The 115,343-nt window shown below is 64.3% G+C and carries 97 protein-coding genes, 3 pseudogenes and 1 riboswitch (2 of these 101 running past the window's edge); of the genes and pseudogenes, 64 read left to right on the plus strand and 36 right to left on the minus strand.

Annotated elements, in window-relative coordinates:
* From CFB89_RS18920 to CFB89_RS18960, 9 genes are all read left to right on the plus strand, one after another.
* Positions 1 to 1,182, plus strand: the 3' portion of a protein-coding gene (locus tag CFB89_RS18920) for a filamentous hemagglutinin N-terminal domain-containing protein (RefSeq protein ID WP_256979705.1). It extends 10,674 nt beyond the left edge of the window; the window shows 1,182 of its 11,856 coding nt (coding positions 10,675–11,856); the start codon falls outside the window, past its left edge; the stop codon is at positions 1,180 to 1,182.
* 26 nt (positions 1,183 to 1,208) lie between these two features.
* A complete protein-coding gene (locus tag CFB89_RS18925; RefSeq protein ID WP_089469180.1) occupies positions 1,209 to 1,601 on the plus strand; it encodes an SMI1/KNR4 family protein in 393 nt (130 codons plus the stop codon).
* 354 nt (positions 1,602 to 1,955) lie between these two features.
* Positions 1,956 to 2,459, plus strand: coding sequence for a hypothetical protein (locus tag CFB89_RS35400; protein WP_256979706.1), 504 nt, complete (start codon positions 1,956 to 1,958; stop codon positions 2,457 to 2,459).
* Positions 2,460 to 2,792, plus strand: a complete 333-nt coding sequence (locus tag CFB89_RS35405; protein WP_256979707.1) for a hypothetical protein — start codon at positions 2,460 to 2,462, stop codon at positions 2,790 to 2,792.
* Positions 2,793 to 3,707: 915 nt separating this feature from the next.
* The gene (locus CFB89_RS18940) at positions 3,708 to 4,532 is read left to right on the plus strand and encodes an Imm49 family immunity protein (RefSeq protein ID WP_144030132.1); all 825 of its coding nucleotides are present in this window, start codon (positions 3,708 to 3,710) and stop codon (positions 4,530 to 4,532) included.
* 491 nt (positions 4,533 to 5,023) lie between these two features.
* Entirely contained in the window at positions 5,024 to 5,878 is an 855-nt protein-coding gene (locus CFB89_RS34375; protein WP_144030133.1) for a hypothetical protein, read from the plus strand.
* Between the two features lie 48 nt (positions 5,879 to 5,926).
* Complete coding sequence (locus CFB89_RS18950) at positions 5,927 to 6,301, plus strand: endonuclease V (protein ID WP_256979722.1); 375 nt, start codon at positions 5,927 to 5,929, stop codon at positions 6,299 to 6,301.
* Between the two features lie 716 nt (positions 6,302 to 7,017).
* A complete protein-coding gene (locus tag CFB89_RS18955; protein WP_089469184.1) occupies positions 7,018 to 7,950 on the plus strand; it encodes a hypothetical protein in 933 nt (310 codons plus the stop codon).
* A 90-nt stretch (positions 7,951 to 8,040) separates the two neighbouring features.
* Positions 8,041 to 8,850, plus strand: a complete 810-nt coding sequence (locus CFB89_RS18960; protein ID WP_089469185.1) for a hypothetical protein — start codon at positions 8,041 to 8,043, stop codon at positions 8,848 to 8,850.
* A 133-nt stretch (positions 8,851 to 8,983) separates the two neighbouring features.
* Here CFB89_RS18960 and argG read toward each other — a convergent pair whose 3' ends face one another.
* The 3 genes from argG to CFB89_RS18975 all read right to left on the minus strand — a co-directional run bounded on the left by argG (position 8,984) and on the right by CFB89_RS18975 (position 13,414).
* Positions 8,984 to 10,321 (minus strand): argininosuccinate synthase, encoded by a 1,338-nt coding sequence (gene argG, locus CFB89_RS18965; protein WP_089469186.1) that lies wholly within the window; start codon positions 10,319 to 10,321, stop codon positions 8,984 to 8,986.
* 318 nt (positions 10,322 to 10,639) lie between these two features.
* The gene (locus CFB89_RS18970) at positions 10,640 to 11,710 is read right to left on the minus strand and encodes an FUSC family protein (RefSeq protein WP_089469187.1); all 1,071 of its coding nucleotides are present in this window, start codon (positions 11,708 to 11,710) and stop codon (positions 10,640 to 10,642) included.
* 171 nt (positions 11,711 to 11,881) lie between these two features.
* Entirely contained in the window at positions 11,882 to 13,414 is a 1,533-nt protein-coding gene (locus CFB89_RS18975) for a sensor domain-containing diguanylate cyclase (protein ID WP_089469188.1), read from the minus strand.
* A 584-nt stretch (positions 13,415 to 13,998) separates the two neighbouring features.
* Here CFB89_RS18975 and CFB89_RS18980 point away from each other — a divergent pair.
* The 4 genes from CFB89_RS18980 (at position 13,999) to CFB89_RS18995 (ending at position 18,141) form a co-directional block, all read left to right on the plus strand.
* Positions 13,999 to 15,534 (plus strand): amino acid permease, encoded by a 1,536-nt coding sequence (locus CFB89_RS18980; protein WP_089469189.1) that lies wholly within the window; start codon positions 13,999 to 14,001, stop codon positions 15,532 to 15,534.
* A 265-nt stretch (positions 15,535 to 15,799) separates the two neighbouring features.
* Positions 15,800 to 16,045: a DUF3717 domain-containing protein gene (locus CFB89_RS18985; RefSeq protein WP_012338561.1), complete on the plus strand. Its 246-nt coding sequence runs from the start codon at positions 15,800 to 15,802 to the stop codon at positions 16,043 to 16,045.
* Positions 16,046 to 16,309: 264 nt separating this feature from the next.
* Positions 16,310 to 17,227 carry a LysR family transcriptional regulator gene (locus CFB89_RS18990; RefSeq protein WP_089469190.1) on the plus strand — a complete coding sequence of 306 codons (918 nt, stop codon included), beginning with the start codon at positions 16,310 to 16,312 and terminating at the stop codon, positions 17,225 to 17,227.
* A gap of 116 nt (positions 17,228 to 17,343) precedes the next feature.
* On the plus strand, positions 17,344 to 18,141 hold the full coding sequence (locus CFB89_RS18995; RefSeq protein ID WP_089469191.1) for an alpha/beta fold hydrolase: 798 nt from the start codon (positions 17,344 to 17,346) through the stop codon (positions 18,139 to 18,141).
* A 40-nt stretch (positions 18,142 to 18,181) separates the two neighbouring features.
* Here the strand turns inward: CFB89_RS18995 and CFB89_RS19000 are convergent, their stop codons facing one another.
* The 3 genes and pseudogenes from CFB89_RS19000 to CFB89_RS19015 all read right to left on the minus strand — a co-directional run.
* Positions 18,182 to 18,535: a hypothetical protein gene (locus tag CFB89_RS19000; protein ID WP_006482519.1), complete on the minus strand. Its 354-nt coding sequence runs from the start codon at positions 18,533 to 18,535 to the stop codon at positions 18,182 to 18,184.
* Between the two features lie 443 nt (positions 18,536 to 18,978).
* Complete coding sequence (gene hutC / locus CFB89_RS19010) at positions 18,979 to 19,674, minus strand: histidine utilization repressor (RefSeq protein ID WP_069618629.1); 696 nt, start codon at positions 19,672 to 19,674, stop codon at positions 18,979 to 18,981.
* Positions 19,675 to 19,855: 181 nt separating this feature from the next.
* Positions 19,856 to 20,101 (minus strand): annotated as a pseudogene (locus tag CFB89_RS19015) (porin); the annotation flags it as partial.
* Between the two features lie 578 nt (positions 20,102 to 20,679).
* Here CFB89_RS19015 and CFB89_RS19025 point away from each other — a divergent pair.
* The 3 genes from CFB89_RS19025 (at position 20,680) to CFB89_RS19030 (ending at position 22,071) form a co-directional block, all read left to right on the plus strand.
* Positions 20,680 to 21,114 carry a cupin domain-containing protein gene (locus tag CFB89_RS19025; protein WP_089469193.1) on the plus strand — a complete coding sequence of 145 codons (435 nt, stop codon included), beginning with the start codon at positions 20,680 to 20,682 and terminating at the stop codon, positions 21,112 to 21,114.
* A gap of 288 nt (positions 21,115 to 21,402) precedes the next feature.
* Positions 21,403 to 21,543, plus strand: coding sequence for an HHHH-motif protein (locus CFB89_RS34980; RefSeq protein WP_179233478.1), 141 nt, complete (start codon positions 21,403 to 21,405; stop codon positions 21,541 to 21,543).
* Positions 21,544 to 21,606: 63 nt separating this feature from the next.
* Positions 21,607 to 22,071: a DUF3761 domain-containing protein gene (locus CFB89_RS19030; protein WP_089469194.1), complete on the plus strand. Its 465-nt coding sequence runs from the start codon at positions 21,607 to 21,609 to the stop codon at positions 22,069 to 22,071.
* Positions 22,072 to 22,177: 106 nt separating this feature from the next.
* Here CFB89_RS19030 and CFB89_RS19035 read toward each other — a convergent pair whose 3' ends face one another.
* Positions 22,178 to 23,533 carry a polyhydroxyalkanoate depolymerase gene (locus CFB89_RS19035; RefSeq protein ID WP_089469195.1) on the minus strand — a complete coding sequence of 452 codons (1,356 nt, stop codon included), beginning with the start codon at positions 23,531 to 23,533 and terminating at the stop codon, positions 22,178 to 22,180.
* A 284-nt stretch (positions 23,534 to 23,817) separates the two neighbouring features.
* Between CFB89_RS19035 and CFB89_RS19040 the strand changes: the two genes are divergently transcribed.
* From CFB89_RS19040 to CFB89_RS19075, 8 genes are all read left to right on the plus strand, one after another.
* A complete protein-coding gene (locus CFB89_RS19040; RefSeq protein WP_089469440.1) occupies positions 23,818 to 24,480 on the plus strand; it encodes a glutathione S-transferase family protein in 663 nt (220 codons plus the stop codon).
* Positions 24,481 to 24,719: 239 nt separating this feature from the next.
* On the plus strand, positions 24,720 to 25,970 hold the full coding sequence (locus tag CFB89_RS19045; protein ID WP_089469196.1) for a Crp/Fnr family transcriptional regulator: 1,251 nt from the start codon (positions 24,720 to 24,722) through the stop codon (positions 25,968 to 25,970).
* A 12-nt stretch (positions 25,971 to 25,982) separates the two neighbouring features.
* Complete coding sequence (locus CFB89_RS19050; RefSeq protein WP_089469197.1) at positions 25,983 to 26,747, plus strand: flagellar motor protein; 765 nt, start codon at positions 25,983 to 25,985, stop codon at positions 26,745 to 26,747.
* 25 nt (positions 26,748 to 26,772) lie between these two features.
* Entirely contained in the window at positions 26,773 to 27,444 is a 672-nt protein-coding gene (locus tag CFB89_RS19055; protein ID WP_089469198.1) for an OmpA family protein, read from the plus strand.
* Positions 27,445 to 27,616: 172 nt separating this feature from the next.
* Positions 27,617 to 29,479 carry a methyl-accepting chemotaxis protein gene (locus CFB89_RS19060; protein WP_089469199.1) on the plus strand — a complete coding sequence of 621 codons (1,863 nt, stop codon included), beginning with the start codon at positions 27,617 to 27,619 and terminating at the stop codon, positions 29,477 to 29,479.
* Between the two features lie 763 nt (positions 29,480 to 30,242).
* A complete protein-coding gene (locus CFB89_RS19065) occupies positions 30,243 to 30,941 on the plus strand; it encodes a hypothetical protein (protein WP_179233479.1) in 699 nt (232 codons plus the stop codon).
* A complete protein-coding gene (locus tag CFB89_RS19070; protein ID WP_089469201.1) occupies positions 30,938 to 32,866 on the plus strand; it encodes a patatin-like phospholipase family protein in 1,929 nt (642 codons plus the stop codon). The genes CFB89_RS19065 and CFB89_RS19070 overlap by 4 nt, the downstream gene beginning before the upstream one ends.
* 569 nt (positions 32,867 to 33,435) lie before the next feature.
* Positions 33,436 to 33,975 carry a hypothetical protein gene (locus CFB89_RS19075; protein WP_144030134.1) on the plus strand — a complete coding sequence of 180 codons (540 nt, stop codon included), beginning with the start codon at positions 33,436 to 33,438 and terminating at the stop codon, positions 33,973 to 33,975.
* 333 nt (positions 33,976 to 34,308) lie between these two features.
* On the opposite strand, the gene CFB89_RS19080 is transcribed toward CFB89_RS19075, so the two are convergent.
* A complete protein-coding gene (locus CFB89_RS19080) occupies positions 34,309 to 36,237 on the minus strand; it encodes an ATP-dependent endonuclease (RefSeq protein ID WP_089469203.1) in 1,929 nt (642 codons plus the stop codon).
* A gap of 529 nt (positions 36,238 to 36,766) precedes the next feature.
* Here CFB89_RS19080 and CFB89_RS19085 point away from each other — a divergent pair.
* On the plus strand, positions 36,767 to 37,063 hold the full coding sequence (locus tag CFB89_RS19085) for a hypothetical protein (RefSeq protein WP_089469441.1): 297 nt from the start codon (positions 36,767 to 36,769) through the stop codon (positions 37,061 to 37,063).
* A gap of 200 nt (positions 37,064 to 37,263) precedes the next feature.
* On the opposite strand, the gene CFB89_RS19090 is transcribed toward CFB89_RS19085, so the two are convergent.
* From CFB89_RS19090 to CFB89_RS19100, 3 genes are all read right to left on the minus strand, one after another.
* Positions 37,264 to 38,505, minus strand: a complete 1,242-nt coding sequence (locus CFB89_RS19090; protein WP_089469204.1) for an amidohydrolase family protein — start codon at positions 38,503 to 38,505, stop codon at positions 37,264 to 37,266.
* A 12-nt stretch (positions 38,506 to 38,517) separates the two neighbouring features.
* Complete coding sequence (locus tag CFB89_RS19095; RefSeq protein WP_089469205.1) at positions 38,518 to 39,834, minus strand: MFS transporter; 1,317 nt, start codon at positions 39,832 to 39,834, stop codon at positions 38,518 to 38,520.
* A gap of 132 nt (positions 39,835 to 39,966) precedes the next feature.
* On the minus strand, positions 39,967 to 40,878 hold the full coding sequence (locus CFB89_RS19100) for a LysR substrate-binding domain-containing protein (protein WP_089469206.1): 912 nt from the start codon (positions 40,876 to 40,878) through the stop codon (positions 39,967 to 39,969).
* Positions 40,879 to 41,073: 195 nt separating this feature from the next.
* On the opposite strand from CFB89_RS19100, the gene CFB89_RS19105 reads away from it, so the two are divergent.
* The 6 genes from CFB89_RS19105 to CFB89_RS19130 all read left to right on the plus strand — a co-directional run bounded on the left by CFB89_RS19105 (position 41,074) and on the right by CFB89_RS19130 (position 48,299).
* Positions 41,074 to 41,484 carry a TIGR02594 family protein gene (locus tag CFB89_RS19105; RefSeq protein ID WP_089469207.1) on the plus strand — a complete coding sequence of 137 codons (411 nt, stop codon included), beginning with the start codon at positions 41,074 to 41,076 and terminating at the stop codon, positions 41,482 to 41,484.
* 256 nt (positions 41,485 to 41,740) lie between these two features.
* Positions 41,741 to 44,263 (plus strand): type VI secretion system Vgr family protein, encoded by a 2,523-nt coding sequence (locus CFB89_RS19110; protein WP_179233480.1) that lies wholly within the window; start codon positions 41,741 to 41,743, stop codon positions 44,261 to 44,263.
* 16 nt (positions 44,264 to 44,279) lie between these two features.
* Positions 44,280 to 44,906 carry a DUF3304 domain-containing protein gene (locus CFB89_RS19115; RefSeq protein ID WP_089469209.1) on the plus strand — a complete coding sequence of 209 codons (627 nt, stop codon included), beginning with the start codon at positions 44,280 to 44,282 and terminating at the stop codon, positions 44,904 to 44,906.
* Positions 44,903 to 47,083, plus strand: a complete 2,181-nt coding sequence (locus tag CFB89_RS19120) for a DUF2235 domain-containing protein (protein ID WP_089469210.1) — start codon at positions 44,903 to 44,905, stop codon at positions 47,081 to 47,083. Before CFB89_RS19115 ends, CFB89_RS19120 begins: the two co-directional genes overlap by 4 nt.
* A 37-nt stretch (positions 47,084 to 47,120) precedes the next feature.
* On the plus strand, positions 47,121 to 48,008 hold the full coding sequence (locus tag CFB89_RS19125; RefSeq protein WP_089469211.1) for a DUF4123 domain-containing protein: 888 nt from the start codon (positions 47,121 to 47,123) through the stop codon (positions 48,006 to 48,008).
* A gap of 9 nt (positions 48,009 to 48,017) precedes the next feature.
* Positions 48,018 to 48,299, plus strand: a complete 282-nt coding sequence (locus tag CFB89_RS19130; protein WP_077179869.1) for a PAAR domain-containing protein — start codon at positions 48,018 to 48,020, stop codon at positions 48,297 to 48,299.
* A 61-nt stretch (positions 48,300 to 48,360) separates the two neighbouring features.
* Here the strand turns inward: CFB89_RS19130 and CFB89_RS19135 are convergent.
* From CFB89_RS19135 to CFB89_RS19175, 9 genes and pseudogenes are all read right to left on the minus strand, one after another.
* Positions 48,361 to 48,970, minus strand: a pseudogene (locus CFB89_RS19135) (integrase core domain-containing protein); the annotation flags it as partial.
* A gap of 54 nt (positions 48,971 to 49,024) precedes the next feature.
* Entirely contained in the window at positions 49,025 to 51,538 is a 2,514-nt protein-coding gene (locus CFB89_RS19140; protein WP_089469212.1) for an EAL domain-containing protein, read from the minus strand.
* 382 nt (positions 51,539 to 51,920) lie between these two features.
* Complete coding sequence (locus tag CFB89_RS19145; RefSeq protein WP_256979709.1) at positions 51,921 to 53,240, minus strand: EAL and HDOD domain-containing protein; 1,320 nt, start codon at positions 53,238 to 53,240, stop codon at positions 51,921 to 51,923.
* A gap of 169 nt (positions 53,241 to 53,409) precedes the next feature.
* Positions 53,410 to 53,748 (minus strand): annotated as a pseudogene (locus tag CFB89_RS35790) (methyl-accepting chemotaxis protein); the annotation flags it as partial.
* 147 nt (positions 53,749 to 53,895) lie between these two features.
* Positions 53,896 to 55,338, minus strand: a complete 1,443-nt coding sequence (locus tag CFB89_RS19155; protein ID WP_089469214.1) for an efflux transporter outer membrane subunit — start codon at positions 55,336 to 55,338, stop codon at positions 53,896 to 53,898.
* Between the two features lie 18 nt (positions 55,339 to 55,356).
* On the minus strand, positions 55,357 to 56,931 hold the full coding sequence (locus CFB89_RS19160) for a DHA2 family efflux MFS transporter permease subunit (protein ID WP_089469215.1): 1,575 nt from the start codon (positions 56,929 to 56,931) through the stop codon (positions 55,357 to 55,359).
* A gap of 13 nt (positions 56,932 to 56,944) precedes the next feature.
* The gene (locus tag CFB89_RS19165) at positions 56,945 to 58,039 is read right to left on the minus strand and encodes an HlyD family secretion protein (protein ID WP_089469216.1); all 1,095 of its coding nucleotides are present in this window, start codon (positions 58,037 to 58,039) and stop codon (positions 56,945 to 56,947) included.
* Positions 58,040 to 58,103: 64 nt separating this feature from the next.
* On the minus strand, positions 58,104 to 58,535 hold the full coding sequence (locus CFB89_RS19170) for a MarR family winged helix-turn-helix transcriptional regulator (RefSeq protein ID WP_089469217.1): 432 nt from the start codon (positions 58,533 to 58,535) through the stop codon (positions 58,104 to 58,106).
* A 105-nt stretch (positions 58,536 to 58,640) separates the two neighbouring features.
* Positions 58,641 to 59,561 (minus strand): LysR family transcriptional regulator, encoded by a 921-nt coding sequence (locus tag CFB89_RS19175; protein ID WP_089469218.1) that lies wholly within the window; start codon positions 59,559 to 59,561, stop codon positions 58,641 to 58,643.
* A 91-nt stretch (positions 59,562 to 59,652) separates the two neighbouring features.
* Here CFB89_RS19175 and CFB89_RS19180 point away from each other — a divergent pair, with 91 nt between their 5' ends.
* The 3 genes from CFB89_RS19180 to CFB89_RS19190 all read left to right on the plus strand — a co-directional run bounded on the left by CFB89_RS19180 (position 59,653) and on the right by CFB89_RS19190 (position 62,025).
* Positions 59,653 to 60,081 (plus strand): MarR family winged helix-turn-helix transcriptional regulator, encoded by a 429-nt coding sequence (locus CFB89_RS19180; protein ID WP_089469219.1) that lies wholly within the window; start codon positions 59,653 to 59,655, stop codon positions 60,079 to 60,081.
* 206 nt (positions 60,082 to 60,287) lie between these two features.
* The gene (locus tag CFB89_RS19185) at positions 60,288 to 61,535 is read left to right on the plus strand and encodes an aconitase X (RefSeq protein ID WP_089469220.1); all 1,248 of its coding nucleotides are present in this window, start codon (positions 60,288 to 60,290) and stop codon (positions 61,533 to 61,535) included.
* Positions 61,528 to 62,025: an aconitase X swivel domain-containing protein gene (locus tag CFB89_RS19190; RefSeq protein WP_089469221.1), complete on the plus strand. Its 498-nt coding sequence runs from the start codon at positions 61,528 to 61,530 to the stop codon at positions 62,023 to 62,025. The genes CFB89_RS19185 and CFB89_RS19190 overlap by 8 nt, the downstream gene beginning before the upstream one ends.
* 82 nt (positions 62,026 to 62,107) lie before the next feature.
* Here CFB89_RS19190 and CFB89_RS19195 read toward each other — a convergent pair whose 3' ends face one another.
* The 3 genes from CFB89_RS19195 to CFB89_RS19205 all read right to left on the minus strand — a co-directional run bounded on the left by CFB89_RS19195 (position 62,108) and on the right by CFB89_RS19205 (position 64,527).
* The gene (locus tag CFB89_RS19195; protein ID WP_256979710.1) at positions 62,108 to 62,695 is read right to left on the minus strand and encodes a hypothetical protein; all 588 of its coding nucleotides are present in this window, start codon (positions 62,693 to 62,695) and stop codon (positions 62,108 to 62,110) included.
* Positions 62,696 to 62,706: 11 nt separating this feature from the next.
* On the minus strand, positions 62,707 to 63,252 hold the full coding sequence (locus CFB89_RS19200) for a hypothetical protein (RefSeq protein ID WP_256979711.1): 546 nt from the start codon (positions 63,250 to 63,252) through the stop codon (positions 62,707 to 62,709).
* A 204-nt stretch (positions 63,253 to 63,456) separates the two neighbouring features.
* Entirely contained in the window at positions 63,457 to 64,527 is a 1,071-nt protein-coding gene (locus CFB89_RS19205; RefSeq protein ID WP_089469224.1) for an AraC family transcriptional regulator, read from the minus strand.
* A gap of 75 nt (positions 64,528 to 64,602) precedes the next feature.
* On the opposite strand from CFB89_RS19205, the gene CFB89_RS19210 reads away from it, so the two are divergent.
* Positions 64,603 to 66,636, plus strand: a complete 2,034-nt coding sequence (locus CFB89_RS19210) for an NADPH-dependent 2,4-dienoyl-CoA reductase (protein WP_089469225.1) — start codon at positions 64,603 to 64,605, stop codon at positions 66,634 to 66,636.
* 186 nt (positions 66,637 to 66,822) lie between these two features.
* On the opposite strand, the gene CFB89_RS19215 is transcribed toward CFB89_RS19210, so the two are convergent.
* Positions 66,823 to 67,227, minus strand: a complete 405-nt coding sequence (locus tag CFB89_RS19215; RefSeq protein ID WP_089469226.1) for a DUF2471 family protein — start codon at positions 67,225 to 67,227, stop codon at positions 66,823 to 66,825.
* 165 nt (positions 67,228 to 67,392) lie between these two features.
* Positions 67,393 to 68,286, minus strand: coding sequence for a LysR family transcriptional regulator (locus tag CFB89_RS19220; protein ID WP_089469227.1), 894 nt, complete (start codon positions 68,284 to 68,286; stop codon positions 67,393 to 67,395).
* A gap of 86 nt (positions 68,287 to 68,372) precedes the next feature.
* On the opposite strand from CFB89_RS19220, the gene CFB89_RS19225 reads away from it, so the two are divergent.
* Complete coding sequence (locus CFB89_RS19225; protein WP_089469228.1) at positions 68,373 to 69,152, plus strand: NAD(P)H-dependent oxidoreductase; 780 nt, start codon at positions 68,373 to 68,375, stop codon at positions 69,150 to 69,152.
* Between the two features lie 155 nt (positions 69,153 to 69,307).
* Here the strand turns inward: CFB89_RS19225 and catC are convergent, their stop codons facing one another.
* Genes catC through CFB89_RS19240 form a run of 3 tightly spaced genes read right to left on the minus strand, consistent with a single transcriptional unit; the run spans position 69,308 to position 71,710 of the window.
* Positions 69,308 to 69,598, minus strand: coding sequence for a muconolactone Delta-isomerase (catC, locus tag CFB89_RS19230; protein ID WP_089469229.1), 291 nt, complete (start codon positions 69,596 to 69,598; stop codon positions 69,308 to 69,310).
* Positions 69,599 to 69,641: 43 nt separating this feature from the next.
* The gene (gene catA / locus CFB89_RS19235) at positions 69,642 to 70,544 is read right to left on the minus strand and encodes a catechol 1,2-dioxygenase (RefSeq protein WP_089469230.1); all 903 of its coding nucleotides are present in this window, start codon (positions 70,542 to 70,544) and stop codon (positions 69,642 to 69,644) included.
* Positions 70,545 to 70,576: 32 nt separating this feature from the next.
* The gene (locus CFB89_RS19240) at positions 70,577 to 71,710 is read right to left on the minus strand and encodes a muconate/chloromuconate family cycloisomerase (protein WP_089469231.1); all 1,134 of its coding nucleotides are present in this window, start codon (positions 71,708 to 71,710) and stop codon (positions 70,577 to 70,579) included.
* A 91-nt stretch (positions 71,711 to 71,801) separates the two neighbouring features.
* On the opposite strand from CFB89_RS19240, the gene CFB89_RS19245 reads away from it, so the two are divergent.
* The 3 genes from CFB89_RS19245 to CFB89_RS19255 all read left to right on the plus strand — a co-directional run bounded on the left by CFB89_RS19245 (position 71,802) and on the right by CFB89_RS19255 (position 74,917).
* Complete coding sequence (locus tag CFB89_RS19245; RefSeq protein ID WP_089469232.1) at positions 71,802 to 72,692, plus strand: LysR family transcriptional regulator; 891 nt, start codon at positions 71,802 to 71,804, stop codon at positions 72,690 to 72,692.
* 168 nt (positions 72,693 to 72,860) lie between these two features.
* A complete protein-coding gene (locus CFB89_RS19250; RefSeq protein ID WP_089469233.1) occupies positions 72,861 to 74,561 on the plus strand; it encodes a methyl-accepting chemotaxis protein in 1,701 nt (566 codons plus the stop codon).
* A 44-nt stretch (positions 74,562 to 74,605) separates the two neighbouring features.
* A complete protein-coding gene (locus CFB89_RS19255) occupies positions 74,606 to 74,917 on the plus strand; it encodes a hypothetical protein (RefSeq protein ID WP_089469234.1) in 312 nt (103 codons plus the stop codon).
* A gap of 143 nt (positions 74,918 to 75,060) precedes the next feature.
* On the opposite strand, the gene andR is transcribed toward CFB89_RS19255, so the two are convergent.
* Positions 75,061 to 76,020, minus strand: coding sequence for an anthranilate 1,2-dioxygenase regulatory protein AndR (gene andR / locus CFB89_RS19260; protein WP_089469235.1), 960 nt, complete (start codon positions 76,018 to 76,020; stop codon positions 75,061 to 75,063).
* A gap of 213 nt (positions 76,021 to 76,233) precedes the next feature.
* On the opposite strand from andR, the gene andAc reads away from it, so the two are divergent.
* The 5 genes from andAc (at position 76,234) to CFB89_RS19285 (ending at position 81,043) form a co-directional block, all read left to right on the plus strand.
* A complete protein-coding gene (gene andAc, locus CFB89_RS19265) occupies positions 76,234 to 77,505 on the plus strand; it encodes an anthranilate 1,2-dioxygenase large subunit AndAc (RefSeq protein WP_012338515.1) in 1,272 nt (423 codons plus the stop codon).
* A gap of 14 nt (positions 77,506 to 77,519) precedes the next feature.
* Positions 77,520 to 77,996, plus strand: coding sequence for an anthranilate 1,2-dioxygenase small subunit AndAd (gene andAd / locus CFB89_RS19270; RefSeq protein ID WP_011548235.1), 477 nt, complete (start codon positions 77,520 to 77,522; stop codon positions 77,994 to 77,996).
* 35 nt (positions 77,997 to 78,031) lie between these two features.
* The gene (gene andAb / locus CFB89_RS19275; protein ID WP_089469236.1) at positions 78,032 to 78,358 is read left to right on the plus strand and encodes an anthranilate 1,2-dioxygenase ferredoxin subunit AndAb; all 327 of its coding nucleotides are present in this window, start codon (positions 78,032 to 78,034) and stop codon (positions 78,356 to 78,358) included.
* Positions 78,348 to 79,568 carry an anthranilate 1,2-dioxygenase system ferredoxin--NAD(+) reductase gene (gene andAa / locus CFB89_RS19280; protein ID WP_089469237.1) on the plus strand — a complete coding sequence of 407 codons (1,221 nt, stop codon included), beginning with the start codon at positions 78,348 to 78,350 and terminating at the stop codon, positions 79,566 to 79,568. Before andAb ends, andAa begins: the two co-directional genes overlap by 11 nt.
* Positions 79,569 to 79,756: 188 nt before the next feature.
* Positions 79,757 to 81,043 (plus strand): DUF445 domain-containing protein, encoded by a 1,287-nt coding sequence (locus CFB89_RS19285; protein ID WP_089469238.1) that lies wholly within the window; start codon positions 79,757 to 79,759, stop codon positions 81,041 to 81,043.
* 48 nt (positions 81,044 to 81,091) lie between these two features.
* Here CFB89_RS19285 and CFB89_RS19290 read toward each other — a convergent pair whose 3' ends face one another.
* A complete protein-coding gene (locus CFB89_RS19290; protein ID WP_050017389.1) occupies positions 81,092 to 81,391 on the minus strand; it encodes an addiction module antidote protein in 300 nt (99 codons plus the stop codon).
* Between the two features lie 3 nt (positions 81,392 to 81,394).
* Complete coding sequence (locus CFB89_RS19295) at positions 81,395 to 81,733, minus strand: type II toxin-antitoxin system RelE/ParE family toxin (protein ID WP_089469239.1); 339 nt, start codon at positions 81,731 to 81,733, stop codon at positions 81,395 to 81,397.
* A 377-nt stretch (positions 81,734 to 82,110) separates the two neighbouring features.
* On the opposite strand from CFB89_RS19295, the gene CFB89_RS19305 reads away from it, so the two are divergent.
* From CFB89_RS19305 to CFB89_RS19340, 7 genes are all read left to right on the plus strand, one after another.
* Positions 82,111 to 83,751 carry an acetolactate synthase large subunit gene (locus tag CFB89_RS19305; RefSeq protein WP_089469240.1) on the plus strand — a complete coding sequence of 547 codons (1,641 nt, stop codon included), beginning with the start codon at positions 82,111 to 82,113 and terminating at the stop codon, positions 83,749 to 83,751.
* Between the two features lie 28 nt (positions 83,752 to 83,779).
* A complete protein-coding gene (locus CFB89_RS19310) occupies positions 83,780 to 85,213 on the plus strand; it encodes an aldehyde dehydrogenase family protein (RefSeq protein WP_089469241.1) in 1,434 nt (477 codons plus the stop codon).
* 226 nt (positions 85,214 to 85,439) lie between these two features.
* Entirely contained in the window at positions 85,440 to 87,023 is a 1,584-nt protein-coding gene (locus tag CFB89_RS19315) for a Na+/H+ antiporter (RefSeq protein WP_089469242.1), read from the plus strand.
* A 480-nt stretch (positions 87,024 to 87,503) separates the two neighbouring features.
* Positions 87,504 to 88,637 (plus strand): hybrid sensor histidine kinase/response regulator, encoded by a 1,134-nt coding sequence (locus tag CFB89_RS19320; protein WP_089469243.1) that lies wholly within the window; start codon positions 87,504 to 87,506, stop codon positions 88,635 to 88,637.
* A gap of 124 nt (positions 88,638 to 88,761) precedes the next feature.
* A complete protein-coding gene (locus CFB89_RS19330) occupies positions 88,762 to 90,438 on the plus strand; it encodes a methyl-accepting chemotaxis protein (protein WP_089469244.1) in 1,677 nt (558 codons plus the stop codon).
* Entirely contained in the window at positions 90,435 to 90,947 is a 513-nt protein-coding gene (locus CFB89_RS19335) for a chemotaxis protein CheW (protein ID WP_089469245.1), read from the plus strand. The genes CFB89_RS19330 and CFB89_RS19335 overlap by 4 nt, the downstream gene beginning before the upstream one ends.
* Complete coding sequence (locus tag CFB89_RS19340) at positions 90,944 to 92,359, plus strand: protein-glutamate O-methyltransferase CheR (protein WP_089469246.1); 1,416 nt, start codon at positions 90,944 to 90,946, stop codon at positions 92,357 to 92,359. The genes CFB89_RS19335 and CFB89_RS19340 overlap by 4 nt, the downstream gene beginning before the upstream one ends.
* A gap of 64 nt (positions 92,360 to 92,423) precedes the next feature.
* Here the strand turns inward: CFB89_RS19340 and CFB89_RS19345 are convergent, their stop codons facing one another.
* Positions 92,424 to 93,476: an RNA-guided endonuclease TnpB family protein gene (locus CFB89_RS19345; RefSeq protein WP_089469247.1), complete on the minus strand. Its 1,053-nt coding sequence runs from the start codon at positions 93,474 to 93,476 to the stop codon at positions 92,424 to 92,426.
* Between the two features lie 92 nt (positions 93,477 to 93,568).
* Between CFB89_RS19345 and CFB89_RS19350 the strand changes: the two genes are divergently transcribed.
* The 5 genes from CFB89_RS19350 to CFB89_RS19370 all read left to right on the plus strand — a co-directional run bounded on the left by CFB89_RS19350 (position 93,569) and on the right by CFB89_RS19370 (position 99,769).
* On the plus strand, positions 93,569 to 94,279 hold the full coding sequence (locus CFB89_RS19350; protein ID WP_089469248.1) for a chemotaxis protein CheW: 711 nt from the start codon (positions 93,569 to 93,571) through the stop codon (positions 94,277 to 94,279).
* Positions 94,276 to 96,585 carry a hybrid sensor histidine kinase/response regulator gene (locus CFB89_RS19355; RefSeq protein ID WP_089469249.1) on the plus strand — a complete coding sequence of 770 codons (2,310 nt, stop codon included), beginning with the start codon at positions 94,276 to 94,278 and terminating at the stop codon, positions 96,583 to 96,585. The genes CFB89_RS19350 and CFB89_RS19355 overlap by 4 nt, the downstream gene beginning before the upstream one ends.
* Positions 96,582 to 97,601 (plus strand): chemotaxis response regulator protein-glutamate methylesterase, encoded by a 1,020-nt coding sequence (locus CFB89_RS19360; protein ID WP_089469250.1) that lies wholly within the window; start codon positions 96,582 to 96,584, stop codon positions 97,599 to 97,601. Before CFB89_RS19355 ends, CFB89_RS19360 begins: the two co-directional genes overlap by 4 nt.
* A gap of 78 nt (positions 97,602 to 97,679) precedes the next feature.
* Positions 97,680 to 97,784, plus strand: a riboswitch (Fluoride riboswitch).
* 79 nt (positions 97,785 to 97,863) lie between these two features.
* Positions 97,864 to 99,105 carry a voltage-gated chloride channel family protein gene (locus tag CFB89_RS19365; protein ID WP_089469251.1) on the plus strand — a complete coding sequence of 414 codons (1,242 nt, stop codon included), beginning with the start codon at positions 97,864 to 97,866 and terminating at the stop codon, positions 99,103 to 99,105.
* A 79-nt stretch (positions 99,106 to 99,184) separates the two neighbouring features.
* Positions 99,185 to 99,769: a hypothetical protein gene (locus CFB89_RS19370; protein ID WP_089469443.1), complete on the plus strand. Its 585-nt coding sequence runs from the start codon at positions 99,185 to 99,187 to the stop codon at positions 99,767 to 99,769.
* A gap of 16 nt (positions 99,770 to 99,785) precedes the next feature.
* Here CFB89_RS19370 and CFB89_RS19375 read toward each other — a convergent pair whose 3' ends face one another.
* Both CFB89_RS19375 and CFB89_RS19380 read right to left on the minus strand, forming a co-directional pair.
* Positions 99,786 to 100,499 (minus strand): riboflavin synthase subunit alpha, encoded by a 714-nt coding sequence (locus CFB89_RS19375; protein WP_089469252.1) that lies wholly within the window; start codon positions 100,497 to 100,499, stop codon positions 99,786 to 99,788.
* Positions 100,500 to 100,719: 220 nt separating this feature from the next.
* Positions 100,720 to 102,582, minus strand: a complete 1,863-nt coding sequence (locus CFB89_RS19380; protein ID WP_089469253.1) for an ABC transporter ATP-binding protein — start codon at positions 102,580 to 102,582, stop codon at positions 100,720 to 100,722.
* Positions 102,583 to 103,071: 489 nt separating this feature from the next.
* Here CFB89_RS19380 and CFB89_RS19390 point away from each other — a divergent pair, with 489 nt between their 5' ends.
* Positions 103,072 to 103,953 carry a Dyp-type peroxidase gene (locus CFB89_RS19390; protein WP_089469254.1) on the plus strand — a complete coding sequence of 294 codons (882 nt, stop codon included), beginning with the start codon at positions 103,072 to 103,074 and terminating at the stop codon, positions 103,951 to 103,953.
* 104 nt (positions 103,954 to 104,057) lie between these two features.
* Here CFB89_RS19390 and CFB89_RS19395 read toward each other — a convergent pair whose 3' ends face one another.
* The gene (locus CFB89_RS19395; protein ID WP_089469255.1) at positions 104,058 to 104,459 is read right to left on the minus strand and encodes an OsmC family protein; all 402 of its coding nucleotides are present in this window, start codon (positions 104,457 to 104,459) and stop codon (positions 104,058 to 104,060) included.
* 97 nt (positions 104,460 to 104,556) lie between these two features.
* Entirely contained in the window at positions 104,557 to 105,480 is a 924-nt protein-coding gene (locus CFB89_RS19400) for a LysR family transcriptional regulator (protein ID WP_089469256.1), read from the minus strand.
* 485 nt (positions 105,481 to 105,965) lie between these two features.
* Between CFB89_RS19400 and CFB89_RS19405 the strand changes: the two genes are divergently transcribed.
* The 7 genes from CFB89_RS19405 to CFB89_RS19435 all read left to right on the plus strand — a co-directional run.
* Positions 105,966 to 107,030: a helix-turn-helix domain-containing protein gene (locus CFB89_RS19405; RefSeq protein WP_089469257.1), complete on the plus strand. Its 1,065-nt coding sequence runs from the start codon at positions 105,966 to 105,968 to the stop codon at positions 107,028 to 107,030.
* The gene (locus CFB89_RS19410; RefSeq protein WP_089469258.1) at positions 106,979 to 108,295 is read left to right on the plus strand and encodes an Nramp family divalent metal transporter; all 1,317 of its coding nucleotides are present in this window, start codon (positions 106,979 to 106,981) and stop codon (positions 108,293 to 108,295) included. The genes CFB89_RS19405 and CFB89_RS19410 overlap by 52 nt, the downstream gene beginning before the upstream one ends.
* A gap of 80 nt (positions 108,296 to 108,375) precedes the next feature.
* Positions 108,376 to 108,966, plus strand: coding sequence for a phosphatase PAP2 family protein (locus tag CFB89_RS19415; RefSeq protein ID WP_089469259.1), 591 nt, complete (start codon positions 108,376 to 108,378; stop codon positions 108,964 to 108,966).
* Between the two features lie 513 nt (positions 108,967 to 109,479).
* Positions 109,480 to 110,268 carry an SDR family oxidoreductase gene (locus CFB89_RS19420; RefSeq protein ID WP_089469260.1) on the plus strand — a complete coding sequence of 263 codons (789 nt, stop codon included), beginning with the start codon at positions 109,480 to 109,482 and terminating at the stop codon, positions 110,266 to 110,268.
* A 37-nt stretch (positions 110,269 to 110,305) separates the two neighbouring features.
* The gene (locus CFB89_RS19425) at positions 110,306 to 111,322 is read left to right on the plus strand and encodes an NADP-dependent oxidoreductase (protein WP_089469444.1); all 1,017 of its coding nucleotides are present in this window, start codon (positions 110,306 to 110,308) and stop codon (positions 111,320 to 111,322) included.
* A 133-nt stretch (positions 111,323 to 111,455) separates the two neighbouring features.
* Positions 111,456 to 113,975 carry a type VI secretion system Vgr family protein gene (locus CFB89_RS19430; RefSeq protein WP_256979713.1) on the plus strand — a complete coding sequence of 840 codons (2,520 nt, stop codon included), beginning with the start codon at positions 111,456 to 111,458 and terminating at the stop codon, positions 113,973 to 113,975.
* A protein-coding gene (locus tag CFB89_RS19435; protein ID WP_089469262.1) for a DUF3274 domain-containing protein crosses the window boundary here: on the plus strand, positions 113,968 to 115,343 show its 5' portion. 586 nt of this gene lie beyond the right edge of the window; the window shows 1,376 of its 1,962 coding nt (coding positions 1–1,376); the start codon lies at positions 113,968 to 113,970; its stop codon lies off the right edge, out of view. Before CFB89_RS19430 ends, CFB89_RS19435 begins: the two co-directional genes overlap by 8 nt.

Below are 115,343 nucleotides of genomic sequence, written 5' to 3' on the forward strand. Positions count from 1 at the left end.
TTGGCAATGACGGCGGATGCGACGATTCAGGCGGGGGTGCAGACTCTGATTGGCGGGGGACGTTTCCTCGACAGTTTGCGAGATGGCTTCGTCCGGGATGCTGCAGCAGCAGTCGCGTACGGCATTGGTGACACCACCAGTCCTTATTCCATTCAGAACGTCCTCGAACATGCCGTGCTCGGATGCGCATCAGGTGCGGCGACGGGGCAAGGATGCGGCGGCGGTGCTGTAGGTGCTGCGGCGAGTGCGGTAATTTCGCCGCTGCTCGTTTATGGGACGGCGAAGAATGGGGTTGACGGATCGGTACAGCAGGCGTTTGTAAGCGCGTTCGCGACCGCAATCGGCGGACTGGCGGCAGGTGTGGCCGATCAGAATGCCGAGGCGGGCATGGCTGCGGCGCAAAACAATGCCTTGAACAACGATTTGCAGCACGTCGACAAAGTCGTCGAGCTTATCGACAAGCTGAGGTCGAAAAACCAAACACTTGCGTCCGCGTACAGTGCGGACGATTTGCTGAAAGCCGCTGAGAACGTTTATGGCGCGAACGGTGGGCCGAATGGGATGCGCGTATGGGGCAGCCTCGCCGATGCCCAAGCCAACACTGCCGCGCGCGGCACGACCTTCTACAAGGACGCGCAGGGACAATACGTCGAGCAGTGGAAGGTTCCTGTCGGGGCTGAAGATGTTGCGCGAAGCGTGGTGGACAACGCGGCATATTCGTATGGTCCCGGCTACGCGGATGTCACGAAGGACAACCTTGGCCAGTTGATGTCGACGTACATCGCCAAGTTCGGCGCTGACACGTCAAATTTCCAGGGATTGGGTGAAGGTGCTGCCGGCTTGGGGCTGGCAGGGACATTGGGTAAAAAGAATGCGTCTGGCAGCTTCTCGATTATTGACTGGCAAGGCTATCCCAATGGTGTTCCAATGCCAGATGGGCCGTTTCAGTTGCTAGAAGGGGCAGAGTATGCGGCTGCACGCAAGGCAGCGAACGCTGCGAACAGTTCCATTCGTCAAGATCAGGGACTTGTTGGACAGCCGGTCGATGTGCATGAGGTGCAGCCTGTTAAGTTTGGCGGCAGCCCCACTGATCCGGAAAACAAAGTTGTAATTCCTCGAGATCTGCACCGTCAACAGGTTACGCCATGGTGGAATCGGCTGATGAAGGATATTAAGAACTGAGGGGCTGCTACGATAGCCTAGAGATCATGGATAGTAAGCGAATGGTAAATTGGAGCTGGAACGAAGGGGCGTCGGATCAAGCTATTTCAGAATTGATGGCTATGGTCGCGATTTCTCTTCCCGATGACTACTTGGCGTTCCTGAGAAGTCACAACGGAGGAGAGGGATTCATTGAGAGCGAATATCTTATGCTGTGGAAAGCGGAAGATATCGCTACCTTCAATATGGAATATGAGGTTGCTGACTATGCGCCAGGCTTGCTTCTCTTCGGTTCCAATGGTGGTGGTGAGGCGTATGCGTTTGATACTCGGGACAGTTCGATGCGGATTGTCCAGGTTCCATTCATCGGCATGGATCTCGCTGATGCTATACCGATAGCGGACAGCTTTACCACCCTACTGTCGGGGGCGCCACAATGAAATCGCGAAGATACGAGGAGCGTCCATTGGGAATGGAATTATTCGATGTGAAGCCCGTTATCGTTGGTGGAAATCCGAATGATATTTCCAATAAAGTGTGGCTCACGAGGCGGCAGCATATCGAGGCGGTTCGATATTGGAATAGAATTGTACGGGAATTAAAAGAGAGGAGTTAGGCGAAGCGTTGCCGGCCGACGTGTGGTGCACCTGATCTGTTGGCGGATCAGCCACCGATCAACGTACCGTTCTAAGGCGGGCAGCACACACGGAATCAGCGGACCGATCCGGCACGATTTCCGGCATGTAGCTGAAGCCGGTCGGGCGGAAGACCTCCCGTTCATACTTGGTTCTGAAATGGAAAACCTTGTTGAGGCACGTGTGTTCTTTGATCCAGTTCGTACAAGAGAGGTGATGATTGAGGGAACTCTTCCCCGAGTTATGCGCACCGTTTTCCTGGACGGACAACCGATCGGAAACATTGCTGCGCACAACATGTCCGATGTGGTTCGGGCATGGCTGGTGGGCTTGGCTGAGGAGGCTACCCCAGTAATCTCTCGTTCGCTTAGTTGGATTGAAAAGGCAATTGCATTGGATGAGGATTTCGGGGTGAACAGAGATCTTCATCGAGTTACGTTGCATTGGGCGAAAGCGATCGCCGAGTGGATGGATACCGGCTGGAACAGTGCCGAGTGGGAGAGCGCGAGAATCTTCGAAGAGGCCGCCTGGCGCAATGAAGCCCGCCCGTGGCCAATGAACGAGATCGTTCGAGATGGCCTTGATGACTATATGGCGTTCGCCTATCAAACGGGCGACGATGCTATGCCGGACGGTATGGAGGGCTTCGAAAACGGTATCTAGATGTACGAACATTGGGTCAACGACAAGCCTCCCAGTCTTGCGAAGACGCTCAAGCCACGCGAGTATGCCTATGCCCTGTGTCTATATGGCTGCCGTCCCGAGGTCGCTCACGCCAACGCTTACACGCCCGATGCTTTGTTCGAAGCGGGCCGACGTATGTTGAAGGCGAACCTCGAATCGAAATGGTTCGGTGCGGGGCAGTTCATACGCGGTGCGACGTGGCTCAAGATCGTCTACGGGAATCGCGACCCATCGCTGACACCGTTGCAAACCGTCCTGAAAGCATACGATGACATGCCGAACGTAAAACGACCGCATTTTGTCTCGGGCTAGTGAAGAACTCGGAACGAGGTGATAGCGACGAATAGCTCGTCCATAACGACAAGTCATTCGACTTTGCCTCATTTGTTGCTGCCAATCCGTCAGGTCGTGTTTCTGGACTTGACTACGTGAATGCCGTCTATAAGGCTCATGGGCTGGTGTACGACTTCGCCTTTCATTGTGAAAAATTAATCCTCCCGAATTTTAGGATTGTTGGCGGTGGGGTATTTGTTTCTGAATTGTTAAGCGATGAGGAGTGCGAGGGTTTGTTGAGCAAAGGGAGGGCCATTCATGAGATTCAGTTCTGAATAAATCTGCTTGAAATAACCGGGACGTTTGATGACCTTGATACCGGCCAGGCTGCCGAGCTCGCAAAATTGATCGTCGATGGCTGGAATATGAAATTGCAGAGGGAGTTTGGTGATGTGTCGGTGCCGGCACGGGTGATGTGTGATGATGAAATTCGGGAGGTTTTTGTGACGTTCGGATATCAAAAATAGACGGCAGGAAAGTGGTGATTTTCTGAGGAGTGGTTGGGTCGCAATTTCAAGCGGGAAATTGACTTTGCAGATCTCTATCTGACTGTCTGGAAAACCGGTTTTTAAAAAATTCAGTTTGGCTCACTACTCCGCGAGTACTTCGGCTTTTCTTTATCTGAAAGAAGCAATGTGTGGATACTGTGGATACGGCCCTTTGGGCGAACCGATTACATTGATGAAGCATCCTTCTTGGATGCGAGTCGCACCATTTGGTTCGGTCTGCGAGTCGGCGAAGGAGTAACTTCTCCAGTTGCTGAGGAGAACGGTAATGAACGAGCTGTAGAGTTGCCTGAAGCAATGAGCAAATTTTCATGGCAGTTGCTGGTGTAAATGAGGTGACTGGAAAATTGGTGATTGTGCTATTGAAAGAAGACTGAAGGACAGATTTGTGAAAAAAATTCCAACTACCGAGGAAGCGGCTAATCGGTTGAATCATGTCTTGGAGAGGCGTGCGTTCGATATTTCGAGTGGTGTGGTGGATAATTGTATTGCCAATATAGAAGGTGATTTGGGTGATCCATCCGGATGTCTGCGCACGTTAATGAGTTATGCGGAGGCATCGGCAATTTCGGTATGGTTCGAGACCGGCGATATTGCGGCCTTCAAGCAATGGTTCTATGTCCGTGCAAAGCTGGAGTATATTCTCTCGAAGTCGAAATATAATGAGCCTATTGGTGCGTTGGCATACGAACGCAGGGCGATTAATGGTATTTATTATTTGATTTCGGATCACGAGGGGTTGCTTAATTGGTATGGTGGAATTGATTCTGAATTTGACGTAAAGAGAATAAATAACCATAATGTATTTGATTTTTGGGCGGAGCAGTTTTTTGTTGCGCTGCGTGGGGATTGGGACGTATTGAGGGAGCGCTGCGAGAGAGCGATTTCAAATCCTCCAAGGGGTGGTAGGGGGAGAAAATTTCTGGTCGATCATAGATTTTATTTGGCACTTGCGGAGGGGGACGTTAATGGGATGGAGGTCGCGCTTGGTGAATTGGTTTCGCCGAAATCAATTTGCAAGCGTGCATCTCTGGATGGAGGATTTTTTGCCGACTTAATTTGTGCTTCAGCGGTTATTTATAGCAAGCTTGCTTGGCGGAATGGTTATAAGGTGGATGTTGATAGTGCATACGTACCAAAGGAGTGGATGTCGGAAATTGGGCCGAAGGCATATGTCGATGAATTCGAGTTTATGTCGAAATATATGATTTGAGCGGGTTTTGTTTTCGTTGATGGATCGTCTGATTTTCAAGATGAATTTGAAACCCAGTTGGTCTTTCAGTATTGTTGATGCCGTTGGCCGCGGAGAGTCAAAGCAAGCGATGCGCATTCCACAACATTTGTCCAACGCATTATCGACAGCTGCGACATTGATGACGACAGAGGGTGAATTCCCGCCTGCCGTCCGAATAGACCTTCTTCAATTGGTCGAAGTGACCTGCCTGATTTCTTCGTGCTATTGCAATCTCGGAGAACGGCCCCGGTTGCTTTAGTTGAACAATGCCGCTGCTTGAACTCGCCGAATCCGGCCACGCTGAACCTAGCCGATGTCAGTATTGCAACCATTAAGCTGGGACCGAGCAGTGCGGCCGGAAACCAAGGGGGCGCATTCATGGCATGTAAGAATTGCAGTGGGATCATTCCGCCTCAGGTTAATGTCATCACCGGGAGGAAATAAAATTGAATCGGGTAAAGATTGAGTTGATGGAACTGAAGGGTGGACGGTATTTCCTCCTGGGAAGGGAATTTTCCGGAGTTGGCTTCGAAATTGCGCAGGATAAGAAGGTGCGTGCGATAGAGTTGGCGAATGGTATCGAGGCGGGGGGGTATCATCCACTTTGCGCTAGCCCTGGTGATCAACTTGACCAGGTTGATCTCACCGGAATGCTGTCTGATTACGAGGTGCCGTTGTATCAGGGGCATCCATTCAGTGGAATCGGATACGAATTTGATGATGGGGCGTGTACGCGGGAAGTCTTTCTGCGGAATGGCATCGTGTATTCAGAGGCCAGGTGGACCGAGGCCGGTCAGATGGTTTATTTTGATATTCCTAATGAGGAGTTTGGCGAGGTTTATGAGTGGTACTCGTCCGGTGAATTGAAGAGTGTAGATGTAACGACCAATTCCGAGTTTTATGGCGGGATGCGCTTTTCCGAGGATGGGGAGCTCGTAATTTTGAGTGCTTGTAATGGCTTTCTGGAAGCCGTTCCGCGGATAGCAGGAAAGGCTCGATTTTTTCCTATTTCTAATATTCATGATATCGAGAGACTGAAGATCTCGAGTGATCTAACTTTATTCGGAGGGGATATTGAAGGTGAATTCTTTTGCTATTTGATGGATGGTGGTGTTTTGAAAAAAGTTTCTGTGCTGAGGTTGATAAATGTAGGAGTGAATTTTTTGAGTTTGATTGATCTTCTGCATTTGCAGGAGTTGCATGTGGATGGGGTTGAGTTAAGAGGAATCAAGCACGGAAATGGCGAGTGCCTTGATGTTGGGTCATTTGTGAAACAGCACGGGTTATCCATTAAGGTTTTTGTGGATGGGCGCGAGGTAATGTGATTTTAATTATCGACGTTTCCTACAGGGGGCAGTGCGCATGCCGCAGGAATAATGATTAAATCATGGGAAAGTAGCGTGGTGGCAGAAAGGCTGACGGCTGCAGTTGACGGACTCTCGAGCTACATCCCCGGAAAATTCTATTTGCGTGAATTGCCGTTTATCATCGAGTTGCTGAGGTATATTGAGCATCCGCTCGAATGTATCGTCGTCGATGGCTATGTGACGCTTGGCGCCGACGAGTATCCAGGCGTCGGTATGCGGTTGTGGCAACACCTTCGTGGCAAGGTTCCGGTGATTGGCGTTGCAAAGACGAAATTCGTGGGAACCCCAAAAACGCAGAAATTTTGCGTGGTGGAAGTTCGAAGCCACTGTTTGTTACTGCTGTCGGAATCGATTTGGAGTCGGCGAAGAGCAATATTATGAAAATGGTCGGGAAATTTAGAATCCCGGATCTGATCAAAGCCACTGATAGACTCTCCCGAGATTCAGTGAACTCGTGATAGCGAGGTTCGACGGCGTTGGCCCGCGGTGCCAAGCACCGACCGCTGTGAGCGACCACCTTCACGACGCATCCGTGAGGATGCTCGGCTCGTCCGGGATCACGCGGATTAACCACATCGCCTGACCCCGCGTCCGGGCGAGAACGGGAATGCTTCGAGCGACAAAGCCCCTAGAAAACTCCCTCGATAAACCACCCTAAAGAAATCCCCCCCACTGCCGTTACCTTCCTCGGTAGCTCAAAAAAAGTATTACCAAAGCCATACAACCCAACCACACGACCAGATAACCGAGGGGGCGCCGGCCGGCGAAGCCGTGCGCAGTATCAGAAGATGGGATGCACCGATTCGATTGGTGCGCGCAGGCACCGGGGCTGGCGCGCGCTGTGTCTTTGCCTTGCCGCGGCATGCCTGCTGCTGCACGCGGTTCTCACCGCTGCGTGCGCGTTCCCGCACGACCACATCTCCACGCTCGTACCCGTCGCGCCGAATATCCGGCAACCGACGCGTCTCTCATCGCGCTTCCCCAACACATCACCCAAGCATTCACCGTCGCTCGAGGAGGCCCACACAACCCACCTGAAAAGTAACGCGATTCGAATCTAGACCACTAAAAAAGCATCAAAAAAATCGAGGATTGAATTGAACAAGCATTCCCTTTGTCTGCTGACCGCAGCTGCAATTTCGGTATTCGTCGTCGCCGGTTGCGGCGGCGGCGACGGCTCGTCGAACGCAAGCAGCGGCACGCCTTCCAATACCGGCGGCGCCAATAACGCAGCCAGCGCACCGGCCGTCGCGTCCACACCGCTCGCAGCAGCCCCCGCAAGCGCCCCCGTCGCATCGTCGCAGCCGGTGACGGTCGGCGAGGCACTGCCCAGCCTGACGAACCCGCAACCCGGTTCGACGGCCGCAACGGCGACCGGCCCGATCGGGATCTGGTCGGCATCCGGCAACCTCGGCTATTCGACGATCGCGTTGATCGACCCGCACAACAACCTGAGCACGCTCAATCTGCTCGGATCGTTCGTGATGTCCGACGATTTCTCGACCCTGACCGTCAACGGTTCGACGTGGTCGATCGCGCCGGGTATCAACTTTGCAGGAACGAGCGGCACCGTCACGAAGATCGATTCGGGCTCCGGCGCATACAGCCCGCAGCAGACGTTGTCCGGCACGATCAGCCGCAACGGTACGGCGTCGAATTTCACGTGGACCTACAACGCCGCGAACGCGCTTGCCGTCACGCAGGACAGCGTGGTGGGCACGTGGGCGACGATCAACGCATCGTTCGCGATCGCATCGGGCGGTACGCTGACCGGCACGCTGAGCGGTTGCAATTTGAGCGGCACGCTGCAGCTTTCCACGCCCGGCTCGAACCAGAACATGTACGACATGACGGTGACGGCCTCCGCGTCGACGGGCTGCAAGCTGCCGGCCGGCGTTCCGCTGGCGGGCAGCGCCGCGATCATGTTCGTGCCGATCACGGGAACCAACGGCTTCAAGCGCTCGATCCTCTACGTGCTGCGCGCGGCTGATTACAGCTTCATCGCGTACGGTCAGGTGATCAAACAATAAACGCACGGTCGCACCGCCCACGGCGCGTCGACGCGCCGCGTGCGGCGGCCCGATGAACACGTTCCGTCAACAACGAAAGCCACTGATCCAATGAAGAACTCCTCCAAAGCCACCCTGGTCGGTTGCGGCCTGCTCGTGACGCTGCTGTCCGGCTGCGCCACGTTGCCGAATACCGACATGAAACCCGAGGCGCGTCAGAAGCTGCATTCGATCGCGATGCTCGACGTCACCGAGCCGAAGCGTGTCTCGGTCCTCAATCTCGGCGGCGCGGCGGGCGGGTTCGGCCTGATCGGCGCGCTCGCGCAAGTGGCCGTCAACGCGAGCCATACGAGCACGTACACGGATCACGTGGCGGCCAGCAAGATCGTGTTCGCCCCGGACATCGCGGAAGGCGTGGCGGGCCGCCTCACCGGCAACGGCTATCAGGTCGTGAAGCTGGACGGCCAGAAGGTGAAGCTCGCCGATGACGGCAAGTCGGACGACTACTCCGCGATCCAGACCGACGCGGACGCGATCATGAACGTGTGGTTCACGTCGTTCGGCTATATCTCACCGCCAAGCCAGCCCGACTACATCCCGTGGGTGGTCATCCGCGCGCGCATTCTCGACGCGAAGACGAAGCAGGACCTCTATTACAAGACGTTCGCGTGCGGCTACGACGTCAAGGCGAACAGCGTCCACATCGACAGCGATTTCGCTTACACGTACGGCAGCTTCAGCGATCTCGAGAAGAATTTCGACAAGTCGGTGGAAGGCATCAAGTCGTGCGAGAAGTCGGTCGCGGACATGATCGGCCAGGATCTGGCGCGTACGCCGGCGCCGGCCGCTGCCGCTGCTTCCACTGCTTCGACGGTATTGACGACGACTGCGGCCACCGCGACCGCCGCGGCATCGAAATAACTTTGACGCGCCTGCAGGATCGTCGCGATACGCGTGGCGAATCCGGCAGTGCTTGAAGAAAAAGCGGGAAGGGAAGGACTGCATGCAGCCGGGCGGTCGTCACGCCGCCCGGCTGCTCGCGAAAGCGACTGGCTTACTTGTCGCCGTCGCCCTTGATCTGCGGCAGTGCCGACGTCTCACCCGGCGTCAGCAGCCCGACTTGCGAATACACGCGCAGCTTGTCGCGCGTATCGGTGATGTCGAGGTTGCGCATTGTCAGCTGGCCGATCCGGTCGCGCGGCGAGAACGTCGACGCCACCTTCTCCATCGACAGGCGTTCCGGCTGATACGTGAGGTTCGGCGACTTCGTGCTCAGGATCGAGTAGTCGTTGCCGCGGCGCAGTTCGATCTTCACTTCGCCGGTGATCGCGCGGGCGACCCAGCGTTGCGCGGTTTCGCGCAGCATGATCGCCTGCGGGTCGAACCAGCGGCCTTGATACAGCAGGCGGCCGAGGCGGCGACCGTTCTCGCGGTACTGCTCGATCGTGTCTTCGTTGTGGATGCCGGTGACGAGACGCTCGTACGCGATGTACAGCAGCGCGAGGCCCGGGGCTTCGTAGATGCCGCGGCTCTTCGCCTCGATGATGCGGTTCTCGATCTGGTCGCTCATGCCGAGGCCGTGGCGGCCGCCGATCCGGTTCGCTTCCAGCAGCAGCTCGACCTGATCCGTGAACTCGACGCCGTTCAGCGCGACCGGCTGGCCGGCTTCGAAGCGCACCGTCACTTCCTCGGCGGCGATCTTCACGTCGTCGCGCCAGAACGCGACGCCCATGATCGGGTTCACGATCTTGATGCCGCTTTCGAGGCTTTCGAGATCTTTCGCTTCGTGCGTCGCGCCGAGCAGGTTCGAATCGGTCGAATACGCCTTCTCGGCCGACATCTTGTACGCGAAGCCGGCCTGGTTCATGAATTCGGACATTTCGGCGCGGCCGCCGAGTTCGTCGATGAACGTCTGGTCGAGCCACGGCTTGTAGATCTTCAGATCCGGGTTCACGAGCAGGCCGTAGCGGTAGAAGCGCTCGATGTCGTTGCCCTTGTACGTGCTGCCGTCGCCCCAGATGTTGACGCCGTCTTCCTTCATCGCGGCGACGAGCATCGTGCCCGTCACGGCGCGGCCGATCGGCGTCGTGTTGAAGTACGTGACGCCGGCGGTCGTGATGTGGAACGCGCCGCTTTGCAGCGCCGCGATGCCTTCGGCGACGAGCTGCGCGCGGCAGTCGATCAGGCGGGCGCCGGCTGCGCCGTATTCGATCGCGCGTTTCGGGATCGCGTCGTAATCGTCTTCGTCGGGCTGGCCGAGGTTCGCCGTGTATGCGTACGGGACGGCGCCCTTCAGTTTCATCCAGTGCAGCGCGGCGCTGGTGTCCAGGCCGCCGGAGAAGGCGATACCGACCTTCTGGCCGGTCGGGAGGCTTTCGAGAATCGTGCTCATAGGAATTACCGTGGATTGAAGCCGGTGGGATCGTATTTCGCGGAATATGCGAGTATCGGCTGTCCGGGAAGTTGGGGCAAGGGCTGATTTTGGTGCGGAACCGTCGTCGCGCCTGTCGCGGCGGGCCTGACGGGCGGTTAACCGGCTGGAGAACGCCGTGCCGGACGGCGTTGCATCGCCGCCGAAACACGCGCCGGCGAGCCGGGCGGCGACGGGATTTCCGGGGCCGGATCGACGGTCAACCCGGGTCGCCGTCGCAAGCGCGTCGCCTCGTTGCGCAGAAAGCAGTTTGAAAGAAAGACGCGCGAAGTCGGAATTTCAGATATTCCATGACCGCGCGGTATCGAGCAGCCGCTCGCGCAACTGGTCGACTTCGCCGGCCAGCTTGGCCGTGATCGACACGTAGCCGGACAACTGCGGCGGCCGCGCGTCGTGCGGCGGCTCGGCCGGCCTGCGGCGGGGCGCAAGCCGGCTCGGCGTGCCGAACTTGAGCGCGCGGCTTGCGCCGACCAGCGTGTCGCGGATGCGCCGGTGCACGCCCTTCATCTCGACGCGCATGTATTCGCGGGCCGCCGCGTCGTCGGCGGCCGGCAGCGCGCTCGACAGGATCTCCAGATAACCGATGCACAGGCGCAGGCTGCGCTGGATCGCCTCGAGCTGCGTCATCGACGTCTCGCATTCCTTCGACACCGACGGCATCAGCGAGCGCAACTGCACGAGCAGCGCGCTCAGCGCGGCCATTTCCTTCAGGTGCGCGTCGTCGCTCACGTGGCGGTCGCCCGCGAGCCGTGCATGCACGGCCGCGCACGCGCGCAGCGCGTCGGCGAGCTTGTAGCGCCACGAGTAGGTTGCGTAGAGCGGCAGCGCGAACGAGAACGCCAGCGCGATCGCGATGCCGACCAGCACGTTCACCGCGCGCCACAGGCCGTCGACGATCTCGTTGTCGCCGTGGCCGGCGACGATCACCATCGTGATCGCCGACAGCAGCGCGATGTAGCCGGCCTTGCCGATCGCGTGATACGCGCAGATACCGCAGCCGACGGCCATCAGCAGGTAGATCGCGAACGGCGCGTGCAGGAACGAGTAGAGGAGGATCAACCCGAGCCCCGCGAGCGCGCCGATCGACGTGCCGAGCGCGCGCTCGGCCGCCTTCTTGCGGATGTTGCCGTGGTGCTGCAGCCCGCCGACGACGATCAGCACGGTGATCGTCGACCATTCGCCATGCGGCACGTTCAGCCCGGTGGACAGCGCGATCGACACGAGAATCGCGAGCGCGACGCGCGCCGCGTGGATCAGCTTCGCGTGCCGGTAGCGGCGATACGGGTCGAGCAGCGGGCGGAGCGCGTGGCGTACGAGCGGCGGCAGGCGGGTCGGGAGCGGGGCGGTCATGACGGAGCGGGAGTGGCGGGAACGCGCACGGCGGCGTGCGCGGGCCGGCGCCGCGCCGCATGCGCAGCAGACGTAACGCTAGCCGAACGCGCGCGGGCTGTCCACGCCGGGCCGCCGGGCCGGGCGGCGGGCGGCCGCATCAGGTCACGCGGCAGGTCGGAGCGGATCGCGTCAAGCGTCTGCCGCGCTCGATTGCGCGTCCAGCACGCGGTTGCGGCCGCTGGATTTCGCGCGGTACAGCGCTTCGTCGGCGCGCCGCAGCAGCGCGGCCGCGTTCATCCGGCCATCGGCGGCGGTGGCCGTGCCGATGCTGGCCGTGACGCGCCCGTACGGGCTCTTCACGTGTTCGATGTCGAGCCCCGCGATCGCGCGCCGGACGCCTTCGGCGACGGTTGCCGCGCCCGGCGCGTCGGTGTCGGGCAGTGTGACGACGAATTCCTCGCCGCCGTAGCGCGCGACGTGGTCGCTGTCGCGGCGCAGGTTGCGCGTGAGCGATTGCGCGACCTGGCGCAGCACGTCGTCGCCGGCCGGATGGCCGTAGTAGTCGTTGAACGCCTTGAAGTGGTCGACGTCGACGAACAGCACGGACAACGGGCGGCCGCTGCGCGACGCGCGCTGCGTCTCCTTCGCGAGCACCGTGTCGAACGTGCCGCGATTGTCGAGGCCCGTCAGCGAATCGGTGTGCGCGAGCCGGTACAGCTTCGATTCGGCGTCCTGCCGGCGCTTCAGCTCGCGCGACAGCGCGAGCGAGCCCCACGCGATGAACGCCGTGAACAGGCCCATCAGCACGACGGTCCAGATCGCGCGGTGGTGCCACGACGCGTAGACGTCGATCTCGGCCGGCGCGACGTCGACGATCAGCGGCAGGCCGGCGAGATGCTTGTAAACATAGATGCGCCGCACGCCATCGACGGCGCCGACCCCGGTCAGCTCGCCATGGCGGCTGCGCTGCGCGTCGATGAACAGCGGCGAATCGTGCAGGTCGAGGCCGACCACCCGCGTGTCGTAAGGCAGGCGCGACACGAGCGTGCCGTTGTCCTCGACGATCGCCGCGCTGCCGTGCCGGCCGACCGCGATGCCGTCGAGCAGCGCGCGGAAATAGTCGATGCTGAGCGTGCCGACGACGATTCCGCCGAACGTGCCGTCGGGCCGGTTGATCCGGCGGCTCAGCGCGATGGTCAGCGCGCCGCCGCGCAGCCGCGACGCGTACGGCCGGCTGATGTAGAGGCCGGGGGCGAGCCGGTCGCGATGCACGGCGAAATAGTCGCGGTCGGCGAAATTGCCTTGCCGCGCGGGCGAATCGGTCGAATCGATCGTGATATTGCCGTGCGCATCCATCACGAAAATCGAGCCGAGATAGGCGCCGGTCGCCGCGCGGTCGAACAGCAGCCGATGGCGCTGACGCGGCGGCAATGTCGTCAGTTCGGGATCGGCCATGCCGTCGACGACGTTTTGCAGCGACAAATCGTAGAGTTCGATATTGCGCGCGATATCGCGTTCGATCAGCAGCATCAGGTTGCGCGCATTTTCGACCGCATGGTCATACGCGTCGCGTCGCGCCTCGATTAATAGCGACGTGGAAAGTCCCCAACTGAACATCAGCAGGACGATGCCCGCCACGAGTACGCCGCGGGGCGACAGAATGCGTGCCACGAGCGACGCGGTATGGCGGCGCAGCGTGGCGGGCAGCGGGAATGACTTCATCCTCGGGGGAGCGGGCGGCGGCTACTCGCATCGTTGGCGGTTCCGCGCGCGGATTATTTCGAATTAGGCGTCATTATCCCGCGAATTCGGGCATTTCGTGTGCACATGCAAAAGATGCATGTGGAGAGCGCGATTCGGCAGCGATTACGCATCGTTACCGCATGGTGCGCCGGCGGCTTGATTTGAATCAGTTAACAGTGTCGGTCTTTTGTCTGATTAATCGCATAATCATCAGTCGAATTGGCCTATTGCCGCGATATTCGGTGGATCAGGACAGTATGAAGCGCCGGCTCGCGAGAAATGAAAACCGAATGACCCGACGGCAATCGTGGTTTTTGCGACGGTAAGCAAAACGACGCCGGCCGGTGCGGCAACCCGTTGATTCCGCGAAATCTCCGGCGTGGCGGCGGCCGGCGCAACCTCGGCTGCCCCCTATCGAATCAGGTAGAATCCGCGCTTCGCCGCAGGCGCCCGCCGCGCAACGCGTATCGGGGCCGCATCGAATGCATCGCAGGACGCGCACCGCGCTCCGATTCCGCATGCGCCGGCTACGGATGCCGGCCCGCTCAACGTTCGTCTCGTTTATGTCCGCCATTCCGAATTCCGACCCACCCGGTTCGCCCGCGAACCCACCCAAGCTTCATCGCGCGCTGAAGGCGCGCCACCTGACGATGATCGCCATCGGCGGCTCGATCGGCACGGGCCTGTTCGTCGCGTCCGGCGCATCGATCTCGCAGGCCGGCCCCGGCGGCGCGATGGTCGCGTACATGCTGATCGGCCTGATGGTCTACTTCCTGATGACGAGCCTCGGCGAGATGGCCGCGTTCATGCCGGTGTCGGGCTCGTTCGCGACCTACGGCGCGAAATACGTGGACGAAGGCTTCGGCTTCGCGCTCGGCTGGAACTACTGGTACAACTGGGCGGTGACCATCGCGGTGGAACTCGTCGCCGCGCAACTCGTGATGCACTACTGGTTTCCGGACGTGCCGGGCGTATGGTGGAGCGCGGCGTTCCTCGCCGTGATGTTCCTGCTCAATGCGCTCACCGTGCGCGGTTTCGGCGAAGCCGAATACTGGTTCGCGCTGATCAAGGTCGTCACGGTCGTCGCGTTCATCGGCGTCGGGCTGCTGATGATCTTCGGCATTCTGAAGGGTGCGCCGGCGAACGGCTGGGGCAACCTGACGATCGGCGACGCGCCGTTCGCGGGCGGGCTGCCGGCGCTGATGGGCGTCGCGATGATCGCGGGCTTCTCGTTCCAGGGCACCGAGCTGATCGGCGTCGCGGCCGGCGAATCGGAGCATCCGCGTACGACGATCCCGCGCGCGGTGCGCCAGGTGTTCTGGCGCATCCTGCTGTTCTACGTGTTCGCGATCTTCGTGATCGGCGTGCTGATTCCGTATACCGACCCGAACCTGCTGAAGACGGACGTGACCGACATCGGCGTGAGCCCATTCACGCTCGTGTTCCGCCACGCGGGGCTCGCGTTCGCGGCCGGCGTGATGAACGCGGTGATCCTCACGGCCGTGCTGTCGGCCGGCAACTCGGGCATGTATGCGTCGACGCGGATGCTCTACAACCTCGCCACCGAAGGCCGCGCGCCGAAGGTGTTCGCGAAGCTGTCGCCGGGCGGCGTGCCGCGCAACGCGCTGTATGCGACCACCGCCGTCGGCGCGCTGTGCTTCTTCACGTCGCTGTACGGCGACAAGACCGTGTACCTGTGGCTGCTGAACACGTCGGGGATGACGGGTTTCATCGCGTGGCTCGGCATCGCGGTCAGCCACTACCGGTTCCGCAAGGGCTACGTGAAGCAGGGTTATTCGCTCGACCAGTTGCCGTACCAGTCGAAGTGGTTCCCGTTCGGCCCGCTGTTCGCGTTCGTGCTGTGCCTCGTGATCGCGCTCGGCCAGGATTACCAGGCGTTCCTCGCGAACCGGATCGACTGGGCCGGCGTGACCGCGACCTACGTCGGCATTCCGCTGTTCGTCGTCGTGTGGCTCGGCTTCCGGTTCCTGAAGAAGAGCCGGTTCGTGCGCTACGAGGACATGGAGATCGCGCCGTGGATCGCCGCGAATCGCGGCGCGCGGCGGCAGCCGGTGGCGAACCGCGAAACCGTGGGCTGACGCCGGCGCGGCAGGTTGCCGCGTGACGGGCGACGAAACGGGAAGCCGCGCGCTTCCCGTTTTTTTTGCCCGGCTTTTGCCTGCGCGGGGTCAAAGCCGGTTATATTGCCCGACCCTACCGGGCCGTGGCCCGGCCGGCGCGACAGGCGCAGCGCGGATCGGCATCCGGCGCGCGCCGCGCGCGGCGGCCGGCGAGACGCCCGGCGTTTTCATCGCTCCAGCCTGGCCGGCATGGCCCCGCGGAGCGCGCAACCCAGAGGAATTCATGAGCGCATCACCCGCCGAGCGGAAGGCCGGACCCGTTTCCATCGTGCGAATCGAAGCCGCGATCAACGCGTGGCGCGAAGTGTATCCGCCGGCGCCGGACGGCGAGGACGGCTACGCGCTCGACGCCGGCAGCAACTGCCTGGCCGAGCTGTACGGCACGATGATCTGCTATCAGTTGCCCGACGTACCGCTCGACTCGCTGAGCCACGAGCAGCGCGACGCGCTGTATGCGACCGAGGTGTGATGCGGTCGGCACGATGCCGCGGCGCGGTGTCGGTGAACGAACGGGAAGCCTCGCGGCTTCCCGTTTTGCTTTGCGCGGCCCCGGACGTCGCCGCGAGCACGACGCTGCTCGAGCCGGGATCGGCGCCGGCTGAGGTATCGTGACGGGATCGGGAAGCAGGCGATCGAGGAGGCCGGTACGGATGGCCGGCGAGGGCGACCGTTGCGGGCGCTGTCCGCGCGGTGCCGGATGAGCGTCCGTTGCCTGTCCCGGGAGGATTCGAACATGGAGTTGAGACACCTCCGCTACTTCGTCGCGGTGGCCGAAGAGCGGAATTTCACGCGGGCGGCGGAACGGCTGCATATCGCGCAGCCGCCGCTGAGCCGGCAAATCCAGCAGCTCGAGGAGGCGCTCGGCGTGCCGCTGTTCGAGCGCACCGCGCGGCCGCTGAAGCTGACCGATGCCGGGCGCTTCTTCTATTCGCATGCGGTGCAGCTGCTCGCGCAGACGACCGAACTCGAATCGATGACGAAGCGCGTCGGCAAGATCGAGCGCAGCATGTCGGTCGGTTTCGTCGGCTCGACGCTGTACGGGATGCTGCCGAAGATCATCCGGCGCTTTCGCAGCGAATATCCGGCCGTCGAGCTGAGCCTGCACGAGATGTCGACGATGGACCAGATCAAGGCGCTGAAGGAAGGGCGCATCGACGTCGGGTTCGGGCGCATCCGCCATGAGGATCCGAGCGTGCGGCGCGTCGTGCTGCGCGAGGAGCGGATGATCGTCGCGCTGCCGGTCGGCCACGTGCTCGACAGCGCGAAGCCCGTGCTGTCGCTGCACGATCTCGTCAACGACACGCTGATCATCTTTCCGAAGGCGCCGCGCCCGAGCTACGCGGACCAGGTGCTCGCGGCTTTCCACGATCGGGCATTGCAACCGCGCAAGATCTACGAGACGCGTGAACTGCAGATCGCGCTCGGCCTCGTCGCGATGGGCGAGGGCGTGTCGGTCGTGCCGCACAGCGTGTACGGGCTCAAGCGCGACGACATCAGCTACAAGCCGCTCGACGATCCGAACCTCGTGTCGCCGATCATCATGAGCATGCGGATGCTCGACGAATCGGAGGACATCCGCGCGATGCAGGCGCTGATCTACCGGCTGTACGACGAAGCGCAGATGGAGTACCTGCCGCCGCAGCCCGAGTGAGCGCGGGGGCAAAAGGGGGCTTAGGCTTGCTTGACGCCGCGCGCGCCGGCAGGCCGCCATGCCCGGATTCGATGCGGCCGCCGCCGCGCGGCCGCTTTCATGCAGACGATCGACACATGGCCGATATCGTGACCGAGGAGATAACCGTCGAGACGCCGCAAGGACGTCTCTTTGCGAAACGCTGGCGTGCGGGGCCGGCGCGGCATGCGGCCACGCCGATCCTGTTGCTGCACGATTCGCTCGGCTGCGTCGACTTGTGGCGCGACTTCCCCGCGCAACTCGCGAGCGCGACGCAACGCGACGTGATCGCATACGACCGCCTCGGTTTCGGCCGTTCGGACCGTCATCCGGGCAAGCTCGGCACGACGTTCGTGCGCGACGAGGCCGGCCACGCGTTCGCCGCGGTACTGGAACGGCTCGGCATCGATGCGTTCATCGCGTTCGGGCACAGCGTCGGCGGCGGGATGGCGGTCGGCTGTGCGGCCGCGCATCCGGCGCGTTGCCGCGCGCTCGTCACGGTCGCCGCGCAGGCGTTCGTCGAGGATCGCACGCTGGCCGGCATTCGCGACGCCGGGCGGCAGTTCGACGAGCCTGGGCAGCTCGACCGGCTCGCGCGCTATCACGGCGACAAGGCCGAATGGGTGCTGGGCGCGTGGGTCGACACGTGGCTGTCACCGGCGTTCCGCGACTGGAATCTCGACGACGATCTGCCGCACGTGCAGTGCGCGACGCTCGCGATTCACGGCGAGGACGACGAATACGGGTCCGACGTGCATCCGAAGCGGATCGCCGCGCGCGTCGCGGGGCCGTCGTCGTTCCTGTTGCTCGCGCGTTGCGGACACATGCCGCATCGCGAGCGGACCGATGACGTGTTGGCCGCCGTCGCGACGTTCCTGCGCGACGCGGGCGCCTGAGCGCGCTCGACGTCGCCAGCGGGCGTATGCCCGCCGGCCGTCAGAACGAAAGCTGGATCGCGAGATCGATCGCCAGCAGCACGATCGACAGACCGATGCCGAGAATCACGTTCGGCAGCCGGTGCTCGAAATCGCGATGATCCTTGCGCATCGCCGCGCCGAGCAGGAAGATCGCCTCGACGACGATTTGCAGGCCGACGAACAGCAGCATCAGCAGATACTCGTAGCCCATCTGCTTGAACGCGACGAATTGCATCCCGTGATCGCGGATCCACTGGCCGACGCGCAGCAGTTCGTAGACGAACAGCAACGCAGGGAACAGATAACTGATGAAGTAGGTCGGCGCGGTGGCGTGCCGGAGTTCGAGGTGGAAGTGCTGATGCGTGGTAGCCATCACAACCCTCCTTGCAATGCATGATTGCGGTCGAGACGGGGGCGCGTGTCGCGTGCAAACTACGGGATTGCCCGATGCACAATGCGCAACCGTACCGCATCAGCATACTGCTGCGCGGGAAATTTGGCATGCGAAGTGTGCGTTCGTTGTAACAATGTGTGTGCGACGTGCGACGCGCTGGCTACGTCCCGCGCCCGTTGCGCTGCATTGGCTGGCTTACGCGATGCCCTTCCGGGCGCTTGTGCGTGCATCGCCGTTTCGCTTGTGCGCCTTCGATAAACAGCTTCGCGAGCGACTGAAACTCCCGTTTCGAACGGCGCGAGACTAAGGCGAGCGCGACGGCGCTCGGTGCGCGCCTCGCGCAGGAGGAAGGGTTGACGCGGGCCGTCAGTGCGATCGAACGCTGGGGACGATCGCGCGCGACGCGAGCCGGCCCGCGGGGATCAGAAATGCCCGGTGAACCGGTAGCGGCTGCCTGGGTGCCACAGGTTGGCGACCGACGCGACCAGCCCCTGCGACCACGTACGCCGATGCAGCAGCAGGCACGGCTCGCGGTCGTCCATCGTCAGGTGGCGGCGCGTGTCGGCATCGGGCATCGCGGCCTCGATCCGGTATTCGACGCGCTGCAGCGGCGCGACGCGCGTCAGGTACTGGTTCGGCGTCGTCGTCGTGAAGTCCTGCAATGCGTATTCGGGCGCGCAGGCCGGATTGACCCAGCGCTCCTCGAGTTGCACGGGCGTGTCGTTCTCGAAGTGCAGCACGCGCGAATGAAAGATCGGGCTGCCGGTGTCGAGCTGCAGTTCGTCGGCGAGCTTCGCGTCGGCGACGGCCGCGCCGACCAGCAGCACCTGCGCGCGATAGCCGTGGCCGCGCGCGGCGACTTCGTCGGAGATGCTGCGGATCGCGACGAGCGTCGATTCGTATTTCGGCGACGCGACGTACGTGCCGGAGCCGCGCGTGCGCGTGAGCACCTGTTCGGCCGTCAGCTCGCGCAGTGCGCGGTTCACGGTCATCCGTGCGACGTTGAATTCGCGCGCGAGCTCGTTCTCCGACGGCACCTGGTCGCCTTCCGCCCATTCGCCGGCATGAATGCGTGCGAGGATGAAGTCCTTGATTTCCTGATAGATCGGTGTGGTCATGGGATCACGATTCAGAGTCGGCAGCGGGCCGCCGCCGAATGCCGATCCGGCGCGCGCCCGGCGCCGAGTGTACCGGTTTCGCGGGCGCGCCGGCCCGGATTCCCCGAATGATCCCTGTTCGGCCGGTGCGCGTCCATGCGGGATTGCACAGAGCGGCCGGCTTTCGCCGGCCCGCGCGCGGTCAGAACCGATGGCGGATGCCGACTGTCGCGACCACCTGCGTGCGCGTCGACGAAGCCGCGAGCCCCGTGACGTTCGCGAACCCGAGCGTCGCGCCCGACGGCACGCCGAACGCGTGCTGGTACACGGTTTCCGCATACACGTCGGTGCACTTGCTCAGCGCGTAGTCGATCATCAGCGTCACCTGGTGCCACTTCGGCCGGTGGCTGCCGGTGGCGTCGTCGTAGCGGCCGTCGGTGAACGTATACGTCGTACTGGCGGCCGAGCGCCAGCGCGCCGTACCGGTCGCTCTGCAGGCCGACGTAAGCACGGCGGCCGAACATCGTTTTTCGATAGGACTGCGTTCCGTTGTTCAGGTTGAATCGCGAGTGACGCCTGCGACCGCGCGACTTCGAATTCGATGCACGCGCATCCGGTACGGCTGTCGATCGTGGCCGTGTAGCCGTTGAGCGCGGCGCCGACGGCCTGATGCAACTGGTGCCGCACGATCGCGAGGTTGTCCGATTCGACGTGGATCGACAGCAGCACGAGCGTGTCCGCGAAGGAGCGGCGTCGCGCGCGATCGGGCAGCAGATCGCATGCAGCGGCAAGTTCGGTTCTGGTCGGTGTCATGTGCTCATCCCCGGCCGCGTCGTGCTTCGCACTGCGGAGATTTCGTCCTGGACGGCGGCCGTGCTCCACGATGGGTCGCCGCGATAGAGCGTACCCCGGAAGACGTTGCTGACTGGCGAGCGGCGCAAGCGGTGAGCGCACGGTGTCGTGCCGCCGCAAACTGGAACGCTTAATGCTTGTCTCGGGTGATCCTTTCGATGAAGGAGCACCGCGATGAGCACGCCGGCCACCACCGCTTTTTCCCATGTGAAGCCGCAGGACACCGCCTATCAAGGCGAGGGCCTGCGCGACTTCTTCCTGTACCGCGATCTCGGCATCGCCGCCGCGACGAACGGCAAGGTCGTCGCGCAACTCGTCAGGGCCAATCATGCACCGGTGACGGGCACCGGCTGGCACCGTCACGAGGCCGAGTTCCATATCGTGATCATGCTGAAGGGCTGGGCGCGCTTCATGTACGGCGACCAGGAAACGCTGGTGGCGACCGGAGACTGCGTGCACCAGGCGCCGGGGATCGTCCACTACCTGTTCGACTACTCGCCGGACATGGAGTATCTGGAGATCGTCGGGCCTGCCGACTTCAAATCGATCGACGTCGACGGGCCGTGCGCGGTGCCGGAGCCGACGCCGTGGGGCGAGGCCGGGGCGTAGCGTGCCGGTCGGGTGTGCCTTTTCGACGAACCGCCTTCGGGCGGTTTTTTATGGTCCGCCGAGATCCGCGACCGACCTTCCGCTTGCGTCTATTGATTCGAATTCCAAACGGTCCCGAAGCTGAAGAACCCGAAAGAAAAGAAAGAGGTTCGTCAGCTTCGACCGTCGATCGACGATGCGATGTCAAAGATCGTCAATTGCACGTCGGCGCGGTGCACGGCCTGCCGACGACCGGCGTTAAGGAGGTACCAGCCGGATCACCGGCTGACTATCCGGGAGAGTTTCACCATGAGCCGCATCGCGAAGATCCTGACGGCAACCGCACTGGCTTGCGCCGTGCTCGTGCCGGCACTGGCCGAAGCGCATCCGCACCGCGTGTGCCACTTCGATCACCATCACCACCACCGCGTGTGCCGCTGGGTGCGGTAACCGTCGCGGTTCCCGGGGAATGCCCCGGACGCTTTCGTCATTCAGGCAAATCAGGAGAGGACCATGAAAAAAACAATGTTGATCGCCGCGCTGGTCGCCGGCATGGGTATGTCGGTCGGTGCGTTCGCGCAGGTTCCGGCCAGCGCGCCGGCCGGCACGACCGGGCTGTGCAAGGACGGCTCGTTCTACTCCGGCGCTTCGAAGAAGGGCGCGTGTGCAGGCCACAAGGGCGTGAAGACGTGGTACGGCGCATCGGCCGCTGCCGCGGCGAGCGCACCGGCCGCAACGCCGGCCACGGCGGCTTCCGCCGCGCCGGCATCGAGCGCGGCCGCCGCGAAGGGCGCCGCCGCGACGACCGCCGCCGCGCCGGGCGGCGGCGCGGGCAAGGTGTGGGCGAACGACACCACGAAGGTCTATCACTGCTCGACCGACAAGTACTACGGCAAGACGAAGCATGGCAGCTACATGTCGGAAGCCGACGCGAAGGCGAAGGGCTACCACGCGTCGCACGGCAAGGCTTGCTCGTAACGAGCCGGCCCGGCGCGCGAGCGGTTCGCTCGCGCGCCATTCGGATGCAGCAGCACACGTCGCCCCGCCTCTCCGGCGGGGCGATTCACTGTGTCGCTACCCGCGTTCAGTGCGCGTGATCCGATTGCGCTTCGGTCGCCGCATCGATTCCGGCCGTGCGCGCATCGAGCAGCGCGCGCAGTGTGACGTAATGGGTGCCGCTTGTGTCGCCTTCCGCATCCGCGGTGCGATCGTACGGCTCGTTGTCGTGAATCGTCGCGCGTACGATCGGATAAATCTGCGCCTCCCATCGGCTGCCGTTGAACACGCCGTAGTGCCCCACGCCCGTTTGTACGTGATGCGTCTTCAGGTACGACGGTAACCCCGAACACAGTTCCTGCGCAGCCACCGTCTGGCCCACTGCGCAGATATCGTCCTTCTCGCCTTCGACCGTCAACAGCGCGGTGCGATGAATCGCCGCCGGTTCGACGAGCCTGTCGCCGACCGTCAGCTCGCCGCGTGCGAGCGCGTACTGCTGAAACACTTTCTCGACCGTTTCCAGATAGAACTCCGCGGTGAGGTCAGCCGTCGCGAAATATTCGTCGTAGAAATGCCGCAACGTATCGGCTTTCGCGGGATCGCCTTTCGCGCGCTCGTAGTACAGATCGGCGAACGACGCCGCATGCCGGTCCGGGTTCATCGACATGAACGCGCCTACCTGCACGAAGCCCGGATACACGCACCGTTGCGCGCCGACGAAGCCCGTCGGCACCACGCTGATCAGGTTGTGCGCGAACCACTCGATCGGCTGGCTCGTCGCGAGTTCGTTGACCTTCGTCGGATTCACGCGGCAGTCGATCGGGCCGGCCATCAGCGTCAGGCTCGCGGGTTGTGCCGGATCGCCGCCGGCCGCCATCAGCGAGACTGCCGCGAGCGACGCGACGGTCGGCTGGCAGATCGCGAGCACGTGCGCGTCCGGGCCGATGTGGCGAATGAAGTCGATCACGTGCGTGACGTATTCGTCGAAACCGAAACGTCCGGCCGTCAGCGGGATGTCGCGCGGGTTGTGCCAGTCGGTGATGTACACGTCGTGATCGGCCAGCATCGTGCGCACCGTGCCGCGCAGCAGTGTCGCGAAATGCCCGGACATCGGCGCGACGATCAGCACGCGCGGCTGGCGTGCGACCGGCCGCGCCTTGCGGAAATGCAGCAGCGTCGCGAACGGCGTGGCCGCGGCCGCTTCCTCGACGATCGGCACCGTTTCGCCGTCGACGACGACCGACGCGATTCCGAACGGCGGCCGTCGGTGCGAGAACGCGCAGCATTCGAGCAGCTCGCACAGCGCGTCGACCATGCGGCCCGTCGGTGTCGACGTCGCCGGCGGCCACAGCGACATCGTCGCGCGCGTCGCGGCCGCCCATGCACGCGCCGGGCGCAGGCATTCCGCAGACCATTGATAAAACGGATAGGCAAGCAGATTCATGACCGTCGCTCGTGACGCCGCATTGCAAGGAACGAGGCAAGCCGTATGCCAGCATGCGGCTGGCACGCGCGTTGCAGCGGTTCGAGGGCGCGGTGGCGCGCGCGGTACGTGATGACCAGGGCGAAGGCAATGCGTCGCCTTGCTGGCCGGGCGCGCGACACGTGCCGCGATGCCGTGCGACGTTGCGCCAGTTCGGCGAACGGACCGCACAGGCGTGGTGCGCGGTCCGACGGCGCGTCCGTTTACGGTGCAGGGGCACGAACGACATTCAGCAGGGGAGCGACATGGAATCCAATGCACGGACGACGCTGACCATCAGCAGCCGTAATTACTCGTCGTGGTCGATGCGCGGCTGGTTGCTCGCGAAGCTGAGCGGCCTCGCGTTCGAGACGATCAGCGTGCCGATCGACGCCACGTCGCGCGCCGAGCTGCTGCTGCTGTCGCCGTCGATCCTCGTGCCATGCCTGACCCACGACGGCAACGCGGTGTGGGACACGCTCGCGATCGCCGAATACCTGAACGAGATCCGCCCGCAGGCGCGGCTGCTGCCCGACGAGCGCCACGCACGCGCGCATTGCCGGTCGATCTGCGGCGAGATGCATTCCGGCTTCAGCGCATTGCGATCCGCGCTGCCGATGAACCTGCGCGGGCATTTCCCCGGCTTCCGGATCTGGTCGCGCGCGCAGCACGACATCGAGCGGATCGTGACCATCTGGCGCGAGTGCCTGGCCGAGTATGGCGGCCCCTGGCTGTTCGGGGCGGAGATCGGCATCGCCGACGCGATGTACGCGCCGGTCGTCACGCGCTTCCTGACCTACGACGTGAAGCTCGAACCGGACGTCGCCGAGTACTGCATGCGCGTGCTCGCGCATCCGTTCGTCGCCGAGTGGATCGACGAGGCGAAGGCCGAGCACGAAGACATCGACGAACTCGACATGGAGTTCTGACGCGTGCGATCGCGGCGCGCTTTCAATTTCACTACAGGTGCAAGCGACGAAACGAACGATCGATGGACCCGCGCAACTCGCAAACGTTTCACCTTGATTTTGGTTCAAAACGAGCACGAATGCCCTAAAGGGCGTTGCGCCCGCTGACGTTAAACAAGGCACGGGGATGACTCGCGATCGCATGCTTCAGACATGCGACGCGCAGTCCGCAACAACCAGCGCAGCAGGGGGATCGACTTGTGAATCGTCAGCAATCGTGGACGCGTACCGCCGCGCCCGGCGAAATCATTTACTCGGAGGGCTTCGCGGGCGAGCCCGTCATCTTCCTCATTACCGACGGCAAGGTCGAGCTGTCCACGCGCTGCGACGACACGCGCGTGATCGTCGCGACGCTCGGCCGCGGCGAGTTCTTCGGCGAATCGGCGCTGCTCGCCGCCGAACCGCGTGCGCATACCGCGAAGGCGCTGTCGTTCTGTCAACTCACGGTCGTGCCGGCCGGCATCCTCGATGAAGAAATCGAGCGTGTGTCCGCGCTGCTGCGTCATATCGTGCGAACGATGATCCGCCGCGTGAAGCGCAAGGACGACCAGTTGGCGACCTATACGCATGCGGACTTCATGCCGGGCGTGCTGTCGTATGCGCACGTGCTGTCGCTGATGGCGGGCGCCGACGCGCGCGAATCGGGCGACACGTGGGCGCGCCGGCCGATGCAGGCACGTGCGGCCGAAACCTCCGTGCCGCTCGCCGAAGTGATCCGCAAATGCCGCGCGATTGCCGGCCATTCTCGGCCTCACGTGCTCGCGATGCTGCGGCGCATGGAGAAGCTCAACCTCGTCACGATCGAAGCCGCGCAGGGTGACGGCGCCGGCGGCGCAACCGACTACGCGACTTCGGCGGACGCGCGCCAGGTCGTCACGTTCGACGCAGCACGTGTGATCGATCGCGCGCAGCAGGTTGCCGATCACGATCTCGACGTATCGATCAACAGCGAACTCGAACTCATCGAACTGGCCGATCTCGCATCGCTGATTGGCGTCGACAAGACGCTGCTGCTCAACAAGCTGTCTAACGGCGAGATCGCGGAAGAAGTGTTCGCGTTCCGCAAATCGAAGGTGCTCAACTACGTCGAACAGAAAGGCGTTGCGTACTTCTCGCGCCGCAACGGCCGCCGCGGCGGCGACGTGCGCGCGCTCGAGGATCTCGTGTGGATCGACCAGCGCACGCTGTTCGACGTGATCAGCGCGTTCGATACCTATGACCTCGCGAAGCTGATCGCGAATCTCGACGATCGCGCGGTGGCCGACAAGCTGTTTTCCGTGATGACCGAAGCGCGGCGCAATGAGGTGTCGTGGGTGATGCGTCGCGAACTCAAGCTCGACCCGATCGAGATCGAGGACATCGAGCAGCGCGTGCTGGAGGCCGTGCGCGCGGCGAAGGCGCCTGCGGCGGGTGCGATGTCCGTCGCGGCGACACTGTCGTCGGATGCGTGATACGGGGGGCGTATGGATCTGTTGACCCTGGTCGGTGTGTTGCTGGGCGGCGCGGCGATCGTGTTCGGGTTCGCGCTGGAAGGCGGGCATTTCTCGATGCTGTTTCAAGTCGAGGCGCTCGTGATCGTGCTCGGCGGCACGCTCGGCGCGGTGATGATCCAGAACACGTGGGCGCGCTTCTTCGACGCGGTGAAGCAGTTGCGGCTCGCGTTCGTGCGGGCGCGCGAAGTCGATCGCAAGAACCTGTCCGACCTGCTCGAATGGGGCGACCGCGCGAAGCTCGACGGGCTGCTCGCGTTCGAATCGATGGACGTGAGCGGCATTCATCCGTTCGCGCGGCGCGGGCTCGAACTGCTGGCGAACGGCGTGTCGACCGCGGTGGTCGAAGATGCGTTGCAGCGCGAACTGGATGCGTACGAACGCAGCCGTCTCGCCGCCGTGCGCGTGTGGCAGCAGGCCGGCGGCTATGCGCCGACCTTCGGCATCCTCGGCTCGGTGCTCGGGCTCGTGCAGGTGACGAGTCATATTCTGGAGCCGGCGCAGCTCGGGCCGGGGATCGCGATGGCGTTCGTCGCGACGCTGTACGGGCTCGCGTTCGCGAACCTCGTGTTCCTGCCGCTGTATGGCAAGCTGCGCGCACAGATCGATAGCGAGATGCGGTTTCGCAAGCTGTATCTCGACGGCTTGCTCGCGATCTCGCGCAAGGAGTCGCCGCATACGATCGAGACGCGGTTGACCGGCGATGTGCGCGGGCGGGCGGCGGAAACGCTGGCGTGATTGACGAACCCGGATTCCCGATCGTATGACGGCTCGAACTGACGGCGCATCCGCCGCCGATCGCGACGATCACGAAGTCGAAGGCGCGCAGTCGGGGCGCTGGCTGATTTCGTACGCGGATCTCATCACGACGCTGATGGTGCTGTTTCTCGCGCTGTATGTGCTGCAGCTCGCGAAATACAACGCGCTCGATGCGCGGTATCAGACACTTGCACGGCAGGCTGGGGGTGCGGTGACTGCTTCCTTCGATGCCGCCAAGTCCGACTCTGCGGCGCCGTGGCTCGCGTTGCTTGATTCGTTGAAGTCGAATGGACGCATTTCGCTGGTGAAGGCGCCGCATGGCGTCGAGATCGGTATCGACGCGAAGATCCTGTTCAACGTCGGCGATGCGCGTTTGCTGCCCGATTCGTCGCCGGTGCTGAACCAGATTGCGCAGGCATTGAGCGAGCATGCAACCGGCGACATCCTCGTCGAAGGCCATACGGACAGAGTGCCGATCGCGAACGCGAAATATGAATCGAACTGGGAGCTTTCGTCGGCGCGCGCGGGGAGTGTGGTGCGCTACCTGACCGAGCGCGGTGTCGCGCCGCATCGGCTGGCGGCGATCGGGCGGGCGGATACGCAGCCGCTCGTCGCGGGGGACGATGCGGCTTCAAGGGCGAGAAACCGGCGCGTCACGATCTTCGTTGCCTACTGATCAGCGTGTTGTATTTGCGTTGTTCCTCGTGCATAGAAGTGGCCGCATATTCCCGCTCTTTAACAACATAACGAATCTCGAATGATCGCTATCTGAAATCTGCGATGCGATTCTGCGCCCGCCTGCCGATAACCCAATCTGGCTCAGACCGAGCGGTTATCGAGGGTTCCCCATGCACTTCTGGCGCAAGCTTTCCATTCAGAACAAGCTGATTCTCAGCATGACGAGTTGCCTGCTCGTGTTCGTCGCGATTTCGAGCGGGCTCAGCGTCCGGCTGATCGGCAACGCGGTGCGCGATCGCGTCGTCCGCGAGGAACTGCCGACCGCCGTGAACGGCATCCGCGCCGACGTGCAGCGCCAGATGGCCGGCCCGATCGCCGCGTCGCGCATTCTCGCGCGCGATGCGTTCCTGCTGCAATGGGAAGCCGACGGCGAACCCGACGCCGGCACGCGCAACTGGATCCAGCTTGCGAAGAACGTGAAGGACGAGCAGAAGGCCGCGTCCGTGCAGTGGGTGTCGGTGAAGAGCGGCAACTACTACAACGAAGGCGGCTTGCAGCGGAAGGTGACCGACAAGGATCAGTGGCTGACCAGCTTCCTGTCGTCTGGCAAGGCGTACGACGTGAACATGGATCGCGAGGTGACCGTCGGCGGCTACATGATGTTCATCAACAGCCGCGTGGAACTCGACGGCGTGCCAGTCGGCGCGGCGAGCATGAGCCTGTCCGTCGATGCGCTCGCGAAGGGAATATCGGCTTACCGGATCGGCGAGACCGGGTTTGCGTACCTCGTGCGCCCCGACGGCGCGATCATGATGCATCGCGATACGTCGCTGATCGATGGCAAGCATTTTCTGAAGGATGAGCCGGGGCTGCCGGGCGATGCGTCGTCGACGTTGCTTGCGGGCAAGCCGTATGCGTACCTCAGCTACGAGGGTGATGGTGGCGCGCGTTTCATCGCGACGTCGTTCATTCCGGAGCTGAATGCGTATGTGGTTGTTCAGGTGCCGGAGGCTGAATTGCTAGGGCCGGTGACGCGGGCGATTCGTAGTGCGGCGTTGGTCGCGGCGGTGGTGGGGCTCGGGGTTGCGTTGCTCGTGATCTGGCTAGTGGGACGCGCGATTGCCGCGCCGATTAGGCGTGCGGCTACGCTGCTGTCGGAGATCGCCAGCGGTCAGGGCGATTTGACGCGCCGGATGGCGGTCGAGAGCGAGGACGAGATCGGGCAGTTGTCGGATGCGTTCAATCGGTTCGTGTCGTCGTTGTCGACGCTCGTTCATCGGATTCGTGCGGCTTCGGCTTCGATCGCGACCGGGTCGGCGCAGATTGCCTCGGGGAACGCGGATCTCAGCGAACGCACCGAAGGGCAGTCGAGCAACCTGGAGCGGACGGCTTCGTCGATGGAAGAGATCACGGCCGTGGTGCGTAACAACACCGAAACGGCGACGACGGCCGCGAAGATGATCAACGGCGCGGCGGATACGGCGGCGCGTGGGGGGCAGGTGGTGGGCGAGGTCGTGACGACGATGGAGCAGATCAGCGACGCGTCGCAGCGGATCTCCGAAATCATCGTGATGATCGACAGTATCTCGTTTCAGACGAATATTCTGGCTTTGAATGCTGCGGTGGAAGCGGCGCGGGCGGGGGAGCAGGGGCGTGGGTTTGCTGTCGTCGCTTCGGAGGTGCGGAATCTGGCGCAGCGCAGTGCGCAAGCGGCGAAGGAGATTAAATCGCTGATCGAGCACAGCGCGGGGACTGTGGGTGCCGGGTCGCGGCTCGTTAGTGAGGCGGGGAAGGTGATGAGTGATGTTGTCTCGCAGGTTCAAGGCGTTAGCGCGATGATGAGCGAGATTGCAGAGGCTAGTCTGGAGCAGAGTGCCGGGATCGATCAGATTGGGGACGCGGTGCAGTCGCTCGATCAGATGACGCAGCAGAATGCGGCTTTGGTCGAAGAAAGCGCGGCAGCTGCGGAGAGTTTGAAGCAGCAGGCGGCGGAATTGACGAAGTTGGTGTCGGCTTTTAAGGTGGATGAGTAAGGGTTGATTGGGGGGAGTAAGGGGTGTTGCTGAGGGCGGCTGCCGTTGGGTCACGGTGGCCGTTTTTGTTCGTCGGCGCGGGATGGGGCGGCGTTTTTGGAAATGAAACGCATTTTCCACATCGAAGGGCTGAGACGATGGTGCTTGTCGCCGTGATTGCGGTAGTGGGGCGAAGGTTGTCAGTCCGTCGACGGATTCTTATCTGGCTTATCGGGAGAAGGTTGCGGCCGAGATTAGCGCGGCCAGGATGGAAGATCAGGCGGCTTTGGGCAAGAAATATATGGCATGAGGTGAGTGCAAGCCTGGTTAAGGTCGTCGGGACGGTAAAGGTGAAAGGGTTTCCCGGAGACGCGAGAGTAACGTGCAAAGCGTTGTTCCCGATGACGGGGAAGGTGAATCTGCTTGTACCGATGGTTTCGCTTTTGAAGGTTTGGGCCAAGACGGATGTGGATGGACTACTGTTCGCTTTCGGCCAACTACTGCCATTCGTTACCCACTATGCGATGCCACTTGGGTGTCCACTTCCTACGAAATAGCGACATTGTGAACAGTTGCAGGTAATATCTGCGGATCGATTTGCGAGGCCGCAACCGAAGGCCAAACCGGTATGCAATTGAACTCTAAGGTGTCGAATTCGTCCGGATGTCCGCGGTCACCCGCGAGGCGTACTGGCAACTTGTGGCCGGAGTGCAGCAAAAAGGCCGAATCTCTTGTCGCGGTTCCTGGATTGCCGCTGCTGTCGCAGACGCCCGCGGTGCCAGTAATGGGCCAGGAAGTCGCCTATCTCCAGCAGCAGTTCGATGCATTATTGGCGACGCAAAGGGACTTCCGCACGATCGTGGAATGCCTCCGCAACGCAGGTCTTAGCGCAGCGGTTGTCGGCGGTTGGGCACGAGATCTTCTCATGGGCAGAGCTCCACACGATATCGACATGGTTGTCTTTGGTGCAGAAAGCAAGCAACTAGAAAAGATCCTGCCCCCGGCGAAGCGCAGAACCGCGTTCGGTGGCGTTGCATTTGAATACGGTGACATTGAAATCGATTTGTGGTCGCTCGAGTCTACCTATCTCATCCGGGAGTTTGAGCTGGAGCTGACGCTTGAGACCCTGATGCAGGTGATCGATTTCAATATCAATACGCTCTTGTTCTCACCAAGGCAATTCGCGCCCGAACCGCACGCGATGCAGGCTGGCGCCTTGGAAGCATTTGAACGTAAAGAGATCGATTTCAATTGCGGCGTTGTGCCCTTGCCAGTGGCGCAAGTATCCCGCTTGGCCTACTTTTCCGCCAAGCTTGAATTCACGCTGGCACCGCGTGTGAGGCAGTTCATGCGTCAACAGTGCGTCGAGCGCTCCCTGCGAGCCGAAGTAGAAGCCAATCTGCGGCAATATTGCCCAGTTCAGTATCGCGACGCAACGCTAAAAATTCTAAACGAAGCGGTCGACAGACACGACCAAATATGAGCGAAGAGATTCGTACTCGATACTTTGCCAATTGCCTCGCGGTATTTGAGGGAGGTGGAGTTCGCACGGCCGCTTTCGCGGGTGCATATGAAGCTGCTGCTAAGGCAGGTATTGGATTCAGTGATGTGGCCGGTACGTCGGGTGGTTCAATTGCCGCTGCGCTCGTGGCTACTGGCGCGCCACCCGACATAATCTCGAAACATGTGCAATCACTGGATTTCGCAAAGCTGGCTTCTGGCGGACCGAACAAGAGTCAAAAGTTGATCGTTCAGCCGAGTGCGTTCAAGCGCGGTCTTGCATGGATATGCTCTAGCGAATATCGCAAGATCGGCTCCATCGTCACACACGGTGGACTCTATGATTCGAAAGCACTCGAAGATTGGGTGGAGCGCGTTCTATCCGAACTTCTCGGCCGCGACGGTAGCTCGCGCCCGGTACGCTTCGATGATCTGCCGATCCCGCTGCACGTAGTTGCTTCTGATTTGGGCAGCCGCGAGCCCAAGGTGTGGAGTAAGCATAAGACCCCAGAGGACAGCGTCGCACTGGCCGTGCGTTGCTCTTGTGCAATACCGTTTTTCTTTCAACCAGTATGTTCTGGTGGCACGACCTACGTCGACGGCGGTGCGCTAAGCAACATGCCTAGTTTTGTGTTTGCGAACGGTCAAATAGCAAGGAGCAATCGGCGTATCCTTACGTTTAGGTTGCGTCAATTACCTAACGACAATAAAGGCGTCGAGTCGATTGAAGGGTTGGCCAAGGCCATCGTTAACACCGTTGTTGATGGGGCGAGCAAGATTCAGCGGGAATTGCAGCCGAACCAGTTCTTCGTGGATATTAACACGGGACACATTAGCTCGACAGACTTTAGTCTTGATGATAAGAAGAAGCGGCTTCTCCATGATGAAGGTGTACGGGCGACACGCAAATTTGTGCGCAATGAGCGAGAAGAGCTTGCAAAGGTACAGCCAGCAGAGCGGTATTTTGGTCGAGATGAAAAATACCTCCTTTATGTCCAAACATTTCACAATTGCAACGGTGAGCTGATCATCGCAGATATGGCGAGTGACTGGCTATATTGGTTGTTCCCCGCGCTACTCGACGCAATTCAACGCGGAGTCGTTGTTCATTGCTTGACCCACCCGAGCGATGACATCCACGAACTGCGACGTCGGCGCTTACTAAAGGCCGTAGGTGTGGATGTAAAACAGGTTGGCCTGTTACCGTACCGCGGGATCGTGTGCGATCCAGGGTCAACGACTGCCAGTGTCGCAGTCACAACAGGTGAGAGCCATCAGAACGAGGATACCAGGCTCTACACCGCGGGTGCCGATGGAGCGGTTGTCGAACTGCTAATTGCAGCTTTACAGATAAACAAAGGTTCCTCAAGACAACCGCGATCGTTCCCGGTGCGGGCTTGCTCCGAGGGTGAATTATTCGATGTACTCCGGGCTGTACCGCAGTATCAACATGCGAAGTTTGACCTAGAGAAGGTCAAATTTGACGAATCCTTGCATGGTACTCAGACCTTTGTGAAGGAGTTTAAGTACGTGCAGATCGATGGCATGTGCAAAGACAATACCGTACCCATGCTGGTGCCGACCTGGATCGACCTGAATGGTTCAAGCATTTCAAGTTTGACCATTCCACCAGTGGTTGAGAAATCCGGTGATCGCTTTGTCATCGTCGAAGGGCACGTCCGTGCGATGCAGAGCCAGCGTAGAGGGATGGATTCATTTAACGCAGTCGTCGTGCGTCAGGTCCATGAGCCGCTTCCGGTGGAGCCCCGTCCGTTCGGAAAGATTACGCTCGAATCTAAGACTGTGCCTAAATCTGAGCAATTCCCGGGTCACGTCGACAATCGGTGGCGTTATATAGAAAGGGACGCGCGAAATGCGCTTTGGGCCCGGCTAGCCAGTGACGATTAATGCTGGAAAGAACGGAGCATAGTCCAAAGGGGTGCATCTCGTTAGAGAGCTGGAAATGCTTCTATCCTTTCCGGCCAGTGCCGCACCATGCAACGAATGGCTGTCGTAATGCCGTCGTTTCGAGCGGTAGATATGGATCTTTGTGTTGGTCGCGCGTCGCGGGGCGGTGTCCGGCCGAGTTTGGCCACTTCCGGGCGCTCGCTTTGAGCTTACGAAGATATTCGAATTTCGGTTCGATCTGGTCACTGGGCCGTCGGATGAGCGCTCGTGCAATAATGTGCCCACCTCATATGTGGACAACCGAGAATTGGGCGAATATCTTGGATGCTTGATCGGCCGAAATCGCTTCTGCAACGGAATTTTGCAGATGGACTTATTGCTGTCGTTGGCTCCGGTTTGCCATGTGCTGAAGCCGGCTGCTAATAGTCATTGGATCGGCGAGTCCGGATCGGCGACAACCTGGTGGTTGCCATTCCATTCGTTACACTACGAAAATCGCCACATTCCACTTTTTCCTCTTGGGATCGCTCTATAGTCCACCATTAATTAAATTTCGGAATGGAGATGGCATGACGTCAATTTCACCTGGATTGTTATCTTGGGCCGACTTTCTTGCAAAGTCTAGTCAGTTTTTATTCGGTTTGTGCGCTCTATCAATTTCACTGTGGGCAGTGATATTCAAGAGGAAGGATTTGTTTAGGACTGAGCTGGTCAAGAAGCAACTGGATGAGGTCGGAAAGGTTAGGGCCTCTCTGCAATCGATTTTCTTCGATTTGTATTACATTCCGATTATTGAGCAAACGATGCGTGCGATGGGGTGGAATTTTGATGCCCTAAAGGAGCACGACCCGGAGTCATGGGAGCAGTATTGTCGCTATAAAAATACTTCCCTTGAGCTTTTCTATAAATTCTCGGACAGAAACTACTATCTATTCCCTAAATGGATAAACTGGGAGAGGCGGCAGAAATTTTCAAATTCCATGAAGGATTTTGCTCCATTTACTCTTGTGGCGACGGCATCCAAAAGCTCGAGCGAACGAGAGGCCTATGCAATCGAGATTAACAGAATGAAGGACTATCTTGATGATGTACTCCAAACACATACCTAATCGTCGATCAATCGAATAGTTTGCTGGCATTGCTTGCGGCTACATCAGGCCCCCTGGAGCTGCCAAGATCCGCTGCACCCGTCGGCAGCGGCCGCAAGGTGCCGCTCATATGCGGCGTCTCTCGGACGTTTAAACGTTGGCTATGCCCCGTAACCGGACCATCTAATCGTAAAGGTCGGACGCTTTGGCTTCAGCATTTGCGGGCGCTGATGTAGTTCGATGATTGTGCCATTGAGTTCCGTATACCGGCGGCTCGACTATATCTGGGAGCTGGGCGACACGCTTGGAGGCGTAACATGCCGACACCCAGTTTGAAGGCTCGCTAGCTACATATCAAAGTGTTCCGAACTCAAGTATTTTTGTGCAAAGCTTGTTAAGCGATTCAGAGCCGGCACCTTCATCCAGAGCGAATGCCAGCTTAGCGCCGATAAACAGCGGATTTTTCTGCAAGCCTTTCGCGTTTCCATAAGACAAATGTGCTTGTGTCTTGATCCGTTCAAACCCCTCGGAGCCTAGGTTGGAAATCAGTTCGGAGTCGACCGTTTGGCCGAGATTCGTGTGCCACATGGTATAGTCCGCGCCCCACACTGTCTCCGTAGGAATCGGATTCTGGTCGTCGCCACCCAGCATCTTCAGTAGCGCTGCGTTATCCCTCACATGGTGGGCCTTGTATTTTTCGTCACAGTCGGCATCACCATCGAAGAGCAGAAAAGTGGGGATCTCTAATTGTCGTGCAATGATCGCGGGCCGGAGCAGATGGCTCTTATTATCGACCGGTACGATGTGACAGCCTGCTTTCCTGAAGTCCAGCATTCTGTCGGTCAGCGTCATCCACGCGTGAATGTAGGCGACGTCCTCGATGCCCTCCACTAGGACGAGCCGTTGCGCGAAGAAAATCTCGCTGAGCGTAGGCTGCAGGATTTGGGCAATCCTAGCGAGACTTCCCCGGGGCGTAACAAGTGGTTCGCCGGAGAGGCGTGCATATTCCTCACCGATTTTTGCCGGAGACGGGCGCGTTGCATAAGAGGCTTTCGTCTCTGAGTGTCGGCGCACGAGCCGTACGCTTTCGAATGACTCTCCAGAGACAAACAGCGGACTGTGCGTCGTCGCCAGTACCTGGGAGCCGCCGGCGGCAAGTCTATTTAGGACGCTTGCAAGGTGTCGTGCCTGCGGCGGATGTTGATACAGTTCAGGCTCTTCGCAACCAAGGATTAAACGCGGTTCGGTAGTTCCGCTTTCTGTTGCAAGCTCCTGCAATAGGGTGAGCAGGAATGAGCGCTGAAAGCCGTGGCCGAAGCGAGCTATGTCGCCCTCGAACGTCCCCTCACCAGCGATGATTTTCGCGAACGGCTCCTCCACCTTAACGGATTTGTCTGGATCCTGCTGCCAACTGACGCGCAGACTTGTGTCCGGGTGCGCCCACTGCATGAGCCGCGTCTGGAGTGAACCCGAGATACCTTCAAGCGCCCCTTGGCTCTCATCGAGAAGCTTTTGATACTCGTCGCGAGCCTGCTGTGCAACAGCGTTCAGCCGCTCCGTGAAGTTCACCTTAGAGCGGACTGTTCGCGCAAGTAGCCTGCCTAGTGCGGTCGCCCTGCCTTCAGACTGCTCCGCAGTAGCGTCTTTGACTGCTGGAATGTAGACCCACTGCACATATTTCTGCAGCCGGTTTGCACCCTTGCTGACACCATAGAACTGGTCTTCACTCGGAATGAGAACACATTGTTCGGGTAAGCTCGCTTCGTAATTTCGCAGCTCATCGGCCATCGCACCTACGCTGCTTGCCTTAGGCAATTTGAACTCGGCTTGTAGGGCCGCGTAAATCTGCTTAAGTTCGTCAGCCTTTCCTTTGTCGCCTTGGCGTTTGAAGAAATGCATGAATTGGGCCATGCCGAGCCGTTCACCAAGCTGCCGGACCTCGGCTCGACCGGCGACGGGATCGAAGGTGGCTTTCGCGGTGACAATCAGACGGTCTTGGCGAAAATACTCTTTGAATTCCTGCTTGGCGTCGTCATTCAAGTCGCAGAACGTGACGGTAATTTCGATAGGCTCGGACGTGTCTTTACGATGAAAGTCTTCGGCCGATAGGTAAGTGACATCCGTAGCCACACCGTCGGCCTCTCGAAAAAAGACGTTAAGCGCAAACAGGAAAGTTGATTTTCCTGCGCCGTTCGGACCGACGAAGCAGTTGTAATAGTCGACGTCGACGACTGCGTCCTTGATGGTCCTCAGATTCTTGATGCGAACAGATTCGATACGCATGATGTCCCCGGGTTGTGGTCTTCTTGTTGTCGAAATTCAAACACAAAACGTGCCGTTCTTGGCGTATTTTGCCCGCTTTTTCTGCACGCTCAGGCACGGGGTGGCCGTGTCGCTTTAATGTATGCCATTCGACCGCGCCGGCCCGGCCGTCAGTAATGGGGCGGTAACGGCTAACCGTATCTGCTCCGTTTGGTTTTGCGTGTCGGCGAACATCCAGCAACGTAGCCTGACGAATTCTCGCCATCCGTCTTGTGTTGCGCGCACCTATGCCTAACGGCCAACCCCCCTCATTTCTCCATTTCTGAAATGCCAGCCCGACTACACTGATCGTGAAGCCTTGCTTCTCACCATCGGAAGCTGAACGCAGCCCTCTCCGCCCCGATGGTCGAAATAAAGCCGTCTTGCCCAACAAGACCCAGCGAAGAGGGGAGAAAGAAGGGGAAACCCGAGGCAACAAAGAAGCGCGGGCCGCATGGGCGGCAACCCATACGACCCGCTGACCACCACCAACTCGCCACAGGAGTCGGAAATGGCTGACGCCAATACTAAGCCACGTCGTAGAAAGAACAAACCCGTCAACATGCAGAAGACGTTTGAGCTGGTCCTTCGCAACTACCCGGACCTTCCCAAACGAGGCTGGCCGTACCTGCCATGGATGAAGGCGATCGACATTGATTTCAAGATCTTCGGATTCAAGCCTGGCGATCGCGTATACCTGAACGTCAACTACGCGAGCCGGCAGATCATGATCACGCCGGACTACAGCCAGTTGGCGCTGCGAGAGCAGCCGTACCACGATCCTGACCGGGGACCGTCGCCGCTCTAACACCTGCAAGGGCCGCTTGATGCGGCTCTAGCGAGTGGAACGCAGGCGTTGCATGAACACGACTGACCGCCGGGGCACCACCGCCCCGGCCATTGCCGCGAACGCCGCGATTCACATCTCTAGCGACCTTCAACAACTGTCACGACCGCAAGGTCCGTGAGGCCACACCGTGTCTGCCGAAATAGCCGTATGGCGTCAAATCACCGCCCGCCGACACGCCGCTTCACAACGGCTCCCCGCTGCAACACATACTCGACCCGCGCACCTTCATCGGCCACGACGCCAATATCCTCAAGCGGATTCCCATCCAGCACGACGAGATCGGCGATCGCCCCAACCGCAACGACCCCAAGCTCCCTCGTCATATTCACAATCTCCGCCGCCACCGTAGTCGCCGATCTAAGCGCCTCCAGATTCCCCAGCACCTCCGCCCGAATCCGAAACTCCCCAGACTGAAACGCGTGCATCTCGCCGAGCAGATCCGACCCGAACCCCATCTTCACACCGGCCTTCGCATAGATCTCAAGCGACTCGCGCCCTTTCTGTTGCACGGAAGCCACCTTCGCGATGGAATCCGCCGGCATCCCAAACTCCGCCCCATGCTTAGCCAACGCGTCATAAGTCACCAGCGTCGGCACCACAAACGCCCCCCGCTCATGCATCAGCGCCGCAGCCGCCTCATCCACGAGATTCCCATGCTCGATCGTCCGCACGCCGCATCTCACAGCCCGCGCAATCGCCCGCCCCGTATACGCATGCGCCATCACATAAGTATTCGCGGCTTCAGCCTCATCAACAATCGCCCGAATCTCATCCTCCGAATACTGCGTGTTCGCAATCGGATCGGTCGGCGAAGCCACGCCGCCTGACGCCATGATCTTGATCTGCGTCGCGCCTTTCTGAATCTCCTCACGCACGGCGAGCCGCACGCCTTCGACACCATCGACGACCCGCGCAATCGCCCCCGTCCTGAAACAGCAGGAGCAGGGCTCCAGCAGATCGCCACGAGGCCGGAAATCCCCATGCCCACCGGTCTGCGACAACGCTTTCCCCGACGGAAAAATCCGCGGCCCCGGAATCAACCCCGTCTCGACCGCCTGCATCAAACTCCAATCCGCGCCCCCCGCATCCCGCACGCTGGTAAACCCCCGCGACAACATCGCATCGAGAATCGGCAGCGACCGAATCGCCGCGAGAATATTCGGCTGCGTCGCATTCGCGCCGAGATTCGCATTCGACGCCAGCACATGCACATGGCAATCGATGAACCCCGGCATCACGGTCTTGCCGCGCGCGTCGATCACCTGCACATTCGGCAAATCCACCGGCCGATCGGTGACTTCGACGATCCGCTCGCCTTCGATCACGACATGATGATGTTCGAGCAACACGCCTCGTTCGAGGTCGAGCACGTTGCCGCCTTGAAGCACGGTAATGGTCATGGGTAAAAATCCTTATCGAGTCGTTGCGGCCGCACGCTTCGCATCCTTCACGAAGCGCGTGCCGACGAAACTGACGGCCGCCGCGAGCATCACGTAGAACGCGGGCGCCATGTTGCTGCCGGTGCGGGCGATGAGCCACGTGATCAGGAACGGCGCGAACCCGCCGAAGATCGTCACCGCGAAGTTGTACGCAACGGATAGCCCGGTCGACAGCACCTTGGTCGGAAACAGCTCCGCGAACGCCGCGAGGATCGGCCCCGTATAGGCCGCGATCAGCACGCCGAACACGGCCTGGAACACGATCAGCGACGCGAACCCGGGTGCATGGTTGATCCACGAGAACATCGGCCACGCGAGCACGAGGATCGCGAGCGCCGCGCCGGACAGGAACACGCGCCGTCCCCACGCGTCGGCGAGGCGTCCGACGATCGGCGAGCAGCACATGATCATCAGCCCGCCGACCATGCCGGCCGTAAAGCCGGTCGACTGCGGCAGATGCAGCGTGCGCACGGAATAGGTCGGCATGTAGAACAGCAGCACGTAGGTGCAGACGGTCCACAGGATCACCATCGAGAAACTCGCGAACGTCTCGCGCGGATACGTATTCAGCACTTCCTTCAGCGGCGAGCTTTCCTTCGCCTGCGATTCGACGGCGCTGAACGCGGGCGTCTCGTCGATATGGCTGCGAATGAAGTAGCCGACCGGCCCGACGATGATCCCGAGCAGGAACGGCAGCCGCCAGCCCCAGCTATGCAGCGCCTGCGTGTCGAGCGACGTCGTGACGAACGTGCCGGTCGCCGCACCGAGCAGCACCGCGAAGCCGATGCTCGACTGGATCCAGCTCGAGTAATACGCGCGCTTCTCCGGCGGCGCGTATTCGGTGAGGAACGCGGTGGCGCCGCCCATCTCGCCGCCGGCCGAGAAGCCTTGCAGCAGCCGCGCGACGACGATCAGGAGCGGCGCGGCGATGCCGGCCTGTTCGTAGGTCGGCGCGATGCCGATCAGCGCGGTGCCGGCCGCCATCAGCAGGATCGTGAGCGACAGCGCGGCCTTGCGTCCGACCTTGTCGGCATAGACGCCGAGCACGATGCCGCCCACCGGCCGCATGAAGAAGCCCACGCCGAACGTCGCGACGGTGAGCAGCACGGACGTCAGTTCGTTGCCGGTCGGGAAGAACAGCTTCGCGATGATCACCGCGAAGAAGCTGTAGACGGTGAAATCGAACCATTCGAGGCCGTTACCGATCACGGTCGCGACGATGGCGCGGCGGCGCTGTTGCACCGCCGCATCGACGGAAGGCGCGGCGCGCGGGGAAAGCGTTCCTTGCATGGTCTCTTCCTTTGTCAGAAGTCGGGACGGCTGCCCCGCGTGAATCCCATGCTAAGGAGAGCCGCAATTTTTTCTGAAACGAAAGATTCGCATGCCTGCATGCGCTGCACGCATGCGTCGCGCCCGGGGTAGTCAGGGCGCGGTTTGCTTCTCCGCCTGTTCGAACAGCCAGCGGGTGAACAGGCGGGCGGCCTGGTTCTGCGCGCGGTCGTTTGGCGAGATCACGTAATAGCCGCCGCCGTGGCTCGCGGACGCTTCCGTCGCGCGCACGAGCAGGCCGGCTTCGATGCATGCGTCGATCATGTAGCGCCAGCCGAGCGACACGCCCTGGCCGAGAATCGTCATCTGCACGATCTGCGGATAGGAGTTGATCGTGATGTCTTGCGGCTGGGCCTTCTGCCGGTCGACGTCGTTCATGTCGAACCATTCGGACCACGACATCCATTGGCGCTGGCCGTCTTCGAGGCGCAGCAGTGTTTCGTTCGCGAGATCGGCCGGGTCGAGCGTGCGGCCGGCCAGATAGCCTGGCGCGCAGACGGGAAACACTTCTTCGTCGAACAGCCGGCGTGCGGCGTATTCGGCCGGCGCCTGCTGGCGCACGTAGTAGACGCCGACGTCGAATTCCGCGGGCGACATCGACGCAAGGCCGTCGCGCACGATCAGGCGAAGCTTGATGGTCGGATACGTGGCGCGAAAGTTCGGTAGCCGCGGCGTGAGCCACAGCAGCGCGACGCCGGACGAGCACGCGATCGTGAGTTCGAGATCGCCGTACGGCTTCATCACGTCGTGCGTGGCTTGCGCGCATTGCGTGAGCAGATGGTGGACTTGTGCCGCGTATTGTTCGCCGGCGATCGTCAGCCGCAGCGAACGGTGTTCGCGCACGAACAGCGAGCGGCCGAGAAATTCCTCGAGCTGCTGGATCTGGCGGCTGATCGCGCTTTGGGTCAGATGCAGTTCGGCGGCGGCTTTCGTGAAACTCGCGTGCCGCACGGCGGCTTCGAACGCGATGAGGCACTGAAGAGGCGGCAGGGGCGTGATGCGCATGGCGGGCAGGGAGTCGAGGGCGCTGCCTCCATGATACGGGCGGGGTCGACGAAAATCCCGATCCGCGAAGGGCGCGGTGGATTCGCCGTATTCATTCGTGCGAAGATTGGGCGAAACAGCACCCGACACGTACCCGAGAACGACGTGACCCTATCAAACCCTGAGAGCAACGTGAAAGCCGTCCACCCACCCTGGATGCCCGTCGCGCTGGCCGAACTCGGCATCCGCCGCCACCCGCCGGGCAGCATCAACCCGCGCATCGTCGAATACAACAACCAGACGAACCTGGTCGGCTACGACGACAAGATTTCCTGGTGCTCGTCGTTCGTGAACTGGTGCATGGTGCACGCCGGATTCCGCGGCACCGGCTCGGCGCTCGCACGCTCGTGGCTCGAATGGGGCAAACCGCTGGAGCGCCCGGTCTACGGCTGCATCGCGATCCTGACGCGCGACGATCCGACGAGCTGGAAAGGGCACGTCGGTTTCTACCTGCGTCACGACGATGAGCACGTCCACTTGTTCGGCGGCAACCAGCTGGAAGAGGTTCGCGAACTCGCGTATCCGTTGAACGAAGTGATCGGATACCGCTGGCCGTCCACCGAGTGATTCGTGGCGGTAACACACGAAAAATCCAAAATGCGGACGTTCCCGCCATTGCCAATCCGTCGAACACACCACATTGACCCACCTGGAGCCCCGTCGGCGAGCCCCCCACGAGATAAGGGGCTCGCGCGTGGACGTACCTCAAATCTATGCGCTTGAGTTCACCGTGCTGGCGAGGCATTTGACTGTAGAATCGCGCGAGAGAGCTTGTGTCATACTACTGACAATAAAGTAAGAAAAAAGTAATAAAGGGATGGAAATGGATGCGCAAGACATCGTGAGGGCGATGCAGGGCGGATTGCTTCAGCAAGATCGGCTGCTGAAACTCGACACTCCCTTTGGGGAAAATGTATTGCTACCCCAGCGCACTGTGGGCTGGTCTCGGATCGGCCGACATTTCGACTTTGCGGTCGACGTCTTGTCGACACGAAGCGATCTCAAGCTGAAAGACCTGATTGGACAATCCGTTACCCTCTGGATTCAGCAGGCAGATCGGTCCTATCAGCCACGAAACGGTTACGTCTATGCGGCCCGAAGACTGGGATCAGAGGGTGGACTGACCAGCTACCAGATCAGCTTTGCATCATGGATGCATTTCCTGAAATTTCGCCGCGATCAGCGTATCTGGCAGGACAAGCCTGTTGATGAAATCCTCCGGGATGTATTCAACGCGCATCCGCAGGCGAAAGGCCGATTTGAATTTGCGCTGTCCAGGCAGCTTCCGCCGAGGTCGTACTGTACTCAATACGAAGATGATTGGAATTTCGTCCACCGGTTGATGGAAGAGGAAGGACTGTTCAGCATCTGGAAGCAGGCCGACGATGGTAACTCGCATACACTCACTATCACGGATCACCTAGATACGTGTGAACCCCTCGCCGCGCGGTCGGTTCAGTTCTCTCGATACGGTACTAACAGCGAGGTTGACGCGCTGGTTCACTGGTCCGGCTTGCGAACCCTCCATAGCGCGGCCCTGACCACTCGCACATTCGACTATAAGTATCCGTCGCCGCTTGCGAATCCGAAGGGCACCAATATCCCGACCGTGTCACATCAGCTGCCGGAGCAGTTGGAGGTGTATGAGTATACCGGCCCCTATACGTATCTTGATCAAGAGCGTGGCGATCATCTCACCAAGGTGCGCATGGAGGAGTGGGAATCACGCGAAAAGCGGTTTTACGGCACGGGGGGACTGCGCGGTATCGACGCTGGGCGGTGGTTTGAGCTCGTTGGCCATCCGGAGCATGACCGGGAGTCGAGCGAGCGCAGCCAATTCGCAGTCGTCGAAGTGATATGGCTGGTCGAGAACAACCTGCCGGGATCGAACCATCACGGGGACCTTCCTCACAGCCTGAATGGGCGTTTGGCTGAAGCGAAAGCTACCTTCGACGGGCAACCGACCTCTGGAATTACTCATTTCGATGGGTCTGAGGGTTTCTTCTTGGTTGAAATCGAGGCACAACGTAAATCGGTGCCCTTCCGTAGCCCGTGCGAACACCATAAACCCGTCATGCAGATGCAGACGGCGACAGTTGTCGGTCCGCAAGGTCGCCGTGTTTATACGGATGAGTTGGGCCGAGTAAAGGTTCAGTTTCATTGGGATCGGATCGGTCAGCGTGACGAGCGTAGTTCCTGCTGGGTCCGGGTGAGCCACCCTTGGGCAGGCGAGGGATTTGGGATGATCCATGTTCCTCGAATCGGCGACGAAGTCGTAGTGTCGTTTTTGGACGGGGCACCGGATCGCCCCCTCATTACAGGTCGCGTGTCGAACGGAAATAACTTCGTGCAGTGGAAACTGCCAGATAACCAGGCGTTATCGGGGCTGCGTTCCAGAGATCTCGAGGGAACGCAGGCGAATCAAGTTGTAGCCGACGACACACCAGGAAAACTGCAGGTTCAAGTATCGAGCGACTACGAGCAGTCACGCCTCGTCGTTGGCTACAACACACGCATTGACGGCAACGCGGGGCGAAACGAAGCTCGCGGCACAGGGTGGGAGCTGGCAACGGATTCCTGGGGCGTGTTGCGAGCGAACCGTGGCATGCTGGTGACGACCGAGGCGCGTGCGGGTGCAACGGCCGCCGCGAAAGATATGAGCGAGACCGTTGACCGGCTCGGAAAGGCGCAGCAACTGCATGACGCGCTGACGAAGATCGCGCAGCAGAGCGAGGCGCAGGATGCGGACGGCCATCAGGCCGACATCGTCAATACCATTGCGGCACAGAACGAACAAATTCGCGGTACGGGCGCTGGCAGCAACAACGAGTTTCCGGAGTTGTCGGAACCGCATCTGGTGATCGACGGCAAGGCGGGTATTGAGATCACCACACCAGCGACCGTGCATGTGGCGTCTCAGCAGGCCGCAATCACAACAGAAGGTCATATTGGTATTGCGAGTGGACGCAGCCTTTTCGCGACGGTGCGAGACACGCTTCGTTTGTTTGCGCAGACTGGCCCTATGCATCTTGTCTCGGCTGCGGGCGACATCGTATTGAACGCACTGACAAAGTCAATCGTGGCGCGAGCACAGAAGCAGATCCTGCTGGAGAGTGAGGAGATTCTGCTGCGTGCTCACAAATTCCGTGTCGAGGTAAACGGCAGCTTCCTGAATATGGACGCGAGCGGTGTGGTGAGCGGAACAACAGGAAAATTTACCGCGTACGCAGCTTCTCATGATTTGCCCGGCCCGAAGGACCAGATGGTCGATTTGTCTCCGAAGAAGATCTGTGTCGAATGCATGCTTAAGGCAGCCCGGGGCGGAGCGGCCCTGGTGCCCCGTTAATCCGTAGACTTATCCCATGATGACAGACCGACTTTCCCATTTCGGGCGACGTGCGATCCAGGCCGTCGCCTTTGCTGCCGTTTTTTGCCTCGGGGCATGCGATAAGCATCCCGGCGCTATGGCACAGCCGCTTGACCTGTCGAGCCTGCCGAAGCACTACGATACGCTGGGCGTGGGCGCCTCGACCCTCAACTACTCCCCTTGGTACATCCATAAGTGGGGATTTGAGGGGCCGGAGGGGGCGGGGGTAAGCGGCGGTGGCCCCAACGTACTACCCGCTGAAGCAGGCAACAAGCCGTCCGGCGGTGGCGGTGATATGTGCTGCAGCGACATCCCCACTGTATGGCAGCCGGACTTGAGGCTGACGGTGCGCTGGCTGGTTGACAAGAAGCAGGACGGAAAGACACCGGGGTACTGGTACAAGGCGGAAAATGTTCGGATCCCGAAGTATGGAAAGGTTATGGGCGGCCTATGGGCAGTCTTCTTGCCGGACGACAAGGTCCGTATCATGGTCGCCGATGGCCAGAAAGGTGACTTAAACGACCCCGGCATACGTCCTCCAGACACCGATCCGTACATCGCGCACGGGGTTTTGGATCAAGAATGGAATCGGTTGTACCGGAATGGAGGAGGCGCGAAATGAGCCTCAGATGGGCGGATCCGATGCCTCAGGGCGGGCGTATAGCAGGTAGTATCACGGCGTTGAGAAAAGGGCGTGCGTTGGTGTGCGATGCTCTAATGTCTTGCCCTCAGACACTTCATATCACGCTGTTCTTTGACGGCACGAACAATAACGACGAACAGACAAATCCGTTCCGGGATTCGCTTGTTCACACACATTCCAATGTTGCGCGTCTGTATAACGCGGCACTGGACCGATCAGAAGAAGGGATATTTCGTTTCTATATTGCAGGTGTGGGTACACCGTTCAAGAGTATTGGTGAGCAGACGTACTCGACTTCCGGCAAGTCAATGGCATCCGGTTTTGGAAGTCGATGCGTGTGGGGCTACACGAGAGTACTGAATGCTATATATCGGGCTATTGCTACGGACAAGACGCGAAATCTGATTCCGGATAGCGACGTCCAAAGAGTTTGTACAGAAGTGGCCGATGGTCACAAACTCCCGCTGGTTGGCTACACGGATCGATTGGGTCTCGCTCACAAGCAGGCGATCGACGAGGGGCGATATCCGCACACGATCAAGCAGATCTGGATCAACGTAATTGGATTCTCGCGGGGGGCGGCATGTGCACGCGTATTCGTCAACAAGCTGATGAATGAATGGGCACGGGACGGGCGGATTGGATACCAGACTGGCAAATATGCGCTGAATTACAAGGTTAACTTCGTCGGTCTTTTCGATACAGTTGCCTCCGTTGGCCCTCCCGACTCGACTCGTGCGACCGTGGACTTTGGCACGTTTGATGGGCACTTCGCGTTCGCTAACGACGGTCGGCTCGATATTCCTAAGGATGTGCGATTCTGTTATCACGCGTTCTCGGTGCACGAGCAGCGCATGAGTTTTCCGCTTGATTCAATCCGCAACGGGGACAGCTACGGCGGCGGTATCCGTGACGAGGTAGCTTATCCGGGCGTCCATTCGGACGTGGGTGGCGGCTATGCGCCGTGCGAACAGGGTAAAGGAGGAACTGCGGCGAAAGCTGGGGACGACAGCTATAAGCTTAGCCAGATCCCGCTGCACGATATGTATCTTAAGGCCGCCTCGTATGGTGTGCCACTGATGGATAGCGATGCGATAAGTAAACGTGCCGATCTGGTCGCCGACTTTGCTCTCGACCAGTCGGTAATCGATGCATTTAACGCTTGGCGAAAGACCATCGAAAATGTTAGCAGTGTGGAGGACGCTCTGAAGGTCGGATTGGGCCAGATGTTGGCGTGGCGTACGCTGCGCGCAGACATTGGTAATCCGCAGCGCTATGTTACGGGGCAGTCGTTCTTCAAGCGCGCGCACGAAGACAAGATGACGCCGCACAAGGTACAGCAGGCGGTTTCTAAGGCGTCGGAAAACGATCCGACCATGAGTAAGCTCAGGTCGCAATCTCAACTGCTCCAGGCAAACGCCCTGTCAATGGGAGCGGGATACGCGTCGTATATGAGCTCTCAAAAGGGACAGGCAACGGCGCTGAAGGAGGCCATGGACCGGCGCAACGAACAGCTATGCGGTGCAATTGCTCATCCCGGTGTCGCTAACCCCAAACCTGCCCGTCCGGGCGAGGGGCCGCTCGATGTTGCGACCAACGATCAGACCGACCTTCGGCAGGGCGCGGAGGAAATGCGGCTGCTTCTCGGCTACCTGTATCCGGACCAGTGCGAACGGTGGAAAGTGAAGCGCACGGATCATCGCCCAATAGTGACCCGCGGTGGTGATGTGATCAAGGTACCACCGACATTTGTCGTCGAACATGATCAGCCCGGGAGTGATTCCCCCTGCGTGACGCTTGCGTATAGCGGAATACTGCTCAACACGGTCTGGTCGACGCTCGTGCAGAATTATCGCGTCCAGGACGACGTTATGGCTGCGCCATTACCTGGCGTGGAATCATTCCTACGCCAACATACATCTCCCGACGCCGTGAACAAGTTACCCACAGGGGCCATCACTCTATTTGATGACTACGTACACGATAGCCGCTGCTGGTTCCGGGTGCCGTATTTTCACGAATACGCGCCAGGAGGGTACGGTTTCCCACGAGTCGTGTTTGTTGGCGGAGATAAGCGCAAGGCATATCTCGGCCTTGCGTCAAACGCATCGCAGCTGGACTTGGGTAATGGCAGAACACAAGCTGGGTGGGCTTGAGGCGGATTGGAAAGCAAGCCGATAAACAGGATTTCAGATGGAACTACAAGCTACACCTTCGCAAGCGCGCCTGATGGGGCTGGTCGACGCGGCGGTATGTCCGCCGAAAGTGGTGCCTTTGCTGCAGCGTGCTGGCGTACCGTTTCTCTCCGTTTTTGCTGGTCTGCCCGAAGAGGAACTCGGGCCTGCTTCACTATTTTTGGTGTCGGTGGATGACACGGAGGCGGATTGGTTTGTAGAACTCGATCAGCTCGATCGTCATAGTCCATGCCTGTCCTTGATCTTCAGCCGGGTTGAGATGGATGCGCTCGTCACGCATCTGCAAGCATTCCTGTTTGCGGATATTGGCGACAACATGACCGCGATGGTGCGGTTCTTTGATCCGCGTAACACGACGGCGGTTTTGAACACCTGGGGTGAGCAAATTCGCGCCATGTTCATGAGCCCTATCGAGCAATGGATGTACCGAGGGCGTCACAGGGAGTGGCAGCACATTCGAAACGAATCAATGGCAAGCGCGAGGATCTGCCGTTCCGTCATGGTTCAGCTCGAGCCGGCGGACGTCAATACCCTCACGGCGCACACGGAGCCCGACGAGATTCTGGCTTCACTGATCGAGTCCGGCGATGTCGACGGAGAGCGTACCTACCTTGACCGCTTCGAGGATTTTATTCCTCGTTACCTCCGTGCGGTGCAGTGGGGGATCCGCGAGCCGGGGGATCGCCTTTCTTTCTGTCAGCATACTTATATGTACGGGCAGGATTTCGATCGGCATCGGTTTGTTCATGATTTGCTGATTCAGCGTCAGCAGTCTGATGAGTCGTTTAGTGTCGCTATTACTGGCGTCCCGGAAAGTGTATGGGCCGAGATTGAGCGGATGGGTCCACACGACGCCGGGAACGCTTCTCGGCCCGTTACGTTATAGGGAGTACGTATGGCATTGCAGATGATCGTGGTCGGTGATGCGACCTCACATGGCGGACGAGTGATCACTGGATCGGAAACACATAGCATCGATGGCAAAAAGATTGCGCGTTTGCACGATCTGGTGGACTGTCCGGAAAAATATCCGGACGGACGACCACATGGAGTCAACAAGATAATCGAGGCGCATCCGACGGTAACGATCGATGGTCAACGCGTTGCGTTGCACGGCCATCATACCGAGTGTGGGTGCACGTTAATTGGCAGTATGACTGCTCGTGTGGGCGACTGAACGATGCGTAGGTTCACGTCGGTCGTGTCGAGGTGTGCGATTCACGGACATCGTTTCACTTCTAAGGGCGCCGTTTTCGTTGTGTGGTGGAGCTCGCAGCTCCGTTAGGAGACGAGAGCTCCACCATGCGCCGCTGATGTTCGGCGAGGGCCTTGTCGACGCGCCATTCGCGGTGCCGAATTCGCTCTTTCGTTTTGTCGAAGGCACTTTCCATCTCCTCCGCGAGAGGTGTGATTTCGGTCAGATCCGCGCGCGATATGATCGACGGGTGTCTGGCCACTAAGCGAGCCGTGCGGGCGCCGCCGGTTGTAGTCGAACTTCCACTCCTCCATTCGTTGATCGATCGCATTCTCGGTCGGCGAATGATGCGACCTGAATTCGTTGATGTCAGTGAGCTATGATCGCTTGACTTTGCCATTGAGGTGTAGCGAGCGTGGCGGAATAGGTTGGAATATGATGCAATCGCTCGTCAAACGGCGCCGCACCGACTCAGCGAAGAACTCGCCGCCTCGGTCTGGATACGCTGGATCGGGAACGGCCTTCCTCGATGACGCGATCAAGAAAGAGCAGCGTATTTCGGGCAATTCTACGTGGGTAATCCCCAGTACCCGGAACCGCGAGCTGTCGTCAATTGGCGTGTACTGGTACGCGCCTTGAGCGATCGATACGCTTCAACGACAAGGCGGTCTTGCATATCGACCGACGCGCCGCGCCCCGCGACCGCCTCACTCCGTCAGCAGTTCAGCGCCGCGGCGCGACGAGATGCCGACCAACTGCTCGGCGGGCTGCGGCCGCGCGAACAGGAAACCTTGCCCCTTGTGGCAGCCGATCTCCTGCAGGAAGGCCAATTGCTTGGCCGTCTCGATCCCCTCCATCACGACGTCGAGCCCCAGCGCACGCCCCATCGCCACGATCGCGCGCACGATCGCGTCGTCCGTGCTGCCCGAGCCGCAGTTCGTGAGGAACGACCGGTCGATCTTCAGCGTATCGACGGGTAGATCCTTCAGATACACCAGCGACGAATAGCCCGTGCCGAAATCGTCGATCGCCAGGCTGATCCCGCGCGTCGCCAGCTCGCGCAGCAGGATGCCGATTTCCTCGCGGGTGTTCATCGCCATGCTTTCGAGCAACTCGAGCTGCAGGTATTCGGCCGGCAATGCGGTTTCGCTGAGAATGGTCGTCAGGTCGCTGAGGAAGTGGTCGGTAAAGCACTGCCGTGCCGATACGTTCACCGACACCCGCCCGAACTCGAAGCCCTCGTCGAGCCAGCGGCGCGCCTGTCGGCAGGCTTCGTGCAGCACCCATCTGCCGATCGGGACGATCAGCGCGGATCGCTCCGCCAGCCCGATGAAGTCACCCGGCGGCACCAGGCCGCGGTGTGGATGCAGCCAGCGCAGCAACGCTTCCACGCCGACGATCCGGCCGCTCGCCAGATCGTATTGCGGCTGGTAGAACAGGCGGAATTCGTTCTGCTCGAGCGCGCGATGCAACTCGCCGAGCGTCTCCAGTTGCTCGATCGCCGACGACGTCATCTTGCTCTCGAAGAACTGGAACACGTTCCTGCCGCGGCTCTTCGCGCCGTACATGGCCTGGTCCGCGAGCAGGATCAAGTCCTCCGCCTCGGCGCCGTCGTCCGGATAGATGCTGATGCCGATGCTGGGCGTCACGAAGATCTCGCGACCGCCGATATCGATCGCCCGTCCCACTTCGTCCAGCAGCGTGCGCGCGACGCGTCCCACGTCGCGAACGTCGTCGATCTCCTCGAGCACGAGCGCGAATTCGTCGCCGCCCATGCGCGCCACCGTGTCGTTCGCGCGCACGTTGGCGACGATGCGCTCGGCGACCATCTTCAGCACCTCGTCGCCGGCGTTGTGGCCGAGCGTATCGTTGATCAGCTTGAAGCGGTCGAGATCGAGGTACATCACCGCGACCTTGCGACCGAACCGCTTCGCATGGCCGATCGCGTGCGCGAGCCGTTCCTCGAACAGCATCCGGTTCGCGAGGTTGGTGAGCACGTCGTGCGTGGCGAGATAGCCCAGCCGTTCCTCCGCCTGGCGCCGCTGCGTGATGTCGGAAAAGATCGCCGCGTAGTGAGAGATCTCGCCTTTGCTGTCGCGAATGCTGGTGATCGTCAGGTATTCGAGAAACAGTTCGCCGGTCTTGCGGCGATTCCAGATTTCGCCTTGCCAGTGGCCATCGGTCGTGAGCGAATGCCACAGCTGCTTGTAGAAATCAGGCGTCTGGCGCCCGGAACTCAGCAAGCCCGGGTTGCGCCCGATCACTTCGTCCTCGCTGTATCCGGTCAGGCGCGTGAACGCCTGGTTGACGCGCTCGATCCGCGCGTGCCGGTCGGTCACCATGATGCCTTCGAGCGCCGATTCGAACACGCGATCCGCCATGCGCAGGTTGAAGCGCGCGAGCCCCAGCGCTTCGTCGCGCTCGCGCAACGCGCTGCGCAGCTCGTTCGCGTATTCGTGCTCGATGCTCTGCAGCACGTCCGCAAAGCAGAGCAGCCCGGTCAGTCTGCCATCGTCGCCGCGGATGCCGACATGCCGCATGTTGTGTTCGGTCATGAAGCGCTGCGCCGCATACAGGCTTTGCCTGGCGGTCAGCATCTGCAGCGGCCTGCTCGCATGGGCGCCGACCGCGCCTTGGGCACCGCCGTCCGCCAGCAGCCGGACGATGTCGCGTTCGGTCAGGATGCCGTGCTCGCCGTCGTCGTAGCCGACGAGGATCGCATCGAGCCGTTGCGCGCGCATCCGTGCGATGACGTCGTGCAGCCCGGCCTGCTCGGGCACCACGACGGGCGGATGGACGCGGATCGACTCGATCGGCTTCAGGTGCAGGAAAAATTCCGGGCCCTGGTTCACGACGACGTCGGTTTGCGTCAGCACGCCGATCGCGGCGCCGTCCCGCACCACCACGAAGTGCCGCACGCCCGACTGCTTGAACTTCAGCGCGGCTTCACCGAGTGGCGTGTCGGCCTCGAGCGTCAGCACCGGATGGCTCATCACCTCGCTGACCGGCCGATCGAGTTCGTCCGGATTGCCGCCGGCCGACAGGGCATCATGCTCGGTCCAGATCCCGACGACCTGTTCCGCCTTCATCACGACGATCGAGCTGCAACGTTCGGCGAACATGCGTCGCGCGGCCTCCCGCACCGGCGTGTCGGGCGCGCAGGACAGAATCTGGCGCGCGACGAGGCGCGCGATCGGAACATCGTAGCTGTTCGGGTACATTCTCTAACCAAGACGAAAATTTCTCGGCGGCGCGCTTCGATCCGGCCACCTTCGGGCGCGCCCGTGGTGGCCGGCAAGGCATGATGTTGCTTGCCTCGACGGGGGCGCACGCATCGAACTCGACCGCGCGGCATCGACCCGTCGCTCGAGGTGCCGTGGCGGCGAACGCGGCACGTTTGCCCCGGGATCGCGATCGATGCCCGGTTGTCCGGCGAAACCGCACGCCGGCGCACCGCCCTCGCACGGGCTGCCGCCCTGTGTTAACGGCAGATTCGGCGAAGAGTTGAGTGCGAGGACAACATTCGTGCCGTACGTCGGCAAGTCGAGCGGCTGCGGGCTGCCGAGACTGACGGCGTAACCATCGCGCCGCCTGTTGCGACGCTCACTGAGGGCGGCATGCGGGTAGCCCGCGCACCTGATCGTCGTACCACGTGGCGGCGGCGAGCCAGAGCGCGGTCAGGTCGTTCGGGGCGAAGATCGGCATTGCATCGCACGCTGCGCGGATGGCGTCGAAGTCCCCCGATTCCGCTGCCTCGCTGGCGTTCAGGAGCCAACCCAGCTCGCCATGCCGTTCGAGCAGTGCCCGCCGGATATCGGCGTGAATCGGCGTCGTCGTCACGACGTCCTCGATCGTGCTGCCGAACAGCACATGAACCAGTGAGAACACGCCCGCGATGAACGCGGTAGCGGCAAACCGGTCGTCATCGGGCCGCAGCCGGCCCGCGGCCAGTTCCATGAATCGTGCCCGCGCGCCGCATAGCTGGGCCAGCGGATCGGAGCGCAACGCATCCAGACGCTCGTCGGCAAACAGGAGCAACTGGGTCCATCGCGTAATCTGCCGCGTGCCGACCAGCATGATCGCTTCACGCAGTGACGAAACGGGCTGGCTGAGCCCCACCGCGCTCGAATTGAGCAGCATCAGAAGTGGGATGACGAGATTCGGAATTCGCTTGAGTTCGGCTTCGAGTGCCACGATCTCGGGTTCGCCGCCCAGGAGCACGAGCAGGCGCAGCAGCGCGTCGCGCGATGGCGTGACGCGTCGCGACGTCAGCACCTGCGGTTTCGCAAAGTAGTAGCCTTGAAACAGTTCGAAGCCCGCTTGCATGGCGGTGTCATGGTCCTCCGGCGTTTCGATTTTCTCGGCGACCGACATCTTCCCGTGCTGCCTGACGGTGCCGATCAGTTCGGCAAGGTGCGCGTGCGGGCATTCGAGAAAATCGATCTTGACGATATCGACGTAAGGCAGAAATTCGAGCAGGCGCGGGGAAACCAGGGAAACATCGTCCAGCGCGAGCCGATAGCCCGCGCGCCGCAGTTCGCTACAGCGCTTGCCGAGCGCCTCGTCGAACGTCACGGTTTCGAGGATTTCGAGGACGAACCGTTCATGCGGCAACAACCAGACGATGTCGGACATCAGCACGGTCCGATCGATGTTCACATAGCCCGTGCGGTCGCCCAGTGCGGCGGTGAGGCCGATATCGCCGATGAGTCTGCCGATGACCTGCGCGGTGGCGGCGGTGTCATCCGTGATTTGGGCGCGATTGGCTGTCCCGGAGCGGAACAATAGTTCGAATGCGATCAACGCTCCGCTTCGGTCCAGAATCGGTTGCCGCCCGAGGTAGACGTATTCCGGTGTGGCGGCTTTGCCGCCCGACTCCGGTTGATCGCCGGCGGGATGGGGCGAAGGTGCGCTCGTATTCAATCTTGAACGTTCCTTTGAGTTGAGGTCTCGCGGATGCCAGGCGGGTATCCGTCGCATCCGGGGAGTGCGTTGCGCCGATGACTGACGTCGTCGCCGGCTTCTTCAACGCCCACGAAGATGCGCGCGGCCCTTCCGGGTCGGCGCCGCCCCTCGCAGTGTGCTCCTTTTGTCAGTTTACTCGCGACACGGGTGGTCGCCTAGGAAGTTGTCCAGTCCTCCGCCGGGGCGGGTTGTCCCACGGGGGCGGGCGGCGGGGCGGGCCGAATCGGGGCTGACTGGGCCTGGCGGTCGCGTGTCGGGGCGGCCGACTTCGGCATCGCGTGCGGCGGTCGGCCTGAACCTCGCGGATCAGCTCCTCGATTTCCTTGGACGCCGCCGACGAGCGCTGGGCCAGCGAGCGTATTTCCGACGCGACCACCGCGAAGCCGCGTCCCTGCTGACCGGCCCGCGCGGCGTCGACGGCCGCATTCAGCGCGAGGATATGGGTCTGGAAGGCCACCCCGTCGATTCACGGCGGCGGTCAGATCGTTACCGGCGATCCGGTTCGCGATCTCGGCGGCGCGGGAAGGCTCACCGCCCAGCGAGCGCAAGATGCCGCGGTCGAGCCGCAGCGCGACAACCGACCAACGCCCCGCTGACCTGCATGCCCCGACGGTTAGTTTTTCGCCACCGCCTCGGTTTCCGTCGTCGGCCCGCCGGCCGCATCGTTTCGGCTCCACCCACCCCCAAGCGACCGATACAACGCCACCGCCGCCAGCGCATGTTCGCGCTTGACCTGGTTGAGCGAATCCGAATCCCGCAGATAGACCTCCTGCGCCGACAGCACGTCCAGAAAGTCCGTCGCGCCGCCCTTATAAAGCTGATTCGCCAGCCCGAGCGCTTTATCGGAAGCCGCCAATGCATTATCGAGTCGCCGCGTCGCCTCATCGGAACTGACGAGATTCGCGCGCGCATCCTCGACTTCCCGCAACGCTTGCAGCATCGTCTGTCGCAACCCGAGTTCCGACTCGCGCATCCGGCTTTCGCTCTGCGAGATATCGGCGGTAATGCGTCCCGCATTGAAGATCGGGCTCGTCGCACTCAGCGCCGCGCTGAACAGGTTATCGGTCAACGTCGGCAACCCGAGATACGAAGCCGCGAGAATCCCGTCCGTCAGGTTCAACGAAAACTTCGGATATCGTTCGGCCTTTGCCACGCCCACTTGCGCGGCACGCCGCTCGACTTGAGCGTAGGCCGTCAGCACATCGGGCCGCCGCAACAATGCTTGCGAAGGCAACGTCCCCGGCGCGCCGACCGGCGGCGCCGGAATCTCCCCGGCCTGCGCCAGCACGAGCCGATCGACCGATTCCGGCGTCCGCCCCGAATACACGGCGATCAGATTCAACTGATGCGAGATCTGCGCCTGCGTCGGCGGAATCCTCGCTTCGAGCGCATCGAGCTGGTTCTGCGCGCGCGTCACGTCGAGTTCGGTCGACAGCCCGAACGCCTGCCGCTTGCGCGTAAGTTCGAGCGCATGCTGCCGGATCTTCGCGTTGTCCTGAAGGATCTTCAATTCCTGCTGCGCCCAGCGCAGATCGACATACGAGGATGCCGCGTCGGCCGCGAGCGCGAGTCGCATCGCATCTTCCGCGTGCTTTTGCCCGACCAGCTCCGCTTGCGCGGCAAGCAGATCGAGCCGTTCGCCGCCGAACACATCGGGCGACCAGCTCAGCGCGAGCCCCGCGCCGGCCTGCCGCACATAGCCGAGCGGCGGCGGCGTGTTCTGCCGTGCGTCGGCCGCATGCGCGGTCGCGTCGAGTTCGGGCAGCAGCACCGCGCGCTTCTGCACGGTCAGCGCCTGCGCCTGCTTCACGCGTTCGGCGGCGGCTTGCAGATCGAGGTTGCCGTCGAGCACGGTGGCGATCAGCCGGTCGAGCACGGGATCGTGGAACTGCGACCACCAGGCGGCGGCGTCGATGTCCGCGCGCGGCACGTCGGTATCCCACGCGGTGGGCGCGAGCGTCTGAACCGATTCGTTCAGCGCCGGATGCTGCGCGGGCTGCACCGCACACCCGGCGGCGAATGCGCTGACGGCCAGCGCGACGAGTAGCTTCTTCATGATGACGATCCCTGGGCCTCAGTGCGCGTCCGGCGGCGGCGCGTTCAACGTGATGGGTTTGGAAAACACGACGGCAAGCAGCGCGACGACGAAGCACAGCGACAGCGCGTAATACGCATCCGCATAGGTGAGCGTCAGCGCTTCGCGATAGATCAGCCGATGCAGATTCGCGAGCCCGGCCTGCGCGGTATTCAGCGTATTGCCGGCGACAGAACCCCAGTACGCGGCCTGGCGATCGAGCAGCGACGCGACTTGCGGTTCGCCGGCGCTCACGTGCTCGTTCAGCCGCAGATAATGAAAATTCAGCCGGTCGTTGAGCATCGTCGCGCTCACCGCGATACCGATCGCGCCGCCGAGGTTACGCATCAGGTTGAACAACCCGCTCGCCGATTTCAGCCGCGACTGCGGCAGCGAGCCGAGCGCCATCGTCACGATCGGCGGCACGCTGAATTGCTGGCCGATGCCGCGCAGCGCCTGCGGCAACAGCAGTTCCCGCCAGCCCCAGTCGTGCGTGATCGGCGTGTACAGGTAGCAGCCGAGGCCGAAGCAGATCAGCCCGAACACGAGCAGCACACGCATGCTGACGTAGCGCGCGGCGAACGCATACGCGCACAGCGCGATCAACTGGAACGCGCCGACCGACAGCAGCGCGATGCCGATCTGCAGCGAGCTGAATGCACGCACCTGCGCGAGAAACAGCGGCGTGAGGAACACGGTCACGAAGATCCCGATGCCGGTCACGAACGACAGCAGGCTGCCGATCCCGAAATTGCGCACGGCGAGTGCGCGCAGATCGACGATCGGGTCTTTGGCGGTCAGCGCATGGACGATGAACAGGAAGCCGCAGATGCCGGAGATCCACGCGCAGATCACGATCGCATCGTCGCCGAACCAGTTCTTGCGCGGGCCTTCTTCCAGCACGTATTCGAGGCAGCCGAGGAAGCCCGACATCAGCACGATGCCGAGATAGTCGCCGCGCTTGATGAGGCTGAGATCGGGCGCGTCGATATGCACGTAGCGCGGCACGAGCGCGGCCACCGCGATACCGGGCACGAGGTTCAGGTAGAACAGCCAGTGCCACGACCATTGGTCGGTGATCCAGCCGCCGATCACGGGCCCGATCGCCGGCGCGAGCGACGCGAGCGCGCCGATGGTCGTCGACGCGATCAGCCGCTGCTTGCCGGGGAACAGCACGAACGCGGTGGTGAACACGGTCGGGATCATCGCGGCGCCGAGCGCGCCCTGCATTCCGCGGAACAGGATCATCGAGTTGATGTCCCACGCGAGCCCGCACAGCATGCTGGTGATCGTGAACCCGACGGCCGATGCGACGAACAGCCAGCGCGTCGACATCACCTTCGACAGCCAGCCCGACATCGGGATCACGATGATCTCGGCGATCAGGTACGCGGTCTGCACCCACGACAGTTCGTCCTGGCTCGCGGACAGCCCGCCGCCGATGTCGCGCAGCGACGACGCGACGATCTGGATGTCGAGCGTCGCCATGAAGAAGCCGACGCACATCAGCGCGAACGCAAACACGCGCTGCCTGGTCGGTTGCGACGCGGGGTCGCCGGAAAACGCGGTGGTCATCGTCGGCTCCCGCTCAGTTCGCGTGGTCGGTATGCACGGTCACGACCGCGGAGAGCCCGGGGCGCAGCACGTGCTCGATGCCCGGCTGCGGATCGAGATGCACGCGCACGGGCACGCGCTGGACGATCTTCGTGAAGTTGCCGGTTGCGTTCTCGGGCGGCAGCACGCTGAAGGTCGCGCCGGTCGCGGGGGCGAGGCTGTCGACGCGGCCATGCAGCTTCGTGCTCGACGCATCGAGCGCGACGTCCACGCGGTCGCCCGCGCGCATCTTGCGAAGCTGGTCTTCCTTGAAGTTCGCATCGACCCACAGACCGGACGCCGGCACGACCGTCAGCAGCGGCACGCCGACGTTCGCGAGCATCCCGACGCGGCCCGTGCGGTTGCCGACGTAGCCGTCGACCGGCGCGCGGATCGTCGTGTATTCGACGTTGAGCGCCGCGACGCGCTGCGCGGCGAGCGCGGTATTCACGCGGGCCCGCGCATCGGCGAGCTGCGCGGCGAGCACGTCGAGCTGGCGCTTCGACGCGAGCAGCGCCGCGTCGCTGCGTTCGACGGCCGCGCCGGCCTTCGAATAATCGGCATCCGCGCGCTCGACGATCTGGTTCGATACGGCGTCCGATTTCACGAGTTCGCGGTAACGCACGCGGTCCGATGCGGCGCGCGTCAGTTCGGCGGACGACGCATTCTTGTCCGCCGCGTGCTGGCCGATCACCGCGTATTGCAGTTGCTGCTTCGCTTCGAGCTCGGTCACGGCGGAGCGCGCGCTGTCGACTTCGGCGCTGGCCTGCGCGAGCTTCGCGTCGTAGTCGCGCGCATCGAGCTGCACGAGCACGTCGCCGGCCTTCACGCGCTGGTTGTCGGTGACGAGGATCTTGTCGACGAAGCCGTCGACCTTCGGCGCGAGCACGGTCACGTCGCCGCCGACATACGCGTCGTCGGTGCTTTCCTGAAAGCGCAACACGAACAGCCAGTCGAGCGCGGCGGCCGCGACCACGACGACGACGGCGCCCACCGCGATGCGCATCCACGGCACGCGGCGTTGTTGCGTCGCGGGCCGCTCGGTTGTGGCTGCTTCCCGTGACGAGGCAGCGGCTTGGGTCGTATCCATCGATTCACCTATGTATATGCACTAATCAAAACGATCGACGACGTCGTGTCGATCGGGAAAAGGGTTAGCGTTCCGGCAGGTTGTGCGTGATCCGGAACAACTCATCTCTGAGGCGGGCCGCCTGCGCCGACCCGAAGCATCGCTCGAACGCTTCCTGGGCGGCGAGCCAGTGCACGTGCGCGTCGGCCACCTTCGTTTCGCCGTGCGCGGTCAGCGCGAACGTCTGACCGCGGCATGGCGGCTCGATCCGCCCCGTCACCAGCGCCGCGCCGACGAGCGGTTTGAGCGCGCGCAGCAGCGCGGTGCGTTCGATCACCAGCACGTTCGACAGCGCCGCCATCGTCAGGCCGGGCCGCTCGCGCAGCAGCGCGAGGATGCTGTACTGCGACGGCGTGACGCCCGCGCGCGACAGGTAACGCTCGTAGAACTGCGAGATTCGCCGGGCGGCTTGCCGGACCGCGAAGCAATCGTCATCGGTGAGCGTGGTCTTGTGCATGTGCACATGTTAGGGGGCGGGGCGGCGCGAAGCGAGGGGCGGGACAGGATCAGATTGGTGTCGTGGCTGTACCAATCGGCGTCGGAAAGGCGCGTTCGCGCCCCGTCACGCCGCCGCCGGAACGATCCAGCCTTCGCGATCGCAGTACGCGGCCGTGTAGTCGATGAACGCCTTCACCTTCGCGGGCAGCAGCGCGCGGTTCGCGTACGCGAGCTTGATTTCGACGAACGCATCGACGAGATCGGCGTCTTCGAGCAACTGCACGAGCGCGCCCGACGCGAGTTGGGCCTCGACGAGCGTCTTCGGGACGACGCCGATGCCGAAGTCGTGCATCACCATTTCGCGGTTGAAGACAGGGCTGTTCGACGAGATGTCGAAACGGAACGGCACGGTGAGCATGTCGCCGTCGACGCGGAACGACAGCGCCGGCCGGCGCAGCGACGGCGAGATCGGCACGAACGGATGATCGGCGAGGTCGGCCGGCGTCTCGGGGCGCGCATGCGTTCGCAGATACGCAGGCGTCGCGACGATCACGACCGGAATGCGCTCGACCAGCCGTACGACGGTCGATTCGCTCGTCAGCATGTACGGCACGACGATGCCGATGTCGTAGCCTTCGCCGACCAGATCGACCGGGCGCTCGGTCAGCGTGACGTCGAGGCGCACGTTCGGATGCGCGCGCTTGAAGCCGGCGATCAGCGGCACGAGCCGGTTCAGCGCGGCCGTCGTATGCGCGACGAGGCGCAGCAGGCCTTCGGGCTCGCGCGTGTGCGTCTGGGCTTCCACTTCGAGCGCGTCGAGCTCGTCGAGCACGGCCGCGCACCGCTCGTAGATGCGCTCGGCCGTTTCGGTCAGCGATACCTGGCGCGTGGTCCGGTGCAGCAGCCGGCTGCCGAAACGCGCCTCCAGATCCGCGACCGCGCGCGAGACGACCGGCCGCGCGAGGCCGTGCATGTCGGCGGCGCGCGTGAAGCTGCGCATCTCCACCACCGAGCGGAAGATGCGCAGCTTGTCGATGTAGTCCATGTCCGTCTCCTTGACGCGATGGCGGGCTTCAGGCCATGTTACGGCGCAGTGTACATTGACTTTATGCATATGCACATATAGATTCGACGACATGAACGACATCCCGATTTCCGAGGCGTGCAACTGCCTCGCGCTGCGTCAGGCGGCGCGTTTCGTCACGCAACTGTACGAACGCCATCTGGCCCCGGTCGGCGTCACGCCGGCCCAGTTCTCGATCATGGCGAACCTCAAACGCCGGCCTGGCTTGCTGATGAGCGAACTCGCCGATGCGCTCGTGATGGATCGCACGACCCTGCTGCGTGCGCTGAAGCCGTTGCAGCGCGACGATTTCGTCGCGACGGCGGCATCCGAGCACGATGCGCGCGCGCATGCGCTGCACCTCACGAAGCTCGGCGAGCGCACGTTCGCGCGGGCGTTGGTCGCGTGGCAGGCCGCGCAGGACGAATTCGACACGCAGTTCGGCCGCGATCGCGCGAAGGCGTTGCGCGCGGAGCTGTTCAGCCTGACCGCGGAACGTTAGGCGCGGGGCGGACGGTTCGGTGGGGTGATCAATTGGTGCGAAATTCAAGCCATTGACTGCCGATAAAGCGGGATGTTTAGGGGGAATTGGTTTTTATGATGTCCGGTTTCGTCTAAAACTGGACAGTTTTTATTTCCAGTTGTAGAGTCCTCTGACGGAATTCACGAGCCGGCGCGGCCGCCGGCACGCGTCACGAGGAGCAACCGATGCTGCAGTTGAGTGACCGCGACGACGCCATGTTGCGCGGGGATTTCGGGGACGGCGTCGCGCGTGCGATGCGGATCGTCGCCCGCACCGCGCAAGTAATGTCCGCGCCGCATCTGATCGACATTACGTCCGCCCATATCGACGGCTGTCTGTATCACGGCCAGACGAGCCTCGACTTCGTCGACTATTTCGTCGACACGGGCGCGAAGGTCGCGGTGCCGACCACGTTGAACGTCGGCTCGCTCGACCTGATCCATCCCGAGCTGTACCACGGCGACCGCACGATCCAGCGCGATGCGCAGCGCCTGATGGACGCGCATCTGCAACTCGGCTGCGAATCGAGCTTCACGTGCGCGCCGTATCAACTGAAGCATCGTCCCGCGCTGGGCGAGCAGATCGCGTGGGCCGAATCGAATGCGATCGTGTTCGCGAACTCGGTGCTCGGCGCGCGCACGAGCCGCTACGGCGATTTTCTCGACCTGGCCGCCGCGATCACGGGGCGCGCGCCGTATGCGGGGCTGCACGTCGATGCGAACCGCGCCGCGCGGATCGTGTTCAACGCACCGGATTTCACCGGCCTGCCGTCGCGCGACATCTATTTCGCCGCGCTCGGTTTGGCGATCGGCAAGATCGCGGGCGCGGTCGTGCCGGCGATCGTCGGGCTGCCGGCCGACACCACCGAGGACGAACTCAAGGCGCTCGGCGCGGCCGCCGCATCGAGCGGGGCCGTCGCGCTGTTCCATGCGGTCGGCGTGACGCCCGAGGCGCCGACGCTCGACGCCGCGTTGCACGGGCGCGCCGCGCAACGCACGATCGATATCGCGATGGCCGATCTCGACGAGATTCGCCGCACGCTGAATCACGGCGCGGCCGGCGACGCGCTCGTCGCGGTCGCGCTCGGCACGCCGCATTTTTCGCTGGCCGAATTCCGCACGCTCGACACGTTGCTCGACGCGTTCGACGGCAAGCCGGCCTGCGATTTCTACGTGAACACGAGCCGCTTCATTCTGTGGGAGCTGGAGCAAGCCGGCCTCGCGGAGAAATTCGCCGCGCGCGGCGTGCAGATCGTCGTCGATACCTGCACGTACATCACGCCGGTGATGAAACAGCTGTCGGGGCTGGTGATGACCAACTCGGGAAAATGGGCGTCGTATGCGCCCGCGAACATCGGCGTGACGGTCGCGTACGGCAGCATGCGCGAATGCGTGCGCTCCGCGTACGAAGGCAAGGTGCGATTCGATGACTGACGCGACGGGCACATTCTTGACGGGCGACACGCTCGTGCCGGGCAGCGCATGTGCGTGCCCGATCATCCTCGACAAGCCGCTCAGCTTCTGGGGCGGGTACGACTCGGGCGCGGGCAGGATCGTCGATCGCGGGCATCCGCAGGCCGGCGCGAGCCTCGCCGGCAAGGTGATGGTGATGCCGCACGCGAAGGGCTCGAGTTCGAGCAGCAGCGTGCTCGCGGAAGCGGTGCGCAACGGCACGGGGCCGGTCGGGATCGTGCTGAAGGAGCGCGACCTGATCATCTCGATCGGCGCGATCGTGGCAGCGGAGCTGTATGCGATCGCGGTGCCGGTGGTGTGCGTGGCCGACGAGGTGTACGACGCGATCGTCGCCGCCACGGGCGACGTGCGGATCGAAGCGGGCGAGGGGGATGGTGGTGCGAGGATTTATCTGGGCGCCGATGCTCGTTCGGGCGGATCCGGTTCGACCCGAACGAGCGGCGCGCGCTGACGGCGAGTCAGGCGGTGGCCGCGGCGATGCGATCCGGAGCGAGCGGCCTCGTTCGTCAGCGCTGTAGCCGCACCTGGCCTGGTCAGATGAAGCGCACGTATCGGGTTTCTTCCTGCGTGAGCGACAGCGCTTGAGCTGCCGCGTTCATTTCGTGTTTGCCGCCCGGCTGCGCCAGTCTTCTGATTTCGGGCCACACGATCACGCCGAAGAGGATGCGCAGGATCGCGCTCAGCACGCACAAGCCGATTACACCCGCGCTGATCAGCGCAAACACGTCGAACGTCGATTCCATGCTGAGCGTCACCGCGGATACGATTCCGCTGACGACGGCCGCGCCGATCACGCAAATAAGCATGACGAAGAGGTCGGCCCGGGCGCCGGCGACTTTGGCGGGGCGCAGCAGATAAGCCGAACCGTCGGTCATGTTGCGAATGCCGTAGACGAACTGGCGATCCTGGTCGCCGACATAGGCGACATTCAATCGATCGCCATCGGCGATGAACAGGCGCGTCGTCCGGTTGGTCCTGAACACGAGGGGGGACGCGAGCGAATCGAGTTTGAGCGTGATTTCCTCGATACTTTGCGTCGTCGCGCCCAGGTTATTGCTCCAGACCTTCGTCTCGATCGATTGCTGGCTGATTGCCGTCACGCGGCCGGATACGGTCTGCATGTCGTGGTTCGTCATCGGCTGCTGCGCTCCGCGCTGAAACCAGACGGTTCGCCTAGCCAGCAATCCTGGGCTTCGCGTCGCTGCGGCTGGAAAATCAGGTCGGACAAGCCGCCGATGGCGACCAGGTCGCCCACCAGACCGACGATGGACACGACGGTGGCCAGTGCCGAGGTGAACGCCCAACCCGAATGGAGTGCCGCGGCAGCGGTACCCAGACTCAGCACGACCAGGCACGACGCCCAGGCAAGCAGCGACAGGTTCCGTCGCTTGTGCGCGATCACGTCGTACGGCGCGATGGCAAGGCTGCCGCTCCTGATCCACGCGATCCGGCGACGGCCGCGATGCTCGAATGTGCAAGCGCGCACCGACATGCCGGGTCTCAGTTTCTCGATCTGCTTGAATGCTTCTTCATCGACGTCGTTGGCCGTGACGAAGTAGCAGACGTTCTGCATCGTCAAACGGTATGGCGGGTGCTTCCTGACATTGGCCTTGACTCGGATGAGGTTGGTATCGACGCGGTCGATCGTGGCCTCGATCAGGGTGGTGCGATTGGGCATGGGTCGGAGAGGGCGCGGGTCCGCGCGACGTCGTTTTGATGTGGCGCCCATCATACGCCAACGCTTTCGGCCGACCGTCCGGCATTGCCGGGCGACGGGTGGCCCGGCGCGTGGCAATGAAATCCGCGCGTAGCGGCAGCCGTACGCTGCCGCCAGCGGTTCGGCGTTATTCGCGTACCAGTGCCCGGGTCACCGCTGACGCGATCACTCAGCCGCCGCGTCCCGAAACGCGCTCGGCGTCTGCCCGGCCCAGCGCCGGAACGCACGCGTGAAATTCGCCGGGTCGGTGAATTGCAGCCGCTCGGCAATCGTCTTCAGATCGAGATCCGACGCGGCGAGCAACTGTTTTGCGTCGCGAAACCGCGCTTCGTCGAGCAATTGCCGATAGCTCGACCCGGCTTCCTCCAGCCGGCGCCGCAGCGTGCGCGTCGATACGAGCAGCGCGTCGGCGAGCATGTCCGGCCCCGGATAATCGCCGGCTGCGCGCGCCAGTTCCGCCCGCACGCGCTCGACCAGATCGCCTTCCTCCTGCCGCACCTGCGCATATTCGCGCTCGACCTGCACGAGCGCCTGCCGGTGCGCGACTTCGTCGGCGAGCGGCAGCGGCCAGTCGAGCACGTCGCGCGCGATCCACAGCGCATTGGCCGCGCAGCCGAATGCCACCGGCGGCAACGTATCGCGATAGCGCGCGAAATACGCGGGCTCCGGCCACGCGAATTGCAGGCTGATCGACGGCGACGCGCGGCCGGACCATTGCGAGATGTTCTGCGCGAGCCCCGTCAGCACGAATTCGAACATCACGTGATGCTGCAGCACGGGGTTCGCCTGCACGCCGTGCAGTTCGAGCGTCGCGCCGCGCTCGTCTTCCGCATAGGTCAGCCGGTACTGGCGATTGCGCATCCGGAAGTAGCGCTGCGTGACCGACAGCGCGTCGCGGATGTCCCGCGCGGTCAGCGTCGCGTAGCCGAGAAAGCCGTGCACGGTCGGTTTCAGCAGCAGCCCGAACGCGAGCCCGATGCCCGGATCGCCGCCGATTTCGATCGCGTTGAGCACGAGCCGCCCCCATTGCGACGGCGCGACGCGCGCGTCCGGCTCGGCCAGCACCGCGTCGCGCAGGCCCGTGCCGGCGCGCACGGCGGCCAGGTCGACGCCGCGCGCGGCCAACGCCTGCAGCAGCAGGCGCGGATAGGCGACCGGAATCGTCGGCCGGCGCAGCCCGAGGCGATCCTTGCGAGACGGGGAAGTCATGTCGATTTGGCCGGAAATGACAAGCATTATGGCTGTTTGCCCCCTCACGTTCAAGGCGACGCACGCCTACGATGGCAGGCATCGCTTATTGGCCGAATCATCATGACGACACCCTTTCCCCACCTGCTCGCACCGCTCGATCTCGGCTTCACGACGCTGAAGAATCGCGTGCTGATGGGCTCGATGCACACCGGCCTCGAGGACAGCCGCAAGACGCTGCCGCGCCTCGCCGACTATTTCGCCGAGCGCGCGCGCGGCGGGGTCGGCCTGATCGTGACCGGCGGCTTCGCGCCGAACGTGGCCGGCTGGACCAAGCCGTTCGGCGGCACGCTGATGACGTCGGCCGCCGCGCGCCGGCATCGCGAGATCACCGGCGCCGTGCATGCGGAGGACGGCAAGATCGCGCTGCAGATCCTGCATACGGGCCGCTACGGCTATCACCCGTTCGCGGTCGCGCCGTCGAAGATCAAGTCGCCGATCTCGCCGTTCGCGCCGCACGAACTGAGCGCGCGCGGCGTCGAGCGGCAGATCCGCGCGTTCGTGCGCTGCGCGAAGCTGGCGCGCGAGGCCGGTTACGACGGCGTCGAGATCATGGGCTCCGAGGGCTACCTGATCAACCAGTTCATCTCGATGCACACGAACAAGCGCACCGACCAGTGGGGCGGGTCGTACGAGAACCGCATCCGCTTGCCGATCGAGATCATCGAGCGCACGCGCGAAGCGGTCGGCCGCGACTTCATCCTGATCTATCGGCTGTCGATGCTCGACCTGATTCCGGACGGCAGCGACTGGCGCGAAACCGTGCAGCTCGCGAAGGCGGTCGAGCGCGCGGGCGCCACCATCATCAACACGGGGATCGGCTGGCATGAGGCGCGCGTGCCGACGATCGCGACGTCGGTGCCGCGCGGCGCGTTCGCATGGGTGACGAAGAAGATGAAGGGCGAGGTCGGCATCCCGCTCGTGACGACCAACCGGATCAACCGGCCCGAAGTGGCCGAGCAGATTCTCGCGGACGGCTGCGCGGACATGGTGTCGATGGCGCGCCCGCTGCTGGCGGATGCCGAGTTCGTCGTCAAGGCCGCGCAGGGTCGCGCCGACGAGATCAATACCTGCATCGGCTGCAACCAGGCGTGCCTCGACCACGCGTTCAAGAACAAGATCGCATCGTGCCTGCTGAATCCGCGCGCGTGCCACGAGACGGAGCTGAAATACACGCCCGCGGCGCAGCCGAAGCGGATCGCGGTGGTCGGTGCGGGGCCGGCCGGGCTCGCGTGTTCGACCGTGCTCGCGCAGCGGGGCCATCAGGTCGACCTGTTCGACGGCGCGGCCGAGATCGGCGGCCAGTTCAATATGGCGAAGCGGATTCCGGGCAAGGAGGAGTTTCATGAAGCGCTGCGCTACTTCGGCCGGCAGGTCGAGTTGACCGGCGTGAAGCTGCACCTGAACCGCCGCGTCGACGCGAGCGACCTGATCGCGGGCGGCTACGACGAGATCGTGCTCGCCACGGGCGTCGCGCCGCGCGACCCGAAGATTCCGGGGCAGGACGGGTCGAACGTGCTCAGCTATATCGACGTGCTCGCGGGCAGGCAGCCGGTCGGCCGGCGAGTCGCGGTGGTGGGCGCGGGCGGGATCGGCTTCGATGTCGCCGAATATCTGGTTCAGGACGGCGAATCGCCGGCACTCGATCTGGACGAATGGAAGGCCGAGTGGGGCGTGACCGACCCGGCCGAGACGCGCGGCGGCGTGACGCGTGCGCAGGTATCGGCGCCGGCGCGGGAAGTGACGCTGCTGCAGCGCAAGGCCGCGCCGCTCGGCAAGGGGCTCGGCAAGACGACCGGCTGGATTCACCGCGCGACGCTGAAGATGAAGCAGGTGAAGATGGTCGGCGGCGTGAACTACGAACGGATCGACGCGCGCGGGCTGCATGTGTCGTACGGCGAACAGCGCGCCGATCATGAACTGATCGAAGCCGACACGATCGTGCTTTGCACCGGGCAGGAGCCGCAGCGCGCGTTGCTCGCGCCGTTGCAGGCGGCCGGGCGCTCGGTGCACCTGATCGGCGGCGCGGAACTGGCCGCCGAACTCGACGCGAAGCGCGCGATCGATCAGGGCGCGCGGCTCGCGGCGCGGTTGTAACGGGCGGGCGCTGCGAAGGTCGTTCGGCCGGTCGTCGCGTGGCGATGATCGGCCTGCACGACGGTTCGCGGCTTGTTGCGCCGTTTCACGCGCGCAGAACCATAACCAACGACCGCGCCGCCCGCGCCACCACGCAACGTGGCGGCGCGAGCCCGCCAGCCCGAAACCGCGATCGACCGGCGCGGCTCAGGCCGCTTCGGCCCGCTCTTCCTGCTCCGCTTCGAGCATCGCCTTGACGATCAGGTAGACGGCCGGCAGGTCGTCGTCGTCGCGGTGCCAGTCGACCGGCTCTTCGACGTCCGCGGCGACCAGCCGGCTGTCGCGCAGCCGGATGAACGCGTCGACGACGGTCGGATCGTTGCGGTTCAGGAAACCGGGATTCGAGAACGCCAGTTCTTCGACGTTCAGCAGCGCCTGCCAGCTCATCGTGCGGACGGCCGCCGGATGCGTGCGGCGGCGCAGGCCGAGCGCCCGTTGCGCGGGGCCGCCGACGACACGCTGCAGATCGACGACGGCCCGCTGCGCGGCACGCTCGAAGTGGACGGGGTTGAAGCCGGGTTGCTCGGGATCGAATGCGGAAGCCTGGAACATGGTCGCCTCACAAAAGTCCGTTCGTCTATGGATGACGGAATTCGGGTCAAATGGTGCAAAAGCACTGTAAATATATACAGTGTTCGGCGCGGTTTCAAGCCCCGAATGCAGGATTTCGTCCGTAGGCGCTCGACGCGGGCGAATCGCCTCGATCGGGCGGACGACTTACACCGCCGCCGCGATCGTCTCGCGCAGCCATCGATGCGCCGGATCGCGATGCACGCGCTCGTGCCACAGCATCGACATTTCATAGCCGGGCACCTCGACCGGCGCGTCCACCACGCGCAGCGCGGGCACGTCGCGCACCAGCCGCTCGGGCAGCATCGCGACGAGATCGGTGCTCGCGACGGCCGACATCACGAACAGGAAGTGCGGCACCGACAGCACGACGCGTCGCGTGGCTCCCCTCTTCGCGAGTACTTCGTCCGTCACGCCGAAGAAGCCGCCGCCGTCGGGCGACACGATCACGTGCTCGAGCGCGCCGAATTGCGCAAGCGTCGGGCGCCGCTTCAGCTTCGGATGACCGGCGCGGCCGATCAGCACGTAACGCTCGACGAACAGCGGCAGGCGCCGCATGCCGGGCGGCGCGCCCTCGGTCGTATGGAAAGCGAGGTCGATGCCGTTTCGTTCGGCTTCCTGCTCGATGCGCGGCGGCACGAGTTCGACGACGGCCAGCCGCGTGCCGGGCGCGGTCGAACGCAGCATGCGCAGCGCGGGCAGCACGATCGTCGATTCGCCGTAGTCGGTCGCGGCCACGCGCCACGTGTGCGTTGCGGTCGCGGGATCGAACGGCGTGGCCGGCATCACCGCGCGTTCGACGGTTTCGAGCGCCTCGCGCAACGGCTCGCGCAGCGCTTCCGCGCGCGCGGTCGGCCGCATCCCGCGCGGCCCCGGCAGCAGCAGCGGATCGCCGAACACGTCGCGCAGCTTCTGCAACTGCACGCTGACCGACGGCTGCGACATGTTCAGCTTCTCGGCCGCGCGCGTGACGTTGTGCTCGGCGAGCAGCACGTCCAGCGTGACGAGCAGGTTCAGATCGAGCCTTCTGAGATTATTCATGTCTATAGCTGGAATATCGGGAATTCATTTCAAATATACCTTCGAGGGCGGCATCCTGCAGTCATTCAATCCACGGAGTGACGACCATGAATGTACTGATCGTGTATGCCCATCCGGAACCGCGTTCGCTGAACGGCGCGCTGCGCGATTTCGCGGTCGCGCATCTCGAAGCGGCCGGCCACGCGGTGCAGGTGAGCGACCTGTATGCGATGAACTGGAAGGCGGCGTTCGATGCGAACGACGTGATCGATCATGCGCCCGACGCGCGCTTCGATCCCGTGCTCGATTCGAAGCGCGCGTTCGCGGAAGGTACGCAGAGCGAAGACATCGCGCGCGAGCAGGACAAGCTGAAGTGGGCCGACGCGGTGATCCTGCAGTTTCCGCTGTGGTGGTTCTCGATGCCCGCGATCATGAAAGGCTGGTTCGAGCGCGTGTATGCATACGGCTTTGCGTACGGCGTCGGCGAGCATTCCGATACGCACTGGGGCGACCGCTACGGCGAAGGGTCGCTGGCCGGCAAGCGGGCGATGATCGTCGTCACGACGGGCGGGTGGGAGCCGCACTACAGCCCGCGCGGCATCAACGGGCCGATCGACGACTTGCTGTTCCCGATCCAGCACGGGGTGCTGTATTACCCGGGGTTCGACGTGCTGCCGCCGTTCGTGATCTACCGGACGGGCAAGATGAATGCCGCGCGCTTCGACGAAACGTGTTCGGCGCTCGGCCAGCGTCTGGACGATTTGTGGACCACGCCGCCGATTCCGTTCCGCCGGCAGAATGCCGGCGATTACGAGATTCCGGCGCTGACGTTGAAGGACGAGATCGCGCCGGGGAAGGTGGGGTTTGCCGCGCACCTGGCTGCCTGACGATCGCTGCACACCGTGATACGGGGTGACCCGGACACCCGCCGCCAACGCAAAATGCAAAAACCCCGGGCGGCCTGCGTGACATCGCCGGCCGCCCGGGTCGTGCATCTCGTGGCATCGCGCGGCCGTGGGTCACGGCCGCGATGCATCGTTGCTTACCGATCGTCTTCCCGCACCGAAGACGGATGCCGGCACAGCGCCCGCACTTTCATCTCCATATACGGAAACAGCGGCAACTGGCTCAGCACGTCATGCAGCTGCTGCACGCTGTCGACGTCGAAGATGCTGACGTTCGCATACTGCCCGGCGATTCGCCACAGATGGCGCCAGACGCCTTCGTTCATCAGCCGCTGGCACATCGCCTTTTCTTCCGCCTTCAGCGTGGCCGCCTTGACCGGATCCATGTCCGCCGGCAGGCGAACGGTCATTTCCACATGAAACAGCATCCTTCACTCCTTGCGTGGTCGATTCGTCGAAGGGAAAGCGTGTTCACGCCTGCGCGCGGGCCCGCTCGACCTCGCTGCCCGGCACGTCCTGCTTTTCCTTGAGCAGCGAGAAGTCGAAGTCGATCAGCGCGAACTGCCCATCGACGCCGTACGGCTTGCCTTCCGCGCCCTCCGCCTGCCTGACCGGCGGGATCAGCCCGTCGCGCGTCGCGAACGCGAAGTCGTCCCACAGATGCGGATCGCCATCGATGTTGATCTGCGTCGTCAGCTTACGATAACCGTCCGCCGAAACGAAGAAGTGGATGTGCGCCGGACGATGGCCGTGGCGGCCGAGCTGGTCGAGCAGTTGCTCGGTCTTGCTGCCCGGCGGCACGCTGTAGCCGACCGGCAGCACGCTGCGGAAGCTGTAGCGGCCTTCGGCATCGGTGCGGATCGAGCGGCGCAGGTTGAACGCGGGCTGCGACGCGTCGAAGTACGAGTAATTGCCCAGATGGTTCGCATGCCACACCTCGACCAGCGCGTTCGCGAGCGGCGCGCCGTCCTGGCCGAGCACCCGGCCGCGCATGATCAGCGTCTGGCCCGGATCGGTGCCGTCGTCGAGACGCGCGTGGCCGACCGATTCCGGCGCGCCGGCGACATACAGCGGCCCTTCGATCGTGCGCGGCGTGCCGCCCTGGATGCCGGCCCTGGCCTCGGCTTCGTCCATCCGCACGTCGAGGAAGCGCTCGAGGCCGAGGCCCGCGGCGATCAGCCCGAATTCGCGGCCGGCTTCGTTCAGGTAGTTCAGCGCGGTCCAGAACTCGCTCGGCTGCACGTCGAAGTCCTCGATCGTGTAGCAGATATCTTTCACGATCCGGTTGACGATCGCGCGCACGCGCGGGTTGCCGGGCTTCTCGGCGGCGTCGTCGAAGGTTTTCAGCAGGGCGTCGATGGCTTGCTTGTTCATCTGTGTCTCCGGTGTCGGTTGTCGTGTGGGGATCAGCGGGCGCCGCGTCGCATCCGTTCGATGCGGGCCCAGTCGAAGGTGATGCCGAGGCCGGGCGTCGCCGGCAGATGCAGCTTGAAATCCTGGTAGCGCAGCGGCTCGACGAGGATCTCCTCGGTGAGCAGCAGCGGGCCGAACAGTTCAGTGCCCCATTTCAGCGAGTCGAACGTGCTGAACAGTTGCGCGGACGCCATCGTGCCGGCCGCGCCTTCGAGCATCGTGCCGCCGTACAGTTCGATGCCGGCCGCCGCCGCGATCGACGCGACGCTCGCCGCGCCCTGCAGGCCGCCCGATTGCGCGATCTTGACCGCGAACACGTCGGCCGCGCGATCCTGCGCAAGCGCGAACGCATCGACGGGGCCGTGCAGCGCCTCGTCGGCCATGATCGGCACCTGCGCGAGCTGCGTCAGGCGTTTGAGCCCCGCGCGGTTGGTCGCGGCGATCGGCTGCTCGACGAGGCTCACGCCGGCGTCGGCGAGCCGCGCGCCGGCCCAGATCGCATCGGTTTCGCTCCACGCCTGGTTCACGTCGACCCGCACGTCGCCGCGCTCGCCGAGCGCGCGCTTGATCGCGACCACGTGGGCCACGTCGTCGGCGACCGCGTTCGAGCCGATCTTGAGCTTGAACGCGCGATGGCGGCGCGCGTCGAGCATCGCTTCGGCTTCCGCGATGTCGCGCTGCGTATCGCCGCTCGCGAGCGTCCACGCGACGTCGACCGCATCGGTCCGGCGCCCGCCGAACAACTCGGACAGCGGCACGCCCAGACGCCGCGCCTGCGCGTCGAACAGCGCGGTCTCGATCGCGCACTTCGCGAAGCGGTTGCCCTGGAACAGCTTGCGCGCCCGCGCCATCGCGGCGCCCGGCCGCGTCGCGTCCATTCCCTGCAGCAGCGGCGCGAAGTAGGTGTCGATGTTGACCTTGATGCTCTCGGGGCTCTCCTCGCCATAGGCGAGACCGCCGATGGTCGTCGCCTCGCCGACGCCTTCGATACCGTCCGTGCATCGAATGCGGATCAGCACGAGGGTCTGGCAATTCATCGTGGCGACCGACAATTTGTGGGGCCTGATCGTCGGCACGTCGACCAGCAACGTCTCGATGCGTTCGATGGTGGCGGCAGTTGCTATCATGCGATTCCTCCTGTTGGTGAACATGGTAGGAATTCCCGCCCGCCGTCGTCCAACACTCTTTCCGACTACTTCCATACCTTCGAGGCATGAAATGGAATTGCGCCAGCTCCGTTACTTCATCGCCGTCGCCGAGGAAATGAACATCACGCGGGCCGCGGAGCGGCTGCACATGACGCAGCCGCCGCTCAGCCGTCAGCTCCAGGCGATCGAGGAAGAGATCGGGTTGCCGCTGTTCGAGCGCGGCGCGCGGCCGCTGAAACTGACCGATGCCGGGCGCGTGTTCTATACGCAGGCCAAACGTCTGGTCGACCAGGCCGACGAACTGGGGCCGCTGACGCGCCGGCTCGCGCAATCGTCGGAGCGGATCGTGATCGGCTTCGTGCCGTCGGCGCTGTACGGCGCGCTGCCGGACGTGATCCGCGCGTTTCGCGAGGCGCAGCCGGACGTCGAGCTGTCGCTGATCGAAATGTTCACGCTGGAGCAGCTCGGCGCGCTGAAGGGCGGGCGGATCGACGTGGGGTTCGGCCGCTTGCGCTTCGACGACGACCAACTGGTGCGCGAGGCGCTGATCGAGGAAAAGCTGATCGCGGCGCTGCCGGTCGGGCATCGGCTCGCCGATCCGGCGCGGCCGCTGACGCTCGCGGATCTCGCGAACGAGACGATGATCGTCTACCCAAGCACGCCGCGGCCGAGCTTCGCCGATCAGCAATTGTCGGCGCTGCGCGACGGCGCGGTCGTGCCGGCGGCCGTGCACGAGGTGCGCGAGTTGCAGACGGCGCTCGGGCTCGTCGCCGCGCAGGTGGGCGTGTCGCTGGTGCCGGAGAGCGTGGAGGGCGTGCGCGTGAAGGGTGTCGTCTACCGGCGGCTGCCGGAGCCGGGCGCGACGTCGCCGATCATCATGAGCCGCCGGCTGCACGGCGAAAGCGCGGCGACGGCCGCGTTCTGCGCGATCGCGCGGGAGATGATCGTGCCGTCGGCGTGATGGCCGCCCGATGACCCGAAAACGCTCGCCGCGTGTGCCGATTATTGCCGCACGTGGTTTTTTCTCTCCCGCCGGCGCCGGATAAACCGGCAATGTTGCGCTCCGTAAACAGGGTTGGAAGTGGGGATTCCCCTTCCGCATCGACCTGCAACATTCGAGGAGAGCAGCGTGAGCCGATTTGGGAAAAGCATAAAGTTCAGGATCTTTTTCGCGCTTGCCGCGTGTGTCGCGCTCATGGTCGCCATCGGCGTGTTCGGCCTGTTCGGCCTGTCGAGGCTGAATTCGAACGTCCATGACGCTTATACGGGCAACACTTTGCCGATCAGCGAATTGTCGGAAATTCGCGCCGCGACCTTCGAGACGCAGCTTCGGCTGCGTGGGGCGCTGTCCGAGCGCGATCCCGCGCGGGTGCGCAGCGGGATCGACGAGACGCGTGCCGAGCAACGCCGTCTCGACACGATATGGAACCGCTACTACGGTGAATCGATCACGAGCGACAAGGAGCGCCGCATCGCGGACCGGATCCGCGACGTGCTGCCCCGGTTCCGCGCGGGCGTGGGCGAAGCGCTCGCGGCGGTGGGCGGCGGGGACCGCGACGCGGCCGCCGCGGCGATCGACCGTCTGGCGCCCGCCGCCGACGCGCTCAAGCAGGCGCTCGACGACGACATCGCGCTGAACATCGATCAGGCGAAGTCGTTCGTCGACGACAGCGCGTCGACCTTCGTCATGATCTTGTGGATCGCGATCGGCCTGATCGGCGTCGGCGTGCTGGTCGCGGTGTGGGTGTCCGCGCACCTGATGCGGCACATCTCGACGCCGCTCGGGCGGGCCGTGAGCGTGGCCGACGAAATCGCCGGCGGGTCGCTGGACAACCGGATCGACGTCGATTCGCACGATGAATTCGGCCGGTTGCTCGGTGCGCTGGCGACGATGGATCGGCAGCTCGGCGCGACGGTGCGCGGCATCAAGCGCAGCGCGGAAGCGGTGGCGGTCGCGTCGCGCCAGATCGCGAGCGGCAATGCCGATCTGTCGGCCCGCACGGAACAGCAGGCCGCGTCGCTCGAGGAAACCGCGTCGAGCATGACGCAACTGACCGAGACCGTGAAGCAGAACGCCGACAACGCGCAGCAGGCCAATACGCTGGCGACGCGCGCGACCGGCATGGCCGATGCCGGCAACGATGCCGTGCAGGGCATGGTCGCGACGATCGGGCAGATCAGCAGCAGTTCCAGCCAGGTTTCCGACATCACGGGCGTCATCGAGGGCATCGCGTTCCAGACCAACATCCTTGCGCTCAACGCCGCGGTGGAGGCCGCGCGCGCCGGCGAGCAGGGGCGCGGCTTCGCGGTGGTCGCGAGCGAGGTGCGCAGCCTCGCGCAGCGCTCGGCCGCTGCCGCGAAGGAGATCAAGGAACTGATCGGCGCGTCGGTGTCGATGATCCGGGACAGCGCGCAGCAGGCCACGGGCGTCGGCGCGACGATGGGGGAGGTGAAGCTCGCGATCAAGCAGGTGTCCGATATCGTCGCCGAAATCGCGGCCGCGTCGCGCGAGCAGAGCCAGGGGATCGGGCAGGTCAATCTGGCGATCGAGCAGATGGACACGGTGACGCAGCAGAACGCGGCGCTCGTCGAGCAGGCGGCCGCGGCCGCGCATTCGCTCGAGGAGCAGGCCGGCCGTCTGCAGGCGGCGATGGCCACGTTCAAGCTCGCGCCGAACGCCGTCGATGTGCCGGTCGTGGCGTCGTCGGCGCCTGCATCTGCACCCGCACTCGCCCGCGCGCCGACGCGACCGCCGGCGGGGGCGGCGGCGGCGGCGGCGGAGCCGAGCGAACCTGTCACGGGCGGAGCCGTCGACTGGCAGGCGTTTTGATCGGGATAACGGTCCGCAGGCTGCTGCGACGGGAGTATCGGCCCATGAAAGGCTCGACGCGTTCTGCTCACGTGGTACTCACGCTCGATGCGCTCGTCGACGCATGCGTGCGTTTCGATCCGTCGGACGGGGATCAGCGGCTGATCGTCCGAACGCTGGTCGTGCCGATGCTCGCGCGGCGGCTGAAGTGGCTGGGGCTGTTGCTGCGCGCGAGCCCGCGCAGCGAGGCCACGCGCACGATGCTCGAACGGATCGAAGGGGCGCTCGCGTGCGCAGCCGCACGGCTCGACGCGGCGCGCCGGCCGTGCGCGGATACGGCGACGAATCCCGTGCCGCGGCGCGGGCCGCCGGCATAGATCCCGCAGTCGTCGCGCGAGCGAGGGCCGACCGTCGATCGGGGCGCGGCCGCCCGCACGCACGGAAGGCGAAGGGTGGGAATGGCGATCGGCAGGACGACGCGCGACATGCGGCGTGCGGCGCGGCGCATGCGCGGACGGCTTCAGCGCTTCGCGTCGAGCGTTTCCGACGGCGATTCGCCGAATTTTTCCCGATACGCGATCGCGAATCGCCCGAGATGGGTAAACCCGCAGTCGAGCGCGATATCAGCGATCCGCCGGTCGGATGCCGCGCCGCGCAGCAGTTCGCGCGCATGCACGAGCCGCGTCGCACGCAGGTATTGCATTGGGCTCATCCCGCGGAACTGCAGGAACGCGTCGCGCAGCGTCCGTTCGGGCACGTTGGCGGCCTGGACGATATCGGCAAGCTGCAGCGGCTGCGCGTAGTGCGCATCGACGAATTCCTGTGCGCGCCGCACGAAGCCCGGCGCCGGGTCGCGGTGCGACGCCTGCAGCGCGGACGGCGGGTGGCCTTCGATCAGCAGGTCGATCAGCAGATGCTCGAGCTGCGACGCGACGCGCGGGTTCGCGTTCGCGCGTTCGAGCAGCTCGGGCGACCGCGCGACGAGCATCAGCTGCTGGCGCCACGCGGCGAGCGCGGCGTCGCTCACGTGCAGCACGGGGTCGAGCGTCGCGCGCGGGTCGCCGGTCAGCGCGCCGACGGTCGCCGCGTCGATGCGCAGCACGAACTGCTCGCAATCGGCCGACAGCACCGCGTCGAAGCGCTCGCCGGGCGCGCACAGCACGCCCGTCTGCCCGTCGACGCCGAGCTGGCGCCCCATCGCGCGCACTTCGGCCTGGCCGGACAGGCAGAACATCAGCAGGTAATAGCCGTCGACGGCGTCGACCTGCACGCGCATCGCGTCGCCGAACGCGATCGTCCCGATCCCGAGCCCGCCCAGCCGGACGAAATCCATGTGCGACGCGCCTTGCACGCGGCCGCTCGGCAGCAGCGCGTGCGGCTGCATCACGCGCGAGATCCGCTCGCGCGTCTCGTCGAGATCGCGGGATTCGAACAGCCGGTGCGCGCGCAGCGCGAGCGGCTCGAACGACGTTGGGGACATGGGCCTATGCCTGGGTATGGACGACGCGCGCTTCGATCCGACGAATGGGTCGCGATCGTGCGCCGGGTCGCGTGTGCCGTCATGCTAGCGCAGAAATCCGCCGAAAGTGGATATTGCGCCGCCGCAATCGCACTTTCCGGATAGACGCCGAATATTAGCTTTTCAAAAATCGGCTCCATGCATTCAACGCAACGGATCGACAAGGAGTCCGACATGGAGCAGACAGAATCGCCCGTCGTTTTCGCCGCGCGCGGCGACGCATCCGACGTGACCTTCCCGCACGACGACGGCTCGCGCGTGCCGTACAAGGTGTTCAGTTCGCGGGCCGTCTACGATCGCGAGCAGGAGCGCATCTTCCGCGGGCCGACGTGGAATTTCGTCGCGCTCGAAGCCGAAATCCCGAACGCCGGCGACTTCAAGAGCACGTTCGTCGGCGACACGCCGGTGGTCGTCACGCGCACCGAGGACGGCGCGCTGTCCGCGTGGGTGAACCGCTGCGCGCACCGCGGCGCGCAGGTGTGCCGCAAGTCGCGCGGCAACGCGAGCTCGCACACGTGCGTGTATCACCAGTGGAGCTTCGACAACCAGGGCAACCTGCTCGGCGTGCCGTTCCGGCGCGGCCAGAAGGGGATGACCGGGATGCCGGCCGATTTCGATCCGAAGCAGCACGGGCTGCGCAAGCTGCGCGTGGACAGCTATCGCGGGCTCGTGTTCGCGACCTTCAGCGATGAAGTCGCGCCGCTGCCCGAGTATCTCGGCGAGCAGATGCGCCCGTGGATCGACCGGATCTTCCACAAGCCGATCGAGTATCTCGGCTGCACGCGCCAGTATTCGAAGTCGAACTGGAAGCTGTACATGGAGAACGTGAAGGACCCGTATCACGCGAGCATGCTGCACCTGTTCCATACGACCTTCAACATCTTCCGCGTCGGGATGAAGGCGCGCTCGATTCCGGATGCGAACCACGGGCTGCACAGCATCATCACGGTGACGAAGACCGGCGACGACACGTCGGCCGCGTACAAGCAGCAGAACATTCGCTCGTTCGACGAGGGTTTTCATCTGGAAGACGAATCGATCCTCGATCTCGTATCGGAATACGACGAGGACTGCACGAACCATATCCAGCCGATCTTCCCGCAGCTCGTGATCCAGCAGATCCACAACACGCTGGTCGCGCGGCAGATTTTGCCGAAGGGGCCGGACAACTTCGAGCTGATCTTCCACTTCTTCGGTTACGCGGACGACACGCCCGAGCTGCGCGCGCTGCGCATCAAGCAGGCGAACCTCGTCGGGCCGGCCGGCTACATCTCGATGGAGGACACCGAAGCGACCGAGCTCGTGCAGCGCGGCACGGTGCGCGATGCGGATGCGACGTCGGTGATCGAGATGTCGCGCGGCAATCCGGATCAACAGGACACGGTGATCACCGAGAGCCTGATCCGCAAGTTCTGGGTCGGCTACCAGAAGCTGATGGGCTATTGAGGCGGGAGCAAAAGATGACGGAAGACATGAAGACGTGGTTCGAGATTTATATGCTCCAGAACCGCTACATCGGGCACCTCGACAACGACCGGCTCGAACACTGGCCGGAGATGTTCACCGAAGATTGCACGTACGAAATCGTGCCGAAGGAGAACGCCGATCTCGGGCTGCCGGTCGGGATCGTCCACTGCACGAACCAGCGGATGCTGCGCGACCGCGTGGTGTCGCTGCGGCACGCGAACATCTACGAGGAGCACACGTACCGGCACATGACGTCGGGCCTGACGATCGTCGCCGAACGCGACGGCGAGTTCGATACCGAGAGCAACTACGTGGTCGTGCAGACGCGCAGCAACGGCGAATCGAACGTGTACCAGGCCGGCAAGTACTACGACACGGTCGTGCGCACGCCCGACGGCTGGCGCTACAAGACCAAGCGCGTGATCTACGACACGTCGCGCGTGCAGACGCTGCTCGCGACGCCGATCTGACCGCTCCGACCGATCTGACGAAGCAAGGAATCGACATGACTGAAGCAACGCTGGCCGAGTGGCATCCGCTCGGCGCTTTCGACGAATTCTCCGAAGACGAACCGGCGGCGCGCGTCGCCGGCCAGAAGCCGATCGCCGTGTTCCGGATCGGCGACGAACTGTTCGCGATGCACGACCTGTGTTCGCATGGTCATGCGCGCTTGTCCGAAGGCTATGTGGAGGACGGCTGCGTCGAATGCCCGCTGCACCAGGGGCTGATCGACATTCGCACCGGCGCGCCGAAATGCGCGCCGATCACCGAGCCGGTGCGGGTCTATCCGATCCGGCTCGTCGACGGGCAGGTGGAAGTCAATGTCGGCTGACCCGTTCGTGATCGTCGGCGCCGGCCACGCGGCGCGGCGCACGGTCGAGGCGCTGCGCGAGCGCGACGCCGCTGCGCGCATCGTGATGATCGGCGCGGAGCGCGAGTTGCCGTACGACCGGCCGGCGCTGTCGAAGGACGCGCTGTTGAGCGATGGCGGCGAGCAGCGCGCGTTCATTCGCGATGCCGCATGGTACGACGCGCAGCGCGTCGAATTGCGGCTCGGCACGCGCGTGGATGCGATCGAGCGCGACGCACGGCGGGTGCGGCTCGACGACGGTGCGACGTTGCCGTACGCGAAGCTCGTGCTCGCGACGGGCTCGCGCGTGCGCACGTTCGGCGGGGCGATCGACGAAGGTGTCGCCGTGCACTACGTCCGCACGGTCGACGATGCGCGTGCGTTGCGTGCGCAACTCGCGCCCGGGCGCCGCGTGGCGGTGCTCGGCGGCGGCTTCATCGGCCTCGAGGTCGCGGCGGCGGCGCGTCGGCTCGGCTGCGACGTGACGGTGATCGACCCGGCGCCGCGGTTGCTGCAGCGCGCGTTGCCGGAAGTGGTCGGCGCGTATGCGCGGCAATTGCACGATGCGCGCGGCGTGAATTTTCAGATGGCGACGCTGCCGCGCGCGATCCGCCGCGCGCCGGGCGGCGGCGCAGTCGTCGAGACCGATCGCGGTGACGTGCCGGCCGACGTCGTCGTGGTCGGCATCGGCGTGGTGCCCAACGTCGAGCTGGCGCACGCGGCCGGGCTCGACGTCGACAACGGGATACGCGTCGATGCGGGCTGTCGCACGGCCGACGCCGCGATCTTCGCGGCGGGCGAGGTGACGATGCACTTCAATCCGCTGCTCGGGCGGCATGTGCGGATCGAATCGTGGCAGGTGGCCGAAAACCAGCCGGCCGTCGCGGCCGCGAACCTGCTCGGCGCCGACGAGCGCTATGCCGAGCTGCCGTGGCTGTGGTCCGATCAGTACGACTGCAACCTGCAGATGCTCGGGTTGTTCGGCGGCGAACGCACGATCGTCGTGCGCGGCGATCCGGCGAGCGGGCTGTTCGCGGTGTTTGGGCTCGGCGACGACGGGAAGATCGTCGCGGTGGCCGCGGCGAACGTCGGCCGCGACATCGGCGCGTCGCGGCGGTTGATCGCGGCGGGCGCGGTGCCCGATCCGGTGAAGCTGGCCGATCCGGCAGTCAATCTGAAGACGTTCCTCTGACGCGGTGCGCGAGCGCGGTCCGCGTGGCCGTGTTCGCGTTGGCGCTCGGGGCCCGGTGCCCGGCGCGGATAGCCGGACATGCAGGAAGTCCGTTTTGGACAACGTGGCCGGCGCGCGCAATGCGCGCGGGTTTGTCGCGGGCCGGCGATCGGTGCATATTAGCGGCATTGCCGTTTCACCGGTTGCCCATGACGCCAGACAAAGCCCTCGAACTGAAACGAAGCAAGCGCCGTGCGCTGTGGCTGCTGCTGGCGGCCGTCGCGGTGTTCGTCACCACCATCCTGCTGCCGCGTGGCCCGTGGGTCGACGGCTGCAAGGCGGTGGCCGAAGCCGCGATGGTCGGCGCGCTCGCCGACTGGTTCGCGGTCGTCGCGCTGTTCCGCCGCGTGCCGATCCCGTTCGTGTCGCGCCACACCGAGATCATCCCGAGGAACAAGGACAAGATCGCCGACAACCTCGCGGCGTTCGTGCGCGAGAAGTTCCTCGGCCCCGACGCGCTCGCCGCGCAGATCCGCCAGCACGACCCCGCGCAGAAGCTCGGCGCGTGGCTCGGCGAGCCGGCGAACACCGACGCGCTCGGCGGCTACGTGACGAAGCTGATGAGTTTCGCGCTCGACATGACCGACGACGCGCGGATCCAGTCGTTCGTCCACGACGCGTTTCGCGCGGTGATCGACCGGGTCGACCTGTCGCAATCGGCCGGCGCGATCCTCGACACGCTGACGAAGGACGGCCGCCACCAGGCGCTGCTCGACGACGCGATCGAACAGGTGGTCGACGTGCTCGGCAAGGAAGAGAACCGCGAGGTGATCGCGGGCTTCATCGTCGAATGGCTGAAGACGCAATACCCGAAGGTCGAGAAGATCATGCCGACGCAGTGGTTCGGCGAAAACGGCGCGCGGATGCTCGCGAGCGCGGTGAGCCGCGTGCTGGAGGGCGTCGCGGCCGACCCCGAGCACGAGCTGCGGCAACGCTTCGACCGGACGGTCGTGCGGCTGACCGAACGGCTGAAGCACGACCCGGCGTTCATCGAGAAGGGCGAGGAGATCAAGCGCTATATCCGCGACGGCGATGCGTTCAACGACTACGTGCGCGATTTGTGGGACCAGTTGCGCGCGTGGCTGAAGGCCGATCTCGCGCGCCCCGATTCGGCGCTGCACCGGCAGGCCGCGACGCTCGGCGGCTGGCTCGGCGCACGGCTCGCCGAGAGCCCGGCGCTGCGTGCGTCGCTGAACGAGCACGTCGAGAAGGCCGTGCACGAGATGGCGCCCGATTTCGCCGATTTCCTGATGCGTCACATTCGCGACACGGTGCGCAACTGGGATGCGCGCGAGATGTCGCGACAGATCGAGCTGAACATCGGCAAGGATCTGCAAACCATCCGCATCAACGGCACGCTGGTCGGCGGGCTGATCGGGCTCGGGTTGTATCTGGTGTCGCTCGCGCCGCGCTGGGCGGCCGGATGGCTGCACTGACGCGGGCACGCGCGTTGCGCCCGTGGCGCGCTGCGGTGCGCCGCCGGGTTACGCGGCTGCCTTGGCGCCGTGCAATTGCAGGCCGAGCGCCTTGATGACTTTCAGGATCGTGCCGAAGCTCGGATTGCCGTCGTGCGACAGCGCCTTGTATAGCCCTTCGCGCGACAGGCCCGCATCGCGCGCGACCTGCGACATGCCGCGTGCGCGGGCGATCACGCCGAGCGCGTGCGCGATGAAGGCCGGATCGTCGCCGCCCTCCTGCAGGCATGCGTCGAAGTACTCGGCCATGTCGTCTTCGGTTTTCAGGTGTTCGGCCGAATCCCACGGCCGCGTGTTGATCTTGTCCATCGATCACTCCATGTCGAGGTGCGCGAGCATTGCGTGCGCGGCGCGTATGTCGGCTCGTTGCGTCGATTTATCGCCGCCGCAGAGCAGGATGACCCATATCGTTCCGCGCCTCACGTAGTAGACGCGATAGCCGGGGCCGTGGTCGATACGCATTTCGACGACGGGAGCGCCGGCGGATTTCCAGTCGCCCGTATTGCCCATCGACAGGCGGTCGATGCGCGCCTGGATGCGGCGCTTGGCGAGGCGATCGGGCAGGCCGGCAAACCAGGCGTCGAAGACGTCGGTGGTCCGGATGCTGAACGTGGGTGCACTGTAGGGCACGGATTGCAGGATGTCAACCATGGTTCACATGTTCGAGGAAAGGAATCGGTTGCGCCTACGGTAGCGCCGCGCGCGTCGTTCCGGGTCGAATTGGCCGTCAGGCCGATGCTGCCGCGCGGCCGGAGCCGGCCATCCGGTCGAATTCGGAATTCCGCGAATCCGTCTACAATCAAAAACGTCTTTGCCGTCCGTGCGTGCTCGCCGCGCGCGGACGAGTCCGTTCGTCCTCCGGCATCCGGAGGCGCCGCCGCGCATCACGCACCGAGCATCGCGTGTCGCACGGCGAGCAGTGCCGTGGTCTGTGTCCGGTAGGTAAGGCGTCCGCGTGCCGTAGGCCGGCGCGCGTCCTGAACGCCGCGTGTCCGTAGGCCGGGCAGGCGGCATAACCGAGAGTCCCCATGAAAGCATCGGATCTGTTCGTGAAGGCGCTGGAAGCCGAAGGCGTCGAGTACGTGTTCGGCATTCCCGGCGAGGAAAACCTCGATCTGCTCGAATCGCTGCGGCGATCGAAGATCAAGCTCGTGCTGACCCGGCACGAGCAGGCGGCCGGGTTCATGGCCGCCACCTACGGCCGCCTCACGGGCCGTACCGGCGTGTGTCTCGCGACGCTCGGGCCGGGCGCGACGAACTTCGTGACGGCCGCCGCGTATGCGCAGCTCGGCGGGATGCCGATGCTGATGATCACCGGGCAGAAGCCGATCAAGTCCAGCAAGCAGGGCCACTTCCAGATCGTCGACGTGGTCGACATGATGCAGCCGCTCACGAAGTTCACGCGGCAGATCGTGTCGATCGGCAACATCCCGTCGGCCGTGCGCGAGGCGTTCCGCCGCGCGGAGGAGGAGCGCCCGGGCGCCGCGCACCTCGAACTGCCGGAAGACATCGCGCACGAGGAGGGCGACGGCAAGCCGATCCCGCGCAGTTACAGCCGGCGGCCGGTGGCGGAGGAGAAGGCGGTCGCGCATGCGGTCGACGCGATCCAGGCCGCCCGCCATCCGCTGTTGATGATCGGCGCGGGCGGCAACCGCAAGACCACCTGCAAGATGCTGCTCGAATTCGTCGACAAGACGGGCATCCCGTTCTTCACGACGCAGATGGGCAAGGGCGTGATCGACGAGACGCACCTGCTGTGGCTCGGCAACGCGACGCTGTCCGACGGCGACTTCGTGCACCGCGCGATCGAGCACGCGGATTGCATCATCAACGTCGGCCACGACGTGATCGAGAAGCCGCCGTTCTTCATGCGCACCGACGACAAGACCGTGATCCACGTGAACTTCCTCGGCGCACAAGTCGATCCCGTCTATTTTCCGCAGATCGAGGTGGTCGGCGACATCGCGAACGCGGTGTGGCAGATGAAGGAAGCGGTGGCCCCGCAATCGCACTGGGATTTCGAGCGCTTCCGGATGATCAAGGAGCATTTCGACGCGCATCTGCAGAAAGGGCAGCACGACGCGCGCTTTCCGATGTATCCGGTGCGGATCGTCAACGACCTGTACAACGCGTTGCCGGTGGACGGCATCGTCTGTCTCGACAACGGGATGTACAAGATCTGGTTCGCGCGCTACTGGCGCGCGCACGAGCCGAACTCGCTGCTGCTCGACAACGCGCTCGCGTCGATGGGCGCCGGCCTGCCGTCGGCGATCGCGACGAAGATCGTGCATCCGCAGCGCAAGGTGATCGCCGTGTGCGGCGACGGCGGTTTCATGATGAATTCGCAGGAGCTCGAAACGGCCGTGCGGCTGAAGCTCGACATCGTCGTGATGATCCTGCGCGACGACGCGTTCGGGATGATCCGCTGGAAGCAGGAGAACATGAATTTTCCCGATTTCGCGATGACGCTGCAGAACCCCGATTTCGTGTCGTACGCGCAAAGCTACGGCGCGCACGGGCACCGCGTCGAGTCGGCCGACGATCTCGAGCCGCTGCTGCGCGAGTGCTTCTCGGCGCCGGGCGTGCACGTAATCGACGTGCCGATCGACTATTCGGACAACGAGCGCGTGCTGAACCGCGAGATCAAGCGCCTGTCGGCGCAACTTTGAATTCCCGTTCACAGGAAGGAGTCGTTCCATGTTGAAGGAAACCTATCCGTATTACCTCGCCAACGAAGCCGTCTACGCGAACACCGATCTGGACGTGACCGACAAGTTCAGCGGCAAGGTCGCCACGCGCGTCGCGCTGGCCGACGCGAAGGCGATCGATGCGGCGATCGCCGCGGCCGTCGACGCCACCAAGCCGATGCGCGAGATGCCGGCCTACAAGCGGCAGGCCGTGCTCGATCATTGCGTCGCGCGGTTTCGCGAGCGTTTCGACGAGCTGGCCGAGGCGCTGTGCATCGAGGCCGGCAAGCCGATCAACGATTCGAAGGGCGAAGTCACGCGGCTGATCGATACGTTCCGCGTCGCGTCCGAGGAATCGGTGCGCATCGACGGCGAGATCGTCAACCTCGAGATCTCCGCGCGAGCGCAGGGCTACACGGGCTACACGAAGCGCGTGCCGATCGGCCCGTGCTCGTTCATCTCGCCGTTCAACTTCCCGCTGAACCTCGCCGCGCACAAGGTCGCGCCCGCGCTCGCGGCCGGCTGTCCGTTCGTGCTGAAACCCGCGAGCCGCACGCCGATCGGCGCGCTGATCATCGGCGAGGTGCTCGCGGAAACCGACCTGCCGAAGGGCGCGTTCTCGGTGCTGCCCGCGCATCGCGACGGCGCCGACCTGTTCACGACCGACGAGCGCTTCAAGCTGCTGTCGTTCACCGGTTCGCCGGCCGTCGGCTGGGCGCTGAAGGAGAAGGCCGGCAAGAAGAAAGTCGTGCTGGAGCTCGGCGGCAACGCGGCCGCGATCGTCGATGCGGACCAGCGCGACCGGCTCGACTACGTGGTCGAGCGGCTCGCGTTCGGCGCGTACTACCAGTCGGGCCAGAGCTGCATCGGCGTGCAGCGGATCCTCGTGCATGCCGACCTTTACGACGCGCTGCGCGAGAAGCTGATCGCGAAGACGCGTTCGCTGAAAATGGGCGATCCGAAGGATCCGTCGACGTTCGTCGGCCCGATGATCTCCGAATCCGAGTCGCGCCGGCTGTCGGGCTGGATGGACGCGGCCGTCGCGGCGGGCGCGAAGATCGTCGCGGGCGGCAAGGTCGACGGCGCGATGTTCGAGGCGACGCTGCTGGAAAACGTCGGGCGCGAGCAGGACCTGTACCGGAAGGAGGCGTTCGGCCCGGTCGCGATCCTCGAGAAGTTCGACCGCTTCGACGACGCGCTCGCGCGCGTGAACGACAGCGACTTCGGGCTGCAGGCCGGCGTGTTCACCGATTCGCTCACGCACGCGCACCGCGCATGGGACGAGCTGGAAGTCGGCGGCGTCGTGATCAACGACGTGCCGTCGTTCCGCGTCGACAACATGCCGTATGGCGGCGTGAAGGATTCCGGTCTCGGCCGCGAAGGCATCCGCTATGCGATCGAGGACATGACCGAGCCGCGGCTGATGGTCGTGCGGCGCCGGTAACGCGCGGCAGGCGGCGCGGGGCCGCGACGGCACGCGGGCGGGCGATCGGGCCGGCCCGCGTGCCGTTTTTCATGGCGCCGCACGGCGCCGCGCCGCGCGTGTACCGTGTGGCAGGCCGCCTGAAACAGGCTCGACTACGGGCCTTGCGTCGTGATGTAATCGCGCGAAACTGCCGACCGGGGTACGACGCCGGAACGCGCGAATTCATTCTTCACGAGGTCGATTCATGTCCCCCGTCTCGGCATTCAAGCTGGTTCTGTTGTCATTCCTCGCGATCGTCGCGCTCGAATGCATCGCCAAACGGCTGCGGCTGCCGCCCGCGGCCGCGCTGCTGATCGGCGGCATCGGCATCGCATTCATCCCCGGCCTGCCGCCGGTCGACCTCGATCCCGAGCTGGTGCTGCTGGTGTTCCTGCCGCCGCTGCTGATGGATGGGGCGTACTTCTCCGTGTGGGAAGAATTCAAGCGCAACGTCGGCGGCATCCTGATGCTGGCGATCGGCGCGGTCGTGTTCACGACGTTCGCGGTCGGCTTCGCCGTCCACTGGGTGGTGCCGGCGTTGCCGTGGGCCGCGTGCTTCGCGCTCGGCGCGATCGTGTCGCCGCCCGATGCGGTCGCCGCGAAGGCCGTGCTCGAACGGGTCGCGCTGCCGCGCCGGTTGATGGTGCTGCTCGAAGGCGAGAGCCTGCTGAACGACGCGGCCGGCCTCGTGCTGTTCCGCTTCGCGGTCGCGGCCGCGCTCACGGGCGCGTTCAGCCTCGAGCATGCGGTCGTGCGCTTCGCGGAACTCGGGCTCGGCGGCGTGGTGGTCGGCTTCGTGGTCGGCAAGCTCGTCGTGTGGTTCCTGAAGCTGCTCGACGACGACTATCTCGTGATCACCGTCGCGGTGATCGCCGGCTGGATCGCGTACATCGCGGGCGAAATGGTCGAGGTGTCGGGCGTGATCTCGACCGTCACGGCCGGCATGATCATCGGCTGGCATCAGCACGAGGTGTTCACGGCGGCCGTGCGCACGCGCGGCACCGCGTTCTGGCAGGTCATCGTGTTCCTGCTCGAGGCGATGGTGTTCGTGCTGATCGGGTTGTCGCTGCGCGGCGCGATCCACCGGCTCGGCGGCTTCGAGCAGGTGCTCGGCACGATGGTGCCGCCGGTGCTCGCGGTGCTGGCGGCGGTGATCCTGTCGCGCTTCGTGTGGATCTACGCGGTCGAGGCGCTGAAGTGGCCGGTGCGTGGCCTCGTGCGGCGCGGCGACGCGCCCGACTGGAAGGCCGCGACGATCATGAGCTGGGCCGGGATGCGCGGCGTGGTGACGCTGGCGATCGCGCTGTCGCTGCCCGAGGCGCTGCCCGGCCGCGACGTGATCCTCGTCGCGTCGTTCGCGGTGATCCTCGTCACTGTGCTGCTGCAGGGCACGACGATCGGGCCGCTGATCCGGCTGCTGCGCCTGCCGCAGCGCGACGAGCGCGCCGCGCACCACCTGACCGAGCCGCAGACGTGGGCGTACGTCGAGGCCGCGCAGCTCGCGGCGATCCAGCCGCTCGTGCGCGACGAGCACGGCGTCGTGATCCATCCGCGTCTGCTCGAGCAATACACGTATCGCGCCGAGCTGACCGAACGGTCGAAGAACGAGCCCGCGTATCCGGCGGAAGTGCGCATGGCGCACTACGACGTGGTGCTGGCCGCGATCCGGGCCGGGCGTGCCGAACTGTTGCGCCTGCATCGGTCGGGGCGCATCCACGACGAGATGCTGCACACGCTCGAGCGCGACCTCGATCTGCAGGAAGTGTCCGCGCAGCACGCGCGCGGGTAAGCGGGCGCACGGGCCGGCGTCCTGCCGGCCCTGACACGCGCGGGTCGGGCACCCGCCGCGCGATTTTTCTTCACCCGCCTGCCTTTTGCGGCCCTTCGCATCCGACCCCAATACATTCGCCGATACGATCCGCCACCAGTCTTGCAGCGCATGCAAACCTCATCGCGCCGGTCTCGCAAACGTTATCGTCCTTCGAATCCGGAAATGATCCGATTTATCTGATTCCGTCTCTTTCTGCATATTTGGCAAAACTAAACCGGAAGGAGATAGATGCTGTGTTCTAATTTCATTTAGAATCAGCCGGTTAAGTTTATTGAGAGAAAGAATGCGGAGGTAATGTGGGCCGCCGACGGGGAAACAAGCGGCGTCCAAAGCCCCGCAAGGCAGGGCCGACAGGCTAAATCGGCTAAATCGGCGGAATCAGGCGGTTTTTTCAACCTGCCAATATAAGATGGCGTCCAAGTCGGATAAACAACTCCTATGAAAGAATCGATTGGAGATTCGGCGTTTGAAACTGTATTTATGAAAGAATCGAGCAGTGATAATGCCTCGGATTGCCTCGAATCGGGCTTATCGGTCCTGCTGGTCGACGACCAGCCGTTCGTCGGCGAGGTGATCCGTCGCGCGCTGCGCAGCGAGCACGACATCGACCTGCACGTGTGCACCGACGCGCACCGGGCGATGGCGGTCGCGCGCGACGTGAAGCCGACGGTCATCCTGCAGGATCTCGTGATGCCGGAGATCGACGGCCTCGATCTCGTGCGCGCCTGGCGCGCGGACCCCCGCACCGCACGCGTGCCGATCATCGTGCTGTCCGCGAAGGAGGAGCCGATCGTCAAGCGCGAGGCGTTCATCGCCGGCGCGAACGACTATCTGGTGAAGCTTCCCGACGCGATGGAGCTGACCGCGCGCATCCGCTATCACTCGAATTCGTACCTGATGTCGCGGCAACGCGACGAGGCGCTCGATTTCCTGTCGCACGACATGCGTTCGCCGCAGACGTCGATCCTCGCGCTGCTGGACGTCTACCGGGCCGAGCACGGCGACATGCCGGCGATCATGGAGCGCATCGCCGGCCATGCACGGCGCGCGCTCGCGCTCGCCGACGGCTTCATCCACCTGACCCGTGCGCAGTCCGAACGGCGCGCGCACGAGGTCGTGAGTCTCAACGAGATCGTGCTCGACGCCGTCGACCAGCTGTGGGAGAAGGCGGCCGGGCTCGGCTGCCGGGTGAGCGCGTGCGTGCCCGATACCGCGTGCGTGACGATGGGCGACCGCATGATGCTGACGCGCGCGGTCGCGAACCTGATCGACAACGGGCTGAAGTATGGGCCGGCCGGGATGGACGTACATTGCACGCTGAGCGGCGAGGACGGCGCCTGGCTGATCGGCGTCGAGGATGCCGGCGCCGGCATCGCGCCGGAGCAGCGCACGGCCGCGACCGAGTCGTTCGTGCAGCTCGAATCCGCGCACGGCGCGGCGCGCAGCGGGTTCGGCCTCGGCCTCGCGTTCGTCCGCGCGACGGCGGCGCGGCATCGCGGCCAGATCCTGATGCGCAATACGGCGCGCGGCTTCATGGTCGCGCTCCGGCTGCCGGCGCAAGCGGAGCGATGATGTCGCGGCGCGGCCTGCCGGCGTCGCGCCGCCCGCGGGACCCCGATGCGCTCGTGGCGCGCCAACCGGCGCGCCAGGCGGGCGCGGATTTTTCAACGCTGAATTTAGAAAGCCCATAACGAACATGGCCACCTTGACGCCCCGCGCGACCAACGAAAGCCTGCATCCGACGATCGGCGCTGCCCGGCTGACGCTCGGCAATCGCATTCTGCTCAGCTTCGGCGTGCTGTTCGTGCTGATGCTGGCGACCGCCGGCGTGTCGTACGAGCGTCTGCGCGCGATCAACGCCGAAGCCGTCAGCATCGAGCGCGACTCGGTGCCCGGCGTCTATCTTGCGTCGTCGCTGCGCGGCGCGGTCAACGAGTCGTTCACGCTGCTGCAGCGCGGGGTCTTCGTCGACACCGAGTCCGACGCCGCGCAGCGCGATCTCGCGAAGATCGCCGACGCGCTGAAGGAAATCGAGTCGCTGTCGGTGGACTACCAGAACACGACGTTCCGCGACGACGACCGGCAGCGCTTCGCGGCGTTCCGCGGCGCCTACGATCACTACGTGCCGTTGCTGAACGAAGCGGTGCAGAACAGCCGCGCATCGCACGGCGAGGCGGTCGCCGCGTACGCGAAGACGCTGCCCGCATGGACCGAGGTCGTGCGCAACGCGAACGTGCTGGTGCAGGAGAACCGCAAGTTCGCCGAGCAGTCCGCGAGGATGATCCGCGAATCCGTGCAGGACACCGAGATCGTGCTCGCGACCGCGCTGGCGTTCATGCTGCTGTCCGCACTCGGGTTCGGCTACATGCTGTACCGCTCGGTCACCGTGCCGATGGCGCGGCTCGTCGAGGTGCACGACGTGATGCGCACCGGCAACCTGACCCATCGCCTCGATCTGCGCCGCCGCGACGAATTCGGCACGCTCGAGACCGGTTTCAACCGGATGGCCGACGAGCTGACCGAGCTGGTTTCGCGCGCGCAGCAGTCGTCGCTGCAGGTGACGACGTCGGTGGCCGAGATCGCGGCGACGTCGCGCGAGCAGCAGGCGACCGCCAACGAGACCGCGGCGACGACGACCGAGATCGGCGCGACGTCGCGCGAGATCTTCGCGACGTCGCGCGACCTGCTGCGCACGATGAACGAGGTGGCCGGCGTGGCCGAGCAGTCGGCGACGCTCGCGGGCGTGAGCCAGAGCGGGCTCACGCGGATGGGCGAGACGATGCGCAGCGTGATGGACGCGGCCGGCTCGGTGAACGCGAAGCTCGCGATCCTCAACGAGAAGGCGCTGAACATCAACCAGGTGGTCGCGACGATCACCAAGGTGGCCGATCAGACCAACCTGCTGTCGCTGAACGCGGCGATCGAGGCCGAGAAGGCCGGCGAGTACGGCCGCGGCTTCGCGGTCGTCGCGACCGAGATCCGCCGCCTGGCGGATCAGACGGCCGTCGCGACCTACGACATCGAGCAGACGGTGAAGGAGATCCAGTCGGCCGTGTCGGCGGGCGTGATGGGGATGGACAAGTTCTCCGAGGAAGTGCGCCGCGGGATGCTCGACGTGCAGCAGGTGGGCGGGCAGCTGTCGCAGATCATCGCCGAGGTGCAGACGCTCGCGCCGCGTTTCCAGATGGTCAACGAAGGGATGCAGACGCAGGCGAACGGCGCCGAGCAGATCACGCAGGCGCTGTCGCAACTGTCGGAAGCCGCGCAGCAGACGGCCGAGTCGCTGCGCCAGTCGTCGCAGGCGATCGACGACCTGACGCTCGTCGCGAACCAGTTGCGCACCAGCGTGTCGCGCTTCAAGGTCGACGCGTGACGCGCGCCGATCCGCAGCACGGCGCCCACGCGCTGTTCCTGATGTTCGAGCTCGACGGCGAGCGTTATGCGCTTGACGCGGCCGGCATCGACGAGGTGCTGCCGCTCGCCGTCATGAAGGCGGTGCCCGGCGCGCCCGACTGGATCGCCGGGCTGCTGATGCGCGGTGGCCAGCCGGTGCCGGTGATCGACGTGCCGATGCTGGCGCTCGGGCGGCGCGCGCAGGCGCTGCGCTCGACGCGGCTCGTGATGGTCCGCCATCGCTCCGGTCACGCCGATGGCGAGCGCACGATCGGCCTGATCGTCGAGCGGGCGACGCAGACGATGCGGATCGACCGCGCGGCGTTCCGCGCCAGCGGTGTATCGACCGCGCGCACGCGCTGGCTCGGGCGGGTCGCGAACACGCCCGACGGCGTCGTGCAGCAGCTGTCGGTGCCCGACCTGATCGACGACATGGCACGCCTGTATCTGTTCGACGGCCCGGCGGGCCACGGAGAGGAGTTCGCATGAACGCGTCCGAAGCGCGCTTTCGCGACTGGTTGCTGCGGGAGACCGGCATCGACACCGATTCGCTTGGCAACGATTTCCTGATGCGGGCGCTGACGGATCGCGTGCATGCGTGGCAGGCGGACGGCGAGCGCGTGCCGTCGGCCGCGCGCCCGCCCGTCACGCCGGAAGCGCTCGATGCGTACTGGCAGCAGCTCAACGCGTCGGCCGACGAACGGCGCGCGCTGATCGAGTTGTTCGTCGTCCCGGAAACGTGGTTCTTCCGCGACCGCGAAGCCTTCGCGACGCTCGCGCGGCAGGCCGCCGAACGGCTCGCCGCGATGCCCGGCCGCGTGATCCGCGTGCTGAGCGCGCCGTGCTCGACGGGCGAGGAGCCGTATTCGGCGGCGATGGCGTTGCTGGATGCGGGGCTCCCGCCGGGCAGCTTCGCGATCGACGCGATCGACCTCAGCGCGCGCGCGATCGAACAGGCCCGGCTCGGTTGTTACGGGCGCAATGCGTTCCGCGGGACGGCGACGGAGTTCCGTACGCGGTATTTCACGCCGACCCGCGATGGCTGGCTGCTCGACGAGCGCGTGCGCGCGTGCGTGCAGTTCAGTCACGCGAACCTCGTCGAACCGGCGGCCGACAACGGCATTCGCTACGACTTCGTGTTCTGCCGCAACGTGCTGATCTATTTCGACCGCGATGCGCAGGACCGCGTGATCCGCTCGCTCGACGCGCGTCTTGCCGACGACGGCATGCTGTTCGTCGGGCCGGCGGAGACGGGCGTCGCGATGCGGCACGGGATGCGCTCGGCGCGCGTGCCGCTGGCGTTCGCGTTTCGTCGCGAGCCGGCCGGCGCGGCGGCCGATGCAGGCGCGGCCCGGCCGGTTGCGCCGCTGTCCGCGGCGGCGCAGGACCGGCGCACGGAGCGCTTCACGCTCGCACCGCTCGCCGCGCCGCGCCCGGTGGTGGCCGTCGCGCCGCCGGGCTGGCTCGGCGACGTGCGCCAGTCGCTCGCGGCGGCGCAGCCCGTGCGGGCCGCCGCAGTCGACGCACGGGCCTCTCCGGCGGCGGCGACCGCCGTGGCGGCCGCACCGGCCTACGACGGCATCGCGCCGGCGATCGACGCTGCGCCGACGCTGGAGGATGCGCAGGCCCTGGCGAACGCGGGCGCGTTCGACGCGGCCGAGCGCGTGCTCGCGCAGTTCTCGGCGCGTGTCGGCCCGCATGCCGATGCGTTCTACCTGAACGGACTGATCGCCGATGCGCGCGGGCACGCCGCGGAAGCGAGCGACTTTTACCGCAAGGCGCTGTACCTGCGCCCCACGCATCACGAGGCGCTGACGCATCTCGCGACGCTGCTCGACGTCGGCGGCGATCGCGCGGGCGCGCAATGGCTGCTCGAACGCGCCCGGCGTTCGGCCGGCTGACACGACGACGGGAAATGGGACCGACACCGCGATGACCAGAGGAACCCTTGACGTCCTCCTCCGCTTAAAGGCGGAAGATTCCCACACCTGGCGATGCACGTCCGCATCGGAGAATGTTCAGCGCAGCGTTGGTATCTCGATCATGCTCGACACCACAGTCACTGCAGGTCCACTCTCTTATTCTCAGTCCCGCGATACCTTTCGGCCGCGTCGTGCTGTCTTTCGACCCGCACGACGAACAGGACTGGGTCGAACCGCTTTCGTCGACTTCATCGAACGTGACTCCGTGCGCCATCGCTTTGTAACGGAGCTTGTTTCGGAAGGACGACCAGGACGCGTCGTAGACGCTCTTCGCCATCCTGGTTCTGGCGAGTTTTGCGGCCGACACGTTGCCGACCGCGATGTAATCGAAGCGCCGCACCAGATCGAGCGCGAGCTTGTGTTGGAAATCGGCACGGGCGTTCGTCACTTTGGCGTGCAACTTCGCGATATGCCGCCTGTGTTTTCGCGCCCGTTGCGCTTTCGCGAGTTTCTCGGCCGCGCATCGACCGAACCGATCGTTAGGCAGCTTCTCGCCGGTCGAAAGTGTGGCGAAGTCTTTCAAGCCGAGATCGATGCCGACACCGGAACGGATAGGTCGGGCCAGTACATCGGGCATCTCGATCACGATGTTGAGAAACCAGTTGCCGCGTGCATCCTGCGCGAAGTTGGTTCCATCCTTGATCTTGCCTTCGGGAAGCGGTCGGCTGTTGAACACGCGGAAGGTGTTGCCGGCGAAACGAAACGCGTCGCCCTCGCGCTTCAAGTCACGCCCCTTCAGCGGCACCCAGCCCAGCGATTTCCTGCCGCGATAGCGCAGGTAGGGCCGACGGTGCTGGCTGCGCGACTTCGCGTATTGCTCGCACGCCGCGTTGATCGTGCCGGAATGAATACCAAGTTCCTTGCTACTCCCGGTCGTCAGCACGTTCAGGTCAAACCCGGTCGGCCACTTCTTGCTCCACTTGAGCGCGTGCTTCTGCGTGTCGTTGCAGAAGTTCCAGACGTAGTTCACCGCACGGCTCTGCTTGTTGAGCAGTCCGTTGAGCGACTTCACCCGGTAGCGGTAGACAAGGATCATGCCGGTGATCCTAACTCGTGGAAGAAGCTGCCTGTCAACAGCACGCCTTTCCTTCCCGCCATCAATGGCGGGGTCTCTCGGAGAAAATTCTGATGAACCGCGCCGCTGCCACTGACGACGCGACGCTCGACGTCGACGATTGCTGGAACCGGATCGGCACGCGCGGCGACCGCTCGTGCGAGCGGCTGAACGACTGCCTGCGCTGCCTGAACTGCCCGGTCTACGCGTCGCACGCGGCGAAGCTGCTCGAGCGTCCGCTCGACGTGGCCGAGATGGCGGACGTCACGCGCCGGATGAGCGCGTTCGGCACGGCGCGTGCGGGCGACGACGACGGCGATACGCACCATGCGGCGCTTGCGTTCCGGGTGGCCGACGAATGGCTCGCGCTGCCGATCGGCGTGCTGCGCGAGATCGCCGGCACGCGCCCGATCCATTCGCTGCCGTATCGCCGCCATTCGGCCGTGCGCGGCGTGGTCAACATTCGCGGCACGCTGCGCATCGCGATCTCGATCGGCGCGCTGCTCGGCCTCGATGCCGGCAAGGCCGGCAACGGCGAGGGCGGTGGCGACGGCCGTTTCACGCGGCTGCTGGTGGCCGCGCACCAGGGCGAGCCGGTGGTGTTTCCGGTCGACGAAGTCGAGGGCGTGCTGCGCTTCGGCACGTCCGACTGGGTGCCGGTGCCCGCGACGGTCGGGCGCGCGAGCGCCGGCCTGTCGCGCGGCGTGCTGTCGTGGCGCGGCAAGTCGGTGGGCCTGCTCGACGACGATCGTCTGTTCGACGCCGTGACACGGAGCATGCGATGAGCGGCGATGACGACCTGAGCCACCTGTCGCTGCTCGAGCTGTATCGCGAGGAGACGCGCACGCAGACCCAGGCGCTGTCGGAGCGGCTGCTCGCGCTCGAATCGGGCGAGCCCGATTCCGTCGCGCTCGAAGCGTGCATGCGCGCCGCGCATTCGCTGAAGGGCGCCGCGCGGATCGTCGGCGTGCCGCTCGGCGTGGAGATCGCCGGGCGGATGGAGGAGTGCTTCGTCGCCGCGCAGGCCGGCACGATCGCGCTGACGGCCACGCACGTCGACGTGCTGCTGGCCGGCGTCGATTTGCTGGTGCGCGTCGGCGATCCGCAGGGGCAGCCGGTGTCGCAGGCCGAGATCGACGTGTTCGCGGCGGCGCTCACGGGCGCCGACGGCGCGCAGACGATGCAGGCGCCGGCCGCGGTGCCGCCGCCGGTGCCGCCGTCGTTCGTGCCGTATCGCGATCATGACGGCGCCGCGAACGAGCCGGTCGGCGCGGGTGCCGCGGTGCCGCCGCTCGCCGTGTCGGGCACGGTGCCCGATCCGGTCCAGGCCGGCCGCGTGGCGGGCGCCGGCGCGATGCGCCGCGTGCGCGCCGATACGCTGAACCGGCTGCTGAGCCTGTCCGGCGAATCGCTGGTCGAATCGCGCTGGCTCAAGCCGTTCGCCGAATCGATGCTGCGCGTGAAGCGTGCGCAGCGCGACGCGGCCCGTTCGCTCGACCTGATGGTCGAGCAGTTCGCCGACGATCTCGACGCCGGCATGCTCGCGTCGATGAACGAAGTGCGGCACATGCTCAACGACCTGCAGCGCTCGCTCGCCGAGCGCATGGACGAATTCGACCGCTTCGAGCGGCGCAGCACGCATATCGCCGAGCAGTTGTACGACGAGGCGCTGCAGTGCCGGATGCGGCCGTTCGGCGACGCGACGCGCGCGTATCCGCGCATCGTTCGCGATCTCGCGCGCTCGCTCGGCAAGCAGGTGCGTTTCTCGATCGTCGGCGAAGGCACGCAGGTCGATCGCGACATCCTCGACCTGCTCGACGCGCCGCTCGGCCACCTGCTGCGCAACGCGATCGACCACGGCGTCGATTCGCCCGACGCGCGGCGGGCGCGCGGCAAGCCGGCCGAGGCGAGCGTCACGCTCGAGGCGCGCCACAGCGCCGGCTCGCTGCTCGTCAGCGTGATCGACGACGGGCCGGGCGTCGACATGGACGCGCTGCGCGCGGCCGTCGTGCGCCAGCGCCTGACCGACGACGAGACGGCCGCGCGGCTGTCCGACCCCGAATTGCTCGAATTCCTGCTGCTGCCCGGCTTCTCAATGCGCGATGCGGTGACCGACGTATCGGGGCGCGGCGTCGGCCTCGATGCGGTGCAGGAGATGGTGCGCGGCGTGCGCGGCGCGGTGCGGATCTTCAACGAGCCGGGCGCCGGCATGCGCTTCGTGCTGCAGTTGCCGCTCACGCTGTCGGTGATCCGCAGCCTGCTCGTCGAGGTCGGCGGCGAGCCGTATGCGTTCCCGCTCGCGCATGTGCGCCGCACGCTCGAACTCTCGCACGACGACATCGACGTGCTCGAAGGGCAGCCGCATTTCCCGTTCGACGGCCGGCGCGCGGGCCTCGTCGCCGCGCACCAGTTGCTCGACGCGGGCGAACCCGACGTGGTCCGCGCCAGTACGGCGGTCGTGGTCGTCGGCGCCGAACCCGAGCTGTACGGTGTCGCGGTCGACCGCTTCCTCGGCGAACGGATGCTCGTCGTGCAGCCGCTCGACAGCCGCCTGCACAAGATCCAGAACATCGCGGCCGGCGCGTTGCTAGAGAACGGCGACCCGGTGCTGATCGTCGACGTCGAGGACCTGATCCGCTCGGTCGACAAGCTCGTGCGCGGCGGCCAGCTCGCGCGGGTCACGCGCGATCCGCAGCTTGCGCTGGCCGACCGGCGCCGCCGCGTGCTCGTCGTCGACGATTCGCTGACGGTGCGCGAGCTCGAACGCAAGCTGCTGGAAAAGCGCGGCTACGACGTGACGGTCGCGGTCGACGGGATGGAAGGGTGGAACGCGGTGCGCAGCGATGCGTTCGATCTCGTCGTGACCGACGTCGACATGCCGCGCATGGACGGAATCGAACTCGTCACGCTGATCAAGAGCGACCCGATGCTCAAGCGCGTGCCGGTGATGATCGTGTCGTACAAGGATCGCGACGAGGATCGCCGCCGCGGGCTCGACGCCGGCGCCGACTACTACCTCGCGAAGAGCAGCTTCCACGACGAAGCGCTGCTCGATGCCGTGCACGACCTGATCGGGGACGCACGGGGATGAACATCGGCATCGTCAACGACCTGCCGCTGGCCGTGGAGGCGCTGCGCCGCGTGATCGCGCTGCGCGCGGACCATCGCGTGCTGTGGGTGGCGACCGATGGCGACGAGGCGGTGGATTTCTGCGTCGCGCAGCCGCCCGACGTCGTGCTGATGGATCTCGTGATGCCGAAGGTCGACGGCGTCGCCGCGACGCGCCGGATCATGGCGCGCGCGCCGTGCGCGATCCTGATCGTGACCGCGAGCGTCAGCGCGAACACGTCGTCGGTGTACGAGGCGATGGGCGCCGGCGCGCTCGATGCGGTCGATACGCCGACGCTCGCGCTCGGGCTGTCGACCAACGCGTCGCCGCAGGCGCTGCTCGCGAAGATCGACCAGATCGGCCGGCTGCTCGAAAGCCGCACCGCGGCGCTCGTGCCGCCGGGGCCCGCGCCCGCGCGCGGACAGCCGACGCTCGTCGCGATCGGTGCGTCGGCGGGCGGGCCGACCGCGCTCACCGCGCTGCTGCGCGCGCTGCCGGCCGATTTCCCGGCCGCGATCGTGATCGTCCAGCACGTCGACCAGGCCTTCGCGTACGGGATGGCCGAGTGGCTCGACGGCTATACGCGGCTGCCGGTGCGCGTCGCGCGGCAGGGCACTGTGCCGGAAGCCGGCACGGTGCTGCTCGCGGCGACCAACGACCATCTGATGCTGTCGCCGCGCGGCGTGCTCGGCTATACGCGGCATCCGGTCGAAACGCCGTACCGGCCGTCGATCGACGTGTTCTTCAACAGCGTCGCGGACGGCTGGCAGGGCGACGCGCTCGGCGTGCTGCTGACGGGCATGGGGCGCGATGGCGCGCTCGGCCTGAAGGCGATGCGGGCGAAGGGCTGCTACACGATCGCGCAGGATGAAGCGACCAGCGCCGTGTACGGGATGCCGAAGGCGGCCGCGGCGGTCGGCGCGGCGGCGGCGATCCTGCCGCTCGAACAGATCGCGCCGCAGTTGATCGCGCGGATCGCGCTCGCGCCGCGCGACTGACCGCGCCTCGGGCAGGGGCCGGCGCTGCGTGGCGTGCCGGCGCCGCATTGCGTGCGTGGCGCGGCGTCGCGTACAATTGCGGCCTGCGGAGATGGCATGCCTCCCTGCGGTCGTTCCCGGCGCGTCGCGCGCGGGTGCGGCCCTCAACCGCCGGTTTGCCCGGCTGATGATGCCTGCGTGTTCCTGGGTCGTCAGGAGGTCGCAGGCCGTCCATCCGGTATTCTGCCGCCCAGGTTTTGATGTTCCGTCGAATCTGGAAATCATGTTTTTCACCACTTCTGCCGATCTTTTCGCAACCGTGCGCTACGTGTGCCGCTGGCTCGCGCTTTCCGCGCTGCTCGGCGTGCTCGCCGGCACGGCTTCCGCGCTGTTCCTGATCGCGCTCGACTGGGCGACCGGTACGCGCGTCGCGCATCCGTGGCTGCTGTGGGGGCTGCCGGCCGCCGGTTTCGCGACCGGCTGGATCTACCATCGCTTCGGCCAGTCGGTCGCGCGCGGCAACAACCTGCTGATCGACGAGATTCACGACCCGAAGGCGCTCGTGCCGAAGCGGATGGCGCCGCTCGTGCTCGTCGCGACTGTCGTCACGCACCTGTTCGGCGGATCGGCCGGCCGCGAGGGCACGGCCGTGCAGATGGGCGGCGCGCTCGCCGATCGCGTCACGCACGTGCTCCGTCTCGATCGCGAGCATCGCCGCGTGTTGCTGATGGGCGGCATCGCGGCCGGTTTCTCGTCGGTGTTCGGCACGCCGCTCGCGGGCGCCGTGTTCGGGCTCGAGGTGCTCGCGATCGGGCGCCTGCGCTACGACGCGCTGCTGACCTGCGTCGCGTCGGCGATCGTCGCGGACGTCGCGTGCCGCGCGTGGGGCGTCCATCACACGGCCTATGCGATTCCGTTCGTGCCGGCCGTATCGGCGACCGGGCTGGCCGTGACGGTCGTCGCGGGCATCGCGTTCGGCGTGGTCGGGCGGCTGTTCGCGTTCGCGACGCATGCGCTGACCGCGTGGTTTCGCCGCGTGATCCGCCATGCGCCGCTGCAGCCGGTGCTCGGTGGCCTGCTGGTTGCGGTGGCCGCGACCGTGCTGAACGTGCCGCAGTATCTCGGCCTCGGCATCCCGACGATCGAAGCGGCGTTTCACGGCCCGCTGCCGCCTTACGATTTCGCGGGCAAGTTCGCGTTCACCGTCGTCACGCTCGCGTCCGGGTTCAAGGGCGGCGAGGTGACGCCGCTGTTCTACATCGGCGCGACGCTCGGCAACGCGCTCGGCCAGGTGTTGGCGCTGCCGGTGCCCGTGCTCGCGGGGCTCGGCTTCGTCGCGGTGTTCGCGGGCGCGGCGAACACGCCGATCGCGTCGACGATCATGGCGATCGAACTGTTCGGTGCGGATATCGGCGTGTATGCGATCGTCGCCTGTGTCGTCGCGTATCTGTTTTCCGGGCACGCGGGGATTTATCGCGCGCAGCGCGTGGCGGTGGGGAAGGGCGCGCGGGTGGAGGCGGAGTGAGCCGGGGGCGGTCGATGTGGTTCGATCGCGGCGGCGCGACGCGATACCCGGGATGCAAGAAACGACCGACGGAGACCCGATGACGCTGGACGACTTTCTGAACGAAGCGAAGCAGCTTGCGCGGCCGTGCCGTCAGTACCGCTTCGCGGACGATGGTGAACCCGTCGCCGGGTACTGGCACGGGATCGGTGACGGCGTGTTGTGCATGTCCGTCGAGCACGACGGCAACTGGTTGAACGTGTATCTCGACGAAAGCGGCACGTCGGGCCACGTGGAGACCTCCACGCAACCTGTGCGCTCCGCCCACCCGCTGTGTCGATCCGACGCGATGTCGCTGCCGCCGGTCGACGCGGTGTTCCGCTTCGGTTCCGCCGCGATCGGCGCGTACCTCGACGCACACGGCTGGCAGCGCGACTGGGGATTCAACGGCAACTTCAAGGGCGCGGCCGCGCACGACTACGAGCGCGCATGGATGGCGCAATGCCCACTCTACACAGGCGACGTGGTGGCCGTCGTGGGCGGCTGGAGCATGCCATGGCCCGACGACGACTGGCATGAACTGATCGATCTCGAACTCGTCCTGTGGACGTTCGAGGAATCGGAGCCGTGGGTCGAGGTGTTCTTCGACGGAAGCCGGTACTCGGTGATCCAGCGGATCACCTAGCACGCGGGCATCGCGCTTACTGCTTCGGCAGCCGCGCGACATTGCGCGCGAGCAGTTCCTCGATATCGATACCTTTTTCCGCGAGCAGCGCGGTGACGACGCCGTTCAATTCGCCGAGCGTTTCCTTGACCGACTCGCGAATCGTATCCACGACGACCTGCGTGCTGCGCTCGATCTCGATGTTGACCTTATCGCTCACGCCCTTCGCATCGAACGTGGTCGCGCGGCTCGTTTCCGGAATCAGCCAGACGTCGAACCAGCCTTCGTCGCGATTGACGTCCGACACGGTGAGGCTGCAGCCGTTGATCGCGATGTAGCCTTTCGCGAACACATAGCGCTTGAATTCGGCCGGCACGCCGATGCGGATCATCCGGTTGTGCTCGGACGACGCAATGTGCGCGATGGTCCCCGTGAAATCGACATGACCGGACAGCGGATGCCCGCCGATTTCCGCGCCGTCCTTCGCGGCCCGCTCGACGTTGACGCGCGCGCCGGTCGTTAGATCGGCCAGCGTGGTGATTCGCAGGCTCGGCAGCATCACGTCGAAGTCGATCAGCACCGGCGAATGGATGGTCGTCACGGTCAGGCACACGCCATCGACCGACACGCTCGCGCCGATCTCGATATCGTCGGTGAACCGTTCGGGGAACGCGATGCTGAACGTTCTCAGCTCGCCGTGATCCTTGATGGCGTCGATGGTGCCAACGCCCTGAACAATGCCTGTGAACATGATCGATCCCTCGTCGCAAATTTCCTGGCCGACATGATAAGTGATCCCGCTGCCGGACACGCCGCGGCATGCGGGTGCGCACCGGCGCGCACCGGCCACGGATACAAAAAAGGCCGTGCGCGTGGCACGGCCTCGACCCAAATTAGCGGGTTCCGCTGGTTGGCCGACGCGACCCGGCGGCGATGACCGCGCCGCCGGGCCACATCGTGATGCGCTTGCATCAAACCCTCGCCGGCTCTCCCAGCGCGCCGGCATCGCGATCCGCCATGGGTCGCGGCGAATCGGCGAGCCCCTTCGCGAGCTCCAGCGCCTGCCGCTCGAACAGCCGGCGATAGATGCCGCCGTCGATGCGGATCAGCGCGTCGTGATTGCCTTCCTCGATCACCTTGCCGCGATCGAGCACCAGCAGCCGGTCGAGCGCGCGCACGGTCGACAGCCGGTGCGCGACGACGAGCGTCGTGCGGCCGACCATCAGCCGCTCCATCGCCTGCTGGATCAGCAGCTCGCTTTCGCTGTCGAGGCTCGACGTCGCTTCGTCGAGGATCAGGATCGGCGCATCGGCGAGGAACGCGCGGGCGATCGCGACGCGCTGGCGCTCGCCGCCCGACAGCTTGATCCCGCGTTCGCCGACGAGCGTGTCATAGCCGTCCGGCAGCGCGGCGATGAAGTCGTGCGCGCTCGCCAGACGCGCGGCGCGCTCGATGTCGGCGCGGCTCGCATCGGGGCGCGCATACGCGATGTTCTCCGCGAGCGTGCGATGGAACAGCACGGGCTCCTGCTGGACGATCGCGATCTGGCTGCGCAGCGAATCCTGCCGCACTTGCGCGATGTCCTGGCCGTCGATCGTGATGCGGCCGCCCGACACGTCGTACAGGCGCTGGATCAGCTTGATGAACGTCGTCTTGCCCGAGCCGGAATGGCCGACGAGGCCCACGCGCTCGCCGGGCGCGATCCGCATCGAGAAATCGTCGTACAGCGGCACCGGATGGTTGCCGTAGCGGAACGTCACGTGTTCGAAGCGGATCTCGCCTTGCCCGATCCGGATCGCCGGCGCGCCGGGGCGATCATCGATGCCGAGCGGCTGACGTTCGAGCGCGACGAGTTCTTCCATGTCGTTCACCGAGCGCTGCAGGTTGCGGATGTGCATGCCGACGTCGCGCAGGTAACCCTGCAGCATGAAGAACATCGTCAGCGCGAACGCGATGTCGCCGACGCTCGCCTCGTCGTTCATCCACAGCCGCAGCGCGACGCCGATCATCGCGGCCTGCATCGCGACGAGCATCGCACCCTGCAGCCCGCCGTTGAACGTGCCGCGCACCCACGTGCGGCGCGTGCGCTGCCGCCACTTGCCGATCACGCGTGCGAGCCGCGCTTCCTCGCGCGTTTCCGCGCCGAACGCCTTGACGACCGCGTTGCAGCTCACGGCGTCGGCGAGCGCGCCGCCCATGCGCGTATCCCACAGGTTGCCGAGGCGGGCGGCCGGCGCCACGATGCCGAGCGACACCGCGACCGTCACCGCGATGTACAGCAGCGAACCCGCGCCGACGACGAGCCCCATCACCGGCCAGTGCGTGCCGAGCAGCACGGTCGCGCCGACCAGCATCGCGACCGACGGCAGCAGCGCGATCAGCACGGTGTCGTTGAGCAGGTCGAGCGCCCAGATTCCGCGCGTGATCTTGCGCACGGTCGAACCCGCGAAGCTGTTCGCGTGCCAGTCGGTCGAGAAGCGCTGCACGCGGTGGAACGACGCGGCGGCGATCTCGCTCATCATCTTCAGCGTGAGCGTGATGATGTTCAGGTAGACGCCCTGGCGCAGCACCGTCGCGCCGATGCCGAGCGCGGCGAGCGTGCCGAACGCGACGAGGGCCGAATGCCACGCGGCGGCGCGGTCGGTCAGGCCGGTCGACAGCGCGTCGACGAGGCGGCCGGCGAACAGCGGCGTGAGGACGTCTGCGAGCGCGGCGAGCAGCGCGAGGCTCGCGACCGTGGCGATGCGCGCCGGCTGCTGGCGCCAGTAACGGATGGTGAAGCCGAAGACGGCCTGGAATGCGTGGCCGCCCAGATGGGAGGTTTTTCTGGTCATGTATCGTTGCCCGGCGCATCGCGCGACGGGACTTTCCGGTTCGGAGAACGTCGAAAACGCAACAGCCGGGCCGCGCGACACACGCGGGGCGGAACGAAACGGGCTGTCGGGAAGAGCGCGGCTGACGGGTTAGCGGAAAACTCGGGAGCCGGCGCGGACGGCGGGCTGGATCAGCTGCGCCGTGGGACCACGTTCGGGAAGGTTGCTGGCATTCGGAACATCTGCACCTCCCTGAAGTGAACGGTTGAATGAAAGGACGCCGAAAAGACGTGCAGCGATTCTATCAGGACAGTCGCGGGCGCCGCAATGTCTGACGAATGCGGCGTTGCTGCGTCGATACGGTTAGTATTCAGGGTTTTGGCCCCTTTTCGCGTACGTTGCGCGAGGGCGGGCACGGAGCCGGTGCGCGCATCGATTACACTTCCGCGTCCGCGGCGCGCGACGACGCGCGGCCGCCCGGCTTTACTGCGAACCATTCCCGAGGAAACGATGAGCGACGTTCAGCAAGGCATCCTGGCTCCGATCGATACGGCAGCCCGATACCTCACTTTCACGATGTCGAACGACGGCAATGTCGCCGCGGCGCTGGCCGCGCTGCGCGAGATCGTCGACGGACGCGACACGGTGGTCGGTTTCGGACGCGCGCTGGCCGCCTATCTCGGACACCCGGTGCCGGGCCTGACCGACTATCCGGCGTTCTCGGTGAACGACCGCACGCTGCCGGCGACGCCGGCCGACGTGTGGGTCTGGCTGCGCTCGGACGACCGCGGCGAGATCGTGCTGCGCGCGCGGGCGATCGAACGCGCGCTCGCGCCGGCGTTCGCGCTGCAGGAGGCCGTCGACGGCTTCCGCTATTCGAACGATCGCGACCTGTCCGGCTACGAGGACGGCACCGAGAATCCGGAAGGCGACGACGCGGTGGCCGCGGCGATCGTCGCGGGGCAGGGTGCCGGGCTCGACGGCTCGAGCTTCGTCGCGGTGCAGCAGTGGGTGCACGACTTCGACCGGATGGAGCGTATTCCCTCGGGCGAGATGGATCACATCGTCGGGCGCCGCCGTTCGGACAACGAGGAACTCGACGACGCGCCCGAATTCGCGCACGTGAAGCGCACCGCGCAGGAAAGCTTCGCGCCCGAGGCGTTCATGCTGCGCCGTTCGTCGCCGTGGTCGGACACGCGCCGGGCGGGCCTGTACTTCGTCGCGTTCGGCTGCTCGTTCCGCGCGTTCGACGTGCAGATGCGCCGGATGAGCGGCGCGGAAGACGGGATCGTCGACGGGCTGTTCCGCTTCACGCGGCCGCTGACGGGCGCGTATTTCTGGTGCCCGCCGATGAAGGACGGCAAGCTGGACCTCGCCGCGCTCGGACTGTAAGCGCCGGGCAGGATCGACGAACGGGCGGGCCGCGCTGGATGCGCGGCCCGCCCGTTTCGTTTTTCAAGCTTTCGAGCGGCAGTGCGACGGTGCCCGCCGCTGCGTCAGTTCAACGTCGTGTCGATCCGCGTGCCGCGCTTGATGAACTGCGTCACCGGGGTTTTCTCGCAGATTTCCGCGAGACGCTGGCGTTGCGCGTCGTCGAGCGGGCCGTCGAGCGTCACGACGCGGCGCACGTATTGCACGCCTTCGCGATCGGCATGCAGTTCGGTGCGCACGGCGATGCGCACGGCCGGCCACGTCTTGCGCTGCATGTACATGCGCAGCGTCGCGGCCGTGCATTGCGCGAGCCCGGCCAGCACGAACTCGTACGGCGCCGGCCCGCGATCCTGGCCGCCTTCGCGCGGCGCTTCGTCGCCGGTCAACGCGTGCGTGCCGGCCTGCAACTGGACGACGTAGTCGGGCGCGTCGGCATCGAGGACGGCGGCGGCGTGGATGAGCGACATGGCAGGTCTCCGGTAAGCGAATAAAGGAAAGGGGGCGCCGCGTGGCGGCGTGCAGCCGCCAGCATACCGTTCCGGCCGCGCGGGCGTGCGCCGCGTGCTACGCGTCGACGATGCCGGCGCTGCTGCGCACGAGCGCGGCGATGCGTTCGCGCACCCACTGATGCGCGCGGTCGGTGTCGCGCGACTCGTGCCAGTACGCGAGCAGCGGGAACGGCTTGAGCCGCAGCGGCAACGGCCGCACGGCGATCGGCAGCAGCGCGGCCATGCGCAGCGCATAGGTGTGCGGCAGCGTGACGAGCAGGTTGCCGGCCGCGGCGATCTGGCAGGCGGCGAAATAGTGCTGGCAGGTGAGCCGGATGTCGCGAAAGCGCCCGTCGTTGCCGAGCAGGACGTCGAGCGATTGCGGCTCGCCGAGCGACGATACGGCGATATGCTTCGCCGCGAAATAGTCGCCGCGTCGCAGCGGGTCGCGCGCCAGAGGATGATCGCGGCGCAGCGCGACGACGAGCGAATCGTCGAGCAGATGTTCGGTGGCGATGCGCGGGCCGGTCTGCACGCGGCGATCGACGACGAGATCGAGGTTGCCCGACGCGAGTTCGCGTTCGATGTCCGGCACCGCGATGCGGCGGCTGACGAGCCGCAGGCCGGGCGCTTCGTCGGCGAACGCGGCGACGATGCGCGGCAATGCGATGGATTCGAGCACGTCGCGGATGCCGACCGCGATGCTCAGGTCGAGCGTCGCGGGATCGAGCGCGGACGGATCGCGCGCGGTGCCTTGCAGCCCTTTCAGGTGTAACTGCACGTCCGCGATGATCGATCGCGTGCGCTCGGTCGGCACGACGCGGTTGCCCTGGCGCACGAATAGCGGATCGTCGAAATGCGCGCGCAGCCGGTTGAGCGCATGCGTGACGGCCGGTTGCGTCAGATGCAGCGCACGGGCGGCCGCGCCGATGCCGCCGTGCACGTAGACGGCGTCGAGCACGCGAAACAGGTTCAGGTCGAGACGATGATCGGCGGGCACGGAGCGCGGACGGCGTGGTGAAGGACGGACCGATTCTAAAGGATGCGCAGGCAGCGGATGCGCGGGTTGGCATACGCGGCGATCGCGTGCGTTCGATGCATGTCGATACCGTTCGCGCCGATACGCGAGCGTCCGTTTTGCCGATGTGCGACGCAATCGAGCACGCACCTTGTTGAGCATGACGGCCGCAATAATCGGCCGCATCGCATACGCGATTCTGCGGCGGCATACCAGCGGCGCGTAGCAGCCTGTAGTAATCCGCCATCATGCTGTCCCCGTCGGCCATTTCGCGCCAAAGGCGCTACCCGTTCGGCTAAGATGCCGTCGCTTCATATTTCGGGATAGCCGTCCTGTCGCACGCATTCAAACCAAATATAAGCCTGACAGTTCGACGGTATTAGAAGAAGTCGAACAAGTCGGGGGCTTGGCCAGTGAATGCAGCAGATCAGCGGTGGGTCATTATCTATTTGAGTACGGGGTTTTCGTTGGCCCAGGCCGCGCGTCTTGGCGAGGCCTTCAACCTGGCGAATCGCCTGCATGGATACGGCGTGGATTATCAGCTCAAGTACGTATCCGAAAGCGGGGGACTGTTGCAGTCGTCGTCCGGCGTGAGAATCGCGGCCGATCCTTTCGGAGACGAACACAGTCGCCGTGCGTGCGCGTTCTTTCATCTTCATGGCGAGCGCGCGGCCGTCAATTGGGACGACGCATTGCAGCAGCGCCTGGCCGACGTTCGCCAGCATGCGCGCTGGATCGTCGATGCGATGGACCTGCCCGCGCTCGCCGCCGCGCGGCGGCCGTCGTCGTCGATCGACGTGCGGCCCGGCAGGGCGCGGCGCCGCGCGCCCACGACGATCGAATCGCGGGCCGGCGAGACCGACGTGTTTGCCGCCGCGCTCGACATGTTCCGCGCCGACCTCGGCGACGGCGCCGCGCAGGAGATCGCCAGCAACATGATGCGGCCGGTCGAGCAGCGCTATGTTCAGTCGATGTGGGCGTTCCGCGAACTCAGCGCGAGCCCGTCGATCCGGATGTCCGCGCAGCGGTTGCGCGTGCAGAGCGTGAATCGCATCTCGATCGCCAACGCCGCGCAGGCGGCCGCGATGAGCGAGCGCAATTTCCTGCGACGCTTCAAGAAGGAAATCGGCGTGACGCCGACCGAGTTCGTCCAGCACGTGCGGCTCGAACGGGCGTGCCACATGCTGATCCATACGACGCTGCCGGCCGACAAGGTCGCGCGGCGCACCGGGTTCGGCAGCGGCGAGCGGCTCGCGAAGCTGTTTCGCCAGCGCCTGTTGATGTCGCCGACGGAATTTCGTGTCGCCGAGCGGGAAAGAATCCTCGCGCACGGCGCGGCGTCGTCCAATCCGGATGACGGAGCTGCCGCCGCGTGTTGCGACGGCGACGGGGCGAATTGCGACGCGTGCGCGGCGGCGCGCGAGAAAACGGGACGGATACCCGTAGAATCGTCGTGTCGCGACCTCGATTCCCGGTTTCCATGTCCTTCCTCCCCACTACCGCCACCGCCCCTTTCTGCCCGTCGGAAGTAAAGGGCAGCATCACGGTCGACGCCACCGCGCCGCGCTGGCAGAAGCTCAAGCGTTTCTTCGGCCCCGGCCTGCTGGTCGCGATCGGCTATATGGATCCCGGCAACTGGGCGACCGATATCCAGGCGGGCTCGCAGTTCGGCTATTCGCTGCTGTGGGTCGTCGCGTTCTCGAGCCTCGCGGCGATCTTCCTGCAGATGCTCGCGGCGCGGCTCGGCCTCGTCGCGGGCAAGGATCTCGCGCAGGCCAGCTACGACCGCTACGGCCGGTTCGGCCGCGTCGTGCAGTGGATCACCGCCGAAGTGTCGATCATCGCGTGCGACATCGCGGAAGTGCTCGGCTGCGCGCTCGCGTTCAAGCTGCTGCTCGGCGTGCCGCTCGCGTGGGGCGTCGTGCTCACCGCGCTCGACACGGTGATCGTGCTCGGCCTGCAGGGCAAGGGGGTCCGGCAGATCGAGGCGATCGTGCTCGGGCTGATCGCGACGATGGCGTTCTGCTTCGTCGCGCAGGTGGCGATCACGCCGCCCGACTGGCACGCGGTGGTGGGCGGCCTCGTACCGGGCGACCCGGGCCACGACCGCAAGGACGCGATCGTGCTCGCGCTCGGCATCGTCGGCGCGACGATCATGCCGCACAACCTGTACCTGCATTCGTCGGTCGTGCAGACGCGGCATGTGGTCGGCGGCGCGCGCGGCGTGATCCGCGACACGCTGGCGCTCGTGCGCATCGATACCTGCGTGTCGCTGTTCGTCGCGATGCTCGTCAACGCGGCGATCCTCGTCGTCGCGGGCGCCGCGTTTCATGCGACGGGCCAGCACAACGTGACCGACATCGAACAGGCGTACCGGCTGATCACGCCGATCGCCGGCGGCGCGGCCGCGCTGTTGTTCGGCATCGCGCTGCTCGCATCGGGGCAGAGCTCGACGCTGACCGGCACGATCGCCGGCCAGGTCATCATGGACGGTTTCCTGCATACGAAGATCCCGTGCTACCAGCGCCGGCTGATCACGCGCGGGCTCGCGCTCGTGCCGGCGCTGATCGGTGTGCTGTGGCTCGGCGACGGCTCGGTCGGGCGACTGCTCGTCTGGAGCCAGGTGCTCCTGAGCCTGCAGTTGCCGTTCGCGATGTGGCCGCTGATCCGCTCGGTCAGCGACCGCAATACGATGGGCGAACACGCGATCGGCCGCGGGATGCAGGTGGCCGCGTGGGCGCTGTTCGCCGTGATCACCGGCACGAACCTGCTGCTGATTACCGGTGTCGCGGGTTGATACAGCCTGTCACAGGCTGACACAGGCGTGCGGCGCGCATGCGGTAAACTGCCGCCTTTGGATCGACCCCGAAGTCCGTTATGTGGAGTGAAATCAGCAATATCGGCGATGCCGCGCTGACCTTGCCGATCGCGCTGACCTGCGCGGCATGGCTCGTGCTGACCGACTGGCGCCTCGCCGCCCGCTGGGGCGTGCTGCTGGCCGCCGGCATGGGGCTCGTCGGCGCGACGAAGATCCTGTACGCCGGATGCGGCGTCGAGCTTCCGCAATTCGATTTCCGCGTGATCAGCGGCCATACGATGCTGTCGACGTCCGTGTGGACGGTCGCGCTGTCGATGCTGTGGCAGGCGTTCCGGCCGGGCAAGGCGCCCGGCATCGCGGCCGGGCTGGCCGTCGGCGCGATCACGGCCGTCGCGCGCGTGTTCGATCATTCGCACACCGTGCCGGAAGTCGTCGTCGGCTGGATGCTCGGCGCGCTGGTCGCGCTGGCGTTCCTGCGCGGCTACGACGGCGCGCGGCAGCGCGCGTTTTCGCCGCGCGTCGCGGCGGCGTGCCTGCTGCTGGTGTCGGGCATCGCGTACGGGCACCGTGCGCCATTCCAGCAGATGATCGACACGCATTCGCCGCAGCTCTGCGCGTTCGTGCGCGCGCCGTCGGGCGACCGGTTCTGACCGGTACCGAAGGCGGGCCTTCGGCGCCGCCTTCCTGCCGCTGGCGTTCGTCCGGCGTTTTCCCGGGTTTTCCGGCGGGTCGCACGATGCCGCGCCGGTTCATTTTTCCGACTGCTTCCCCCTGTTTCCCCGGTCGAGGGGAGCGCAACGCCCGGTATCCCGAAAATCCGCCCGCTCGCCAGTCCGCCCGGTCGGCCCGCTTGGGCTCGCGCATCGACGCCGGTACGCGCTGGTCATGAACGATGTCTATGACCGGGCATAACGAATATTCATTTCATCGATTGGCGGCATTCGCGTACGCTGGCTGTCGTTCAACCGCAGGACAGCCAGCCCGGCCAAGCAGGCATGCGTCGCGTTCATCTCGATATACTCGCGGAAACCGTGCGGCGCGTCGTCACGTCGGCGCACCGGCCACCGGCGCACGTCGACCGGCAGCGGGCCTGAAAGCACGGAAAGCCCGGACACCTCGTCGCGGCAACATTCCGCGACGACGATTCAGACAGGAGCAGGCACATGACAATCGTTTCTCCGCGCCTCGCCGGCAAGTGCGCATACATCACGGGCGCCGCGGGCGGCCTCGGCCGCGCGATCGCGCGGCGGATGGTCGAGCAGGGTGCGCACGTGTTCGTGACGGACATCGCCGAAGCGGCGGTGCTCGACGCGCTCGCACAGGAACTCAACGCGGGCCGCGCGACGCCGGTCGCATTCGCCGCGACCCAGGACGTGCGCGACGAAGCGCGCTGGCAGACGCTGCTCGCACAGGCGACCGATGCGATGGGCGGGCTGTCGGTGCTCGTCAACAACGCGGGCGTCGGCTCGATCGGCTCGCCCGCGCAAATCGAGCTGGACGAATGGCGGCGCGTGATGGCGATCAACGTCGAGAGCATCGTGCTCGGCTGCAAGCATGCGCTGTCGTATCTGGCCGAGAGCCATCCCGCGTCGATCATCAACATCTCGTCGGTCGCGGCGTTCAAGGTCGAGCCGGATTTCACCGCGTACAACGCGTCGAAGGCGGCGGTCGCGTCGTTGACGAAGTCGGTTGCGATCGATTGCGCGCGCCGCGAGATCGACGTGCGCTGCAATTCGATTCACCCGGCGTTCATCCGCACGGGGATCGTCGAGCCGCTGTTCCAGTCGCTCGGCGAACGCGACGCGACGCGCAAGCTCGCGCGCGGCATTCCGCTGCGCCGGCTCGGCGAGCCTGACGACGTCGCGCATGCGGCCGTGTATCTCGCGTCCGACGAGAGCCGCTTCGTGACGGCCGCCGAACTCGTGATCGACGGCGGCATGTGCGCGGTCTGACGCGCATCCCGAACCACAACGATTGGAGGAGAACATCATGTCGACACCCGTGAATCGCCAACTGCTGCTGAAGACGCGCCCGGAAGGGCGGGTCGGCCGCGAACATTTTTCGCTCGTCGAGACGCCGGTGCCGGCGCTCGCCGACGGCGAGGTGCTCGTGCGCGTGCTGTATCTGTCGATGGACCCGACCAACCGCGTATGGATGAGCGACGTGCCGCAGTACCTGCCGCCCGTCGCGATCGGCGAGGTGATGCGCGCGCTCGGCATCGGCCGCGTGGTTGCGTCGCGCAACGCGGGGTTCGCGGAAGGCGATCTCGTGCAGGGGCTCGTCGGCTGGCAGGACTACGCGGTCGTGCCGGCCGAGCAGGCCGCGCAGCTCGTGAAGCTGCCCGCGCAGTCGGGCCTGCCGCTGCCGACGCTGCTCGGCGCGTGCGGGATGAGCGGGTTGACCGCGTACTACGGGCTGACCGACATCGCGCCGGTGCAGCCGGGCGAAACGCTCGTCGTGTCGGCGGCGGCCGGTTCGGTCGGCTCGATCGCCGGGCAGATCGGCAAGATCCACGGCGCACGGGTAGTCGGCATCGCGGGCGGCGCGGACAAGTGCCGCTACTTGACCGAGACGCTCGGCTTCGACGCGGCCGTCGACTACAAGGCCGACGATTTTCGTCAGCAACTGAAGGCGGCGACGCCGGACGGCGTGCACGTGAACTTCGAGAACGTTGGCGGCGAGGTGATGCGAGCGGTGCTGTCGCGGATGGTGATCGGCGGGCGCGTCGCGCTGTGCGGCGTGATCTCGAACTACAACAGCGGCCGGGCGGCCGACGACGTCGGCGTGCTGATCTCGAAGCGGCTGACGATGCGCGGCTTCCTGATCCTCGACTACCGCAAGAGCCGCGAAGCCGTGCAGACGCTTTCCGGCTGGCTGCGCGATGGCCGGCTCAAGGCCGAGGAAACCGTGGCCGATGGGCTCGAAAATGCGCCGGACGTGCTGAACCGGCTGTTCGATGGCGACCATCGCGGCAAGCTCGTGCTGCGTGTCGATTCGGATGCGTGAGCCGCAGCGCTCGCACGCGCTGAGTCAGCGCTTCCGATAAATTCGAATTCGTCTGATTGCTGCTTGGGTCCTGATCCGTTAGTGTCCGGCGGAGTATTCCGCCGACATTTGGGAGGGCCTATTGACAGCGAGCATGGCTATCGTCAACGCAACCGCGCGCGCGGGCGTCAACATCCACCAGTTCTACAGCCTCGACATCAAGGGCAATCCCGCTGCCGCGCTGGCGGACATCTACGAGTTCGAGGGCGCGCGCGGAATTGGTGAGCCGACAAAGTACACCATCCAGTTCACCCATCCCCGCCATGACCTGTCGCGCGGCGAGTTTCTGAACAGGATCGGCACGTTCGTGATCCAGCCTCCGCCGCGCGACCGTTGGAGGCAGCCGGAAGACGCGCGACGTGTGCAAGGTGTCGTGACGGGATTCGCGCTGAAGGATACCCATCGCGACCAGTCCCTCTACGAGATTGTGCTGGAGTCTCGACTGGCCTTGCTTCGTCATGCACCGAAGTGCCGGTTCTTCTTGGACATGACCGTTCCCGATATCATCGAACAGATTCTCCGGGAACACGCGTTCAACAAAATTTTTGCCGGCTTTGAATTCACGTTGCACCGTACCTACCGCAAACGTAGCTTCGTGATGCAGTGGGGTGAGGACGACCTCGCGTTCATCACAAGACTGTGCCGCCGTTCGGGCATCTGGTTCGTATGCGAAGCGGGCGAGCGCTGCGAACAGGTGCGCTTCGGCGACGACTATGCGCACTACCGACGCGATCCCGACCGCCTGACGGTTGCCTACCGGCCGCACAGCGGGCTGGAATCCAGCGGCATCGAATCCGTCAATGAACTGCAGATGAGCGCAAGGACGCTGCCGGAGACTTATACGGTCCGCACGTTCAGCACGGAGGCGCAGCTTTCCGAACCGATCGAGGCAGTCAGCCCGATCCGTGAGGACCGCACCACCTATGGCGACGCATATACGTGGGGCACGCCGAACCAGAGCGTGGACGAGGCGAAGGAGGAAGCGCTGCTTCGGCGCGAGGCCGCGCTGGCCGAACAGGTCGAGTATCGCGGCGAGTGCGACATGCTGGACCTCACGCCCGGGTCGGTGTTGAAGTTGTCGAACCGGAAGCTGCCCGATGCGGAGCACGGTTTGCTGGTGGTCCGGATGGCATGTCGCGCGTCGCGCAAGCAGGCGTATCGCGTGAAGTTCGACGCGATTCCGTCCGACCGTCAATACCGGCTGCCGTTGAAGACGGAGACGTGGCCGAAGATTCACGGCGTCATCACGGGGACCATCGCGTCGTCGGGTGGCTGGAAAGACCCTTACCTGGACGGGCAGGGCGAATATATCGTTCACCTTCATCTGGACCGCGACACGCGGATGCCGGGTCTGCGAAGCTGCCCGATGCGTCTTGCCAAGCCATTCGCAGGACCGAATCAAACTGGCTTTCATTTTGGACTGGTCGAAGGCACCGTTGTTGGCGTGAGCTTCCTGTGGGGCTGCGTCGATTTGCCGTTCATCAGCCACGTGCTCCATACCGCGCAGCACACGGACCCGATCGTCTCGGGCGTTCCGTGGGGCACGCGCAATACCCTGCGGACCCGGTCGAACAACACCCTGGAGATGGACGACCGGGACGGTCGCGAACACATCAAGTTGGCGACCGAGCATGGCAAGACGCAACTGAATCTCGGCCACACCGTCGACCGTGACCAAAAGCCGCGTGGCGAAGGCTTCGAACTGCGCACGGACAATCGCGGACACGTGCGAGCGGGTGGCGGCATGTTCGTGTCGGCGGATCGGCAGGAGAAGGCGCGAGGGGAGCAGGCGGACATGCGTTCCGCGACCAACCAGTTCCAGTTGACGCAGGCGCATGCGAATGGGTTGGCGGAGGCTGCGCGGGTGGCGAAAGCCGAGATCGCGGACCTGAAGGCCGAAAACGCGTGGCTCAAAGATGAACTGGCGGGCCTGAAAAAGTCGGTCATCGCGCTGTCCGCGCCGGCCGGCATTGGCGTGGCGACTCCCGACCGCGTGATGGTGTCGGCGGGCAAGGACGTGAGCATCGCCACGTCGTCGCGATTCAACGTGAATGCGATACGGAATGTCGCCATCGCCGCAGGCGACGTGTTGTCGCTGTTCGCGCACCGGATGGGCATTCGCCTGTTCGCCGCACGCGGCAAGGTTCAGATTCAGGCGCAGTCGGACGCGATGGAACTGGTAGCACAACAGAACATGCAATTGAGCAGCGCGGCGGGCACGCTGACGGCGAACGCAGCCAATGGCGTTGTGCTCAGTGGCGGCGGCACGGCTTACGTCAAGGTGCAGGGCGATAACGTCGAGATTGGCGGTGCAGGAAGCCTGATTCTGAAGATCGTCGAGATTCAGAAGGAAGGTCCGGGCGCGCTGTCGTTGCCGTTGCCGAAGTTCGATCAAACCACGATGGCGAATGACGAGCGGTTCATCCTGAGCGACGGCGTGACCGGACGACCCATGAAGAACAAGCCGTACAAGATCCAACTGGCGGACGGTCGACTCGTGGAGGGCGTGACGAGCGCGAAGGGGGAAACGTCGTTGACGCCGAACGACATCGCACAGGGAATCAAGCTGATGCTGTCGAAGAACAACGACAACGGAGCTCGAGCAAATGGATGATTCAGTTAATCGGTCGGGCGATACGGCGAACACGCCGACCGAAACACAGCCGGAGCACTATCGGCATGAGGACGCAACCCGCATCGTGCCGATGCAGCGCGATCACCTGGGCCGGCCGTTCTGGGAATCGTACCTGACACCGACGGGCTATCAGGTGCGAGCCGAGGTGCGGATTCCCCCGCATTTGCCCGGTGTCGTCATCTTCGTGCACGGCGTGAATTCCGAGGGGGAGTGGTATGAGGCTGCAGAGCAGGCGTTGTGTCAAGGGCTCAATGAACGGCTAAATCGGAGTGATCTGAAGGCAAATGCCTACAGCACGACAGATGGTGAATATCCTGTCCCTAGGCATATCGCTAAGGGAGATCAAGGTAACTCGCCCGTGATCCGCTTCTACTGGGGCTACCGGGCGCAGAAAGGTCAGGAGAAGAACTGGCGGATCGCGTTGCGCGATCAGCAGGGTTCCGATTTTTGGGCGCCGGAATGTACGCCACACAAGGTTGAGGACCACCGCCAAAACACGCCGTGGTATTGGGGCGGCGGGCCATTCCAGAACGGCACCAACAACCTCCAGCAGCTTTGGAGTGAAAAAGGCTTCACGCGCACGATCTACGGCTTCGACTTGCAACGGCTCAACACGGAAGTGGAACGGCAGTTGCAGGATGCGCCACCGCGCGACTATTACGCGCACGCCGCACAGCGTTTGGCAAACCTGATCGACGAAATTCGAACCGAGTGCCCGCGCGACACGGTGACTGTGATGTCGCATAGTCAGGGCACCATGATTGCGATGGCTGCGACGGCCCTATGCAAGACTCGCGCGCCCGACGCATTGTTCGTGATGAACTCGCCTTTCGCGATGGATGACAAGACAACGGATGCGTTGACTTGCGGGAGCGAGCGACCGACCGCGCAGGCGCGCGTTAACACGTTCCGCCAGATTGCGAATCGCATCAAGCGGGACAAGCGGGTCTTCACCGCAGAAATGATGGAGCAATTGCACGTCGGTGCAACGCAGGACATGAATTTCTGGCGGCCGGACGTGAAGCTGCATTACGGCGTGCCGGAGCGCGACAATCACGGCCGCTTATACGTCTATTTCACGCCGCATGATCGGGTGATGGGTATCACGACGTTGCAAAGCATTGGCTGGCAAGGCATCGGCGATGAACTGCTGACGGAACTGGGCGACACCGTCAAGCAGCGGATGCTGGCGCGTGAAATGGCGGTGGGTGATGAATCAGGCGTTCGGCCATTCGGCACGTTGCCGCCGACCCCGGAGAACAAGTTGGTCCCTGGTGCGAAAACGACGGACTTCTGGAATGGCAATCGCGGGCCGGCTGGCGGGGTATTCGGTCTGACAAACCTGTG

The organism is Burkholderia sp. AU16741 (assembly GCF_002223345.1).
In the GTDB taxonomy this organism is placed as follows: domain Bacteria; phylum Pseudomonadota; class Gammaproteobacteria; order Burkholderiales; family Burkholderiaceae; genus Burkholderia; species Burkholderia sola.

Coding starts and splice junctions, on each gene's coding strand:
- CFB89_RS18925 (WP_089469180.1), top strand. CDS start 1,209: ATGGATAGTAAGCGAATGGTAAATTGGAGCTGGAACGAAGGGGCGTCG.
- CFB89_RS35400 (WP_256979706.1), top strand. CDS start 1,956: ATGGAAAACCTTGTTGAGGCACGTGTGTTCTTTGATCCAGTTCGTACA.
- CFB89_RS35405 (WP_256979707.1), top strand. CDS start 2,460: ATGTACGAACATTGGGTCAACGACAAGCCTCCCAGTCTTGCGAAGACG.
- CFB89_RS34375 (WP_144030133.1), top strand. CDS start 5,024: ATGGAACTGAAGGGTGGACGGTATTTCCTCCTGGGAAGGGAATTTTCC.
- CFB89_RS18960 (WP_089469185.1), top strand. CDS start 8,041: ATGAAGAACTCCTCCAAAGCCACCCTGGTCGGTTGCGGCCTGCTCGTG.
- argG (WP_089469186.1), bottom strand. CDS start 10,321: ATGAGCACGATTCTCGAAAGCCTCCCGACCGGCCAGAAGGTCGGTATC.
- CFB89_RS18970 (WP_089469187.1), bottom strand. CDS start 11,710: ATGACCGCCCCGCTCCCGACCCGCCTGCCGCCGCTCGTACGCCACGCG.
- CFB89_RS18975 (WP_089469188.1), bottom strand. CDS start 13,414: ATGAAGTCATTCCCGCTGCCCGCCACGCTGCGCCGCCATACCGCGTCG.
- CFB89_RS18980 (WP_089469189.1), top strand. CDS start 13,999: ATGTCCGCCATTCCGAATTCCGACCCACCCGGTTCGCCCGCGAACCCA.
- CFB89_RS18985 (WP_012338561.1), top strand. CDS start 15,800: ATGAGCGCATCACCCGCCGAGCGGAAGGCCGGACCCGTTTCCATCGTG.
- CFB89_RS18990 (WP_089469190.1), top strand. CDS start 16,310: ATGGAGTTGAGACACCTCCGCTACTTCGTCGCGGTGGCCGAAGAGCGG.
- CFB89_RS18995 (WP_089469191.1), top strand. CDS start 17,344: ATGGCCGATATCGTGACCGAGGAGATAACCGTCGAGACGCCGCAAGGA.
- CFB89_RS19000 (WP_006482519.1), bottom strand. CDS start 18,535: ATGGCTACCACGCATCAGCACTTCCACCTCGAACTCCGGCACGCCACC.
- hutC (WP_069618629.1), bottom strand. CDS start 19,674: ATGACCACACCGATCTATCAGGAAATCAAGGACTTCATCCTCGCACGC.
- CFB89_RS19025 (WP_089469193.1), top strand. CDS start 20,680: ATGAGCACGCCGGCCACCACCGCTTTTTCCCATGTGAAGCCGCAGGAC.
- CFB89_RS34980 (WP_179233478.1), top strand. CDS start 21,403: ATGAGCCGCATCGCGAAGATCCTGACGGCAACCGCACTGGCTTGCGCC.
- CFB89_RS19030 (WP_089469194.1), top strand. CDS start 21,607: ATGAAAAAAACAATGTTGATCGCCGCGCTGGTCGCCGGCATGGGTATG.
- CFB89_RS19035 (WP_089469195.1), bottom strand. CDS start 23,533: ATGAATCTGCTTGCCTATCCGTTTTATCAATGGTCTGCGGAATGCCTG.
- CFB89_RS19040 (WP_089469440.1), top strand. CDS start 23,818: ATGGAATCCAATGCACGGACGACGCTGACCATCAGCAGCCGTAATTAC.
- CFB89_RS19050 (WP_089469197.1), top strand. CDS start 25,983: ATGGATCTGTTGACCCTGGTCGGTGTGTTGCTGGGCGGCGCGGCGATC.
- CFB89_RS19055 (WP_089469198.1), top strand. CDS start 26,773: ATGACGGCTCGAACTGACGGCGCATCCGCCGCCGATCGCGACGATCAC.
- CFB89_RS19060 (WP_089469199.1), top strand. CDS start 27,617: ATGCACTTCTGGCGCAAGCTTTCCATTCAGAACAAGCTGATTCTCAGC.
- CFB89_RS19065 (WP_179233479.1), top strand. CDS start 30,243: ATGGGCCAGGAAGTCGCCTATCTCCAGCAGCAGTTCGATGCATTATTG.
- CFB89_RS19070 (WP_089469201.1), top strand. CDS start 30,938: ATGAGCGAAGAGATTCGTACTCGATACTTTGCCAATTGCCTCGCGGTA.
- CFB89_RS19075 (WP_144030134.1), top strand. CDS start 33,436: ATGACGTCAATTTCACCTGGATTGTTATCTTGGGCCGACTTTCTTGCA.
- CFB89_RS19080 (WP_089469203.1), bottom strand. CDS start 36,237: ATGCGTATCGAATCTGTTCGCATCAAGAATCTGAGGACCATCAAGGAC.
- CFB89_RS19085 (WP_089469441.1), top strand. CDS start 36,767: ATGGCTGACGCCAATACTAAGCCACGTCGTAGAAAGAACAAACCCGTC.
- CFB89_RS19090 (WP_089469204.1), bottom strand. CDS start 38,505: ATGACCATTACCGTGCTTCAAGGCGGCAACGTGCTCGACCTCGAACGA.
- CFB89_RS19095 (WP_089469205.1), bottom strand. CDS start 39,834: ATGCAAGGAACGCTTTCCCCGCGCGCCGCGCCTTCCGTCGATGCGGCG.
- CFB89_RS19100 (WP_089469206.1), bottom strand. CDS start 40,878: ATGCGCATCACGCCCCTGCCGCCTCTTCAGTGCCTCATCGCGTTCGAA.
- CFB89_RS19105 (WP_089469207.1), top strand. CDS start 41,074: ATGCCCGTCGCGCTGGCCGAACTCGGCATCCGCCGCCACCCGCCGGGC.
- CFB89_RS19110 (WP_179233480.1), top strand. CDS start 41,741: ATGGATGCGCAAGACATCGTGAGGGCGATGCAGGGCGGATTGCTTCAG.
- CFB89_RS19115 (WP_089469209.1), top strand. CDS start 44,280: ATGATGACAGACCGACTTTCCCATTTCGGGCGACGTGCGATCCAGGCC.
- CFB89_RS19120 (WP_089469210.1), top strand. CDS start 44,903: ATGAGCCTCAGATGGGCGGATCCGATGCCTCAGGGCGGGCGTATAGCA.
- CFB89_RS19125 (WP_089469211.1), top strand. CDS start 47,121: ATGGAACTACAAGCTACACCTTCGCAAGCGCGCCTGATGGGGCTGGTC.
- CFB89_RS19130 (WP_077179869.1), top strand. CDS start 48,018: ATGGCATTGCAGATGATCGTGGTCGGTGATGCGACCTCACATGGCGGA.
- CFB89_RS19140 (WP_089469212.1), bottom strand. CDS start 51,538: ATGTACCCGAACAGCTACGATGTTCCGATCGCGCGCCTCGTCGCGCGC.
- CFB89_RS19155 (WP_089469214.1), bottom strand. CDS start 55,338: ATGAAGAAGCTACTCGTCGCGCTGGCCGTCAGCGCATTCGCCGCCGGG.
- CFB89_RS19160 (WP_089469215.1), bottom strand. CDS start 56,931: ATGACCACCGCGTTTTCCGGCGACCCCGCGTCGCAACCGACCAGGCAG.
- CFB89_RS19165 (WP_089469216.1), bottom strand. CDS start 58,039: ATGGATACGACCCAAGCCGCTGCCTCGTCACGGGAAGCAGCCACAACC.
- CFB89_RS19170 (WP_089469217.1), bottom strand. CDS start 58,535: ATGCACAAGACCACGCTCACCGATGACGATTGCTTCGCGGTCCGGCAA.
- CFB89_RS19175 (WP_089469218.1), bottom strand. CDS start 59,561: ATGGACTACATCGACAAGCTGCGCATCTTCCGCTCGGTGGTGGAGATG.
- CFB89_RS19180 (WP_089469219.1), top strand. CDS start 59,653: ATGAACGACATCCCGATTTCCGAGGCGTGCAACTGCCTCGCGCTGCGT.
- CFB89_RS19185 (WP_089469220.1), top strand. CDS start 60,288: ATGCTGCAGTTGAGTGACCGCGACGACGCCATGTTGCGCGGGGATTTC.
- CFB89_RS19190 (WP_089469221.1), top strand. CDS start 61,528: ATGACTGACGCGACGGGCACATTCTTGACGGGCGACACGCTCGTGCCG.
- CFB89_RS19195 (WP_256979710.1), bottom strand. CDS start 62,695: ATGCAGACCGTATCCGGCCGCGTGACGGCAATCAGCCAGCAATCGATC.
- CFB89_RS19200 (WP_256979711.1), bottom strand. CDS start 63,252: ATGCCCAATCGCACCACCCTGATCGAGGCCACGATCGACCGCGTCGAT.
- CFB89_RS19205 (WP_089469224.1), bottom strand. CDS start 64,527: ATGCTTGTCATTTCCGGCCAAATCGACATGACTTCCCCGTCTCGCAAG.
- CFB89_RS19210 (WP_089469225.1), top strand. CDS start 64,603: ATGACGACACCCTTTCCCCACCTGCTCGCACCGCTCGATCTCGGCTTC.
- CFB89_RS19215 (WP_089469226.1), bottom strand. CDS start 67,227: ATGTTCCAGGCTTCCGCATTCGATCCCGAGCAACCCGGCTTCAACCCC.
- CFB89_RS19220 (WP_089469227.1), bottom strand. CDS start 68,286: ATGAATAATCTCAGAAGGCTCGATCTGAACCTGCTCGTCACGCTGGAC.
- CFB89_RS19225 (WP_089469228.1), top strand. CDS start 68,373: ATGAATGTACTGATCGTGTATGCCCATCCGGAACCGCGTTCGCTGAAC.
- catC (WP_089469229.1), bottom strand. CDS start 69,598: ATGCTGTTTCATGTGGAAATGACCGTTCGCCTGCCGGCGGACATGGAT.
- catA (WP_089469230.1), bottom strand. CDS start 70,544: ATGAACAAGCAAGCCATCGACGCCCTGCTGAAAACCTTCGACGACGCC.
- CFB89_RS19240 (WP_089469231.1), bottom strand. CDS start 71,710: ATGATAGCAACTGCCGCCACCATCGAACGCATCGAGACGTTGCTGGTC.
- CFB89_RS19245 (WP_089469232.1), top strand. CDS start 71,802: ATGGAATTGCGCCAGCTCCGTTACTTCATCGCCGTCGCCGAGGAAATG.
- CFB89_RS19255 (WP_089469234.1), top strand. CDS start 74,606: ATGAAAGGCTCGACGCGTTCTGCTCACGTGGTACTCACGCTCGATGCG.
- andR (WP_089469235.1), bottom strand. CDS start 76,020: ATGTCCCCAACGTCGTTCGAGCCGCTCGCGCTGCGCGCGCACCGGCTG.
- andAc (WP_012338515.1), top strand. CDS start 76,234: ATGGAGCAGACAGAATCGCCCGTCGTTTTCGCCGCGCGCGGCGACGCA.
- andAd (WP_011548235.1), top strand. CDS start 77,520: ATGACGGAAGACATGAAGACGTGGTTCGAGATTTATATGCTCCAGAAC.
- andAb (WP_089469236.1), top strand. CDS start 78,032: ATGACTGAAGCAACGCTGGCCGAGTGGCATCCGCTCGGCGCTTTCGAC.
- andAa (WP_089469237.1), top strand. CDS start 78,348: ATGTCGGCTGACCCGTTCGTGATCGTCGGCGCCGGCCACGCGGCGCGG.
- CFB89_RS19285 (WP_089469238.1), top strand. CDS start 79,757: ATGACGCCAGACAAAGCCCTCGAACTGAAACGAAGCAAGCGCCGTGCG.
- CFB89_RS19290 (WP_050017389.1), bottom strand. CDS start 81,391: ATGGACAAGATCAACACGCGGCCGTGGGATTCGGCCGAACACCTGAAA.
- CFB89_RS19295 (WP_089469239.1), bottom strand. CDS start 81,733: ATGGTTGACATCCTGCAATCCGTGCCCTACAGTGCACCCACGTTCAGC.
- CFB89_RS19305 (WP_089469240.1), top strand. CDS start 82,111: ATGAAAGCATCGGATCTGTTCGTGAAGGCGCTGGAAGCCGAAGGCGTC.
- CFB89_RS19310 (WP_089469241.1), top strand. CDS start 83,780: ATGTTGAAGGAAACCTATCCGTATTACCTCGCCAACGAAGCCGTCTAC.
- CFB89_RS19315 (WP_089469242.1), top strand. CDS start 85,440: ATGTCCCCCGTCTCGGCATTCAAGCTGGTTCTGTTGTCATTCCTCGCG.
- CFB89_RS19320 (WP_089469243.1), top strand. CDS start 87,504: ATGAAAGAATCGATTGGAGATTCGGCGTTTGAAACTGTATTTATGAAA.
- CFB89_RS19330 (WP_089469244.1), top strand. CDS start 88,762: ATGGCCACCTTGACGCCCCGCGCGACCAACGAAAGCCTGCATCCGACG.
- CFB89_RS19340 (WP_089469246.1), top strand. CDS start 90,944: ATGAACGCGTCCGAAGCGCGCTTTCGCGACTGGTTGCTGCGGGAGACC.
- CFB89_RS19345 (WP_089469247.1), bottom strand. CDS start 93,476: ATGATCCTTGTCTACCGCTACCGGGTGAAGTCGCTCAACGGACTGCTC.
- CFB89_RS19350 (WP_089469248.1), top strand. CDS start 93,569: ATGAACCGCGCCGCTGCCACTGACGACGCGACGCTCGACGTCGACGAT.
- CFB89_RS19355 (WP_089469249.1), top strand. CDS start 94,276: ATGAGCGGCGATGACGACCTGAGCCACCTGTCGCTGCTCGAGCTGTAT.
- CFB89_RS19360 (WP_089469250.1), top strand. CDS start 96,582: ATGAACATCGGCATCGTCAACGACCTGCCGCTGGCCGTGGAGGCGCTG.
- CFB89_RS19365 (WP_089469251.1), top strand. CDS start 97,864: ATGTTTTTCACCACTTCTGCCGATCTTTTCGCAACCGTGCGCTACGTG.
- CFB89_RS19370 (WP_089469443.1), top strand. CDS start 99,185: ATGACGCTGGACGACTTTCTGAACGAAGCGAAGCAGCTTGCGCGGCCG.
- CFB89_RS19375 (WP_089469252.1), bottom strand. CDS start 100,499: ATGTTCACAGGCATTGTTCAGGGCGTTGGCACCATCGACGCCATCAAG.
- CFB89_RS19380 (WP_089469253.1), bottom strand. CDS start 102,582: ATGACCAGAAAAACCTCCCATCTGGGCGGCCACGCATTCCAGGCCGTC.
- CFB89_RS19390 (WP_089469254.1), top strand. CDS start 103,072: ATGAGCGACGTTCAGCAAGGCATCCTGGCTCCGATCGATACGGCAGCC.
- CFB89_RS19395 (WP_089469255.1), bottom strand. CDS start 104,459: ATGTCGCTCATCCACGCCGCCGCCGTCCTCGATGCCGACGCGCCCGAC.
- CFB89_RS19410 (WP_089469258.1), top strand. CDS start 106,979: ATGTCCTTCCTCCCCACTACCGCCACCGCCCCTTTCTGCCCGTCGGAA.
- CFB89_RS19415 (WP_089469259.1), top strand. CDS start 108,376: ATGTGGAGTGAAATCAGCAATATCGGCGATGCCGCGCTGACCTTGCCG.
- CFB89_RS19420 (WP_089469260.1), top strand. CDS start 109,480: ATGACAATCGTTTCTCCGCGCCTCGCCGGCAAGTGCGCATACATCACG.
- CFB89_RS19425 (WP_089469444.1), top strand. CDS start 110,306: ATGTCGACACCCGTGAATCGCCAACTGCTGCTGAAGACGCGCCCGGAA.
- CFB89_RS19430 (WP_256979713.1), top strand. CDS start 111,456: ATGGCTATCGTCAACGCAACCGCGCGCGCGGGCGTCAACATCCACCAG.